General features: G+C 71.1%; 108 protein-coding genes (2 of these 108 running past the window's edge). 60 read left to right on the forward strand and 48 right to left on the reverse strand.

Going from position 1 to position 112,071, the window contains the following annotated elements; translation table 11 throughout:
* From AB0G10_RS16705 to AB0G10_RS16715, 3 genes are all read right to left on the reverse strand, one after another.
* Window positions 1-226, reverse strand: the 5' end (the start) of a protein-coding gene (locus AB0G10_RS16705; protein ID WP_360921581.1) for a hypothetical protein. It extends 1,673 nt beyond the left edge of the window; only the first 226 of its 1,899 coding nucleotides appear in the window; it begins with the start codon at window positions 224-226; its stop codon lies off the left edge, out of view.
* Window positions 227-359: 133 nt separating this feature from the next.
* On the reverse strand, window positions 360-788 hold the full coding sequence (locus AB0G10_RS16710; RefSeq protein ID WP_360921584.1) for a DUF998 domain-containing protein: 429 nt from the start codon (window positions 786-788) through the stop codon (window positions 360-362).
* Window positions 785-1,306 carry a VOC family protein gene (locus AB0G10_RS16715; RefSeq protein ID WP_360921587.1) on the reverse strand — a complete coding sequence of 174 codons (522 nt, stop codon included), beginning with the start codon at window positions 1,304-1,306 and terminating at the stop codon, window positions 785-787. The genes AB0G10_RS16710 and AB0G10_RS16715 overlap by 4 nt, the downstream gene beginning before the upstream one ends.
* 51 nt (window positions 1,307-1,357) lie before the next feature.
* Between AB0G10_RS16715 and AB0G10_RS16720 the strand changes: the two genes are divergently transcribed.
* Window positions 1,358-2,266: a LysR substrate-binding domain-containing protein gene (locus AB0G10_RS16720; protein WP_360921589.1), complete on the forward strand. Its 909-nt coding sequence runs from the start codon at window positions 1,358-1,360 to the stop codon at window positions 2,264-2,266.
* A gap of 49 nt (window positions 2,267-2,315) precedes the next feature.
* On the opposite strand, the gene AB0G10_RS16725 is transcribed toward AB0G10_RS16720, so the two are convergent.
* Window positions 2,316-3,812 carry an aromatic acid exporter family protein gene (locus AB0G10_RS16725; RefSeq protein ID WP_360921592.1) on the reverse strand — a complete coding sequence of 499 codons (1,497 nt, stop codon included), beginning with the start codon at window positions 3,810-3,812 and terminating at the stop codon, window positions 2,316-2,318.
* A gap of 185 nt (window positions 3,813-3,997) precedes the next feature.
* Between AB0G10_RS16725 and AB0G10_RS16730 the strand changes: the two genes are divergently transcribed.
* Window positions 3,998-5,158, forward strand: a complete 1,161-nt coding sequence (locus tag AB0G10_RS16730; RefSeq protein WP_360921595.1) for a glutathione-independent formaldehyde dehydrogenase — start codon at window positions 3,998-4,000, stop codon at window positions 5,156-5,158.
* A gap of 29 nt (window positions 5,159-5,187) precedes the next feature.
* Here AB0G10_RS16730 and AB0G10_RS16735 read toward each other — a convergent pair whose 3' ends face one another.
* A complete protein-coding gene (locus AB0G10_RS16735; protein ID WP_360921598.1) occupies window positions 5,188-6,270 on the reverse strand; it encodes a hypothetical protein in 1,083 nt (360 codons plus the stop codon).
* A 215-nt stretch (window positions 6,271-6,485) separates the two neighbouring features.
* Here AB0G10_RS16735 and AB0G10_RS16740 point away from each other — a divergent pair, with 215 nt between their 5' ends.
* Window positions 6,486-7,463, forward strand: coding sequence for an SRPBCC family protein (locus AB0G10_RS16740; protein ID WP_360921601.1), 978 nt, complete (start codon window positions 6,486-6,488; stop codon window positions 7,461-7,463).
* The gene (locus AB0G10_RS16745) at window positions 7,460-8,635 is read left to right on the forward strand and encodes a zinc-dependent alcohol dehydrogenase (protein WP_360921604.1); all 1,176 of its coding nucleotides are present in this window, start codon (window positions 7,460-7,462) and stop codon (window positions 8,633-8,635) included. The genes AB0G10_RS16740 and AB0G10_RS16745 overlap by 4 nt, the downstream gene beginning before the upstream one ends.
* Window positions 8,636-8,693: 58 nt before the next feature.
* Here AB0G10_RS16745 and AB0G10_RS16750 read toward each other — a convergent pair whose 3' ends face one another.
* Window positions 8,694-9,164 (reverse strand): hypothetical protein, encoded by a 471-nt coding sequence (locus AB0G10_RS16750; RefSeq protein WP_360921607.1) that lies wholly within the window; start codon window positions 9,162-9,164, stop codon window positions 8,694-8,696.
* Between AB0G10_RS16750 and AB0G10_RS16755 the strand changes: the two genes are divergently transcribed.
* A complete protein-coding gene (locus AB0G10_RS16755; RefSeq protein WP_360921610.1) occupies window positions 9,153-9,356 on the forward strand; it encodes a hypothetical protein in 204 nt (67 codons plus the stop codon). The genes AB0G10_RS16750 and AB0G10_RS16755 overlap by 12 nt on opposite strands.
* Here the strand turns inward: AB0G10_RS16755 and AB0G10_RS16760 are convergent.
* Window positions 9,353-11,545 (reverse strand): glycoside hydrolase family 3 C-terminal domain-containing protein, encoded by a 2,193-nt coding sequence (locus AB0G10_RS16760; RefSeq protein WP_360921613.1) that lies wholly within the window; start codon window positions 11,543-11,545, stop codon window positions 9,353-9,355. The genes AB0G10_RS16755 and AB0G10_RS16760 overlap by 4 nt on opposite strands.
* A gap of 143 nt (window positions 11,546-11,688) precedes the next feature.
* Window positions 11,689-12,678, reverse strand: a complete 990-nt coding sequence (locus AB0G10_RS16765) for a LacI family DNA-binding transcriptional regulator (RefSeq protein WP_360921616.1) — start codon at window positions 12,676-12,678, stop codon at window positions 11,689-11,691.
* A 264-nt stretch (window positions 12,679-12,942) separates the two neighbouring features.
* Here AB0G10_RS16765 and AB0G10_RS16770 point away from each other — a divergent pair, with 264 nt between their 5' ends.
* The 5 genes from AB0G10_RS16770 (at window position 12,943) to AB0G10_RS16790 (ending at window position 19,667) form a co-directional block, all read left to right on the forward strand.
* Window positions 12,943-14,238, forward strand: a complete 1,296-nt coding sequence (locus tag AB0G10_RS16770) for an extracellular solute-binding protein (RefSeq protein WP_360921619.1) — start codon at window positions 12,943-12,945, stop codon at window positions 14,236-14,238.
* A gap of 76 nt (window positions 14,239-14,314) precedes the next feature.
* The gene (locus tag AB0G10_RS16775) at window positions 14,315-15,202 is read left to right on the forward strand and encodes a sugar ABC transporter permease (RefSeq protein WP_360921622.1); all 888 of its coding nucleotides are present in this window, start codon (window positions 14,315-14,317) and stop codon (window positions 15,200-15,202) included.
* Entirely contained in the window at window positions 15,202-16,026 is an 825-nt protein-coding gene (locus AB0G10_RS16780; protein ID WP_360921625.1) for a carbohydrate ABC transporter permease, read from the forward strand. The genes AB0G10_RS16775 and AB0G10_RS16780 overlap by 1 nt, the downstream gene beginning before the upstream one ends.
* 4 nt (window positions 16,027-16,030) lie before the next feature.
* On the forward strand, window positions 16,031-18,622 hold the full coding sequence (locus AB0G10_RS16785) for a glycoside hydrolase family 78 protein (RefSeq protein ID WP_360921628.1): 2,592 nt from the start codon (window positions 16,031-16,033) through the stop codon (window positions 18,620-18,622).
* Window positions 18,623-18,686: 64 nt separating this feature from the next.
* On the forward strand, window positions 18,687-19,667 hold the full coding sequence (locus AB0G10_RS16790; protein ID WP_360921631.1) for a LacI family DNA-binding transcriptional regulator: 981 nt from the start codon (window positions 18,687-18,689) through the stop codon (window positions 19,665-19,667).
* A gap of 24 nt (window positions 19,668-19,691) precedes the next feature.
* On the opposite strand, the gene AB0G10_RS16795 is transcribed toward AB0G10_RS16790, so the two are convergent.
* Entirely contained in the window at window positions 19,692-20,258 is a 567-nt protein-coding gene (locus tag AB0G10_RS16795) for a hypothetical protein (protein ID WP_360921634.1), read from the reverse strand.
* Window positions 20,259-20,415: 157 nt separating this feature from the next.
* On the opposite strand from AB0G10_RS16795, the gene AB0G10_RS16800 reads away from it, so the two are divergent.
* Window positions 20,416-20,703, forward strand: a complete 288-nt coding sequence (locus tag AB0G10_RS16800) for a DUF4287 domain-containing protein (RefSeq protein ID WP_360921637.1) — start codon at window positions 20,416-20,418, stop codon at window positions 20,701-20,703.
* 79 nt (window positions 20,704-20,782) lie between these two features.
* Here the strand turns inward: AB0G10_RS16800 and AB0G10_RS16805 are convergent, their stop codons facing one another.
* Window positions 20,783-21,115 carry a hypothetical protein gene (locus AB0G10_RS16805; RefSeq protein WP_360923040.1) on the reverse strand — a complete coding sequence of 111 codons (333 nt, stop codon included), beginning with the start codon at window positions 21,113-21,115 and terminating at the stop codon, window positions 20,783-20,785.
* 164 nt (window positions 21,116-21,279) lie between these two features.
* Between AB0G10_RS16805 and AB0G10_RS16810 the strand changes: the two genes are divergently transcribed.
* Entirely contained in the window at window positions 21,280-21,678 is a 399-nt protein-coding gene (locus AB0G10_RS16810; protein ID WP_360921640.1) for a hypothetical protein, read from the forward strand.
* Here AB0G10_RS16810 and AB0G10_RS16815 read toward each other — a convergent pair.
* Complete coding sequence (locus tag AB0G10_RS16815) at window positions 21,660-21,899, reverse strand: hypothetical protein (RefSeq protein ID WP_360921642.1); 240 nt, start codon at window positions 21,897-21,899, stop codon at window positions 21,660-21,662. The two genes, AB0G10_RS16810 and AB0G10_RS16815, sit on opposite strands and share 19 nt — an antisense overlap.
* 233 nt (window positions 21,900-22,132) lie before the next feature.
* Here AB0G10_RS16815 and AB0G10_RS16820 point away from each other — a divergent pair, with 233 nt between their 5' ends.
* Window positions 22,133-22,285: a helix-turn-helix domain-containing protein gene (locus AB0G10_RS16820; protein WP_360921645.1), complete on the forward strand. Its 153-nt coding sequence runs from the start codon at window positions 22,133-22,135 to the stop codon at window positions 22,283-22,285.
* A 31-nt stretch (window positions 22,286-22,316) separates the two neighbouring features.
* Here AB0G10_RS16820 and AB0G10_RS16825 read toward each other — a convergent pair whose 3' ends face one another.
* From AB0G10_RS16825 to AB0G10_RS16840, 4 genes are all read right to left on the reverse strand, one after another.
* Window positions 22,317-22,958, reverse strand: a complete 642-nt coding sequence (locus AB0G10_RS16825; RefSeq protein ID WP_360921648.1) for a tachylectin-related carbohydrate-binding protein — start codon at window positions 22,956-22,958, stop codon at window positions 22,317-22,319.
* Window positions 22,959-23,103: 145 nt separating this feature from the next.
* Complete coding sequence (locus AB0G10_RS16830; protein WP_360921651.1) at window positions 23,104-24,033, reverse strand: lipoprotein; 930 nt, start codon at window positions 24,031-24,033, stop codon at window positions 23,104-23,106.
* Window positions 24,034-24,134: 101 nt separating this feature from the next.
* A complete protein-coding gene (locus tag AB0G10_RS16835; protein ID WP_360921653.1) occupies window positions 24,135-25,283 on the reverse strand; it encodes an endo-1,4-beta-xylanase in 1,149 nt (382 codons plus the stop codon).
* A 62-nt stretch (window positions 25,284-25,345) separates the two neighbouring features.
* Window positions 25,346-25,717, reverse strand: coding sequence for a DUF6223 family protein (locus AB0G10_RS16840; RefSeq protein ID WP_360921655.1), 372 nt, complete (start codon window positions 25,715-25,717; stop codon window positions 25,346-25,348).
* Window positions 25,718-25,905: 188 nt separating this feature from the next.
* Here AB0G10_RS16840 and AB0G10_RS16845 point away from each other — a divergent pair, with 188 nt between their 5' ends.
* From AB0G10_RS16845 to AB0G10_RS16855, 3 genes are read left to right on the forward strand one after another with little or no spacing between them, the layout of a single operon-like run.
* Entirely contained in the window at window positions 25,906-27,018 is a 1,113-nt protein-coding gene (locus AB0G10_RS16845; protein WP_360921658.1) for a sensor histidine kinase, read from the forward strand.
* Window positions 27,015-27,683, forward strand: coding sequence for a response regulator transcription factor (locus AB0G10_RS16850; protein ID WP_360921661.1), 669 nt, complete (start codon window positions 27,015-27,017; stop codon window positions 27,681-27,683). The genes AB0G10_RS16845 and AB0G10_RS16850 overlap by 4 nt, the downstream gene beginning before the upstream one ends.
* Window positions 27,684-27,725: 42 nt before the next feature.
* Complete coding sequence (locus tag AB0G10_RS16855) at window positions 27,726-28,832, forward strand: DICT sensory domain-containing protein (protein ID WP_360921664.1); 1,107 nt, start codon at window positions 27,726-27,728, stop codon at window positions 28,830-28,832.
* Between the two features lie 22 nt (window positions 28,833-28,854).
* Here AB0G10_RS16855 and AB0G10_RS16860 read toward each other — a convergent pair whose 3' ends face one another.
* A complete protein-coding gene (locus tag AB0G10_RS16860) occupies window positions 28,855-31,737 on the reverse strand; it encodes a PAS domain S-box protein (protein WP_360921667.1) in 2,883 nt (960 codons plus the stop codon).
* Window positions 31,734-31,913: a hypothetical protein gene (locus tag AB0G10_RS16865; protein ID WP_360921670.1), complete on the reverse strand. Its 180-nt coding sequence runs from the start codon at window positions 31,911-31,913 to the stop codon at window positions 31,734-31,736. Before AB0G10_RS16865 ends, AB0G10_RS16860 begins: the two co-directional genes overlap by 4 nt.
* Window positions 31,914-32,061: 148 nt before the next feature.
* Here AB0G10_RS16865 and AB0G10_RS16870 point away from each other — a divergent pair, with 148 nt between their 5' ends.
* The gene (locus tag AB0G10_RS16870) at window positions 32,062-33,096 is read left to right on the forward strand and encodes an ATP-binding protein (protein WP_360921673.1); all 1,035 of its coding nucleotides are present in this window, start codon (window positions 32,062-32,064) and stop codon (window positions 33,094-33,096) included.
* Between the two features lie 59 nt (window positions 33,097-33,155).
* On the opposite strand, the gene AB0G10_RS16875 is transcribed toward AB0G10_RS16870, so the two are convergent.
* Window positions 33,156-34,112 (reverse strand): sensor histidine kinase, encoded by a 957-nt coding sequence (locus tag AB0G10_RS16875; protein ID WP_360921676.1) that lies wholly within the window; start codon window positions 34,110-34,112, stop codon window positions 33,156-33,158.
* Window positions 34,109-34,918, reverse strand: coding sequence for an MEDS domain-containing protein (locus AB0G10_RS16880; RefSeq protein WP_360921679.1), 810 nt, complete (start codon window positions 34,916-34,918; stop codon window positions 34,109-34,111). Before AB0G10_RS16880 ends, AB0G10_RS16875 begins: the two co-directional genes overlap by 4 nt.
* Window positions 34,919-35,054: 136 nt before the next feature.
* Between AB0G10_RS16880 and AB0G10_RS16885 the strand changes: the two genes are divergently transcribed.
* A complete protein-coding gene (locus tag AB0G10_RS16885) occupies window positions 35,055-35,315 on the forward strand; it encodes a peptidoglycan-binding domain-containing protein (RefSeq protein ID WP_360921682.1) in 261 nt (86 codons plus the stop codon).
* A 12-nt stretch (window positions 35,316-35,327) separates the two neighbouring features.
* Here AB0G10_RS16885 and AB0G10_RS16890 read toward each other — a convergent pair whose 3' ends face one another.
* Both AB0G10_RS16890 and AB0G10_RS16895 read right to left on the reverse strand, forming a co-directional pair.
* Window positions 35,328-35,480, reverse strand: a complete 153-nt coding sequence (locus tag AB0G10_RS16890) for a glycosyl hydrolase family 65 protein (protein ID WP_360921685.1) — start codon at window positions 35,478-35,480, stop codon at window positions 35,328-35,330.
* Window positions 35,456-38,479, reverse strand: coding sequence for a beta-phosphoglucomutase family hydrolase (locus tag AB0G10_RS16895; RefSeq protein ID WP_360921688.1), 3,024 nt, complete (start codon window positions 38,477-38,479; stop codon window positions 35,456-35,458). The genes AB0G10_RS16890 and AB0G10_RS16895 overlap by 25 nt, the downstream gene beginning before the upstream one ends.
* A gap of 201 nt (window positions 38,480-38,680) precedes the next feature.
* Between AB0G10_RS16895 and ugpC the strand changes: the two genes are divergently transcribed.
* The gene (gene ugpC / locus AB0G10_RS16900; RefSeq protein ID WP_360921693.1) at window positions 38,681-39,793 is read left to right on the forward strand and encodes a sn-glycerol-3-phosphate ABC transporter ATP-binding protein UgpC; all 1,113 of its coding nucleotides are present in this window, start codon (window positions 38,681-38,683) and stop codon (window positions 39,791-39,793) included.
* Window positions 39,794-39,817: 24 nt separating this feature from the next.
* On the forward strand, window positions 39,818-40,930 hold the full coding sequence (locus AB0G10_RS16905) for a zinc-binding dehydrogenase (RefSeq protein ID WP_360921696.1): 1,113 nt from the start codon (window positions 39,818-39,820) through the stop codon (window positions 40,928-40,930).
* 5 nt (window positions 40,931-40,935) lie between these two features.
* Here AB0G10_RS16905 and AB0G10_RS16910 read toward each other — a convergent pair whose 3' ends face one another.
* The 5 genes from AB0G10_RS16910 to AB0G10_RS16930 form a co-directional block, all read right to left on the reverse strand.
* Entirely contained in the window at window positions 40,936-41,871 is a 936-nt protein-coding gene (locus AB0G10_RS16910) for a glycoside hydrolase family 43 protein (RefSeq protein WP_360921699.1), read from the reverse strand.
* The gene (locus AB0G10_RS16915) at window positions 41,868-42,752 is read right to left on the reverse strand and encodes a carbohydrate ABC transporter permease (RefSeq protein WP_360921702.1); all 885 of its coding nucleotides are present in this window, start codon (window positions 42,750-42,752) and stop codon (window positions 41,868-41,870) included. Before AB0G10_RS16915 ends, AB0G10_RS16910 begins: the two co-directional genes overlap by 4 nt.
* The gene (locus AB0G10_RS16920; protein ID WP_360921705.1) at window positions 42,749-43,738 is read right to left on the reverse strand and encodes a sugar ABC transporter permease; all 990 of its coding nucleotides are present in this window, start codon (window positions 43,736-43,738) and stop codon (window positions 42,749-42,751) included. Before AB0G10_RS16920 ends, AB0G10_RS16915 begins: the two co-directional genes overlap by 4 nt.
* A 5-nt stretch (window positions 43,739-43,743) precedes the next feature.
* Complete coding sequence (locus tag AB0G10_RS16925) at window positions 43,744-45,075, reverse strand: ABC transporter substrate-binding protein (protein ID WP_360921708.1); 1,332 nt, start codon at window positions 45,073-45,075, stop codon at window positions 43,744-43,746.
* Between the two features lie 236 nt (window positions 45,076-45,311).
* Window positions 45,312-46,955, reverse strand: a complete 1,644-nt coding sequence (locus tag AB0G10_RS16930) for a lysyl oxidase family protein (RefSeq protein ID WP_360921711.1) — start codon at window positions 46,953-46,955, stop codon at window positions 45,312-45,314.
* Between the two features lie 368 nt (window positions 46,956-47,323).
* Between AB0G10_RS16930 and AB0G10_RS16935 the strand changes: the two genes are divergently transcribed.
* From AB0G10_RS16935 to AB0G10_RS16945, 3 genes are all read left to right on the forward strand, one after another.
* Entirely contained in the window at window positions 47,324-49,615 is a 2,292-nt protein-coding gene (locus tag AB0G10_RS16935) for a family 43 glycosylhydrolase (protein WP_360921714.1), read from the forward strand.
* Window positions 49,616-49,729: 114 nt separating this feature from the next.
* Window positions 49,730-50,419: a type 1 glutamine amidotransferase domain-containing protein gene (locus tag AB0G10_RS16940; RefSeq protein ID WP_360921717.1), complete on the forward strand. Its 690-nt coding sequence runs from the start codon at window positions 49,730-49,732 to the stop codon at window positions 50,417-50,419.
* Window positions 50,416-51,006, forward strand: a complete 591-nt coding sequence (locus AB0G10_RS16945; protein ID WP_360921720.1) for a TetR/AcrR family transcriptional regulator — start codon at window positions 50,416-50,418, stop codon at window positions 51,004-51,006. The genes AB0G10_RS16940 and AB0G10_RS16945 overlap by 4 nt, the downstream gene beginning before the upstream one ends.
* A gap of 34 nt (window positions 51,007-51,040) precedes the next feature.
* On the opposite strand, the gene AB0G10_RS16950 is transcribed toward AB0G10_RS16945, so the two are convergent.
* Window positions 51,041-51,880: a DUF4253 domain-containing protein gene (locus tag AB0G10_RS16950; RefSeq protein WP_360921723.1), complete on the reverse strand. Its 840-nt coding sequence runs from the start codon at window positions 51,878-51,880 to the stop codon at window positions 51,041-51,043.
* A 55-nt stretch (window positions 51,881-51,935) separates the two neighbouring features.
* On the opposite strand from AB0G10_RS16950, the gene AB0G10_RS16955 reads away from it, so the two are divergent.
* Entirely contained in the window at window positions 51,936-54,959 is a 3,024-nt protein-coding gene (locus AB0G10_RS16955; RefSeq protein WP_360921726.1) for an HYR domain-containing protein, read from the forward strand.
* Between the two features lie 65 nt (window positions 54,960-55,024).
* On the opposite strand, the gene AB0G10_RS16960 is transcribed toward AB0G10_RS16955, so the two are convergent.
* Window positions 55,025-56,674: a hypothetical protein gene (locus tag AB0G10_RS16960; RefSeq protein WP_360921729.1), complete on the reverse strand. Its 1,650-nt coding sequence runs from the start codon at window positions 56,672-56,674 to the stop codon at window positions 55,025-55,027.
* 187 nt (window positions 56,675-56,861) lie between these two features.
* On the opposite strand from AB0G10_RS16960, the gene AB0G10_RS16965 reads away from it, so the two are divergent.
* The 7 genes from AB0G10_RS16965 (at window position 56,862) to AB0G10_RS16995 (ending at window position 63,334) form a co-directional block, all read left to right on the forward strand.
* Window positions 56,862-58,784: a hypothetical protein gene (locus AB0G10_RS16965; protein ID WP_360921732.1), complete on the forward strand. Its 1,923-nt coding sequence runs from the start codon at window positions 56,862-56,864 to the stop codon at window positions 58,782-58,784.
* A gap of 70 nt (window positions 58,785-58,854) precedes the next feature.
* A complete protein-coding gene (locus AB0G10_RS16970) occupies window positions 58,855-59,124 on the forward strand; it encodes a hypothetical protein (RefSeq protein ID WP_360921735.1) in 270 nt (89 codons plus the stop codon).
* A gap of 2 nt (window positions 59,125-59,126) precedes the next feature.
* Window positions 59,127-59,891, forward strand: a complete 765-nt coding sequence (locus AB0G10_RS16975) for a hypothetical protein (RefSeq protein ID WP_360921738.1) — start codon at window positions 59,127-59,129, stop codon at window positions 59,889-59,891.
* Window positions 59,892-59,973: 82 nt separating this feature from the next.
* Window positions 59,974-60,447, forward strand: coding sequence for a DUF2267 domain-containing protein (locus AB0G10_RS16980; RefSeq protein ID WP_360921741.1), 474 nt, complete (start codon window positions 59,974-59,976; stop codon window positions 60,445-60,447).
* A 72-nt stretch (window positions 60,448-60,519) separates the two neighbouring features.
* Complete coding sequence (locus tag AB0G10_RS16985; protein ID WP_360921744.1) at window positions 60,520-61,500, forward strand: WYL domain-containing protein; 981 nt, start codon at window positions 60,520-60,522, stop codon at window positions 61,498-61,500.
* Between the two features lie 94 nt (window positions 61,501-61,594).
* Window positions 61,595-62,848 carry a serine hydrolase domain-containing protein gene (locus tag AB0G10_RS16990; protein WP_360921747.1) on the forward strand — a complete coding sequence of 418 codons (1,254 nt, stop codon included), beginning with the start codon at window positions 61,595-61,597 and terminating at the stop codon, window positions 62,846-62,848.
* Window positions 62,849-62,938: 90 nt separating this feature from the next.
* Complete coding sequence (locus tag AB0G10_RS16995; protein WP_360921750.1) at window positions 62,939-63,334, forward strand: VOC family protein; 396 nt, start codon at window positions 62,939-62,941, stop codon at window positions 63,332-63,334.
* On the opposite strand, the gene AB0G10_RS17000 is transcribed toward AB0G10_RS16995, so the two are convergent.
* From AB0G10_RS17000 to AB0G10_RS17020, 5 genes are all read right to left on the reverse strand, one after another.
* Window positions 63,323-63,988: an AraC family transcriptional regulator gene (locus AB0G10_RS17000; RefSeq protein ID WP_360921752.1), complete on the reverse strand. Its 666-nt coding sequence runs from the start codon at window positions 63,986-63,988 to the stop codon at window positions 63,323-63,325. The two genes, AB0G10_RS16995 and AB0G10_RS17000, sit on opposite strands and share 12 nt — an antisense overlap.
* 24 nt (window positions 63,989-64,012) lie before the next feature.
* Window positions 64,013-64,381 (reverse strand): hypothetical protein, encoded by a 369-nt coding sequence (locus AB0G10_RS17005; RefSeq protein ID WP_360921755.1) that lies wholly within the window; start codon window positions 64,379-64,381, stop codon window positions 64,013-64,015.
* A 135-nt stretch (window positions 64,382-64,516) separates the two neighbouring features.
* Complete coding sequence (locus AB0G10_RS17010) at window positions 64,517-67,300, reverse strand: TIM-barrel domain-containing protein (protein WP_360921758.1); 2,784 nt, start codon at window positions 67,298-67,300, stop codon at window positions 64,517-64,519.
* A 75-nt stretch (window positions 67,301-67,375) separates the two neighbouring features.
* The gene (locus tag AB0G10_RS17015; RefSeq protein ID WP_360921761.1) at window positions 67,376-67,819 is read right to left on the reverse strand and encodes a hypothetical protein; all 444 of its coding nucleotides are present in this window, start codon (window positions 67,817-67,819) and stop codon (window positions 67,376-67,378) included.
* A gap of 79 nt (window positions 67,820-67,898) precedes the next feature.
* Window positions 67,899-68,534, reverse strand: coding sequence for a TetR/AcrR family transcriptional regulator (locus AB0G10_RS17020; RefSeq protein WP_360921764.1), 636 nt, complete (start codon window positions 68,532-68,534; stop codon window positions 67,899-67,901).
* A 95-nt stretch (window positions 68,535-68,629) separates the two neighbouring features.
* On the opposite strand from AB0G10_RS17020, the gene AB0G10_RS17025 reads away from it, so the two are divergent.
* Together AB0G10_RS17025 and AB0G10_RS17030 are read left to right on the forward strand one after the other, a co-directional pair.
* Complete coding sequence (locus AB0G10_RS17025) at window positions 68,630-69,667, forward strand: ABC transporter permease (RefSeq protein WP_360921766.1); 1,038 nt, start codon at window positions 68,630-68,632, stop codon at window positions 69,665-69,667.
* 852 nt (window positions 69,668-70,519) lie between these two features.
* Entirely contained in the window at window positions 70,520-70,783 is a 264-nt protein-coding gene (locus tag AB0G10_RS17030; protein WP_360921769.1) for a hypothetical protein, read from the forward strand.
* Between the two features lie 575 nt (window positions 70,784-71,358).
* Here AB0G10_RS17030 and AB0G10_RS17035 read toward each other — a convergent pair.
* A complete protein-coding gene (locus AB0G10_RS17035) occupies window positions 71,359-72,042 on the reverse strand; it encodes a hypothetical protein (protein ID WP_360921772.1) in 684 nt (227 codons plus the stop codon).
* A gap of 107 nt (window positions 72,043-72,149) precedes the next feature.
* On the reverse strand, window positions 72,150-73,169 hold the full coding sequence (locus AB0G10_RS17040; RefSeq protein ID WP_360921775.1) for a DUF4917 family protein: 1,020 nt from the start codon (window positions 73,167-73,169) through the stop codon (window positions 72,150-72,152).
* A 357-nt stretch (window positions 73,170-73,526) separates the two neighbouring features.
* Here AB0G10_RS17040 and AB0G10_RS17045 point away from each other — a divergent pair, with 357 nt between their 5' ends.
* Complete coding sequence (locus AB0G10_RS17045) at window positions 73,527-73,658, forward strand: hypothetical protein (protein WP_360921778.1); 132 nt, start codon at window positions 73,527-73,529, stop codon at window positions 73,656-73,658.
* A gap of 137 nt (window positions 73,659-73,795) precedes the next feature.
* Window positions 73,796-74,290 carry a nuclear transport factor 2 family protein gene (locus AB0G10_RS17050; RefSeq protein ID WP_360921781.1) on the forward strand — a complete coding sequence of 165 codons (495 nt, stop codon included), beginning with the start codon at window positions 73,796-73,798 and terminating at the stop codon, window positions 74,288-74,290.
* A 3-nt stretch (window positions 74,291-74,293) separates the two neighbouring features.
* Here the strand turns inward: AB0G10_RS17050 and AB0G10_RS17055 are convergent, their stop codons facing one another.
* Window positions 74,294-75,613: a ricin-type beta-trefoil lectin domain protein gene (locus AB0G10_RS17055; protein ID WP_360921784.1), complete on the reverse strand. Its 1,320-nt coding sequence runs from the start codon at window positions 75,611-75,613 to the stop codon at window positions 74,294-74,296.
* 214 nt (window positions 75,614-75,827) lie between these two features.
* Here AB0G10_RS17055 and AB0G10_RS17060 point away from each other — a divergent pair, with 214 nt between their 5' ends.
* The 3 genes from AB0G10_RS17060 to AB0G10_RS17070 are packed head-to-tail and all read left to right on the forward strand — an operon-like array spanning window position 75,828 to window position 78,456.
* Window positions 75,828-76,661 carry a CPBP family intramembrane glutamic endopeptidase gene (locus tag AB0G10_RS17060; protein ID WP_360921787.1) on the forward strand — a complete coding sequence of 278 codons (834 nt, stop codon included), beginning with the start codon at window positions 75,828-75,830 and terminating at the stop codon, window positions 76,659-76,661.
* Window positions 76,658-77,800, forward strand: coding sequence for a histidine kinase (locus tag AB0G10_RS17065; protein WP_360921789.1), 1,143 nt, complete (start codon window positions 76,658-76,660; stop codon window positions 77,798-77,800). The genes AB0G10_RS17060 and AB0G10_RS17065 overlap by 4 nt, the downstream gene beginning before the upstream one ends.
* Window positions 77,797-78,456, forward strand: a complete 660-nt coding sequence (locus tag AB0G10_RS17070; RefSeq protein ID WP_360921792.1) for a response regulator transcription factor — start codon at window positions 77,797-77,799, stop codon at window positions 78,454-78,456. The genes AB0G10_RS17065 and AB0G10_RS17070 overlap by 4 nt, the downstream gene beginning before the upstream one ends.
* 15 nt (window positions 78,457-78,471) lie before the next feature.
* On the opposite strand, the gene AB0G10_RS17075 is transcribed toward AB0G10_RS17070, so the two are convergent.
* Complete coding sequence (locus tag AB0G10_RS17075) at window positions 78,472-81,093, reverse strand: LuxR C-terminal-related transcriptional regulator (protein ID WP_360921795.1); 2,622 nt, start codon at window positions 81,091-81,093, stop codon at window positions 78,472-78,474.
* Between the two features lie 205 nt (window positions 81,094-81,298).
* Between AB0G10_RS17075 and AB0G10_RS17080 the strand changes: the two genes are divergently transcribed.
* Window positions 81,299-82,498: an MFS transporter gene (locus AB0G10_RS17080; protein WP_360921798.1), complete on the forward strand. Its 1,200-nt coding sequence runs from the start codon at window positions 81,299-81,301 to the stop codon at window positions 82,496-82,498.
* A gap of 76 nt (window positions 82,499-82,574) precedes the next feature.
* Complete coding sequence (locus AB0G10_RS17085; RefSeq protein WP_360921800.1) at window positions 82,575-83,501, forward strand: NADP-dependent oxidoreductase; 927 nt, start codon at window positions 82,575-82,577, stop codon at window positions 83,499-83,501.
* A 7-nt stretch (window positions 83,502-83,508) separates the two neighbouring features.
* Here AB0G10_RS17085 and AB0G10_RS17090 read toward each other — a convergent pair whose 3' ends face one another.
* The gene (locus AB0G10_RS17090) at window positions 83,509-84,441 is read right to left on the reverse strand and encodes a GGDEF domain-containing protein (protein WP_360921803.1); all 933 of its coding nucleotides are present in this window, start codon (window positions 84,439-84,441) and stop codon (window positions 83,509-83,511) included.
* Between the two features lie 272 nt (window positions 84,442-84,713).
* On the opposite strand from AB0G10_RS17090, the gene AB0G10_RS17095 reads away from it, so the two are divergent.
* The gene (locus AB0G10_RS17095; RefSeq protein ID WP_360921806.1) at window positions 84,714-84,920 is read left to right on the forward strand and encodes a DUF397 domain-containing protein; all 207 of its coding nucleotides are present in this window, start codon (window positions 84,714-84,716) and stop codon (window positions 84,918-84,920) included.
* Here AB0G10_RS17095 and AB0G10_RS17100 read toward each other — a convergent pair whose 3' ends face one another.
* Both AB0G10_RS17100 and AB0G10_RS17105 read right to left on the reverse strand, forming a co-directional pair.
* Window positions 84,921-85,763, reverse strand: coding sequence for a helix-turn-helix transcriptional regulator (locus AB0G10_RS17100; protein WP_360921809.1), 843 nt, complete (start codon window positions 85,761-85,763; stop codon window positions 84,921-84,923).
* A 103-nt stretch (window positions 85,764-85,866) separates the two neighbouring features.
* Complete coding sequence (locus AB0G10_RS17105; RefSeq protein ID WP_360921812.1) at window positions 85,867-86,262, reverse strand: MerR family transcriptional regulator; 396 nt, start codon at window positions 86,260-86,262, stop codon at window positions 85,867-85,869.
* Between the two features lie 120 nt (window positions 86,263-86,382).
* Here AB0G10_RS17105 and AB0G10_RS17110 point away from each other — a divergent pair, with 120 nt between their 5' ends.
* Complete coding sequence (locus AB0G10_RS17110) at window positions 86,383-87,318, forward strand: chlorophyllase (protein ID WP_360923043.1); 936 nt, start codon at window positions 86,383-86,385, stop codon at window positions 87,316-87,318.
* A gap of 7 nt (window positions 87,319-87,325) precedes the next feature.
* Here AB0G10_RS17110 and AB0G10_RS17115 read toward each other — a convergent pair whose 3' ends face one another.
* A complete protein-coding gene (locus tag AB0G10_RS17115; protein WP_360921816.1) occupies window positions 87,326-88,573 on the reverse strand; it encodes a cellulose binding domain-containing protein in 1,248 nt (415 codons plus the stop codon).
* A 268-nt stretch (window positions 88,574-88,841) separates the two neighbouring features.
* Here AB0G10_RS17115 and AB0G10_RS17120 point away from each other — a divergent pair, with 268 nt between their 5' ends.
* A complete protein-coding gene (locus AB0G10_RS17120; RefSeq protein ID WP_360921819.1) occupies window positions 88,842-90,230 on the forward strand; it encodes a non-reducing end alpha-L-arabinofuranosidase family hydrolase in 1,389 nt (462 codons plus the stop codon).
* An 87-nt stretch (window positions 90,231-90,317) separates the two neighbouring features.
* On the opposite strand, the gene AB0G10_RS17125 is transcribed toward AB0G10_RS17120, so the two are convergent.
* Window positions 90,318-91,313: a DUF389 domain-containing protein gene (locus tag AB0G10_RS17125; RefSeq protein ID WP_360921822.1), complete on the reverse strand. Its 996-nt coding sequence runs from the start codon at window positions 91,311-91,313 to the stop codon at window positions 90,318-90,320.
* Window positions 91,314-91,530: 217 nt separating this feature from the next.
* Between AB0G10_RS17125 and AB0G10_RS17130 the strand changes: the two genes are divergently transcribed.
* Window positions 91,531-92,790: a cation:proton antiporter gene (locus tag AB0G10_RS17130; RefSeq protein ID WP_360923046.1), complete on the forward strand. Its 1,260-nt coding sequence runs from the start codon at window positions 91,531-91,533 to the stop codon at window positions 92,788-92,790.
* 199 nt (window positions 92,791-92,989) lie between these two features.
* Window positions 92,990-93,169, forward strand: coding sequence for a Flp family type IVb pilin (locus AB0G10_RS17135; protein WP_360921825.1), 180 nt, complete (start codon window positions 92,990-92,992; stop codon window positions 93,167-93,169).
* Window positions 93,170-93,201: 32 nt separating this feature from the next.
* Here AB0G10_RS17135 and AB0G10_RS17140 read toward each other — a convergent pair whose 3' ends face one another.
* Window positions 93,202-94,386: a benzoate/H(+) symporter BenE family transporter gene (locus AB0G10_RS17140; protein ID WP_360921827.1), complete on the reverse strand. Its 1,185-nt coding sequence runs from the start codon at window positions 94,384-94,386 to the stop codon at window positions 93,202-93,204.
* A gap of 52 nt (window positions 94,387-94,438) precedes the next feature.
* On the opposite strand from AB0G10_RS17140, the gene AB0G10_RS17145 reads away from it, so the two are divergent.
* From AB0G10_RS17145 to AB0G10_RS17170, 6 genes are all read left to right on the forward strand, one after another.
* The gene (locus AB0G10_RS17145; protein WP_360921830.1) at window positions 94,439-94,990 is read left to right on the forward strand and encodes an XRE family transcriptional regulator; all 552 of its coding nucleotides are present in this window, start codon (window positions 94,439-94,441) and stop codon (window positions 94,988-94,990) included.
* Window positions 94,991-95,129: 139 nt separating this feature from the next.
* Window positions 95,130-96,371 (forward strand): guanitoxin biosynthesis pre-guanitoxin forming N-methyltransferase GntF, encoded by a 1,242-nt coding sequence (gene gntF, locus AB0G10_RS17150; protein ID WP_360921833.1) that lies wholly within the window; start codon window positions 95,130-95,132, stop codon window positions 96,369-96,371.
* 235 nt (window positions 96,372-96,606) lie between these two features.
* Complete coding sequence (locus AB0G10_RS17155) at window positions 96,607-97,824, forward strand: multidrug effflux MFS transporter (protein WP_360921836.1); 1,218 nt, start codon at window positions 96,607-96,609, stop codon at window positions 97,822-97,824.
* 15 nt (window positions 97,825-97,839) lie between these two features.
* Window positions 97,840-97,983, forward strand: coding sequence for a hypothetical protein (locus AB0G10_RS17160; RefSeq protein ID WP_360921839.1), 144 nt, complete (start codon window positions 97,840-97,842; stop codon window positions 97,981-97,983).
* 51 nt (window positions 97,984-98,034) lie between these two features.
* Window positions 98,035-98,652, forward strand: coding sequence for a hypothetical protein (locus tag AB0G10_RS17165; RefSeq protein WP_360921842.1), 618 nt, complete (start codon window positions 98,035-98,037; stop codon window positions 98,650-98,652).
* A 23-nt stretch (window positions 98,653-98,675) separates the two neighbouring features.
* Complete coding sequence (locus tag AB0G10_RS17170) at window positions 98,676-99,557, forward strand: DUF5996 family protein (protein WP_360921844.1); 882 nt, start codon at window positions 98,676-98,678, stop codon at window positions 99,555-99,557.
* Here AB0G10_RS17170 and AB0G10_RS17175 read toward each other — a convergent pair.
* Window positions 99,515-100,264 carry a MerR family transcriptional regulator gene (locus AB0G10_RS17175; protein WP_360921847.1) on the reverse strand — a complete coding sequence of 250 codons (750 nt, stop codon included), beginning with the start codon at window positions 100,262-100,264 and terminating at the stop codon, window positions 99,515-99,517. The two genes, AB0G10_RS17170 and AB0G10_RS17175, sit on opposite strands and share 43 nt — an antisense overlap.
* Before the next feature lie 54 nt (window positions 100,265-100,318).
* On the opposite strand from AB0G10_RS17175, the gene AB0G10_RS17180 reads away from it, so the two are divergent.
* Entirely contained in the window at window positions 100,319-101,353 is a 1,035-nt protein-coding gene (locus AB0G10_RS17180; RefSeq protein WP_360921849.1) for an aminoglycoside phosphotransferase family protein, read from the forward strand.
* On the opposite strand, the gene AB0G10_RS17185 is transcribed toward AB0G10_RS17180, so the two are convergent.
* Together AB0G10_RS17185 and AB0G10_RS17190 are read right to left on the reverse strand one after the other, a co-directional pair.
* A complete protein-coding gene (locus tag AB0G10_RS17185; protein WP_360921851.1) occupies window positions 101,256-101,972 on the reverse strand; it encodes an ABC transporter permease in 717 nt (238 codons plus the stop codon). The two genes, AB0G10_RS17180 and AB0G10_RS17185, sit on opposite strands and share 98 nt — an antisense overlap.
* A gap of 10 nt (window positions 101,973-101,982) precedes the next feature.
* Window positions 101,983-102,873: an ABC transporter ATP-binding protein gene (locus AB0G10_RS17190; RefSeq protein WP_360921854.1), complete on the reverse strand. Its 891-nt coding sequence runs from the start codon at window positions 102,871-102,873 to the stop codon at window positions 101,983-101,985.
* Window positions 102,874-103,162: 289 nt separating this feature from the next.
* Here AB0G10_RS17190 and AB0G10_RS17195 point away from each other — a divergent pair, with 289 nt between their 5' ends.
* Entirely contained in the window at window positions 103,163-105,517 is a 2,355-nt protein-coding gene (locus tag AB0G10_RS17195) for an acylase (RefSeq protein ID WP_360921857.1), read from the forward strand.
* Between the two features lie 283 nt (window positions 105,518-105,800).
* On the opposite strand, the gene AB0G10_RS17200 is transcribed toward AB0G10_RS17195, so the two are convergent.
* Window positions 105,801-106,994, reverse strand: coding sequence for a hypothetical protein (locus AB0G10_RS17200; protein WP_360921859.1), 1,194 nt, complete (start codon window positions 106,992-106,994; stop codon window positions 105,801-105,803).
* Between the two features lie 36 nt (window positions 106,995-107,030).
* Window positions 107,031-107,534, reverse strand: a complete 504-nt coding sequence (locus AB0G10_RS17205) for a DUF6328 family protein (RefSeq protein ID WP_360921862.1) — start codon at window positions 107,532-107,534, stop codon at window positions 107,031-107,033.
* A gap of 282 nt (window positions 107,535-107,816) precedes the next feature.
* Here AB0G10_RS17205 and AB0G10_RS17210 point away from each other — a divergent pair, with 282 nt between their 5' ends.
* The 7 genes from AB0G10_RS17210 to AB0G10_RS17240 form a co-directional block, all read left to right on the forward strand.
* Window positions 107,817-108,269, forward strand: a complete 453-nt coding sequence (locus AB0G10_RS17210; RefSeq protein WP_360921865.1) for a response regulator — start codon at window positions 107,817-107,819, stop codon at window positions 108,267-108,269.
* Window positions 108,270-108,296: 27 nt separating this feature from the next.
* Entirely contained in the window at window positions 108,297-108,587 is a 291-nt protein-coding gene (locus tag AB0G10_RS17215; RefSeq protein ID WP_360921868.1) for a BON domain-containing protein, read from the forward strand.
* Between the two features lie 47 nt (window positions 108,588-108,634).
* Window positions 108,635-109,150, forward strand: coding sequence for a MarR family transcriptional regulator (locus AB0G10_RS17220; protein WP_360921872.1), 516 nt, complete (start codon window positions 108,635-108,637; stop codon window positions 109,148-109,150).
* A 93-nt stretch (window positions 109,151-109,243) separates the two neighbouring features.
* Window positions 109,244-110,449: a GAF domain-containing SpoIIE family protein phosphatase gene (locus AB0G10_RS17225; protein WP_360921875.1), complete on the forward strand. Its 1,206-nt coding sequence runs from the start codon at window positions 109,244-109,246 to the stop codon at window positions 110,447-110,449.
* 41 nt (window positions 110,450-110,490) lie between these two features.
* Window positions 110,491-111,417: a YwqG family protein gene (locus tag AB0G10_RS17230; RefSeq protein WP_360921877.1), complete on the forward strand. Its 927-nt coding sequence runs from the start codon at window positions 110,491-110,493 to the stop codon at window positions 111,415-111,417.
* A gap of 48 nt (window positions 111,418-111,465) precedes the next feature.
* Window positions 111,466-111,993: a DUF488 domain-containing protein gene (locus tag AB0G10_RS17235; RefSeq protein ID WP_360921880.1), complete on the forward strand. Its 528-nt coding sequence runs from the start codon at window positions 111,466-111,468 to the stop codon at window positions 111,991-111,993.
* A gap of 72 nt (window positions 111,994-112,065) precedes the next feature.
* Window positions 112,066-112,071: the 5' portion of an IclR family transcriptional regulator gene (locus tag AB0G10_RS17240; protein WP_360921882.1), read on the forward strand. 759 nt of this gene lie beyond the right edge of the window; 6 of the gene's 765 nt are visible here — the first part of the coding sequence; the start codon lies at window positions 112,066-112,068; its stop codon lies beyond the right edge, outside the window.

The following is a 112,071-nucleotide window of genomic DNA, read 5'->3' on the forward strand; positions in this document are numbered from 1 at the left end:
GGTTCCACTCCGCCGGGTCGATGTGCTCACCGGCCACGTTCGCCGGCAGCGCGCCGGCCGGGAAGTGCACCCGGCGCCCGGTGGCGCTGGCCGGGTCCGCGACCGTGTACCGGTCGCTGGGGAACGGCAGCAGGCCGGACGCGGGCCGCGCCTCGGCGGCGCGGGCGGTGCCGATCGGACTCGCGGCGACCAGCACCGCGACGGCCAGGGCCAGAAGTCGGCGCATCACGGCACTCCCTCACAGGGCAGAGGCGGCCATCTATGTGTACGCCGGTGCGCCCGCCGCGGGCATCCACCACTCGGCCCACGTCCTGGACGAGAGGGTTGCCGCCCGCTTCAACAGTCGTGGTTCTGGCCGGTCACCGTTCAGTCCGCGGTGTCATGGCGAGACGGGCGCTCGTCGCAGCGAGCCATACCAGGCCCAGGGCCGCTCCCGCGAAGGCGGGGGTGCCGACGGGAAAGCCGGCGCCGGGATCGGCGTCGAACACCGCGCTGACCAGGAACGAGGCTCCGAATACTGCGACCATTCGGGGCGCCCAGGTGGCGCCCGGCCCGTCGCGCAGCGCTTGCCGCAGACCGGTGGCGCCAGCGATGAGCAGCGCTCCTGTGAGGATGAAGTTGATTACCTGGATCCAGCCGAGGTCTCCCAGGCTGAGCTGACTGATGGCATTGCGGGTGAGGTCGAAGCCCTCGCGAGTCAGACCCTGGATCACGCCCGCTGCCAGGAATAGCGGGCCCGCAACGATGCCGCAGCCCAGAAGGTGTGAGGGTTGCGCCGGGCTCTTCATGCGGGTCGATCCTGCGGATACCAGCGCAGTTCCACGATGTTGGCGTCCGGGTCCCGCACATAGATCGACGTCGCGCTGCCGCGAGCTCCGAAGCGGCCGACGGGTCCCTCAACCAGGGTGAAGATTCCGGAGGCGATGACCTGCTGCCAGTCGAGGGGCCGTACGACCAGGCAGATGTGGTCGACGTTCGACCCGCCGCCGGACCGGCTGAAGAGATCGATGATCGTGCTGGCGTCGACGCGCACCGAGGGGAATTTGATCTTTCCGGCGCGCCATTCGTCGACCCGGACCGGTTGCAGCCCCAGCACCCCACAGTAGAAGGCGAGAGATCGCTCCACGTCGTTGACGTTGAGCACCAGGTGGTCGAAGGCGATCACCTGCAAGGCGTCTCCCGGTGCTTCAGCGCGAACGTCCAGTGCGGCCGGGCCGACGGTGTTTTCGATGTCCACAAAGGCTCCATCAGTACGGGCGGAAGTGGTGATGACCTCCAGTTTTGGGCAGCCGGCGATGTCGACCAAGCCATGATCGGTCTAGGATCGTTGACCTGTATTCAACGATCGGACCGGTACATGCTCGAGCGTCACGAGATCGAGACCTTTCTGACCCTGGCCGTCGAGCTGCACTTCGGCCGTACCGCCGACAGGCTCGGCGTCACCACCGGCCGGATCAGCCACGTCGTCAAGAAGCTGGAACGTCGCGTCGGGGCGCCGCTGTTCGAGCGGACCAGCCGGGTCGTGCGGCTCACTGCGATCGGTCAGCAGCTCGCCGACGACCTCACCCCGCTGGTGACCGGGATGGAGCAGGCCTTCAGCCGGGCCGTCGAGGCCGGCCGAGGCGTCACCGGCCACCTCCATGTCGCGTTCCTCGGCGAGTGGACCGCGCCGACGCTGCTCAGAGCGGTCCGCCTGTTCACCGAACGTCACCCCGGCTGCGAGGTCACCGTGCACGAGGCTCAACTGGCCAACTCCCGCGCCCACCTCGTCGACGGGTCCATCGACCTTCTGCTCGCGTCGTTCCCGTTCGACGACATGTCCACCGGTCCGGCCCTGCTGCGCGAAGGCCGGCTCCTGGCCGTCCCGAGCGGGCATGTGCTGGCCGGTGCGCGGGCGGTGTCGCTGGAAGACCTCGCCGAGCACCCGGTCGTGCAGTACCCGGCGGTGACCTCGGCCGCATTCAAATCCGACCGCACCCCCGAGCACACCCCGTCCGGCCGGCCGATCCCGAAAGGCCCGATCGGCAACACCTTCTCCGAGATGCTCACCCTCGTCGCGATGGGTCGCGGCGTGCTCCCGGTCGGCGCGAACACCCCTCGCTATTCTCCGCGGCCGGACATCAGCTACGTGCCGATCCACGACGCGCCTCCGATCGAGCGCGGCCTCGTCTGGATGAAGACCAACACCACCGCACGGGTACGGGACTTCGTGCGCGCCGCTACCGACGCCAACCCGCTGCCTCGGCCGGGGAGACCGCCCGGCTGAGGGTGTGGACCCCCCGTCACCGGAGCGGCGGGGCGGCTGCCGCCCGGGGTCAGTCCCGGCCGGCGTCCGGCTCGGCGGCACCGGGTCGCGGCGGAGGCTCCCTTTCCGGCTCCTTCCGCTCCGGCTCGGCGACCGACTCGGCGGCGGCCCGGACGGCGGCCGCCGCGGCGTCGGCGGCCGCCTGCTCATCCGGCCGGCCCGTGCCGGCATCCGGCGCGTGGCCGCGTGCCGCGTACGGATCGGGGCCGGCCAGGTTCGCCGCCGCCTCCGTGGCGGCCTCCGCAGCGACGTCCATCACCCGCCGCATCGCCCGCCGGGACCGGTCCGTGACCACCGGCAAGGCCTCGTCGGCAGCGTCCGCCATGCGTCGCGCCGCCCGCCGCGGGCCGTCGGCGAGTGACGGCGGGCGCCACGGCTCGGCGGCGGGACGTACCGCCGCCTCGATCTCGACCCGCAGCCGGTCCACCGCGGTGAGCAGCGCACCGTGCTGCTGCCAGGCCGCGGCGTCGGCGTGCGGGTCGACCAGCAGCAGCCGGCCCAGCATGTCGCGCCGGCGCTGCAGCTCGTCCAGCTGCTCCGCCACGCGGGCCCGGGCCGCCTCGATCGGCTCAGTGCCCGCCGCGACCGCGGCGACCTCGTCCATGGCCGCGGCGGCGGCATCGAGCACGTCGGCGAGGGCCGGGCGGGCGTCCGGCGAGTAGACCTCACCCTCCATCTCCGGCGGCAGGTAGAACGTCCGGTCGAAGATCTCCCGGCACAGCGTACGAACCACGATGGTGCAGTACTCGATGGCGGTGAGGGCCGTGCGCAGCCGCGGCTGCGCCACCCGCACCTCACCGCCGCGCGGGTTGAGCACGGCGCTCTGCTCGGCGCGGACCATCGAACGGTCGGCCGCCAGCACCGCGGCGCTCAGGTCCCGCGCCGCCGTGAGCCGGTTCTGCGCGACGTGACGCGACCAGCCGGTGCGCAGTTCCGCTGCCAGCGCGCGCAGGAATCCGGCCAGCCGGGTGGCCAGACCGGCGACGGCCACACCGGCCGGCACCACGTGGACCGGCGGCGCGATCGTGAAGTTCACCGCGATGCCGACCGCCGCACCGATGAGGGTCTCGTACACCCGGCCCTCCGCCGCCTGCGACGCCGCGGCGGCGCCGACCGCGAGGACGAGCATCGCGCTGATCGGCACCTCCAGGGTATGCGGCCCCAGGCGGAGGAACTGCCCGAGTACGAGGCTCACCGCCACCACGGCGCCCAGGCTCCACCAGCTCAACCCCACGATGGCGGCGAACGCGACCGCGACCAGGACACCGGCCAGCACACTGAGGACGCGCTGCAGGCTCTCGGTGATCGTCTGATAGACGGTGACCTGAACCACCAGGATCGCGGTCAGCGGCGCGAGGATCGGCGCCTCCGTGGTGTTCAGCAGGTCCGCGGCGACGTAGGCCAGCACGGCGGCGAGGGTGACCTTGGCGGTGCGAAGGCCGGGGATCCGGCCCCACCGCGCCAGCATCGCCGTCCAGGGATGACGCAGGAAGGTGATGAGCCGCATCGTTCCTCCTGACGGAGCCTCGGGGCGTTGCCTGCGCGGCCGTCAGAGCCCGTGGCGGATCCGGCACGCGGGGCCGGATCGGTTCGAAACCGCGTACCGGCTCGGGGTGCTCCGTCGAGTGTATGGAGTGGAGACCCCGGCCCGATTCCCGGACCGGGGGCGGTGTCCACGACGAGGAGGTAGTGGTGAGGGCAGTGGTGTACGAGGGGCCGCGGCAGGTCAGCGTCAAGGACGTGCCTGATGCGCGGATCGAGCGGCCGACCGATGTGCTGGTGCGGGTCACGTCGGCGAACATCTGCGGCTCGGACCCGCACATGTACGAGGGCCGGACCGATTTCGAGCCCGGCCGCTGGTTCGGGCACGAGAATCTGGGTCAGGTGGTCGAGGTCGGCGCCGGGGTCGACAAGGTGCGGGTGGGCGACTGGGTGGTGCTGCCGTTCAACATCGCGTGCGGGCATTGCAAGAACTGCGAGCGCCAGCTGACGAACTACTGTCTGACCGCCCAGCCCGAGCCGAAGATGGCGGGCGCCGCGTACGGTTTCGCCGACATGGGCCCGTACGGCGGCGGACAGGCGGAGCTGTTGCGGGTGCCCTGGGGTGACTTCAACTGCCTGCGGCTGGGCGAGGACGCCGAACAGCGCCAGACCGACTACGTGATGCTCGCCGACATCTTCCCGACCGGCTACCACGCCACCGAGATGGCGGGTGTACAACCCGGCGACCAGACGGTCATCTACGGCGCGGGCCCGGTCGGTCTGATGGCGGCCCTCTCCGCGACCATCCGGGGCGCGAGCAAGGTGATGGTCGTCGACCGGCACCCGGACCGGCTGCGGCTGGCCGAGTCGATCGGCGCGATCGTCATCGACGACTCGAAGGTCGACCCGGTGCAGGCCGTTCTCGAGCAGACGATGGGACTGGGCGCGGACAACGGCTGTGAGTGTGTCGGCTACCAGGCGCACGAGCCCGACGGGCAGGAGCAGGCCAACCTGACGATGAACCGGCTGGTCGCCTCGGTGCGCTTCACCGGCCGGATCGGCAATGTCGGCGTCTTCGTGCCCGAGGATCCCGGCGCCGCCGACGAGCTGGCCAAGCAGGGCCGGCTCGCCTTCGACTACGGCATGTTCTGGTTCAAGGGCCAGCATCTCGGCACCGGCCAGGCTCCGGTCAAGAAGTACAACCGCCGGCTGCGCGACCTGATCGCCGGCGGCAAGGCCGAGCCGTCCTTCATCGTCAGCCACGAGCTGCCCCTCGACCGCGCGCCGGAGGCCTACGAGCGTTTCGACAAGCGCGACGACGGCTGGACCAAGGTCGTCCTACACCCGGCGATGGCGGGGGCGGGTGCCTGACATGGCCGGAGAGCTGAACGGACGCCGGGTCACCGGCCTTCGCTGGCCCGGTCCGAGGGGTCCGGATGGTGTCCGTAGGCGGCGGTCCGGACCGTCTCCTCGTCCTCCAGCCCGGAGCCGATCGCTCCGCCGACGGTGGCCAGGGAACTGATGATCCAGGCGAGGGTCAGATAGTCGGTGGCGTGGGCTTGCCGTTGCAGAGTCTGCGCCAGCACGGAGGTGTCGATCAACAGGGCCGCGGCGAGCAGGGTGCCGAGGAACAGCACGACATAGGACACCGTGGTGGCCAGGGCGAGGGTGAGGATCGTGCCGGCGTTGAACATCCGGGCCAGCTCGGCCGGGGTGTCACGGCCGGGTCTCTCCCACAGGTCGTGGGCGACGATCAGCCAGGCCACCAGCCCGGTCAGCGCCAGCATCATGACGACGGTGAGGCGGATGCCGCCGAGTGCGTCTCCCATCTGCCAGATCGTGCTGGTGGTGAGCGCGATCGCGGCCGTGCCGAACGCGCCGACCAGGAGTTTGGACAGGCCCAGCAACGCGCGTCCCGGTCGGTTCGCCCTGACCATTCCGGTCAGCAACCGCGCCCGCCCGGTCCACCGGGAGGCGACGTACCGCACGTCGCCGGCCTCGTCCGCGCCGATCGACCGCTTGATGACGGTCACCCGGCTCGCCAGGTCCGCCGGTGTGCCGGGAGCGTCGGCGAGCAGCGCGCCCACGAGATCCGGGACGACCGCGCGGACGATCTGCAGCTGGCTCAGGCCCAGTGCGGGCAGGGAGACGATCGCGGCTCGGCGCCGGGTGGAGGACTGAGCGATCAGTGGCGTCCGGTCGGCGTGCAACGGCAGATCGGTCAGGCAGATCGCGACGTCCCACCGGTCGCCGGTGCGCCGCCGGGCCAGGTCGTCGAGCAGCGCCTCCGCGCCGCCGTCACGGCGCGGCGCCACCTCGCCCCAGCCTTCCCGGACCGTCCATCGCACGCCGGCGTCCACTCGCTCGGCGAGCAGGCGGGCGAGCTCGGCGGCCAGCCGCGCCGTCACCCGTGCCGGGTAGTCCGGTGGGGTGGCCACCAGCCCGACCACGATCTCCGTACGGTTCTGATCGTTATGCGTCATCGCAGCTCCTCGCCGGCATCGGGACGCGTTGCGGTGCCGGCGCTTTCCCCATCGGTACGCATACATGCCTCCCCTCGCCGGCAATGCCGCGAGGCACGTCGGGGCCACGGATGACCGAGACGGTTTAGGCGATTTCGTCGCGGGAAGCCCGGAATCCGAGACAGCGCGCTCCCGGTCACGGTGCACGGGGGCGCGGTCGACCACGGAGGTCACCCGTGACGCAACTGGCAGACCGAGAAACCACGGACGACAGGCAGCAGGCGGTGCAGCGGCGGGGCCGAGGGCTCGGCTGGATGAGCCTCGGATTGGGGGTGGCGCAACTGGCGGCGCCGGACCGCGTGCGGCGGATGAGCGGGGTGGACGACTCCGCGATGTCGCGGGCGGTGGTGCCGCTGGTCGGGGCGCGGGAGCTGATCCACGCGGCCGGGCTGCTGACGAGCCGGCGCAAGGGCGCCTGGGCGTGGACCCGGGTGCTGGGCGACGCGATGGACCTGACCGCGCTCGGCATGGCCCTCGCCCACCGCGGCGGAGACCGCCGGCGGCGGCTGCTCGCCGTGACCGGTGCGGTCGCCGGGATCACCGTGCTGGACCTGATGACCGCCGTCCAGGCCACCCGAGCGAAGGAAATCGGTGCACGCAAAGGAGGATCCATGGAGTTGACGGCCACGACGACCATCCGTAAACCCGCGACCGAGGTGTACGCCTTCTGGCGCGCCCTGGAGAACCTGCCGGCGTTCATGGCGCATCTCGAACAGGTCCGCACCACCGGCGCCCGGACCAGCCACTGGACCGCCACCGCCCCGTTCGGCAAGAACGTCGAGTGGGACGCGGAGATCGTCGACGAGGACCCCGGCGAGAAGATCGCGTGGCGCTCGACCGGTGACGCCGACGTGCCCAACGCCGGTACGGTCCGGTTCGTCCCCGCCCCGGACGGCGTCAGCACCGAGGTCCACGTCGTGCTGGTCTACGAGATTCCCGGTGGCGCCATCGGCAAGGCCGTCGCCAAGTACTTCGGCGAGGAACCGCACCAGCAGCTCGACGACGACCTGCGCCGGCTCAAGCAGGTGCTGGAGACCGGCGAGGTGGTCCGCTCCGACGGCGCCCCGTGGGGCAAACGGGCCCGCAAGGAGTTCCCGCAGCGCCCGGCACAACCGCTGTCGGACGCCGAGCTCGCGAAGGGAGCGGACGCATGAGGGCGAACACCTGGGCGGGCCGCAACAAGGTCCAGGTCCGCGACGTGCCGGACCCGAAGATCCTCAACAAGCGCGACGCCATCGTACGCATCACCTCCACCGCGATCTGCGGCTCGGACCTGCACCTGGTCGACGGTTACGTGCCGACGATGCAGGACGGCGACGTGATGGGCCATGAGTTCATGGGCGAGGTCGTCGAGGTCGGCTCCGGAGTGGCCGCGGACCGGCTGCGGGTCGGTGACCGGGTGGTCGTGCCGTTCCCGATCGCGTGCGGCGCGTGCGCCGCCTGCGCCGCCGAGCTGTACTCCTGCTGCGAGAACTCCAACCCCAACGCCGGCATCGCGGAGAAGATGTTCGGTCACCCGGTCGCCGGGATCTTCGGCTATTCGCATCTGACCGGCGGCTTCGCCGGCGGTCAGGCCCAGTACGCGCGGGTGCCGTTCGCGGACGTCGGCCCGCTGAAGATCGAGTCCGATCTGACCGACGAGCAGGTGCTGTTCCTGTCCGACATCCTGCCCACCGGCTACATGGGCGCCGAGATGTGCGACATCCAGCCCAGCGACGTGGTGGCGGTGTGGGGCGCCGGCCCGGTCGGCCAGTTCGCCATGGACAGCGCCCGGGTGCTCGGCGCCGCGAAGGTCATCGCCATCGACAAGGAGCCGTACCGGCTGCGGATGGCGGAGCAAGCCGGCCACATCCCGGTCAACTTCGACGAGGTGGACGTGCGCTCGCGGCTGCTCGAGCTCACCGGTGGACGCGGCCCGGACAAGTGCATCGACGCGGTCGGCATGGAGGCGACCCACGGCAGCGCGCACATCGCCGCGTACGACCGGGTCAAGCAGGCCGTCCGCTCGGAGACCGAACGCCCGCACGCGCTGCGCCAGGCGATCCTGTCCTGCCGCAGCGGCGGCGTGGTCTCGGTCATCGGCGTCTACGGCGGGTTCCTCGACAAGTTCCCGGCCGGCGCCTGGATGAACCGGTCGCTGACCCTGCGCACCGGCCAATGCCACGTCCAGCGCTACATGAAGCCGCTGCTGCAGCGCATCGAACGCGGCGAGCTCGACCCGACGCGGATCATCACCCACACCATGCCGCTCGACGAGGCGGAACGCGGCTTCGAGATGTTCAAGAACAAGCAGGACGACTGCGAGAAGATCGTCCTCAAACCCTGACGGCCGTCCGTATCCGGCCACCGCCGCCGCGGAGGCCGGATACGGATGCACCCGGCGCTCAGAAGCACTGGTGGTACGTGACGGTGTAGCGGGCGCTGCTGCCGATCCTGACCCACAGCGGACCGAGGCCTCGGCGGTCCCAGCGCGTGGTGCCGAAGCCGGTGTTCATGTCCAGGATGCACCCCGGGCGGACGCGGAAGGCGTCGACGTCGTAGAAGTAGTAGTAGTTGGCGGACGTCTCGCCGCGGTTCAGCCACCACGCGGCGTTCTTGTTGCCCGTGGTCCAGCCGTTCTCCATGCAGGGCTTGGGGAGGTTGTAGTCCGCGTACGACCACGAGAGGTCGTTGAACCAGCAGTTGGCGATGTCGACAGGGGCGTTGCCGTTGGCGTTGTAGACGACGCCGCCGCAATACGGCTGGTAGCACTCGCCGGCCGACGCCGGTGCCGCCGGCACGGTGAGGAGGGCGAGCACCGTGGCGAATGCGGCGGCGAGGCCGAGCACCCTCCTGCGCAGGGCATGTCTGATCATCGGGACGGATCCTTCCTGTCGTGGGCCACCGATCTGGCGCTCAGCCTCACGACGGTCCGCGCGGCGCCGCAACGCCGGTGGAAGGATCTGGGACGATGGGACGTCGTACCGGCCTTGACCTGCGGTTCCTCGCTGCGCTGGGACGGGGGAGCGGCCCGCCTCCGAGGAAGCGGGCCGCGGCCCGGCGTCTAGTTCAGGCGGATCGTGTCGGACTGGGGCAGGGATCGCGACGACGATCCGACCGACACCGTGTACGTGCCGGCGGCGGTCCGCCACCGATCCTTGCGGACGTCCCAGTACGACAGCGGGTGGTCCGCCGACTTCTCGCGGATCTTCAGGGTGATCGTCTGCGAGGCGCCGGGCTTCAGGGCCGCCTGGCGGAAACCGACCAGCCGCTTGCCGGGCTCACCGGTCGACGACGGCAGGGTGAGGTAGACCTGGCTGGTCTCGGTGCCGGCCCGGTCGCCGACGTTGCGGACCCGGAAGCTGACGGCGAGGTCGCGTCCCTGCTTCGACACGGTGAGCCGGTCGTACCGGTAGTCGGTGTAGGACAGTCCGTACCCGAACGGGAAGAGCGGGTCGATGCCCTGCTGGTCGTACCATTTGTAGCCGACCGCGAGTCCTTCGCTGTAGTCCACCTGCCGGATCGTCTGGCCCTCCGCCTTTACGCCCGGGTACTGCGCCGGCGTGTTCGTCGGGGTGTCGGCGATCGACTTCGGGAAGCTCATGGGCAGCTTGCCGGTGAAGTTGGTGTCGCCCCAGAGCAGCCGGGCGAGCGCCGGGCCCTGTTGCTCGCCCGGGTACCACGCCTCGATGACGCCGCGGACCTCGTCGATCCACGGCATGGTGACGGCGCTGCCGGTCTCGAGCACCACCACGGTGTTCCTGTTGGCCTTGGCGACCGCGCTGATCAGCGCGTCGCCGCCGTCGGCGAGGGACAGGCTCGCCGGGTCGGCGAACTCGCCCATGCCGTACCAGCCGAAGACCACCGCGACGTCCGCCTCGGCCGCTGTCGCTGCCGCGGCGGCGACGTCGTCGCCGTTGTCGAAGACCACCGAGCTTTGGGTACGGGCGGCGCGTGCGGTGATCGATTCGAGGGGCGCGACCGGGGTGCACGTCATCGCGGGGGTGTCACGGAACCGCATGCTGCAGGCGTCGGCCGCGCTGATCCCGGAGGAGTCCGGGGTGTTCGACGCGGTGGCGCCGATGACCGCGATCGTCGTCTTCCGGCCGGTCTTCAGCGGCAGGATGTCCCGGTCGTTCTTGAGCAGCACCGACCCCTGCTCGGCTATCGCCCGGGCGGTCGCCCGGTGGGCGGCCGTGGAGACGTCGGCCGCCGCGGTCGCCGGCAGCGCGTGGTCGAAGAGGCCGGCGGCGAGGTAGGCGCGGACCACCCGGTACGCGGCCTCGTCGATCTGCCTGGTCGTGATCGTGCCGGCGGAGAGCGCCTGGTGGATCTTCTCGGGCGTGTAGTGGATCGGCCGGTTCAGCTCCTGGTCCAGGCCGGCCGCGAGCGAGGGTGCGGTGGAGTGCACCGCGTAGAAGTCGGACACGACGTAGCCGTCGTAGCCGAGGTCGTCCTTGAGCACGTCGTCGAGGATCGGGTTCTCGCAGGCGTACACGCTGTTGATCTGGTTGTAGGAGCACATCACGCCGGCCGGGTCGCTTCGGTCCAGTGCGATCTCGAACGGCAGGTTGTAGACCTGGCGCAGCGTGCGCTCGTCGATGTTGGACGAGCTGGTCGAGCGGTCGGTCTCCTGCTCGTTGGCGACGTAGTGCTTGAGGACCGCGCCGCTGCGGCCGTCGGCCTGGATGCCGCGGATGCCGGCGGCCGCGAGCTCGCCGCTGAGCAGCGAGTCCTCGCCGAGGTATTCGGGGGTGCGGCCGGAGAGGGGGGTCCGGCCGCTGGCGATGCCGGGGCCGAGGACGACGTTCTTCTGCTTGCCGAAGGCCTCGTCGGCGAGCGCCCGTCCCTTCTGCTCGGACAGGCGCACGCTCCAGGTCGCGGCCTGGCTGATCGGTGCGGGGAAGGCCGTCACGCCGCCGGTGCCGCGTACCCCGTCGGGGCCGTCGGTGTACGTGACCGTCGGGGTGCAGGGCACCTGCGCGGGGTAGGTGACGCCGCTGAACACGGTCTGGGCCGGGTTGTTGGCGGCGTGTTCGACGAGCCAGCGCAGTTTCTGGTCGAGGGTGCTGGCCTTGAGCAGGAGAGTGGCCCGCTGGTCGGCGGACTTGCGGGTGTCCATCCACGGGCAGGCGGAGGGATGAGAGGCCGTGGCCGGGTGTGCGGTGGCCGGGGCGGCGACGGCGAGAGGCAGGGTGGTCAGCAGGGCGGCGGCAATCGATACGGAGTGGCGTCGCCTACGGGCTGATTTACTCATTTTTGCCCTTCGGAAGCATGGATTAAACGTTTCAATTGAAGCGTCGAAATCTCCGTGCGCACATTTCCGGGGTGTGAACGCGGTACCGGTGGCGCCATGCTTGCACGCCGACCCGCGTCGCGGGAAGAGGGGAGTCGCGCGGATCAGGACCGGCGGACGACCAACTCGGGCTGGAAGGCGACCTGCCGGTGGCCGTGCCGGCCGGCGTCGTTGATCTCCTCGAACAGCAGCTCAGCGGCCACCCGGCCGAGCTGCTCGCGCGGCTGCCGGACCGAGGTGAGCGGCACGGCGGCCGCCGCCGCGAACTCGATGTCGTCGTAGCCGACGATCGCCAGGTCCTCGGGAACCCGCAGCCCGTCGCGCGTCACGGTCTGCAGGACGCCGAGCGCGAGCAGGTCGTTCGCGCAGAACACGGCGCTCGGCCGGTCCCCGGCGCCGCGCGCGACCAGGGCGCCGGCCGCCTGCCGGCCGGCGGCGACGGTCAGCGCCGGGGTCTCGACCGCCTCGACGGTGGCGCCCGCGGCGGCCGCGGCCCGCCGCGCGCCGTCGAGGCGGTCGGCGACCTGCGGCGCGGAGAGCGGGCCGCCCACGAAGGCGATCCGGCGGTGACCGAGTTCGGCCAGGTGGGCGCCGGCCAGCCGGCCGCCGGCCAGGTGGTCCACCGACACCGAGCAGACGCTGCGGGACGGCCGGCCGCGGTCGAGCAGGACCACCGGCGTGCCGCGGCTGATCAGCTCCTCGACGGCTCGCCCGCCCCGGTCCACCGGGGTGACCAGGATTCCCTGAACCCGCTGGGTCTCGAGCCGGCCCAGGTAGCGCAGCTCGCGTTCGAGGGAGTCCGCACTGTTGTAGAGCTCCACGACGACGTCGTGCTTGTCGGCGACCTCCTCGGCGCCGCGGGCCAGGTCGGCGAAGAACGGGTTGGTCACGTCCGGGACGACCAGGCCCACCGTGCGGCTGCGGCCGGAGACCAGGGCGCGCGCCGACTCGTTGGGCAGGTAGCCGAGCTCGGCGATGGCGGCCTCGACCCGGGCGCGGGTCTTCGGCGCGACGGCCTGCGGGCGGTTGAGCACGTTGCTCACGGTGCCGACCGACACCCCCGCGCGCGCCGCGACATCCTCGATCCTGGCCATGCCGGTGAGGGTACGCGAGACGCTTCAAACCGAGCCGGCCAGTGGTGTCGTGAGCCGGGTGTCCGCCGCCGGGGACCGACGGCCTCCCGGGGTGCCGGTTCCGGGTTATTGAATCGTTACATCGAACGTTGCCGCAGGTAAAGTGCTTGTTTCGAGGAGGTCACCGAGAAATGTTCGTGTGACCTTCTTGATGTTCGGCACCCGGGCCTTGACGCTTTAGACGCTTCAAAACGAGACCTCACCGCGGTCGTTCTAGGAGGACCTGTGGCACCCCACTTCAAGGCCAAGAACCTGATGGCGGCGGCCGGCGCCGTCGCCCTCGTCCTGTCGGCCGCGGCCTGCGGCGGCAGCGACGACAGCAGCAGCGGTGGCAGCGCGAAGAACTTCTCGTTCCTCGCGATCAACGAGAACACCACCATCGCCAAGACCCTCACCACGCTGAGCCAGAAGGAGTGCGCCACCCAGAACACGGCGCAGCCCCTGGAGATCAAGAACCAGGCGCAGGCCAGCCTCGACCAGCAGCTCCAGCTGCTCGCCGGCCAGGGCGCCCTGCCGCAGCTGTTCACCGCCGCCAACGCGCCGTCGCTGACCAGCCAGCTCGCCGACAACGGCTCGGTCCTGGACGCCGCGAGCGTCTCGGACGGCGTCCTGCCGGCCGCGTCGTCCACCATCAAGAGCCTGTACGACGGCGACCAACTGGTGCTGCCGACCGAGCTGAACATCGAGGGCATCTGGTACAACAAGAAGCTGCTCGCCGACAACGGCATCACCACCCCGCCCGCCACCTGGGACGACCTGGTCGCCGCGTTCGCGAAGCTGCAGGCCGCCGGCGTCCAGCCGATCTCCAACGCCGGCAAGGGCGGCGACGGCTGGGGCGTGACCCGCTGGGTCGGCAACTACATCCTGCGCCAGCAGGGCCCCGACGCGCTCAAGAAGGTCGCCGACGGATCGGCCAAGCTCACCGACCCGCAGTACGTCGCCGCCGCCGACGCGATCGCCGCGCTGGGCAAGGCAGGCTACTTCGGCAAGTCGCCCACCTCGATCGACTACGCGACCGCGCTCAACACCTTCCTGACCGGCAAGGCCGCCTTCATCTACATGGGCTCCTGGGCGCTGTCGGACTTCAACGACGAGAGCAAGAACAAGATCGGCGTCGACAACGTCGGCTTCCTGAAGTTCCCGACCGTCACCGGCGGCACGGGCACCGCCGACCAGATGCCGGCCAACGTCGGCACCGCGGTCGCCATCTCGAAGAAGGGCTACGAGGGCGACGCCAACACCCAGGCGTGGGTGAAGTGCATCGTCGACAACTACGGCACGGTGGCGCTGCGCGACTCCAGCCAGATCACCGGCTTCGCCACCGACGCCGGCGTCGAGGTGCCGGCGCTGACCAAGGAGATCCAGACCGAGATCGGCAACGTGCAGACCAGCGTCCTGTGGTTCGAGGCGTACTTCTCGGCGAAGGCCACCACGGTGAGCCAGGGCAACGGCGGCCTGCTCGGCAGCGGCCAGCTGACCGGCGAGAAGTTCATGCAGACGGTCACCGCCAACCTGGGCTGACCCTTCAGGAGAGAGCGCCGGCGGTCTGGCGGGGGCGTCTCGCCGCCGGCGCTCACCAAGAGAGGCAACGAAAGACATGCACAGCGTGCTCGGCGACCGTAAGTCGGTCGCCCTCCTCCTGGGACCGGCCCTGCTGGTCTACTCGCTGATCATGCTGGTGCCGATGCTGTGGTCTCTCGGCTACACGTTCTTCACCGGCAGCGTCATCTCCGGCTTCACCTGGGCCGGGACGGCCAACTTCAGCAAGCTGTTCGACGACCCGGCGCTGCCCGCGGCGCTGTGGTTCACCGTGAAGTACGCCGTGGTGATCACCGTCGGTCAGGTGCTCGTCGGCTACGGGCTGGCCCTGCTCTACGTGTACTTCCTGCGCCGGGCCGGTTCGATCGTGCGCACCCTGGTGTTCTTCCCGGTCGTGCTGCCCACCGTCGCCGTCGCGCTGCTGTTCCAGAAGTTCTTCGAGTTCGCGCCGCAGACCGGCCCGGTCAACGCGGCGATCGAGGCGCTCGGCGGCACCGGCGTCGACTGGTTCTCCACGCCCGGCAACGCGTTCCTCGTCGTCGCGCTCATGGACATCTGGCGCTCGATGGGCTTCTACGCGGTGCTGCTCTACGCCGGCCTGCTCGACATCCCGGACGAGATGATGGAGGCCGCGTCGATGGACGGCGCCGGCACCTGGCGCCAGATCCGCAGCATCGTGCTGCCGCTGTCGCTGCCGGTCCTGGTCGGCTCGCTGGTGTTCAGCATCAACGGCACGCTCAAGGCATTCGACTCGATCTACGCCCTGACCGGCGGCGGGCCCGGCAGCGCCACCACGCCGCTGACGTTGTACATGTACCAGACCTCGTTCGCCTACGGCGACTACGGGTACGGCTCGACCATCGCCCTCACCCTGACCGTGCTGTGCCTGATGGTCACCATCTTCATCTTCCGCGGCACCCGTCGCGACCTGGCAGGTGTGGAGTAATGAAGACGCTCAAGAAGATCCCCGGCTACCTCTGCGTCGCCCTGCTCCTCATCGTCGTGACGTACCCTCTGATCTGGCTCTTTCTCGGGTCCTTCAAGACGCAGGACGAGTTCCTGAACAACCCGACCACCTCCCTGCCGGAGAGCTTCACCAACTTCGGCAACTACACGCAGGCCTGGTCGTCGGTGGCGACCTACCTGCAGAACTCGCTGCTCACCGTGCTGCCGAGCCTCGCGCTGATCATCGTGCTCGGCACCGCGGCCGGGTTCGCGCTCGAGGTGCTGGTCTGGAAGGGCCGCCAGACCACGCTCATGCTCTTCCTGGCCGGCATCATGATCCCCGGCCAGATGATCCTGCTGCCGCTGTTCACCATCTATTTCAACCTGCACCTGACCGGCACGCTCTGGCCGCTGATCATCACCTACACGGCGACCGGCCTGCCGCTCACCGTCTTCATGATGGCCACCTACTTCCGGGCCATCCCCAAGACCGTCTTCGAGGCGGCGGCCATGGACGGCGCCAGCGTCATCCGGTCGTTCTGGTCGATCGGTTTCCCGATGATGCGCAACTCGGTGCTGACGATCGCCCTCGTACAGTTCTTCTTCCTCTGGAACGACCTGCTCATCGCGCTGACCTTCACGACCGACGACGCGCAGCGCACCGTGCAGGTCGGCCTGCTCAACTTCACCGGCCAGTTCGGCGTGGTCGAGTACGGCCCCACCTTCGCCGCGATCTGCATCAACGTGCTGCTGATCCTGGCCATCTACGTCTTCCTCAACCAGCGAGTCATGCGCGGCCTGGCGGCCGGCGCGGTGAAGGGCTAGAGCTTTGTCCGCTCCACATTCCGCAGCCACGACGGTCCACGCCCCCCGCGTCGAGCATCACCAACGCCCCCTGGGCATCGGCGAGCGCACTCCGCGCCTGTCCTGGCGGATCGAGACGCCCGTTCCCGGCTGGCGGCAGCGGGCGTACCAGATCGAGGCGGTCGGCCGCTGGACCAGCGAGATCATCGAATCCGGCGAGAGCGTGCTGGTCGCCTGGCCCGGACCGGCGCTGACCTCCCGGGAACGGGTCGCCGTCCGGGTCCGCGTCTGGCCCTCCGGCGACGAGCAGCCGACCGCCTGGAGCGAGACGACCGATGTCGAAGCCGGTCTGCTGACGCCGGGCGATTGGGATGCCGTCTTCGTCGGCTCCGCCGACATCAGCGAGGGGGACCGGCGGCCGGTCCTGCTGCGCCGCGATTTTTCGGTACGGGGACAAGTGCGCGCGGCGCGGGTGTACGCGACGGCGTGCGGCGTCTACGAGCTGGAGCTCAACGGCGCCCGCGCCGGTGACGACGTCCTGGCGCCCGGCTGGACCAGCTACCACCACCGGCTGCACTACCAGACGTACGACGTCACCGACCTGCTCCGGGCCGGGGAGAACACCATCACCGGCTGGCTGGCCGACGGCTGGTGGCGTGGTGAGTACGGCTGGACCCGGGCCGGCGAGCGCTACGGCCGGGACACCGCCCTGCTCGCCCAGCTCGAGATCGAGTACGCGGACGGCACAGCCGAGCGGATCGTCACCGACGAGAGCTGGACCTGGACCCACGGGCCGATCCTGAGCTCGTCCATCTACGACGGGGAACACCACGACGCCCGCATCCTGCCGGGCGCGGGCTCACCCGTACGCAAGAAGGAAGGTCCTCGGGGTGAGCTGATCGCCCCGGCGGGACCACCGGTGCGCCGCGTCGAAGAGCTGCCGCCGGTCTCCGCCGAGCGCGTCGACGCCGGCACCCACCTGATCGACTTCGGACAGAACGTCGCCGGGCGGCTGCGGGTCACCGTCACCGGCCCGGCCGGCACCCGGATCGGCATCCGGCACGCCGAGGTCCTCGAGAACGGCCGGCTCTGCCTGCGCCCGATCCGCACGGCGCAGGCCCACGACGTCTATGTGCTGGCCGGAAACGGCGAACCGGAGACCTGGGAGCCGCGGTTCACCTACCACGGGTTCCGGTACGCCGAGATCACCGGCTGGCCGGGCGAACTCGACCCGGGCGCCGTGGTCGCCGTCGTCACCCACGACGACATGGTCGAGACCGGGCAGTTCGCGTGCTCGGACCCGCTGCTGCAGCGACTGCACGACAACGTGCGGTGGAGCATGCGCGACAACTTCGTCTCGGTGCCGACCGACTGCCCCCAGCGCGACGAGCGGCTCGGCTGGACCGGCGACCTGCAGGTCTTCGCGCCGACCGCTGCGTTCCTCTACGACGTCACCGGCACCATCGGCGACTGGCTCGCCGACGTCGCCGCCGAGACCCCCGACGACGGGCTCGTCCCGCTCTACGTGCCGCACATCCCGACGTCGTTCCCGCAGTTCCACTGCGCCGTGTGGGGCGACGTCACCACGATCGTGCCGCTGGTGCTGCTGGAACGCTCCGGCGACAGCGGACCGGTCGGCGCCGGGTACGAGACCGCCCGGCGCTGGGTCGAAGGCTGCCGCCGGCTGCTCAACGACCACGACGTGATCGACCGGGGCCTGCAACTCGGCGACTGGCTGGACCCGGCCGCGCCGTCCGACGCCCCGGCGCAGGCCCGCACCGACCCCTACCTGGTCGCGACGGCGTACCTGGCCTACTCGGCGCGCCTGCTGTCCCGGCAGGCGGCGCTCGTGGGCAAGGACGACGACGCGGTGCTCTACGCCGATCTGTCGGACCGGGTGACGGCGGGCTTCCGGCGCGAGTTCGTCACCGCGTCGGGCCGGTGCGTCTCGGACACCCAGACCGCCTATGCGCTGGCGATCCGATTCGGTCTTCTGCCCTCGTCTTTGAACGCTCACGCCGGTGACCGGCTCGCCCAGCTGGTGCGGGAGGCGGACTTCCGGATCGGCACCGGATTCGCCGGCACGCCCCTGGTCCTCGACGCGCTGACCGACACCGGTCACCTCGAGGAGGCCTACCGGTTGCTGCTCTCGCGCGAGTGCCCGTCCTGGCTCTACCCGGTCACCATGGGCGCCACCACGATCTGGGAGCGCTGGGACAGCATGCTGCCGGACGGCACGATCAACCCCGGCAACATGACGTCGTTCAACCACTACGCCCTCGGCGCGGTCGCGGACTGGATGCACCGGGTCGTCGCCGGTCTCGCCCCGGCCGCCCCCGGGTACCGGTCGCTGCTGGTCCGGCCCCGCCCCGGCGGCGGCCTGTCCTCGGCGTCGGCGTCGCACCTGACACCGTACGGCCGGGCCGCGGTCGCCTGGCGGCGCGACGGCGGCGCGCTCGTCGTCGACGTGACGGTGCCACCCGGCTGCGACGCCACGGTCGACCTTCCCGGCTCGGCGCCGGTGACCGTCGGCTCCGGGCAGCACCGGTTCGCGGTGCCGCACCCGGCGCCCGAGGAGGATCCGCTGCAGCCGTTGCCACCGCGGGAACGGTTCTGAGTACGCTTCGTGCATTTCGCTCGTGGAAAGAGGACGATAAGTGGCCCGCGCGACAATCCGGGACGTGGCACGTGTGGCCGGGGTCTCCGACGGGACGGTCAGCAACACGCTGAACCGCCCCCACCTGGTCAATGCGGAGACCCGCGAGCGCGTGCAGCGGGCCATGGAGGCTGTCGGCTACGTGCCCAACGGGGCGGCCCGGGCGCTGCGTGTCGGCCGCAGCCGCACCATCGGGCTGGTCGTCCTCGACTTCGGCAACCCGTTCTTCGCCGAGGTGGCGGCCGGCGCCGAGCAGACCGCCACCGAAGCGGGCGCCGACGTGGCGCTGTTCAACACGGGCATCGGCATGCAGGAACGGGAGAGCCGGCTGCTGCACCGGCTCGCCGAACGCCGGCTCGACGGTCTGATCATCACGCCGAACGACGTCGACGACCCGCTGCTCGCCGTCATCGAGGAGCGCGGCACCCCGGTCGTGGTCCTCGCCCGCGAGGTGCCGACGCGCCGCCGGAGCGCGGTGCGCAGCGACGACGTCCTCGGTGGCGAACTCGCCGCCCGGCACCTGCTCGACAACGGCCACCGGCATCTCGCGTACGCCGGCTGGCGGCACGACGAGCGGTACATCGGCGCCGTGCACGCCGCCGGCGCGGCCGGCGCCCGGCTCACCTGGATCGGCACGGCGAGCGACGGCTTCGCCGACGGTCTCGCCGCGGGGGAGCGGCTCACCGCGCTGGCGCCCGGCGACCGGCCCAGCGCCGTCTTCTGCGCGAACGACCTGATCGCCACCGGCCTCGTGCAGACCGTCACCCACCGGGGGATGCGCATCCCCGAGGACCTCGCGGTGGTCGGCTTCGACGACACCGACCTGGCCAGCGCGGCCTGCGCCGTCGAGCTGACCAGCGTGCACCAGCCCGCCGCCGAGATCGGCAGAGCCGCCGTCCGCCTCGTCCTCGACGAGATGAACAATCCCGGCTCACAGGCACAGGACATCGTGTTCGCGCCGGAACTGGTGGTGCGCGAGTCCACCACCGTCACGGCTGCTCGCTGACCGTCGTGAAGCCGCCTGCACCACTTACGCACGCTCGCACGCGCTCTGTCTCTCGCCGTTCCAGGGTCGGCTGTCCCACGCGACCGGCGATGTTCGTACCCTTGCATCTGTCGTCTGCACGGTCAGCGAGAGCTTCGCGTCGCGGGGGGTGATGACCTGGCACTGCACGTCCGCCGCCACCTCGACGGCGGACGCTTCGAGCGGCTCTATCCAGCGCTCGATGTCGCTGCTGTACAGCGTCGTTCCCGGCTGCTCGAGGACCAGTTGACGAAGCCGGACGCGTTGCGGGCCGGCGTTGACGATGCTGAGCCGGCCGGTCATGTGCAGCACGGTTCGCGGCTCGCCCTCCGGCGTGTAGGAGGTGGTGGACTGGCCTGTCCAGCCGAACCGTCCGGGCACGGCCACGACGGCGACGGCCGATCGGGCGTCGCGCTCGGTGCGGTGGGATTGCCACTGCAGCGCGCCTCCTGCGCCGGCGGCGCCTCCCACCGCGAGCAGGGCCGTCGCGGCGATCAGCCGTCGCCGGCGGCGCCACCGCGCGTGCTCGGCTGCGGGCCGATCCTCGGCCGGCTGGTCCAGGTCGATCACCATTCGTCGGTCCTCCGCGTGCGCCTCGCCCCCTCATCAGGATGGCCCGGCTCACCCGGCTTTCACCCCGTGATTTCTTTCCGGGCCGCCGATGACTTTCGTGCTCCGGCTCGGTCTGATGATCTGTCAGCGAACAGACCCGCAGCGGAAGGCAGGAGCCATGAGCTTCCAGGCGTACCTCGACAACATCGAGGCCAAGACCGGACTGACCCCTCGCCAGTTCATGGCGCTGGCGCGCGAGCGCGGCCTCGATGAGCCGTCGACCAAGGCGGGGCAGATCGTCGAGTGGCTGAAGGAGGACTACGGTCTCGGCCGGGGGCACGCCATGGCCCTGGTCCACGTGATCAAGAACGGCGACAGGATCAGCGACAAGCACGTCGGCACGTCGGGTTCGCACCGTGACGAGTCGGACCGGCTGTGGCTCGACGGCGTCGCGAGTCGCCCCTGACGTCACACGTCCGGGTCACCGACGCCGTCGATGAAGCGTGGCGGTGGACCACCCGTAGTCGCCGGCCGTCCCCACATGGTCACTTCTCCGGCGGGCTGATCACCGATAACTCCAGGACCGCCGGGATCGGCGTCACCCCGGGGCCGCCGGCGCGCACCCAGGTGACCAGGTCACCGAGCACCTGATCGTCGAGCACCAGGCCGAACCACACCGGCCGGGCGCCGTCGCGCCGCGCGAGCGGATCGGGCTGCACCACGATCACATTGGACTGCGTGCATGCGTCCAGGCAGAGGCTCGTGCGTACCCGATGCTCCGGTTCCAGCGCGTCACGCAGCGCCCGAAGCTGGCCGTCGTGGTCCACCGACGGGTGCTTGCGCAGGCTGCCGCAGCAGCAGTCCCGGCACACCGTCACCATGCTCGCCAACCACGTTCCCCTCTCGCTCTCCGGACACCACCCTATGCTCGGCGGTAGCGCCGGTTCGCCGCACCTCACGACGCTGTGGCGACCACTGAGCCCCCCGTTTCGACCTCTCGGATGTGCTTCGTTCCCCGCATGCCGCCGGGATTCGTACGGTCGTGCCCACGACGACGAAAGGCGTGGGCATGCGCAAAGGCACTCGGATAGCACTCGGGATCGTCGGCGGCGTGGTCGCGGTGATCGTAGCCGCGGCAGGGACGCTTGCCATCCTCAACCGGCCGCTGACGCGGGCCGAGGTCGATGAGGCGATCCGGCAGCGCCTTCAGGCCGCCGTGACGGCAGTGCTCGTCGCGTCGGCCTCCGCGGACGTGCTCGACCGCAGCGGGGTGGCATCGCTCGTGGTCCTGGTCGTCGCGATCGTGTGCGTAGCGAATCTGGGCGACTTCCTGCTGTACCGTCGCGCCCAGCGTCGCCTGTACCGTCTGCAGGCGACGCTGGGCGCGACGCAGGACGGCCGGGGCGATAGTCGGCCGGCGCCTCAGAAGCACTGGTGGTAGGTGACGGTGTAGCGGGCGCTGTCGCCGATCCTGACCCACAGCGGACCGAGGCCGCGGCGATCCCAGCGCGTGGTGCCGAAGCCGGTGTTCATGTCCAGGACGCAGCCCGGTCGGACGCGGAAGGCGTCGACGTCGTAGAAGTAGTAGTAGCTGGCGGACGTCTCGCCGCGGTTCAGCCACCACGCGGCCTTCGTGTTGCCCGTGGTACAGCCGTTGTCCATGCAGGGCGAGGGGATTTTGTAGTCCGCGTACGACCACGAGGTGAGGCTGTACCAGCAGTTGGCGATGTCGACAGGGGCATTGCCGTTGGCGTTGTAGACGACGCCGCCGGTGCCGTCGGCACGGCCGTGACCTGGGGTTTCCCGGGGCGCTGGGACGGAGCGGCTCAGGCCCCGCTCGGCTGGCGCACGACCGCGGCGCGGTACGCCATCTGTCCCTCCCGCAGGAACCGCTGGTGCGGGTCCACCAGGAGTTGCTGGCCGCCGACCGGGCCGGCCGGACGGTGGCGGACATCGCGAAGCGCTGGGGATTCGGCCACGCCGGACGGTTCGCCGAGACCTACCGCAACCGGTACGGCCACTGGCCGTCGGAAACCCTCCGTCAGTGATCCGCAGCGACCCGGCACGACGGTCCCGGCGTCACATCCAGCCGGAGCCGATGATGACGCCGCCGCCGGAGTCGTCGTCCCAGCTGATCGTGCCGTTGCCGTAGCCGTAGTGCCGGTTCCAGCGCAGGGCGCCGTTGCGGTCCACCGCGTAGAGGATGCCCAGGCCACCGCTCAGGACGGTCTGGAAGCCGAGCGTCCCCCCACGCCATCCGGAGCCGATGATCGCTCCCGAGTTCGAGTCCCAGTCGACCGAGGATCCGTTGACCGGGGTGTCGTAGCGGTACCACCGCAGGGTGCCGTCCTGTTCCACGGCCCAGAAGATGCCCTCGAAGGCGGTGACGTACGCGAAGTTCTGCCAGCCCTGGCCGATGCGCAGCCCGCTGTTCGGATGCCAGTAGCCGCCCGACCCCGGGATGCCGACGTAGCCGTGCCAGCGCAGCCCGCCGTCCGTGTCGATGCTGTAGAACACGCTGGCGCCGTTGGAGTTGAAACCGCCGTGATTGCCGGCGCCGATGACCGTCTTGGTCAGGCGCCATCCGCCGGTACGACCGGAGAGCAGCACCCGCGCGCCGCTGTTGCGCCAGGCGCCCTCGCCGTTGCTCCAGTAGTAGCCCCAGACCCCGGACCCGTCGACCGCGACGTACAGGTTGTCGTATTCCAGGCCGGCGGTCACCAGGTTCTTCGTGCGGGCCCCCCGTTTTCCGGCAAACCTTGACAACAGTGCGTGTCAATACGCTAGGCCGGGCGGTGTGGGGGACGATCGGCGTGTCGTCAACGGGACATGCCATCCGGAGGCTGCCCCGCCTCCGGTGTGCGGCCTACTTGACGGCCAGTGTCCGCATGGCGAGCTCGTACGCGGGAAGCATCGCCTCGTGCTCCGAGGCGTCGATGCCGCCCAGGTCCAGCGCGACCACCGACTCGCCGTCGAGGACCGCGAACGCCCGGTGGGGGAGCCACTCCTCGGTCAGTTTCTGGTACTGCTCGAAGCTGACGTCGAGGCCGTCGACGCCTTTGGCCGGCGTGTAGGTGACCTTGCGGGTCTTCGCCTCGGTGAGGAACGGCTTGAGCGCCGCGCGCAGGTCGCCGCCCTTGGCCGGCCCGGTCCACACCCGCAGGAAGCCCAGGTGCCCGGCCGGTTTCGCGTCGATCTCGCAGATCAGCCGCAGCGTGCCCTTGGAGGCCAGCTCGGCGAGCGGGTCGTCCTCGGCGATCTCGACCGCCTTCGGCTTCCACTTCTCGGCGACCTCGAACGTGACCGGGAGCTCGCAGCCGCTGCCGGCGGCGCCGACCACCCCGTCGACGGTGGGCTCCGTGGCCGCTCCGGAGGACTGGCCCGGCTGCGGGCAGTACTGGTCCAGCTTGCCCAGGGCGGTCTCGAACCCGGTCGTGTCCGCGTCCTCCGGGTTGGCCGCGACCTTGTCGGCCTCGTCGGCGATGCCGGTCAGCACGGTCGCGAACGCCGGGTCGGTGGCCCGGCCGGCCTCCGTGCGCATCTGGTCGCCGAGCCCGCCGAACGTCTCCTTGTAGATCTTGGTGAGCGCCGCCTCCGGGTCCGGTTCCTCGGTCACCTTCGCCAGCTCGCCGAACAGGTTGACGACGACGTCCCGGGCGGCCTTGCCGCCGGAGGCGCAGATCTCGGCGGTGTTGCCGGCGGCCGCGGCCGAGGCGCTGGTCGCGGCGGGTGCCGCGGCTTCCTGCCCGGTCGAGGCACAACCAGCCATGAGTACGGCCAGACCGAGGCCTGCCATTGACGAGGTGATGTTTCGGCTCACGAGACGGAGACAGTAGACGACCACCGCCGTCCGGCGCAGCCCCTACCACCGGCGTGGTGGAGGGGCTGCGCGGGTGCTCAGCGACGCGGGGCGCCGGCGGCCAGTGCGAGATCCTGCTGCAGCACCTCGTACTGGCCCTTCGGGTTGAGCTGCTCGTCGTAGATCAGGGCGGCGCCCTCCTGCGGGTCGTCGAACCAGCCCGGCACCCACGAGTAGGCGTCGCCGAAGCCCCACGGCGTGAAGGAGATGCAGGCCGGTACGGCGAGGCAGGCCTTCAGCGTCCGCGACCAGTAGCTCTCCTGGGCGTACGGGGCCAGCGGGTTGACCGGCTCGTTGACCGCCTCGGGCTTGGTGAAGGTGCGCACGTCGACCTCGGTGAGCGCGACCTTCTGGCCGAGCGCCGCGAACCGCTCCAGGTTGTTCGGCAGGTCCGGGTAGCCGTACTGGGTGGACAGATGCCCCTGGAAGCCGACGCCGTGGATCGGCACCCGCTGCGCCTTGAGCGTCTTGACCATCTCGTACACGGCATTGCTCTTCGGCCCGGTGAACTCGAGGTTGTAGTCGTTGTAGAACAGCAGCGCCTTCGGATCGGCCTGGTGCGCCCAGCGGAACGCGTCGGCGATGTAGCCGGTGCCGCCCCACGCCTTGTACCAGATCGTCTGGCGCGGCTCGCCGTTGTCGTCGAACGCCTCGTTCACCACGTCCCACTGCCAGATGTCGCCCTTGAAGTGGCGCATCTGCGCGAAGATGTGCTTCTTCAGGGCCGCCTTCACCTCGGCGTCGGACAACGTGGTGGTGTAGCCGTCGCTGGACAGCCAGGCGGGCAGCTGGTTGTGCCACAGCAGCGTGTGGCCGCGGACCAGCTGCCGGTTCTTCTTGGCGAACGCGACGAGCTGGTCGGCCTTCTGCCAGGTGTAGGTGCCGCGGACGGCCTCCACCTCGGCCCACTTCATCACGTTCTCCGCGGTGACGCTGGAGAACTGCTCGGCGGCGATCTGCGTGTACTTCGCGTTGACGCCGAGCTCGTCGGCGTTGATGGCGGTGCCGATGCGCAGCCCGGTGCGCGCGGCGAGCGCCCGCAGCGAGTCGGCGGGGTAGGCGTGGCCGGCTGCCCGGTGTCCGGTGCCCGGGCCGGGGACGGCGGTGGCGGAACCGGCGAACGCGAGCTGTCCGGCCAGCAGCGCCAGGACGCCGGCCACGGAGGCGAGAAGTCGGGGACGACTCATGGGAGCTCCTTGCGGGTATCGTCCGGAAGTTTCGGTGGGTTTCCGGAAGCAACGACCGCAATCTATGCGTGACCAGGGGACTGGTCAAGAAGGACGCCTCCACGAGTACGGGCAAGTTTCCGGAAGTTACGAAGAGCCAGCGATCCCAGGACCACTGCGGCAAGGCCGAGGGGAACGGCCGCGAACCCGCCGACGATGCCGTTGCCGGTGCCCGGGCCACCGTCCGCGGTGACGATCACGAACAGGCCTGCGATCAGGCCGAGGGATCCGGCCACCAGGGCGACGACCGCCGGCCGGCGGCGGGTACGCACCAGCGCGACGACACCGCAGACCACGCTCGCCAGCGCCACGACGGCCGCGGTGGTCGCCACGACCCGGTCGCCGGTCAGGGTGTACGCGTCGACGGTGGGCCCGGCGAGGAACAGATCGAACATGGGTCCTCCTTGCTCGGATGGGATGCGCCTGATCGTCGCGCCGGCGACCCGGTCCTGACATCGTGCCGACGCGGTCGTTCCCGCTGCCGCGAACGCGGGCGGCGAACCCGTCCTGCCGCGTACGCGGTAGCCGCGTCTGCTGCGCCGGCAGGAGTCGCCGGCACCCCCGGCCGGGCTAGGGTGCCCCCATGACACGCGTGCGGGTCGAGGTGCGGGACGCCCTGATCGCCGTCGCCGTCGCCGCCATCCTGGTGATCACCGGGCTGACCGGAGACCGGGCCCCCGCCGCGCCGGCGCCGCTCGGGCTCGTGCTGCTGGCCGCCGGCGGGCTGGTCCTGGCCGTCGCGCGGCGGGCGCCGGCCACGGTCCTGGTCGTGACCGGCGGGTGTGCCGTCGGCTACCAGGCGGCCGGCTACGACGTGTTCGCTCTGGCGTACCTGATCGCGGTGTACGGCGCCGTCCGGGCCGGGCATCGACGCTTCACCGTGGTGACGAGCGTGGTCATGCTCGTGCTGTTGCCGCTGGCCGCGATGGGGACGGGTATGCCGGCCGGGGAGGCGTTCACCCGGTCCAGGAATGTTCTCGAGCTGGCCTGGCTGATCGCGGCCGGGGCCGCGGGCGAGGCTCTGCGCCAGGCCGAACGCCGCGCCACGCAGGCCGAGCAGACCCGCGAGCAGAGCGCGTTGCGCCGCGCCGGCGAGGAGCGGCTGCACATCGCCCGCGAGTTGCACGACACGCTCACCCACCAGATCTCCGTGATCAAGGTGCAGGCCGAGGCCGCGGTGCACCTGGCACACAAGCGGGGCGAGCCGGTGCCCGAGGCGCTGCTGGTCATCCGCGACGCGGGCCGGGAAGCGGCTCGTGAGCTCCGGGAGACCCTCGGGACCCTCCGTGGCGCGGACGACACCCGGGCACACGGGCTCGGACAGTTACCCGGCCTGGTCCGGCGCGCGCAGTCCACCGGCCTCAGCGCCACGCTCACCGTCGACGGGCCCAGCACCGACGTGCCCGAAGCCGTGGACCGCACCGCCTACCGGATCGTCCAGGAGTCGTTGACGAACATCGCCCGGCATGCGGCCGCGGACAGCGCCTCGATCCGGGTCGAATACCGCCCCGGCGCGCTGGTGGTCCAGATCGACGACGACGGCCGGGCGACCCCGGGGATCACGATCGAGCCCGGCACCGGCCTGCTCGGCATGCGCGAGCGCGTCACCGCCCTCGGCGGCCGGCTGGACGCCCGGCCCCGCGACGACGGCGGCTTCCGGGTCCGTGCCGAGCTTCCCATGAAGGCCCGGTCGTGATCCGGGTACTGCTCGCCGACGACCAGCCGCTGATCCGTAGCGGCTTCCGGGCGCTGCTCGACGCCGAGGACGACATCGCGGTGGTGGCCGAGGCCGGCGACGGCGCGCAAGCCGTGACCCTGGCCCGGCAACACCTGCCCGACATCGCGCTCGTCGACATCCAGATGCCCTTCGTCGACGGCATCGAGGCGACCCGGCGCATCGCGGCCGATCCGCAACTGTCCGCCGTGCACGTGGTCATCCTGACCAACTACGGACTCGACACCTACGTCTTCGAGGCGTTGCGGTCCGGCGCCGCGGGCTTCCTCGTCAAGGACATCCTGCCGGAGGACTTCCTGCACGCCGTCCGGGTGGCCGCCCGCGGCGACGCGCTGCTGGCGCCGAGCATCACCCGCATGCTGATCGACCGGTACGTCAGCCGCACACCCCCGTCCCCGGCCGCCACCCGCTCCCTCGACGTCCTGACACCCCGCGAACGCGAATCCGTCGTCCTCGTCGCTCAGGGCCTCTCGAACCACGAGATCGCCACCCACCTGAGGATCAGCCCCGTGACGGCCAAGACCCACATCAACCGGGCCATGACCAAGCTGCACGCCCGCGATCGGGCCCACCTCGTCGTCATCGCCTACGAATCGGGCCTGCGTCCGATGATCGAACGAGGGTGATCAGCGGATGCGATTCCCCGCGGAGATCCCTAGGCTTCCGTCGTGCCCGATCCCACGGCCGTGCAGCGGCTGACCAAGAGAACACTCGTGACCGTCTCGCACGCGCTGGAGCAGGCGGCGCTCGCGGCGGCCGACGACGGGCCCATGGTGGTCTTCGCGCTGTTCCAGCGGCTGCCGTACTTCGAGCGGGAGCGCCGGGTCTACGAGCGCATCGCGGGCCGGGCGGCGGCGACCGTGGTCGGGATGGTCGCCGAGCATGCCCCGGACCTGCCGGTCGGCGTACATCCGGTGCTGCTCGACGAGAAGGAGGACCTGGCCCGGGAGTGGTCCGTCGTGGTGCTGACGCCCCGGTTCGGGGCCGTCCTGGTGGCCCGTGACCTGGAGGAGTTCCAGGCCGGCGCGACGACGCTGGAGAGCGGCCGCGTCTTCGAGGGCCGCTACCTGCTGCGCCGCGACGAGGCGCTGCACGAGGTGCTCCGGCTGCGAACTCAACTGTTGGACCGCCTGACCCCGGCCGCGCTCTCCGCCGTGAACGTCGTCGTCGACCGGGTGCGCGATCTCCCGGCCACTCCGGGTGAGAGCCGCGCCGACGCCATGATGCGCCTTTTCACCGTACGGGCGGAGCACGACCACACCCGGCTGCGGGACGGCGGGCAGCGCCCCGGGGCGGCTACGCGACCGGCCGTGGCCGGTGACACCGACCTGACCGGCCGGCCGGGAGTGCGACGGTGGGCGGGGGCGGACGGCGTCACCGCGTCCGGCGTGCTGCCGGTGGCGGTCCTCGCGGTCCGGATCACCTTCGGCTCGGGCGCCTCCGAGGGCCCGCTCGGGCGGACCGCCGTCCGGCAGCAGCAGGCCGCCGTCGAGATGCTCGTGGCCCGGCTGCGCCCGGCCGACCGCGCGACCAAGGTGGGTGAGAACGACTTCCTGCTCCTGCTGCCGGCGCTGGCCCACGAGGACGCGGTGAGCTTCGCCTATCGGCTGGTCGCCGACTTCACCGCGGCCGAGGACCGCGGCTCCTTCATGGCCGCGACGGTGACCGTGGCGCTGACCGTCACCCGCCGCCGGCCGCTGCCCGAGGCCGGCCTGTGGAAGGCCCTGCAGTGGGCGATCGCCGAGAACACCCCGGTCGTGACCGTCGACGGCTGACGCTCACGGAACCGGCGCGCCGTCAGTGTGGGGGGTGCTGCCTCGGTGGTGAGACAGCGGGTGCGCCGAGGGAGGGGTGAAGGAAGCTACGGATGCGGCCGAGTAGTTCCTGGCTGGTGAAGGGCTTCTCGACGATGGTGACGCCGTCGGGCAGGGTGCCGTTCTCGGTCAGGACGGGTTCGGCGTATCCGGACATGTAGAGCACGGGGATGTCGGGTCGGATGGCGCGGACCCGGGCGGCGACCTCGTTCCCGGTCATCTTGGGCATGATGACATCGGTGAGGAGCAGGTCGATCGGCGCGGGATGGGTCTGGGCGAGGTGGAGGGCCTGGTCGCCCCCGCTGGCGGCCAGGACCCGGTAGCCGGCGCGGGTCAGGATGCGGCTGGTGATGACTCGCAGGTCGTCCTCGTCCTCGACCATCAGGATGGTTTCGTGCCCCGGTTCGTCGATGGTGGCGGTCGTGGCCGGGCCGGTGTGGGTGCTCGTCTGCGGGGACGGCGCGTCAACGGCGGGCAGGATGACGGTGACGGTGGTGCCGATGCCGTCTTCGGAGTAGAGGCGTACATCGCCGCCGGCGGCGGTGGCGATGCCGTAGACGGTGGCCAGCCCCAGGCCCGTCCCGGCGCCCTTGGGTTTGGTGGTGTAGAACGGCTCGAAGGCGCGCTCGATGACCTCGGGTGGCATGCCGCTGCCGGTGTCGCTGACCCGGACCCGCACATAGCGGCCCGCCCCGAGGGCCGAGCCGGCGAGGTCGTCGTCGCCGATCTCGGCATTGGTGGTGTCGATGGACAGCGTGCCGCCGCCGGGCATCGCGTCGCGGGCGTTGACGGCGAGATTGACGAGTATCTGCTCGACCTGGCCGGCGTCGGCGTAGACCGGCCACAGGTCCTGTTGCGGTGTGGTGATCAGGTGGATGTGCTCACCGAGGGTGCTCCGCAGCATCTGTTCGACGTCGCCGATGACGTGGTTGAGGTTGAGGATCTCGGCTTGGGTGATGTCGCGGCGGCCGAAGGCGAGCAGCTGTTTGGTCAGGCGGGCGGCGCGCTCCGCGGCCCGGCTGATCTGGCCGATGTCGTTGCGGGCATCGGCGAGGTCGCGGGGGTCGGGAGCCGGGGTGTCAAGGGTTTCGGCGATCATCTCGGCGTAGTTGCTGATGACGGCGAGGATGTTGTTGAAGTCGTGGGCGACGCCGCCGGCCAGTTGGCCGAGACTCTCCAACCGGCGGGTGTGTTGCAGGCGGCGTTCGCCGGCGTCGCGTTCGGCCTGGCCGATCAGGCGCTCGCGTTCGGCCTGGGCGATGAGGCGGTCGGTGACGTCGCGGATGGCGGTGGTCACGATCATGCCTCGGTCGGTGTTGACGAACGAGAGGCTGATCTCGGCGGGGAACTCGGTGCCGTCCTTGCGGACGGCGGCCAGCGCGGCGCCGGCGCCCATCGGCCGGTTGCGGGGGTGGGCGAAGTAGCCGTCGCGCTGCTGGGGATGCCTGGCGCGCATCCGTTCGGGAACGAGCAGGTCGACGGGCTGTCCGAGCAATTCCTCGCGCTGGTAGCCGAACAGTCGTTCGGTCTGCGCGTTGATCAGCACGATGCTGCCGGCCTCGTTCACTCCGATGATCGCGTCGGGTGCGGCTTCCAGCAGGCCCTCGAACATGGCGTCGGCGCGTTGGCGTTCGCTGATGTCGCGGGTGACCGACGCGACGCCGGCGATCCGGCCGTCGGCATCGGTGATCGGCGACAGGGTCAGCGATACGGCGATCACCGTGCCGTCCCTGCGCAGGCGGGTCACTCGCTGCTGGTCGATGCGCTCGCCGGCGGCGATCCGGGCCATGAACTGTGCTTCGGTCTTCTCCTGTCCGGGCGGGAACAGCAGGGAGGCGGGCCTGCCGAGGACTTCCTCGGACGGGTGGCCGTAGAGTTCGACGGCCCCGAGGTTCCAGCTGGTGATCGTGCCGTCGAGCGTCGTGCTGACGATCGCGTCGTGGGAGGAGTCCACGATCAGAGCGAGGCTCTCGCGTTCGGCGAGGGTGCGGGCTCGGCCGGCCAGGGCCGCGGCGTGACTGGCCAGCTCGGTGAAGGCGGCGACGTCGTCCTCGGTGAACAGGCTGCGGTAGTGGTTGAGTAGCACCAGCGCGCCCGGGCTGTCCGAGGTCGGCACCGGCGCCACGGTCACGTACCGGGTGCCGGTGGCTTGCGCGAGGGTCACCGCGGCCGCGGGTGGATGGGTCCATCCTGCCAGCGCGTCGATCATGGGCGCGGCGTCCAGCAGTTCGGTGAGCTCCGCCGCCGTGCACTCCAGCCGCTCGAGCTGCAGGCCGCCGCAGCTGATCACCTGAACGTGCGGGCCGGTCGCGGGTATCAGGAGCACGACGGCGTCGGCGCCGAGCACTGCCGTGGCGTCCTGGCAGTAGCTCTGCCAGGTCCGGGTGGACGCGTTCGGGGGCACGGCCAGCAAGCGGCGGATCACCGCGTGGGTGGCGCCCCGGGCCCACATCCGGCGCAGCGAGCGGGGTGGGACGAATGCCATCAGGTACAGCAGGCCGGACGCCACGGCGAGTACCCGCGCCTCGACCGCGCGGCCGGTGACCGAGATCAGCAACGCGGTGCCGAACACTCCGGTGCCGGCGGCGGCGCACCACAGCCGCGCCCTGGCCGCGCCACCACGGCGCCGCGCCTGGGCAGCCAGCAGCCAGGCCGCGAGCGCTTCGACGACGAAGAAGAGCACCACCGCCGGCCACACCACCGGTCGTGGCACCGGGCGGCTGGCCGTGATCAGCACCGGCACCGCGGTCAGCGCCCACGCGACCATCGCCACCGGCCACCACCAGGAGCGCAACGGACGCAGCCGGCTCACCAGCCTCAGCGTGAACAACGGCTTGGCCAGCAGCAACCCGATCGCGAAGATCATGACTGAGGGCGGGGGCGTGCCGGCCAGCAACGGATCAGCCCGATGACGAACAGCATCGCGACGCACGAGAACATCCACATCACGTCGCGCAGCAGTGGATCACGGCGTCGTAGATACCGCCACGACACCCACAGGAAGATCAGCGTGAACAGCGACGTGACCAGGATCAGCGTCATGGGAGCCTCGGTCCGGCCGGGCGGCGGCACAGGCCCGGCAAAGGGAGCAACGCTGATCAGCCTAGGCCAAACCAGCGGGAGTTTCTCCTGTTCGTGCCACCCCGCGGTTGGTGCTCGGGGCGGCCGTCGTGGCGCGATGGTGTAGGTGATGGGCGCCAGGGGTACGAAGCTCTGGGTGCTGAGCGTGGAGGAGACGGCCGGTCCCGGCGCGGCGCCGTTCGCGCACACGGCGCTGGTCGTCGGCGCCGACCGCGACCTGCGCACGCTGGGGCCGGAACTGCGCCGCTCGGCGGCGATCTACGACGAGGTCCTGGTGGTCGTCGGGGACCGGACGCGGCACGTGCTGGCCGATGCGGCCGGCGATCTTCCTCCGCGGGTGCGCTGGGGTGAGCCGGGTGCGTTCTACCAGCGCCTCGGGTTCGCCTACGAGGGTTTCCGGCGCTACCTGGCCGATGAGCAGCGGGCGGGGCGGCGGGTGCACGTGATCGCCGAACCGGATCTGAGCAGCGGCATGGACGCCGGTCTGTGCGCTGATCGGGCCGCCGCCTACCTGGCCTACGAGGCGATCTGCAACGACACGTATGCGCTCGGCGGGTCGGCGGTCACCTGCGTCTGGGACAGCCGACACCACCCGCGAACGGTGATCGACGGGGTTCGCGCCACCCACCCGTACGAGCTCACCGCTGCCGGCCGCAGCCCCTCGCCGTCCTATCTGCCGCCGCGGCGGTACCTGGCCGGCCATCAGGACAGGCCGATGCGGCCGGCGCCGGAACAGGTCGATCACGACGGCACCGTCGGCGAGGTCGCCGCGCTCAGCGGCCTGCGGTCGACCCTGAGCGGGTGGGCGGCCGGGCATCGATTCACCGGCGACGCGCGGGAGGATCTCGTGCTGGCGGTCGTCGAGGTGGCGACCAACGGGCTGCGTCACGGTGGCACGCCGGTCCGGGTCCGGGCCTGGCATCACCACGGCACGCTGATCGTGCAGTGCGACGACAGCGGCACGCAACCCATTCCCGCGGCTGCCGGCTATCTCCGGCCGGAACCGTCGGCGGCTCTCGCGGGTGGGCGGGGGCTGTGGCTGGCCCGGCAGCTGGCCGACGTGGTCACCGTCTCCTCCGTGCCGGGCCGGACCTCCGTCCGGCTGTACTTCCCGCTGCGGATCATGCTGGCCCCGCCGTCGTGATCTGATCACCGCGGCGGGCCGCCCGCCGGCTCCCGCCCGGTCCGCCGGGACCGCGGCGGTCAGTGGCGGGGGTTGCCCGCGATGAGCCGGATCGTGAAACCGTCGGCGTGACGGTGCAGGGCGACGTGGTTGCAGGACTGGTGGGCGATCCACAGGCCGAGGCCGCCGTTCGCGCCGTCACCGGCGGGCAGCAGCCCGGCGAACGGGTCCTTGGGCCCTTCGCCGGCATCGGTGATCGTCGCGATGAGGCGGTCGGCGCCGCTCCACAGCCGCAGCCGGACCGGGCCCGACCCGTGCCGGTGGGCGTTGGCCACCGCCTCGCTGACCGCCACGACCAGGTCGTCCAACTCCGTGCGCCCGATGTGGCCCCGGTCGGCTGCGCGGACCGCCTGGCGGGCCTCCGACGGGGCCGGGCCGACCAGGTCGGCGATCGGCCGGCCGCTCTGCAGGGGGTCCGGGATGGGCGGGCGTTGTTCGCTCAGGTAGAGGTGCGGGTCGGTGAAGCCGGCGTTGGCGACGTGCCGCCCGTCCGGCAGGGCCGTGCGCGGGTGGGTGCGCATGACGTCGGCCAGCGCGGCGGGCGGGGTGGTGCGGGTGTCGTAGGCGCAGATGCTCCACAGCGGGAAATCGTCGTAGGCGTGGTTGATGGCGGACTCGTAGCGGGCCCACCAGTCCCAGGTCACGTCTCGGGCGACCGAGCTCAGCTCACCGAAGACGCGGATCTGCGACGCGCCGCCGGCCAGGTGGCCGGCAAGCAGTTTCCGGTACGACCGGATGGCCGTCGCGGGTCGTTCGTACACCGCCCCGCCGGGCAGGAACGTGACCTCGGCGTCCTTCGGCAGCGCGGCGCGCACCAGCCGGGCGTTGCGCTCGTCGAGGACCACCACGCTCGGTTCGCCGTTCGCGGCGCCGTCGGCCAGGAACGGCACCGCCAGCGCGAGCAACTCCTCATCCGACCCGAAGCACCCGGCCGTGTGGTAGTAGCCGGTGTGCCCGCTCGCGGCACCCGTCCTCATCCGACCATCTCCACGCGCACGTCCGGCAGCTCGAGCAGGTCGGCGAGATGACCCGCGGAGCTCAGGCCGGTGCGGACCACGGCGGTCATCCGCCGTGCCCGCGCGTAACGCTGCAGGGTGAGCAGGGCGCGGTGGTCGATGAACCGCAGGCCGCGGGCGTCCACCGTCACCTCGCCACCGGCCGGTGCCAGGTCGGTGCGCGCCAGGGCATCGGCGAAAAGGTCGTCGCCGGTCAGGTCCAGTTCGCCGTCCAGGACCGTCTCGCCGGTGGTCGGCCCCGCGTGCAGCTGGAACGTCACACCGCTCTCGTGGCTGGTCTCGTGCAGGCACGCCAGCTCGTCGACCGCCCGGTCACCGAGGATCCGCCGGTCATAGGTGCACAGCGCACGCATCGGAGCGTGGCGCATGTACCTGCCGATGGCGTACTCGTACCGGGCGAACGCGTCGCGCTGCTCCGGGGTACGCACCAGGGCCGTGACATCGGCGACCACCCGGAACCCGGTGAAACCGTCGGCGAGAGCGGCCTCCGTCACGGCCGTGTACGCGGCGATCTGCTCGGCGGGATCGATCACCTGCCCGGCCGTGTACGCGTCCTGCCGGGCGATGATCCGCACCGGATCGGGCAGCGAGGATCTCGGGCCGGCGGTATCCAGCCAACCGGCGATCGTCCGGGACCGGGGACCCGGCACGTACCAGATCCGTTCACCGGCGGCGAGACCGGCACGCAGGAATTCCTTGGCGTACTCGTCCAGGGCGTCGTGATCGTCATATGACCAGCACGCATGGGTGGGTGTCGCGGTGGTCATGCCGCCACAGTAGCCGCCACCGGCCGGCCCCGGGGATCCAGCCCGCCCCGAGCGGGTTCGGTGGTCAGGGGGCGTCCGCGCCGAGCGCCGCCGTGATCTGCTCGATGGCGACCGGGCGCTTCCGGACGGCAACGCGATGCCGACGCTGCGGCAAGGCTCGCAGGGTGACGTCGTCCGCAACCTGCAGCAGGCCCTGACCTTGGGCGCTTCCGGCCTGTGGGAGACGACGCCACAGGCGGTCGACGGGCGTTTCGGGCCGAACACCGACGCCTCGGTACGCGCCTTTCAGGGCTGGGCGAACCTTCCGGTGGACGGCGTGGTCGGCCAGCGGACCTGGACCGCGTTGCCGCTGGCGCTCGAGTTCGTGGTCGGCCTGCAGCACACGGTGAGCGAGTAGGTCCGCCGAGCCTCACGCCGGCGGCGCGGCGTCGTGGGTGCGGTAGTCGCCCGGGAAGGTCGCCGGGGCTCCGGGCCGGACGGTGAACTCACGGCCGTGGTGCTCGGCGGTCAGCGCGTCGCCGTCCAGCACCGCGTACGTCACGCGGTGCTCGGTGATGTCCACCTCCAGGACGGTGCCGCGGATGCGCAGCGGGAAGCGCAGGCGCCGGGCGGCAGCATGGGCGCGAAGCGGGGTACGCGTCCGCGCCAGCGGTAGCCGGCGAACCCGTACACCAGGGCCATCCAGGTGCCGCCCGCCGAGGCCACGTGGATGCCGTCGCGCAGGTTGCCGGCCGTGTCGGCCATGTCGACCGCCGCGGCGTCCACAAGGTATTCCTCCGCGGTGCGGTACTTGCCGACGTCGGCCGCGGCGATGGCCTGGACGCACTCGGACAGTGAGGAGTCGCCGGTGGTGAGGGGGTCGTAGAGCGCGAAGATCCGGCGACGCTCGTCGGCGCTGAACCGGTCGGGCAGCAGCACCGTGGCGAAGACGACGTCCGCCTGCTTGATGACGCGATGCCGGTAGATGACCAGGGGGTGATAGTGCAGCAGGAGCGGGTAGCGGTCCGCCGGGGTGCCGGCGAAGTCCCAGCCGGCCTGATCCATGAAGCTGTCGTCCTGCAGGTGCACGCCCGCCTGCTCGTCGTACGGGATGAACATCAGCTCGGCGGCCCGGCGCCACGCGGCCGGTTCCTCGTCGCGCAGGCCGGTGCGCTCGGCCATCCGCCGATGATCCGCCGGCGACTCCGCCCGCACGCGGTCCACGGCGTCCGCGGCGAGCCGCAGGTTCTCGGCGGCCATCAGGTTGGTGAACAGGTTGTTGTCGACGACCGTGCTGTACTCGTCCGGGCCGGTCACCTTGTGGATGACGAACCGGCCGTCCCGCCGCTCGGAGTAGAAGCCCAGGTGCGCCCACATCCGGGCGGTCTCGACCAGCAGTTCCACGCCGTGCCGGAAGAGCAGGTCGGTGTCGCCGGTGACGGTGACGTACTGGTCGAGGGCGTACGCGATGTCGGCGTTGATGTGGTACTGCGCGGTGCCCGCCGCGTAGTAGGCGGAAGCCTCCTCGCCGCTGATCGTGCGCCACGGGAACAGGGCGCCGGCGCAGCCCACCTCGGCGGCCCGGCGACGGGCGTCCGGCAGCATCCGGACCCCGTGCATGAGCAGGCTACGCGCCACCTCCGGGGCGGTGTGGATCAGGAACGGCAGGACGTACGCCTCGGTGTCCCAGAAGTAGTGGCCCTCGTACCCGGTGCCGGTGACCCCCTTCGCGGGCATCCCGTGCCCGGCGCTGCGCAGCGTGGCCTGCAGGATGCTGAACAGGTTGAAGCGCACCGCCTGCTGGGCCGCCTGGCCGCCCTCCCACACCACCTCGCTGCGCTGCCAGAACCGGGTGATGTGGTCTTCGTGCTCGGCGAGCACGCCGGCATGACCGGTCGTGGTGGCCCGGGACAGCGTCATCGACGCCCGGCTGATGAGCTCGGTGGCGTCCTCGCCGCCGTAGTGATAGGCCAGCCATTTGGTCAGGGTGACCGTCCGCCCCGCCGGGGCGTGCACATCGAAGAGCACCCGGGCCCGGTCGGCGTCGACGCGGGTGCGCACGGAGGTCAGGTCCGCGGGATCGAACTCGTGGTCCATCCCGGCGGCCACCGCCAGCCCGCTGTTCGCCGTGCGGTACGTGCGGATGACCCGGGCGCCCTCGGTCAGCTCTCCGTCGGGGCGCAGGGCCTGGCCGGCCAGGTCCCGGGTCTGCCGCGGGTCGAGGACGGCGGTCGCGGTCGTGCCGGACCGGGTGACCAGTTCCGAGGAGAGCACCAGGCGTCCGGGGGCGTCGAGCGCGGTCAGCTCGTAGCGGACGCAGGCCAGGTGCCGTTCGGCCAGGGACACGAACCGGCTGGTCCGCACCCGGAACCGCCGGCCGTCGCCGAGCTGGTAGACCACCGTGCGGTCCAGCACGCCGCGCCGCATGTCCAGGGCCCGCTCGAACTCCCGGACCTCGGTCCGCGCGCAGGTCAGCGGCTCCTCGTCCACGAAGAGCCGGATCGCGGTGCCGTCCGGCACCGGCAGGATGGTCTGGCCGGTGGTGGCGAACCCGTGCGCGGCTTCCGGATAGACGATCGGCCACGTCTCGTGGAAGCCGTTGAGCAGCGTGGCCGGCCGGTACGACGGTTCACCCTCCTCGAACGAGCCGCGTATCCCGAGGAAGCCGTTGCCCACGGCGAACAACGTCTCGGTCTGCTCGACGCCCTCGGGGTTGTACGAGCGTTCCAGCATCCGCCACGGGTCGGCCGGGTAGTCGTCGGTCGCCGCGACGATCCGCCGCGCCGCCGCGAGCAGCCGGTGGTCGCGAGGCCCGGTCCGGTGCACCTGTTCGCTCGAGGCGGCGAGCAGCTCGCCCAGGTCGCGGACCACCAGGTCGGCGCCGTGGCCGGCGAGCGCCGCCGCATGTTCGTCCCGGTCCACCCCGATGACCAGGCCGAACCCGCCGGCCCGGCCGGCCTGCACGCCGGCCAGCGCGTCCTCGACCACCACGGCCCGCGCGGGCGTGACATCCAACCGGCGGGCCGCCTCCAGGAACATGTCGGGCGCCGGCTTGCCGGGGATCTTCGACTCCTGCGCCGATGTGCCGTCCACCCGGGTGTCGAAGAGGTTGGCGATCCCGGCGGACGCCAGCACCGCCGCGCAGTTGCGGCTGCTCGACACCACCGCGGTCCGCAGCCCGGCCTCGCGCAGCTCGCGGACCCAGGCGACCGAGCCGGGGAACGCCTCCACCCCGGACCGTTTCAGCTCGTCGTCGACCAGCGCCTGTTTGCGGTTGCTGAGGCCCCACACCGACTCCTCGCCGGGGCCGGAGTCGGGGGCGCCTTCGGGAAGGACGATGCCGCGTGCGGCGAGGAAGTCCCGTACGCCGTCCCGGCGGGGTTTGCCGTCCACGTACGCGGCGTAGTCCGCCTTCTCGTCGAACACCGCGGTGCTGGTGCCGTGCCGGGTGTCCCAGGTGTGCAGGAAGGCGTCGAAGGCGCGTTTCCAGGCCGTCGCGTGCAGGGTGCGGGTACTCGTCAGCACGCCGTCGAGGTCGAACAGCACCGCGTCGAAGGCCTGGGGGGTGACAGCGGAAACCATGACGTCCTCCTCGCGGGTCCTACCGGCCACCAAGGACGTAGCACCACGACGGTGTCCGGCGCCTCATCCATTGCGGATGGTTGTGCGTCTCACCTTCAGAAGCCGCGAAGTCGCCGTCGCCGGGCCGGCCGGAACCGGTTGCCACGCGCCACGACAGCGCCGGACACTGTCCTCGAACCTTCGGTCGAGGGGTGATGCCTGATGGCGACGATCACGTTCGACAAGGTGACCCGGCGATACCCGGGCGCCGACAAGCTGGCGGTCGACTCGCTCGACCTCGAGGTCGGTGATGGCGAGTTCCTCGTTCTCGTCGGGCCGTCGGGATGCGGGAAGTCCACCGCCCTGCGCATGCTGGCGGGCCTGGAGCACGTCAGCGCCGGATCCATCCACATCGGCGACCGGGACGTCACCCACGTGCCGCCGAAGGACCGCGACATCGCGATGGTCTTCCAGAACTACGCGCTCTACCCGCACCTGAGCGTCGCCGACAACATGGGCTTCGCGCTGCACATCGCGAAGGTCCCCAAGGACGAGATCACCCGCCGGGTCGGTGAGGTCGCCAAGATCCTCGACCTGGAGCCGTTCCTGGAACGCAAACCGAAGGCGCTGTCCGGCGGCCAGCGCCAGCGGGTGGCGATGGGCCGCGCCATCGTCCGGCAGCCGCAGGTGTTCCTCATGGACGAGCCGCTCTCCAACCTCGACGCGAAACTGCGCGTGTCGACCCGTACGCAGATCGCCTCGCTGCAGGCCCGTCTGGGCATCACGACGCTGTACGTCACCCACGACCAGACCGAGGCCATGACGATGGGCGACCGGGTGGCCGTGATGAAGGACGGCGTGCTGCAGCAGGTCGATACCCCGATGAACCTGTACCAGAGGCCGGTGAACTCGTTCGTCGCCGGCTTCATCGGCTCGCCGGCGATGAACATGGGCACCTTCCCGATCGTCGACGGCGGAGCCAGGGTCGGCGACACCGTCGTGCCGCTAAGCCCCGAGGCGCTCAAGGAGCTGCCGTCGGATGGCAAGGTCATCCTCGGGTTCCGGCCGGAGAGTCTGCAGGTCGCCACCGAGAACGCGCCGGGGGCGTTCCCGATGCGCGTGCGCCTGGTCGAGGAGCTCGGCTCCGATGCCTTCGTGTACGGGGAACTGGCCCACGACGGGGATCAGGCCCAGGCCGGCCTCACCTCCGAGCAGGTGATCGCCCGCGTCGACCCGGAGCAGACCCCGAAGAAGGGCCAGACCCTCTGGCTCAGGATCCGGTCCGGCTCGGAGCACGTCTTCTCGGCCGAGACCGAGCAGCGGCTCTCCGCCTGACCGGGCGCCGAGGGGAGGTCCGTCATGACCGAGGCGCGGTTCCCCGGCACGATGACCGGGGCGTGGCTGCCCGGCGACCGGACGGTCGACCTGCGTGAGGTCCCGGTTCCCCGGCCGCAGCGGGGTCAGGTGCTGCTGCGGATGCGTGCCTCGACCATCTGCGGCAGCGACCTGCGGGCCATCTACCGGGGGCACGTCGGGCCGGAGCCCTACGACGACGTGATCGCCGGGCACGAGCCGTGCGGTGAGGTCGTGGAGACGGGGCCCGGCAGCCGGTTCCGGGTCGGTGACCGCGTCGTGGTCTACCACATCGTGGGGTGCGGGCACTGCCGCGAATGCCGGGCCGGCTCCTACATCACCTGCTCGGCCGGCTTCCCGGACAAGCTGGCCTACGGCTACCAGCGCGACGGCGGCCACGCCGACTTCCTGCTCGCCGAGGAGCAGTCCTGCCTGCCGCTGCCCGACGGGCTGTCCTACCTCGACGGGGCCTGCGTGGCGTGCGGCTTCGGCACGGCGTACGAGGCGATCCTGCGCGCCGGGGTGTCCGGGTGGGACAGCGTGCTGATCACCGGTCTCGGCCCGGTCGGGCTGGCCGCGGGACTGCTCGCCAAGGCGATGGGCGCCCACCAGGTGATCGGCATGGACATCGGCGCCGCGCGGGTCGACCTCGCTCGGTCCCTCGATGCCGTCGACGACGCGATCCTGGCCGCCGGCGGCGAGCAGGCCGTCGACGACGCGATCCTGTGCGACGCGGGCGGGCAGGCCGTCGCCGACCGGGTCCGCGAGGTCACCGGCGGCCGGGGATGCGAGGTGGCAGTGGACTGCTCCGGTTCGGCGGCGGCCCGCGCGATCGCTCTGCGCGCGAGCCGGGAGAACGGCCGGGTCGTCCTGGTGGGTGAGGGCGGCCGGCTCGACCTGGACGTCAGCGCCGACCTCATCCACCCGCAGCGGCGGCTGATCGGCTCGTGGGTCACGTCCGTGCCGCACATGGCGGACCTGCTCGAGCATCTGGTCCGGTGGGACCTGCACCCGGAGCGGATCGTGACGGCCCGGTTCCCGTTGGCCGAAGCCGGCAAGGCGTACGCCACGGCGGATGCGGGAGCGGACGGCAAGGTCGCCATCGTGATGGACGACTGACGGGCCTATCGCCCGGCGGGCGCCTGCTGTTCGGCCACGATCGGGCCGCGGCAGACGGGTGCGCCGCCGGACCAGTCGAGGCGGTCCAGGCACATCCGGCGGGCGGTCATCGCCTCGTCCCAGGCGTGGTAGACCAGCCAGTCGTCGCCGGCGAGGTCGGTGATGACGCTGGCGTGGCCGGGACCGCGGGCACCGCCGGCCGCGCGGATGACGGTGGGCCCGTCGGGCGAGACCTCGTGCCACGGGCCCAGCGGATCGTCGGCCCAGGCGGCCCCCATCCCGTACGCCTCGGTCTGCCAGGACCCGCCGGAGTACAGGCACCAGTAACGCGACCCGCGGGACACCACGAACGGGCCCTCGCAGGTGTGCCAGTCGTGCACGGCGCCGTACATCGCCCGCCCGCGCTGGTAGATCTGCCAGTCGGCGCCGGGCAGCACGACCGGCCGGCTCGGCCCGCCCACCCGGTCCGGCGCCACCAGCTCCTGCACCACGATCGCGGTGCCCACGCGGGGACCGTCGAGGCGGTCCACGGCGTAGTAGAGATAGTGGTTCCCCTCCGCCGACAGGACGTGCGCGTCGATCGCGAACGGCTCCTCGATGCCCGCGACCGGCCGGACGCCGGCGTACGGGCCGTCCGGCGCGCCGGCGTCGGCCACGAAGATCTGATGGTGGCGGTCCTCGACACCGGCGGAGAAGTACAGGTGGAAGCGGTCCCCGCGGCGGGTCACCTCGGGCGCCCACGCCTGGGTGCGCCCGTCCAGGTGCGGCTCGTCGCCGGTGAGCGTCAGCTTCCACGGCTGCCAGCTCACCAGGTCGTCGGAGACCAGCCCGGCCAGCGCATGGCCGCCGCTCGTGCCGAACGCCCACCAGCGGCCGCCGGCGCGGATGATGTACGGGTCCGCGAAGTAGCCAGGATGGACCGGGTTGCGGAACGTGCTCAATCCTTCATCCCCGCCGACGCGATGCCCTCGACGATGAACCGCTGGGTGAACGCGTAGAGCAGCAGCACCGGGACCGCCGAGATCATCGCGCCCGCCATGAGCAGGTCGTAGCGCACGCTGTTCGCGCTCTGCAGGGTGGACAGGCCGGCCGGCAGGGTCTGCTTGTCCGGGCTGAACAGGGTGTAGATCGGCCACAGGAAGTCGTTCCAGTTGGTCAGGAACGTCAGCAGGATCAGGGTGGCGATCGCCGGGCGGGCCAGCGGCAGCAGGACCGTCAGGAACGTTTTCCACCGCGTCGCCCCGTCCAGCGACGCCGACTCCTCCAGTTCCTTGGGCAGGCCGATGAAGAACTGCCGCATGAAGAACACGCCGAACGCGCCGGCCGCACCGGGGATGATCACGACGAGCAGGGTGTCGAGCCAGCCCAGGAAGTTCAGCGTCAGGTAGTTGGGCACCAGCAGGACGACCGGCGGCAGGAACAGGGTCGCGACGATCAGCACGAACAGCGGCTGCCGGCCCTTGAAGGGGATCCGGGCGAGCGCGTATCCGGCCAGGGTGGCGGTGGAGACCGCGAGCAGGGAGTTGGCGGTCGCCGCGATCATGCTGTTCAGGAACCAGCGCCCGACGGGTGTGGCGGGGTCGTTGAGCACCCGGTCGTAGGCCTGGGTGGTCGGGTTCGCGGGCCACCACTGCGGCGTCGTCGAGATGGCGTCCTCCGGCGTCTTGAACGACGTGACCGCCATATAGATCAAGGGCGCGATGAAAACCAAGGTCAACAGCCCGAGTACGGTGTAGAACAGCCACGGCCGGCTCCGGCGTTCGCCCGGCCCGCCGTCCTCGGCCGGGATGGCGAGGATCTGTTCCCTGGTCAGCGTGGTCATGCCTGCGCCCTCGCTTCCGCCTTCGCCTTCCTCACCTTGGCCTGGGCGTCACTGTCGCGGTTGGTCAGCCAGAAGACCGATCCGCTGATGACGACCAGGAAGAACATGAAGATCATCGACATGGCCGAGCCCATGCCGGAGTCGAACTGGCGCAGGCCGGTGTCCGAGATCTGCATGATCGCGGTACGGGTCTCGTTGCCCGGGCCGCCCTGCGTCATCAGGAACGACTGCCCGAACATGTTCATCGAGGCGATGATCGTCGTGCTGACGATGAACACCAGCACCGAGCGGATGCCCGGCAGCGTCACGGTCCGGAACTTCTGCCACCAGCTCGCACCGTCCATCGCGGCGGCCTCGTAGAGGCTGCGCGGCACGTCCTGCAGCGCGGCCAGGTAGATGGCGCAGTTGAACCCCAGGGTCCACCACACCGTCACCCCGACCAGCGACACCCACGCCTGCGGGACGTCGGTGAGCCACGGGATCGCCCGGCCCAGGTAGTAGTTGATGAGCCCGACGTTGGCGTCCAGCAGGTAGCGCCACAGCACGGCGATGACCGCCACGCCCAGCACGTACGGTGCGAAGTAGATCGCCCGGAAGAGGTTGCGCCCGGCGAACTTCTGGTTCAGCACCATGGCGATCGCCAGCGGCACCACCAGCAGCAGCGGCACCGAGAGGACCGTGAACAGCAGGGTGTTGCGGATGGACTCCCAGAAGACGGCCGACCACGGCGAGCTGCCGTCGATCAGGCCGGTGTAGTTGTCGAGCCCGATGAACGGCTTGTCGGGCAGGGTGAAGTCGTAGCGGTGCAGGCTGATCCACAGGCCCCACACGGCCGGGAAGATCACGAAGACCGCGAAGAGCACCAGGTACGGCGCGCAGAACAGCCACCCCTCCCGGGTGTCCTTGCGGGCGGCCCGTTTCTCGTCCCACACCTCCTTCTCGACGGAGGGCGGTGTGGCCGGCGTCTGGACGTCGGTGGCGACCATGTGGCTCACCCCTGATTCGTCGCGCCGAATTTCTCGGCGTTGCTGGCGAGGATGTCGTCGGCCCGCGCCGCCTGCTGGTCGAGCGCCTGCTGCGGCGTCTGGCGTCCCAGCACGGCCTCGCTGACAGCGAGCTCGAGGGTCTGTACGTTCACGTCGCCGACACCGGGGATCGACGGCATGTAGTGGAAGTTCTCGATCTGGCCGGACAGCGCCGACTGCGGCATGTTCGTGAACTCGGGGCTGCTGCGCGCCGGCTCGTACGCCGGGATCATCCCGGCGGCCGCCCACTCGCTGGAGTGCTCGACCATCCACTTGATGAAGGTCTTGCCGGCCTGCTGCTTGTCGGCGTCCGGCTCGCGCTGCGACAACATCACGAACTGGTGGGAGTTGGCCCAGGAGGCGGGGGAGGCGAACACCTTCGGGATCGGGGCGAGCGACCACTTCAGGTCCGGGGCCGTGGTCCGGAGATCGTTGATCTGCCAGATGCCGTCCCAGGTCACCGTGGTCTCGGCGTTCTTGAAAGCCAGGTACTGCGAGTCGATCGCCACGTTGGTCGGGCTGACCCCGCGCTTGACCTGGTCGACCATCCAGGAGAGCGCCTCCACGCCGGCCGGGCTGTTGTAGGTCGCCGTCAGCCCGTCCGCGGAGTAGGGCTCGCCGCCTCCCTGCCACAGCAGGCTGAGGAACATCAGGTGCGCCGGCCACTTGTTCGGCATCCAGAACGGCTCGGCGACGCCGCTCTGCTGCACGGCGGCGAGCTCGGACTCGAAGGCCGCCCCGGTGCCCGCCTGCGCCGCGACCCCGGCGGCGTTCAGCTGATCGGTGTTGGCGTACGAGGCGATCGTGTGCGAGTCCAGCGGGACCCCCCACGCGTGCCCGTTGAACGTGGTCGCCTCGACCAGCGTCTGCGGGAAGTCCGAGGGACTGAAGCCCATCTGCTCGATCGCGTCCTCCACCGGCACGATCACGCTGCGGGCTGCCTGGGTCGCCAGGTTGTCCAGCTGCATGACCGCGACGTCGGGGCCCTGCCCGGCGTGCACGGCCGCGACGATCCGCTGGTAGAAGTCGGTCCACCCGAGAGTGTTCGACTCCACCTGAATGTTGTCGTGCGCGGCGTTGAACTCGTCGACCATCGCGCGCATGTACGGGCCGTCGCCACCGGTGAAACCGTTCCAGTACTGGAGCGTGACCGGTGGGCCGGTGTATCCGTCCGACCCCAGTGGGGGACCGGTGTCCTCCGAGAGGGCCGTCGAGGCGCATCCGGCCGGCCCGAGCAGCAGCGCACATGCGGCGGCAGCCGTGGCGATCCGCGGGTGCCGATGAGTTCGAGTGGACATTGAGCCCTCCCGCCCCAGAGCGGACGTCAACCGGGAATTCCCGGGACAGCTCCACTTTCTCCGGCCCTGGCGGACCGTCGCGTGGAATCACACCGAATTTACCAGGCAGTGTTGTCGGACGATGATATTGTTCGACAATTGATAAAGGGCGCAATCAATGCGCAATTGTCATTTATCTGCGGCGCCCCGGGACGGATGGTGCCGTCACGGCACCACCCGTTCCGGGGGGAGTCCGGTCAGCCGGTCGGGCCGTCCAGGCCGTGGACCGCCGGGACCAGCAGCTTGCGGTCGTCGCCGGAGCCGCTCAGGATCACCTCGCGCAGGGAGGTGTTGTTGGTCGTGCTGAGCTCGGCCAGCCGATCCGACGGGTTGGCCTTGACCTCGATGTAGTAGGTGCCGTTCGGCAGGTCGGTGACGTCGAACGACTGGCCGGGCAGGAACTGGGTGTAGGTGTCGCCGTTGCCGATGTCGAGCACCTCACGGACGGCGACGGCGGTGTTGGCGCCGCAGGAGCTCGAGAGATCCGTGTTGCTCGGCCGCACCTTCGCGTTCGGAATCGTGTAGTCGACCGCGTCGGTGTTGACCAGGCAGAACGCCTCCTTGCCGCTGCGCACGGCCTCCTTCTTGTCCGCCGTGAGCAGGCTGTACTGGGCGAAGTCGGTGAAGTGCCAGTGCAGGTGGCCCTCCCGCTTGTCCCACTCCATGGTGCCCGCGTTGGTCGACCCGACCTGCTTGCCCTTGGCGTCGTAGAAGTACTGGTAGGCGTCCATCAGGTCGGTGCCGGTGCGGCGGAAGCCGTCGACCACCAGCGGCGAGGTGCCGGCGTTCCAGACGGTGGCGCCGAACACGATGTACTTGCGGCCCGGGACGTCGCCCAGGTCCGCGCCGTCGACCAGGCCGATGCCCCAGGCCGGCAGTGACCGCAGGTCGGGGCGGGGCCCCTTGGGCAGGGCCGCGCTGCTGCGCGCCGTCTCCGGGCGGCGGGCCGCCGGCCGCAGGTCGGGCGAGTAGGCCGAGGCCTGCTGAGTGGCGTCGCCCTCGGTGAGGTGGGCGTGGTCGTGGCCGGCGCCGGCAGCTGCGCCCGCCGCGGCGGGCTGGGCGTCCTGAGCGGCCTTGGCGGCCTGGGCGGCCTTGACCTTCGCCTCGCCGCGGGCGCGTTCCGCCGTCGAGAGCGCACCCTCGTAGATGCTCTCGATCGTGATCGTGAGGTTCGTCCCGGCGCCCGTGATCTTGAAGTGGTCGCGGTACTTCTGGGCGATGTCGATGCTGGCCTGATAGGTGCCGTCGGGCAGATCCTCCAGCTCGCGCGGCGCGATGGCGGCGGTCCATCCGCTCTGGATGCCCCAGACGTTGCCGAGCTGGAAGGGATTGCCGTTGAAGCAGTCCGCCGGGTACGGCGTGGTGTCCGGCGCGTCCGGCCGGGCCCGGGCGGTCTCGTAGGTGTTAGGGCAGAAGTCCTGGCTGCCGGAGACCACGTCGGTGCCGTTCGCGTCCGTCATGGTGAGCGTGGTGAAGTCCTTGAGACCGCCGAAATCGGTCACCATCCCCGCGGGCAGGGGGACCTTGGTCTTCCTGCCGTTCCTGGTCGTCACCTGCTGGGCGACGATCGGGTCGGCGTACGACTTGCGCTTCACCTCGATCTCGAACGGGTCCTTGCCGGCGATGAGGTACACACCGGTGTTCGGGTCCAGGAAGAAGGAGCCGAACTCGTACACGTACCTGGTGAGGGTGACCTCGGTCGCCGTCGTGACCAGGCTCAGTGGTGGTGGCGGCGTGGTGTCGGCGTTGGCCACCGCGGTGCCGGTGGCGACGACGCCGACACCGAGGGCGAGCGCGACGAAGGGGCGCCAGCGGCGCCGGGAACGGGCAGTGCCTGTCATGCGAATCCTCCCCGATCGGTGGAACCGGGTCGCCGGGCCGACAGCGGTGTCGGCGGCCGCGACCGGCCGGGGCGCAACGAGTCGTCGGATCTGCCGGGTCAAAACCACGATCAGATCCCCGGGCCACCGGTGAGGTCATGCGGTTGCGGCATCACGATTCCCCCGTGGTCCTCGTCGCGCCACCGACATTGCATCCTGTCGATGTTCATCGTGTCCACCCCGTCGCCGTGGGAGACCTGCCGGAGCGGGGGACGCCGCCGTAAATCATGTGAACGACGGTGAAATTGCCGGAGCGTTGCCGGAAGAATCCGGCCGACTCTACGGTCTTGGCGGCATATCGACCGTCGCCGTCAGGAGCCATACCCGCCATGAGACTTCGCGCCCCGCTGGTGCTGGCGATGCTCGCCGGCATCGCCCTCGCGCCCCCGGCAACGCCCGCCACCGCTCAGGCGGCCGGCCCGACCTACACCAACCCCGTCAGTGCCGGCACCGTCGACACCTTTCCCGACCCCGCGGTGATCCGGGGCAAGGACGGGATCTGGTACGCCTACGGCACCACCAACCCGATCTTCAACAGCAGGGGCGAGACCGGTGAGCACATCCTGCCCGTGCTGTCCTCCGCCGACCTGGTGCACTGGACCTACCGCGGTGACGTCATCGCCCTGGACGCCAAGCCCTCCTACTGGGCCTCCGGCACCCGGGCCTGGGCGCCCGACATCCGCTACATCGACGGCGAGTACCGGCTGACCTATTCGCTGTCCAACGGTGGGATCGCGCTGCTGACCAGCACCTCGCCGGTCGGGCCGTGGACCGATCGGGGCCTGCTGGTCCCGGCCGCCGGCAACGGCTGCCCCAGCGGCACCATCGACCAGGCGCTGTTCACCGACACCGACGGGACGCACTACCTCTACTGGGGCAGCTACGACATCCTCTGCGCCCAGAAGCTGAACGCGGACGCGACCGCCCGGGTCGGTGAGGTCACCCAGGTGGCACGCGGGCGACGGGCCGAAGGCTCGTTCGTGGTGCATCGCGACGGGTTCTACTACCTGTTCTACTCCGACGCCGGGTGCTGCGACGGCGCCTACAGCGGCTACACCGTCAAGGTGGGGCGCTCGACCAGCCCGCTCGGGCCGTTCACCACGGCCGGCGGCACCGGACTCATGGATCTGACCAGCAAGGACGGCATCGTCCTCACGTCGAACGGGGACCGCTGGATCGGGCCCGGGCACAACGCGATCACCACCGATCTGGCCGGGCAGGACTGGCTGGTCTATCACGCGATCCCGTCGGATGACCCGGACTTCCCGCCGGTCACCGGCGCCAACGGCGCGACGCTGAAGCTCACCAAACGACCGCTCATGATCGACCGGCTGGACTGGATCGGCGGCTGGCCGGTGGTCCGCGCCGGCGCCGGGGCGTCGAACTCGCCGCAGGCCGCGCCCGTCACCACGTTCACCGTGGACCTCGCCGCCGGCTGGTCGGGAGCCGCCGGCTCGCCCGGGGACTGGCGCAAGGCGGACGGACACCTCGTGGCCGCGACGAGCGGGTTCGCCCTGAGCCGGCAGAAGGCCGGCGGGGACGTCCGGGTCGAGGGCGACCTGCGCAACGGCGCCGGACTCGTGATCGGCTACGCGGACAGCGCCAACCACGTGATCGCCTGGCTCGACCCGGCGAGCAACCGGCTGCGCGTGGCCACGACCGCGCACGGACGACGTACCCTCAAGGAAGTTGATCTTCCGGCGGGCTTCTCCCATGACAGCTGGCAGAACGTCGCCGCCGAACGACGAGGCCGGAATCTGACCGTCGAGGTCTCCGCCGACCGTCTGCGCGACCCCGTCGGCACCGTCTCGCTCACCCTGCCCGGCACCGCGCCGCTGTCCGGACGGATCGGCGTCGCCGCGACCGCGGCCGGTGCCGAAGCCGGCATCGTCGGTGCCGCACCGCTCCACAAGCCGGTCACCGTGAAACAGCCCGACCCGGCGCTCGGAACACAGCTGTCGCAATACTCGGACGAGTTCACCGGCGCGGGCCGGCCCGAGACGAACGACCCCGCCTGGAGCTGGGTCCGTGGCAGCGCCGCCACGGCGAACGAGACCGGCGGCAGCCTGATTTGGCCGACGCAGAATGCCGAGCTCCACACCGGCACGAACACGGCTTCGGTGCTGACCCGTGCGGCGCCGCCCGGCGACTTCACCGTGGAGACGAAGCTGACCTTCGACGGTACGCGGGGCAACCAGCAGGCCGGGCTGCTGCTCTACCAGAACGACGACCGCTACTTCAAGCTCGCGCATTCGGTGCTGCCGCTGGCCGGCACGAGTGAGGTGCTGCATCAGACCGAGTTCGGCAAGGAGGGGGAGCGGCCGACCTATGCGCCGCCGATCGCCGTGGCGAACGCGCCGATGTTCGGCGGCCCGGCGAAGCAGGTCACCTGGCTGCGGCTGCGGTACACCTTCGACGCCGCGAACAACGAGGACGAGGTACGCGCGGCGTCGAGCGTCGACGGCGTCACCTGGACCTGGTCGGGCGTCTGGACGCTGCCGCGGACCGGCACGTACAGAATCGGTCTGGTCTCGATGAACGCCGCCGGCGCCACCGCGACGTTCGACTACGTCCGCACCTACCTCAACCCGCCGTCCGCGGCCTCCTGCGCGGCCGCCTGACCCGACGGAAAGCCCTCATGTGCTGGCGGCAACCGATCCCGGTTGCCGCTAGTAGACCAGTCGTCTAGCTTGGGATCGTGGCCGACACGGGCCACGGGAACGAGAGGCGCCGACATGAACGTTCTGGTTGTTCTGACCTCGCACGACGAACTGGGCAGCACGGGCCGCAAGACCGGTTTCTGGCTCGAGGAGCTCGCGGCGCCGTACTACCGGCTGAAGCAGGCCGGCGCCACCATCACGCTCGCGTCGCCGAAGGGTGGGCGCCCGCCGCTGGACCCGAAGAGCAACGAGCCCGGCGCGCAGACCGACGACACCCGCCGGTTCGAGGCGGACCCGGAGGCGTCGGCCGCGCTGGACTCGACCGTCGTGCTGAGCACCGTCGACCCGGCCGGCTACGACGCGGTGTTCTACCCGGGCGGGCACGGGCCGCTGTGGGACCTCGCCGAGGACGGCGACTCGCGCCGGATCATCGAGACCACCTTGCGTACGGGCAAGCCGGTCGCGCTGGTCTGCCACGCCCCGGGTGTGCTGCGGCACGTCATCGGTGAGGACGGCGCGCCGCTGGTACGGGGACGCCGGGTCACCGGGTTCACCAACAGCGAGGAGGACGGTGTCGGCCTGACCGAGGTCGTGCCGTTCCTCGTCGAGGACGAGCTCAAGGCCAACGGCGGCGACTACTCCAAGGGCGCCGACTGGTCCTCGTACGTGGTCCGCGACGGTCTCCTGATCACGGGCCAGAACCCCGCCTCCTCGGCCGAGGCCGCCGACGTGCTGCTGGCCGTGCTCGGCGAGAAAGCGGCATGACCCGGAAGGCCACCCGCGACACCCGTACGGAACTGCTGCTCGCCGCCGAGCGATCCTTCGCGCACAAGGGGTACGCCGCCGTCGGGATCAACGAGGTGCTGTCCGGTATCGGCGTACCCAAAGGGTCCTTCTACCACTACTTCAGCTCGAAGGACGCCTTCGGCGAGGCGGTGATCGCGCGGTACTTCGAGCAGTACCTCGCCGAGATGGACGAGATCCTCGACGCGACCGGCACGGACGGCGCGTCGAAGATCATGGCCTACTTCGCGTCCTGGCGGGAATCGCAGGGCTTCGGCGACGGCGAGGGCAGGTGCCTGGCGGTCAAGCTCAGCGCCGAGGTCGCGGACCTGTCCGAGCCGATGCGCCTGGCCCTGAAAGCCGGCACCACGCAGATCGTCGACCGCCTCGAACGCGCGATCATCGGCGCCGCCGCCGACGGATCCGCGCCGTTCACCGGCGACGCCCGGGCGACGGCCGAGGCCCTGTACCAGCTCTGGCTGGGTGCCAGCGTCATGGCCAAGGTGCACCGGAGCCTCGCCTCGATCGACACGGCGGCCGCGGTGACCCGCCGGCTGCTCGGCATCTGACGGCCTCTCACTTCAGGGGCGCTTCAAGGGCGCTTCAGGGACGGTCGTGCAGGAACCAGGCGTCCGATCGGGTCAGGGCCAGGGCCAGTTCCCAGGGCGGCGACTCCAGGCTGCCGCCGACCGCCAGGTGCTGCAACGCCAGCTGCCAGGCCGGTTCGCCCAGCGCCGGCCGGCGGCTGGTGACGAACTGCAGCATGGTGCCCCAGGAGGCCACCAGCTCGGCGCCCCACGCGCGTTCCCACTCGCGGATCGCCGCCGCCAGGGCCCGCCGGCCCGGGTCGTCGCCCGGGCCGGCGCCGGCCGCCTTCTCCGTCGCGCCGTGGTAGTCGAGCCAGGCCGGCGCCAGCCACGGGACCGGAGTTGGCAGCAGCACCAGCTGGGCGCCGCCGGGCGGGGTGAACCATCGGCCGGTCCCGACGAGGTGGTCCGCCCGGCGCTGCGCCCGATCGAGGGCGGCCGGGTCGGCCAGCAGCCGCTCCCACGTCGCGCGCTCCAGGGCGGCCAGCGACGTCTCCGCAGGCGGGTCGGGAAAGTCGAGAAAGTCGGGCAGCCACAGATGCGCCTCTTCGGGCGGGATTCGCGAATTGAACCCCGTCCAGCGGTAGACCGTCCAGGGATCGACGGCGTCCAGATCGGACGCCGCCTGTTCCGCGTCGGTGTCCTGCCACCGCTCGTCGATCCGGGTGAGGACGGGCCACCGGCCGGTGCGGCCCAGCGCGGCCCGGGCGGCCTGCCAGGCGGGAAGCAGCCGGCCCGGGTCGAGACCCGTGATCACCAGCGTGTCGCCGAGGCCCTCCTCGACGGCAAGGCCGTCCAGCTCGGTCCCGTGTAGCACATCGGCGACATCCTCGGGGTCCTCCAGCGGCTCGGTCATGGACGAAACCGTAGCGGACAGACACCGAAGAATGTCGATGCCTAAGCTCCGCCGCATGAAGATAGGCCATTATCTATCCGCCCTCGTCCTGGCGGCGACCGCACTCGCGACCGCCGGCTCTCCGGCGGCCGCCGCCCCGTCCGACGCCGACTACCTCACCCAGGGCTTCTCGTTCAGCACCCGCGAGGAAGCGCGCAAGAACCTGCCCGAGCTCCGGCGCCGGGTGGCCGAGAACGCCGGCAAGCCCCAGCAGCAGTCCAAGCAGCAGATCGACACCCCGGACGACGCGATCCAGCGCGCGAAGAAGGCGACCGAGGACTACAGCGTCGAGGGGGCGTCACTCACGGCGGCCGCGCCGCCGCTCGGCGACGAGGACTGGGCCACGCTGGACGAGTGCCGGATCGCGCACGACCTCGACTACGACGACAAGTACTACCACAAGAACAAGTTCTCCTCGTGCTACTCCGACTACTGGACGTTCCCGATCATCGAACGGGGCACCAGCGCACCCATCGCCGACGTGGAGTTCCTGCTCACGTACGTCATCCGCGGGTACAACGGCCAGCGGTACGCCGACATCGAGGTGCAGCTGACGGACTGGGACGTCGACGTCCACAACGCCGCCCGCTACGCCACGATCGGGCCCGGGCTGGCGTACCGGCTGTCGCCGAACTGCGTGTCACTGGACTCCGGCTCCTCCTGCGGTGAGCCGAGCGTGCCGTACATCCAGGTCCCGTACGGGCTGACCGACGTGGAGACGCTGTTCTACATCCCGACGACCACCACCCCGTGGGCCGACGACACGAACCCGCAGGACAACAAGGGCTACTACGCCTTCGCCCCGGACCTGCTCGGCACGCACCTGAGCGGGATGGTCTCGGATTCGCACAACCCGCTGCCCAAGGACGACATGCGGTGTGACAACGCGTCCTACGGCAACAGCCTCGGCTCGGGCGGCTGCCTGTTCACCCAGACCCGCTCGCACATCACCCTGAGCTGCAACCCGTCGCAGGGCATGACGGAGTCGACCTGTTTCATCAAGGACGCCTTCGAGGACATCACCAGGACCTACCCCGGAGCCATCGGTACGTACGTGCCCGGCGACGAGTTCGGCTCCAACGGCCCGCTGCACCGCAACTACCACCAGCGCGACTACTGGGGCCAGGGCACCGTGAACAACACCTCGCGCGACCGGGTCCGGACGCTGTGCCGGCAGGGGTACGGCGCGAACTACACCTCGCTGCGCACCGACGGCCTGACCAACGACTGCGACGAGTTCCCGTTCCTCAAGACGTACGAGAACTACGCGTCGCTCTACCCCGGCCCGGCCCGGGCCGCCGCCGTACGACCGGTGCTCAGCGGCCACAACCAGGAGGCCGGCAACCGGCTGAACCTCTACTACGCCTGGGACCGGATCCTCGACGGCGACGCGTTCTACGTCGCGATCGTCGACCGCGGCTACTGCGACGGCCTGCAGATCCCGCTGCCGGGCGGCGGGTACGGCACCGGCACCGGCGGGCAGGGCGGTGGCGAGACCGGCGGGGGCGACACCATCCCGACGATCAGCGCGGCGCCGGTGACCCTGGAGGCCAACACCACCGGCGGGTACTCCGGCCCGATCCCCGGCGTGACCGCGACCGACGCCGACGGCGACACGGTCACCCTGACCAACAACGCTCCGGCGCTGCTGCCGCTCGGCGTGACGACGGTGTCGTGGGTCGCCCGCGACCCGGCCGGCAACCGCACCACGGCCACGCAGCGGGTGACCGTCGCGGACAGCACGCCGCCGACGATCACCTGCCCGGACGACGCCACCTACCGCGTCCTGAACCCGTCGATCGGCACGGCGGGCGCGCGCGACGTGGCCGACCCGAACCCGAGCGTGACCAGCAACAAGCCCACCCTGTTCCGCCTCGGCGAGACCACGGTGAAGTGGACGGCGACCGACGACTCCGGCAACGCGGCCTCCTGCGACCAGAAGGTGCGCATCATCTACGCGCCGCCGGTCGCCGCCGGCAAGGGACACAGCCTGGCGGTCGACGACGGCGACACCGTGTCGGCGTGGGGCGACAACCTGGCCGGCCAGCTCGGCACCGGCAGCATCTTCAGCGAGACCACCGCCGTACCCGTCTCCGGTCTTTCCGGGATTCTGGCGGTCTCCTCCGGTGACACGTCCTCCTTCGCGCTGGCCAGGTCCGGGGTCGTGCACTCCTGGGGTGAGAACCTGCTCGGCCAGCTGGGCGACGGCAGCCGGCTCCCGCGGCTGCGGCCGGTCCAGGTCGACGGCCTGACCGGGGCGAAGCAGATCGCGGCCGGCAACGACCACGTGCTCGCCCTCAAGTCGGACGGCACCGTGGCCGCGTGGGGCTCGAACCTCGCCGGGCAGCTCGGCCGCACCGGCGTCCTCTCCGCGACCAGGCCGGCGGCCGTACCGGGTCTGACCGGCGTGGTGCAGGTCGCCGCGGGCGGCACTCCGGGGCTGGCCGGTCACTCGGTCGCGCTCAAGGCCGACGGCACGGTGTGGACCTGGGGCCACGGCCTGGACGGGCAGCTCGGCCTCGGCAACCAGCGCTCCACGGCGACCCCCACACGGGTGCCGGGCCTGAGCGACGTCGTGCTGATCGCCGCGGACGGCGACAACACGTACGCCTTGAAGTCCGACGGCACGGTCTGGGCCTGGGGCGACGGCGACCACGGGCAGATCGGCAACCCGGACGCCGCGCACAGTCAGACGACCCCGCTCAAGGTGACCATCAGCGGTGTCGTCTCGATCGACGCGGGCAGCACCACGGCGATGGCCGTCAAGGGCGACGGCACGGTGTGGGGCTGGGGCAGCAACGTCTCCGGCCAGCTCGGTGACGACCGCGACTGCGGCCTGCTCTGCTCCACGCCGGTGCGGGCGAGCGGTCTGACCGGCGCCGGCTGGATCGCCGGCGGCCTGCTGCACAGTCTCGCGGTCACCACCGAAGGGCACGTGCACGGGTACGGCGGCAACCTGCTCGGCCAGCTCGGCAACGGCACCCGGAAGGGGGCGCCCACGCCGACCGCGGTCACCGGCGTGACGGCCGTCCACCGCTGACCGTCGCACCGCGCCCGGGTCCGGCACCGCGCCGGACCCGGGCATCTCGCCGCTGGATCACCGGCTCAGCAACCGGTGACGACGTCCGCTTCATCCACCGTGCACGTGTCGTCGCCGCCACCGCCGTTGATGACGTCGACGCCCGGCCCGCCGTCGATGACGTCGTCGCCGTCACCGCCGTTGATCACGTCGACGCCCGGTCCGCCGCGGAGATCGTCGTCGCCGGTGGCGCCGTTGATGATGTCGTTGCCGGGGCCGCCGACGACCGTGTCGGCGCCGCCGCGAGCGTTGATCAGGTCGTTGCCGCCGAGGCCGCAGATGACGTCGCCGGCGCCGGTGCCGGTGAGGACGTCGGCGCCGTTCGTCCCGGTGATGGTGCAGGCGCCGGCGTCCACGTCGGCGTCACGCACGAACACATCGCGCAGGCCGTTGGTGTCCGCGGCCACCAGATTGGACGCCCAGGAACTGAACGCCACGACGCGGCCGCCGCCGCTGAGGAACGCCGGATCGGAGCCGGCGTCGGCCTGGCCGCCACCGTCGGTGACGCTCACCCGTTCGGTCGTCGCCGCCTGACGATCCCGCACGAAGACGTCGACGGCGTCGTTGGTGTCCCCGGCGACCAGGTTCGTGGCGGGCGACACGAAGGCGACGTGCCGGCCGTCGTCGCTGATCGACGCCGCGCCCGAGTCGAGGTCGGCCTGCGTGCCGCCGGTCGCGACGCTGACGCGCTCGGTCGTCATGGTCTGCCGGTCGTGGACGAAGACGTCGGCGGCGCCGTTGGTGTCCCCGGCGACGAGATCGGGGGACTGCGAGTCGAAGCCGACGTAGCGGCCGTCGTCGCTCATCGTGGTGAGGCTCGAGGACGAGCCGGATCCCTGGGCGCCGCCGGTGGCGACGCTGACCCGTACGGTTGTGGCGCTCTGCAGGGTGTGCACGAACACGTCGGCGGCGTCGTTCGTGTCGCCCGGGACGAGATCGCCCGCCGCGGAATGGAACGAGACGTGGCCGCCGTCGCCGCTGATCTGCGGAAGGTCGGAGTAATCGCTCGCCTGCGCCCCCTCGGAGGAGACGCTGACCCGCGTCGTGGTGCCGGCCTGCCGGTCCCGGACGAACACGTCCCGCGCCGTGTTGGTGTCGGCGTCCACCAGATCCGTGGCCTCGGAGAGGAACACCACCCGGTTGCCGTCGTCGGACACCGACGGATGCGTGGAGTCGGCGCCGGCCTGCTCCCCGCCGCTGCTCAGGCTGATCCGCTCGGTGGTGCCGGCCTGCCGGTCGCGCAGGAACACGTCGGTGACGCCGTTGGTGTCGCCGGGCACCAGGTTGGCGGCCGCTGAGGAGAACGCCACGAACCGGCCGTCGCCGCTGATCGCCGACATGTGCGCCATGCCGTCGCCCTGCCCGCCACCGGTCGCGACGCTGACCCGCTCGGTCGTGCCGGCCTGCCGGTCACGCACGAACACGTCCATCTCGCCGTTGGTGTCCCCGGGGACCAGGTTCGTCGCGAACGATTCGAACAGGATGAAACGGCCGTCGTCGCTGGCGCCGCCGTTGGGCAGGTCGAGGCCGCTGTCGGCGTCACCGGGCGCGCCGCCGCTGCCGACGCTGACCAGTTCGGTCCCCGCGGCGGCGGCCGCCGGAGAGGCGTCCAGGGCGACCGTCGCCGGCAGGACGAGCGTGATGGCCGCGAAGGCCGTGCCGAGCCTCGTACGCATGGGCTTCTCCCTTGTTCGCCCGTCTCACCGTAGGTGCGATCGCGACCGCACCGGCCACGTTCGACCGAACCCGATTCGTCCGCCTTTTCCACGCCGGCGAGCGCAATGCCGAATGACCGGCGGTCGCCTCGCCGGGACGCTAGCGTTGGTCCGCGTCAGCCGCCCGGCCGGGAAGGACGTGGTCGTCATGCGCAGGTGGAGACTCGCCGCGGGTTCCGCCGTCACCCTCGTGGCGACGCTCGGCGCCGTGGTCCCGGGCGCCTCACCGGCGGCAGCGGCCGGGGAGCTCGAACGGGTCAGCGTCCGCTACGACGGGACACAGGGCGACGACGACAGCGGGCTCAACCTGGCGGACCAGAGCACGAGCGACAACGGACGCGACATCGTGTTCGACTCCTTCGCGACGAACCTGGTCAGCCCGGCCACCAGCGGCCTGCTGCAGGTGTTCGTGCGCAACCGCGTGGAGCCCTTCACCGAGCTGATCAGCGTCTCGGACGACGGCGTCCCGGCGAACAACATCTCGGGCATGGCGTCGATCAGCGGCAACGGGCGATTCGTGGCCTTCCTGTCGATCGCCGACAACCTGGTGCCCGGCGACACCAACGGCGCCGCCGACGTGTTCGTGCGGGACCGCGACAACGGCACCACCGAACGGGTCAGCCTCACCTCCGGCGGGGCTGAGGCCGACGAATCGTCGTACATGCCCAGCGTCTCCGACGACGGACGCCGCGTGGCGTTCGTATCCCTCGCCTCCAACCTGGTGGCCGGGGACACCAACGACAACGCCGACATCTTCGTCCGCGACCGCCAGGCCGGCACCACCACGCGGGTCAGCGTCTCCTCCACCGGAACGCAGGCGAACCAGGGCTCCAACGCGCCGGCCATCAGCGGCGGCGGCGAGCACGTGTCCTTCACCTCCGACGCCGACAACCTCGTGCCGGGCGACACCAACGCCGGCCACGACGTGTTCGTCCGGGCCCTGACGAGCGGAACGACCGAACGGGTCAGCGTCGCCACCGGCGGCGCCCAGTCGAACAGCCTCACCAGCAGCCGGTCCTCGATGAGCGACGACGGCCGCTACGTCGGCTTCGCGTCGACGGCGACGAACCTCGTGCCGTCGGACACCAACGGCGCCGCCGACGTCTTCGTGCGTGACCGCCAGGCCGGCACGACCGAGCGCGTCAGCCTCTCCACCGGCGGCGCGCAGGGCGACGCCGACTCGAGCGGCCCGTCGCTGAGCGACGACGGCCGCTACGTCGCCTTCCCGTCGTCGGCGGCCAACCTGGTCGCCTCCGACACCAACGCCTTCACCGACGTTTTCGTGCGTGACCGCCAGGCGGGCACCACCGTACGCGTCAGCCTCGCGGCGAGCGGCGCCGAGAGCAACGGCGACTCCGGCCCCGCCTTCATCAGCGGCAACGGGCAGATCGCCGGCTTCGGCTCGGACGCGAGCAACCTGGTGCCGGCGGACACCAACGACGCTCGCGACGTGTTCGTCCGCGACCTCACCGGCGACGCCTGCACCATCACCGGCACGAGCGGCAACGACACCCTGACCGGCACCGGATCCGCCGACGTCATCTGCGGCCTCGGCGGCAACGACACGATCAACGGCGGCGGCGGGGATGACATCATCACCGCCGGCAGCGGCAACGACACCGTCGACGGTGGCAGCGGAGCCGACACGATCGACGGCGGCGACGGCGCGGACACCATCAACGGCGGGGGCGGCAACGACGCCCTCACCGGCGGCGACGGCGCGGACGGCATCGACGGCGGCGGCGGGGCGGACGACATCACCGCCGGCAGCGGCAACGACACCGTCGACGGCGGCAGCGGAACCGACACGATCGACGGCGGCGACGGCGCGGACACCATCAACGGCGGCGGCGGCAACGACACCATCGGCGGCGGGCCGGGCAACGACGACCTGGAAGGCCAGGGCGGGCACGACACCCTGACCGACCACGCCGGCACCGACACCGCGTACGGCGACGCCGGCAACGATCAGATCGACGTGCAGGACGGCGCCGGCGGCGACACGGCGAACGGCGGCATCGGCACGGACACCTGCGCCACGGACAGCGGCGACACCGCGGCCAGCTGCTGACTTCCCCTCCCCGTGCGTCCCACTGTTAGCGTGCCTGTCGACGGCACGATCGACATGGGGGCGGCAACCGATGGAGTTCCAGTACTGGCATCTCGCGGTGGTCGCCGTGCTCGTGGCCCTCATCGTCGCCGGGATCCGGCTGGCCCGGCAGAAGACCCTGATCGGTCTCGCCGCCGCGCTGCTCGCCGTCAGCGGCTTCCTGCTCTGGACGCTGGTGCTCGAGGAGGACTACACCAACCAGGACCTCGACGGCCGGCTCGACGACGTGGCGCTGATCGGCGGTCCCGCACTGCTCGCCGCCGGTCTGATCCTTCTCGCGGTCCGGCGCCGGCGGGCCTGACGGTGTTCTCCCGCCGAGGGAAGAACTGGGGGAAGAACGACCCGCCGGCTCCCGCCGCGAAGTGGCGGTGGCTCGACGACGCGTGGCGGTCGTGGTTGCGGCGCTCGCCGGACGGGGTGGATCTGTTCACCCGCTGGAAGGAGGCCGGCGCCCTCGTCGACCTGCTCGGTGAGGACGTCTATCGCGACCAGCTGGTGCGGCTGCTGTCCCGGGTGGATCCGCGCGACTGCGCCGCCGCCGGGTTTGGGTGCACCCGGCGGCTGGACCGATCCTGTCAGGGGCCGCAGATCTGCTCACGGGATCCGTCGGCGGAGGCGGCCGGCGCCGCCGGCCGGGAAGGGCCGGTTCCCGGCGGATGCGACACCTTCTACGGCTGGTGGGACGGCTCCTACCCGGTGCGGGTCGCGTTCAGCCCGGGCGACCGGCACCGGGCGGTGCACTGGGACCGCGATCTGTGGATCGACGGCGCCGCCGTGGCCGGGGATCAGACCCTGGACGACTACGGGTCGTGGCTCGACGAGCGATTCTTCGTGATCGCCGCGGAGGGGCCGGACGACCATCCGGCCCAGTCCTACGTCTGGGACTCGCTGTACTCCACGATCCGATCCCTGGTCGTCCACGACGCCGACCGGGGAACGACGCTGATCCTGGTGCCCACACCGGAGGAGCGGTGGACGCAGCCGGAGGCGGTCCGCGACGGCGACCGGCTGCTGATCCACCCGGACGGGCCCGGCGGCGAACCGGACCGCGTCCTGCCGATCCACTGATCGTGACGTCCGCCTCATCAGGGTTTCGGCCATCGCCGCGGGGGCACCTCAGAGCTCCCCGGCAGGTTGGAAGGACCCCGCAATGGATATCGATGCTCTTCTGGCCGGTGTAGAGCGCGGGGCACGGCTCCACGGCCGCCGCGAAAGCCTGCGGGCGGTCAACGGAGTGCTCGGCGCGCTCGCCGACGTCCTGCCACCCCGGGCGATGGAGCTGCTCGGCCCGCACCTGCCCGCCGAGATCGGGGCCGGGTTGGCCGCGCGCGCACGCACCGAGACCCCGGCCTCCTGCCGCGCCTTCCTCGACCGGATCACCGCGATTCTGTACGTGGACCAGCCGGACAACGCATTCCTGGCGCGGGTGGTCCTCGAACACCTCAACACCTCCCTGCGCGTGATCAGCCCGGCCGCGTTCGCTCACCTGGTCGCCGCCGACCTGCGCCCCCTGCTGCAGGCCGGACGTCCCGCCGTCGCCCGCAACCAGCCGGTCCCCGCCCCTCTCGCCGGCCGTATCCGCGTACCCGCAGCAGTGCCGACCCCGCGCAAGCAGCTCGCCTGAGGTTCACGCCGTACGCCGGCCGGCGACCATGGCGGTCACCGGCTGACCGCCATCTCTGCCATCGTGAATTCCGTGGCCGACACCTCCGCGCGGATCCTGCGCCTGCTGTCCCTGCTCGAGGCGCGCGTCGAGTGGCGCGGAGCCGAGCTCGCCGCCCGCCTCGACGTGTCCGCCCGGACCCTGCGGCGTGACGTCGACACCCTCCGCGAGCTGGGCTATCCGGTCAACGCCGTGATGGGCGCCGGCGGTGGCTACCGGCTCGGCGCCGGGGGCCGGCTGCCGGCTCTCGTCCTCGACGACGACCAGGCGATCGCGATCGCGCTGGCCCTGCAGACCGCCCCGGCGACGGTGTCCGGGATCGACGACGCGGTCGCCCGGGCGCTCACCACCCTGCGCCAGGTCATGCCGGCCCGGCTGCGCGCGGCGAGCGAGGCGTTCGAGGTGACCTCGCTGCGCAACTACTGGGAGTTCTCGGCCGCGCCGGTCGACGTGGGCACGCTGCGGGCGGTGGGCGCCGCCATCCGTACGACGCGGGTGCTGCGCTTCGACTATCTCGACAGCGACGGCGCCGTGCCCGACGCCGGACCGCCCCGGGACGTCGAGCCGCACCACCTGGTCGTCTGGGCCGGGCGCTGGTACCTGATCGCGCGTGACCTCCGCGAGCGGGGCTGGCACACGTACCGGGTCGACCGGATCCGTCCGCACACGCCCGGCGGCGGCGCGGTCTTCACCCCGCAGCCCCTCACCCGCGACGACCTGACCCGCCTGGTCGTGCAGAATCCGGACCGCGGCGACACCCCCGGACGGTGGCAGTGCGTCGGGTCGGCCGTCCTCGACCTGCCCGCCCCGGTCGTCGCCCGCTGGGCGCCGGGCGGCTCGGTCGTCGAGCCCGCCGGCGAGGATCGCAGCAGGCTCACCGTCGGCGGCTGGTCCTGGGCCGGCATCGCCGGGCTGCTCATCACCTTCGACAGCGACCTGAGCGACGTCGAGCCGGCGGAGCTCCGCGACGCGATGGTCGTGATCAGCGGACGCCTGCAAGCCGCGCGAGGGTAGGGCTGGCACCACCACCGATGGTCGGGTGCACCGAACGGCCGATCGGCCCGGTGGCCGGAGTGATCCGGGCGGCGTTCCTCGCCAGGATCGAATCATGACCAACAAGGCAGAAGACCGCACTTTCGTACGAGGGACAGCGCTCGTTCTCGCGACGGCTGTCGCGCTGACCGGCACCGGGGCGACAGCGGCCGTCGCCGCCGGCCGGGATCCGCAGGACGGTCTGCAGCGTGAGGTCGCCCGGCACGTCCTCGCCGTGGGTCCGCCCGGATATCTCGCCCGCATCGACGACGGGCGCCGCGTCCAGACCCTGGCCGCGGGGGTCGCCGATCGGAACACCGGCCGGCCCCTGACCGCCCGCGATCAGTTCGAGGCCGGCAGCAACACCAAGACCTTCACCGCCGTACTCATCCTGCAGCAGGTCGACCGGGGCAGGCTCACGCTGGACGCGCCGGTCGAAAAGTATCTGCCGGGCGTCGTCCCCAACGGCGAGAAGATCAGCGTACGGATGCTGCTCAACCACTCGAGCGGGCTGTTCAGCTACACCGGTGACCCGGACTTCTTCGCCGACATGGAGAAGGACCCGCAGCACGTGCACACCGAGGCGGAGCTGCTCGCCATCGCGTTCGCGCACGAGCCGTACTTCCCGCCGGGCCAGGGCTGGCAGTACTCGAACACCAACTACACGCTGCTCGGGATGATCCTGCGCAAGCAGACCGGCAAGGACATGCCCGCCCTGGTCGAGGAGCGCATCACGCGGCCGCTCGGCCTGAAGCACACCTACTTCGCCGACCCGCGGGCGACGAACACCGGTCCCGGCTACGCCCGCGGCTACGCCATCACGTACGCGAACGGCACCCCGCAGTACACCGACACCTCGAACTGGCCGATCGGCGGCTGGGGCGGCGCCGCCGGCGCGGTGATCACCACTGCGGGCGACCTGTCCCGGTTCTTCTCCGCGGTGCTGCAGGGCAGGCTGTTCTCCCAGGCGCAGCTGAAGCAGATGAAGACCACGGTTCCGCTCCCGGCGGACTTCCCGATCCGGGGCGGCTACGGCCTCGGCATGTTCCGGATCGATTCGCCCTGCGGCACGGTGTGGGGCCACGGCGGCGACACGATGGGCCACCACAGCACCGCCGTGGCGACCGGGGACGGCAGGCGTACGGCGGTCACCGACGTCACCGGCGAACCCGCCGACCTGACCGAGAACCCCGGTGTGCAGAGGTACTACCAGGCCATCGTCTTCGGCGCCGACACCGTGACCACCTGCCAGATGCTCGGCAAGCCGGTTCCCGCCGACGTGCTCGGCGATCTGCGCGGTGACACCCCCGCCGCCGGCGTCACGAAGTAGCAGGCCGCTGTCCGCCCGCGCCGGCACCGACCGGCGCGGGCGTCCGATTCGTTCAAGACGGCGCCGCGGGAAGTTCGTACCGTCGGATCCGTGGCACCTACCTTCAACGCGATCGGCCTCGCCGTGGCCGACATGACAGCGTCCCTTTCCTTCTACCGCCGGCTCGGCCTGGAGTTCCCGGCCGGCGCCGAGAACGAGCCGCACGCCGAGGCGACAGCCGCCGGCGGCATCCGGCTCATGTTCGACACGCACGACGCGTTGCGGTCCTTCGACCCCGGCTACCGGCCGGGACCGCCCTCCGGCGGCTGGGCGTTCCTCTGCTCCGACCCCGGCGAGGTCGACCGCACCCACGCCGAGCTGTGCGCCGCCGGGTACCCGTCGGTGAAGGCGCCCTGGGATGCGCCGTGGGGTCAGCGCTACGCCCAGGTGGCCGATCCGGACGGCAACGTCGTGGACCTCTTCGCGTGGACCGCCTCAACGCAGTAGGGCGGTGGGCGGCACGCCGGCCAGCGCCCGCATCTCGCGGGTGAGATGGGCCTGGTCGGCGTAGCCGGCCTCGGCCGACACCGCCGCGAACGGGCGGCCGGCCCGGCTCAGCATGACGGCCCGCTGCAGCCGCATGATCCGGTGCAGGGTCTTGGGCCCGTACCCGAAGGCGTTGTTGCTGCGCCGCTGCAACTGCCGGGCACTGAGGCCGCACCGCTCGGCGACCACGCCGACCGGCACCCCTCGCCGTGCGGCACCGGCCAGGGCGACCATCGCCGGGTCGGCGTCCCGCCAGCGCCGGCGCGCGGCGGCGGTCAGCGCGGCGAGGGGGTCGTCCGCCTCGGCGACGGCCCGCACCTCGGCGGCCGGCCACAGCGCGTCCAGCGGCACCCTCCGGTCGACCACCTCGCAGGCCGGCACGCCCAGCACGCCGGGCCCGGTTCCGGCGCCGAACCGCAGCGCGGCATGCCGGGTGCCGGGTGCGGTGAGCCCGACCTGGGCGGTCGTGTCCGGCCCGGCGACGAAGACCGTGCCGTCCTGCCAGATCAGGTCCAGGCAGCCGTCCGGCAGGATGCGTTTCGGGCCGGCGCCGGGTGGTGTGACGCTGCGCCACGCCACGACGTGGGGCAGCGGGGACGCCCACTCCTCGTACACGCTCTCACCCCTCGCGCACGGCGCTCACCTCGGGCGCCGGCCGCGCCGCCGGTCGGCAGGGGGCCGCCCGGACCGGCGCGGCTGGCTGGGCCGGCCCGGCTGGTCGCCGGACGCGTCGACCGCCCCGGGACTGGAGAACACCACCGGGGCCACGGCGGGGCGCGCCGCCTCCGTCTGCGGCGGCGGCCAGACCGGCCCGACGATCGCCGCCGCGGTGACGGCCACCGGCGGTGACAGCAGGTCCAGCAGCCGCTGGGCCTGGCCGGCGTCGAGCCCACGGCCCGGATCGATGCGCACCCCCGCCTCGTCGGCCAGATCCTCGATGTCGTGGCTGCTCACCGCCACGGGCCCGAGGTCACTGAGTCGTCGGGCGAAGTCCTGCACACTGATCATGCGTTGCATTCCTTTAGAGCGGGATTCCCGGACCGGCCGGCGACACCACCGGTCCGGCTCAGGTTCACTGCCTCCAGGGTAGGCGAAGCCGGTCACCCCCGCGCGCGGCGAGGGTGACCGCATGATCACCGGCGATCAGCCCGGCCGCTTGGCGCCCGAGCGGACGAACACCGGCATGGTGTCCAGCGTCGTCGTGATGGTGGCTGTGGTGCCGCCCCGGTACTTCCGGCCGGTGAAGTAGTCGGTCCAGGTGCTGCCCGGCGGGAACCACACCGTGGTCGAGGCGGTGCTGCCCGGCGTGGTCACCGGCGCCACCAGCAGATCCGGGCCGTACAGGTACTGGCTGCCGGCCGTGGCGTACGCCTCCTGCTCCTGCGGGTAGGCGAGGTACATGGCCCGGGTGATCGGGGTGCCGGTGCGGGTGGCCTCGGCCGCCGCCGCGTACGTGTAGGGCTGGAGTTTCCTGCGCAGGTTCAGGAACTTCTTCGCCGACGCCTCGGCGGCCTCGCCGTACTGCCAGGGCAGCCGGTCGCTGTGGTTGGAGTGCAGCCGGTCGATCGGCTGGAAGGTGCCGGCCTGCACCCACCGGGCGTACAGGTCGTCGGGCAGTTTCGTGCTGCCCGGCTCGCTGCCCGGCTCCTGGAGACCGCCGGTGTGCCCGCCGATGTCGTGGCTGACCGCGGCCAGGCCGGTGGCCGCCGACTCCGCCGGGGTGTAGCCGACGGTGAACCGCAGCGTCTCCCAGTTCGAGATGGTGTCGCCGGTGAAGTGCAGCGTCGTGCGCTTGTCGGCCCACGGCCCGGTCGGCACCGGACCCGGGTTGCCGTAGCCGCCGGCCTGCAGCGACCCGTACGCCCGGGAGAACGCGAAACCGGTGCGCCTCGCGTACTCCTGGTTGATCAGCGTGTCGGCGGTGATGTCGGTCCGCGACGAGCGGGACGCGTCGCAGCACCAGTCCAGCCACCAGAAGTCGACGTCGGCGTCCATCTGCTCGTGCAGCCAGAAGTACGCCTTCAGGTGGTCGGCGTCACCGAAGTCGAACACGTAGCAGTCGGGTCCGCCGTTGCAGCCGGTGCGCTGCAGCTTGCCCTTGGCGATCTCCTGCGCCCGCGGGAACAGCGGGTCGGAGCCGAGGATGCTCGGGTGGATGTTGAGGCCGGTGCGGACGCCCTGCTTGCGCAACCGCGCGGCGAACGCGTTCCAGTCCGGGAACCGGGTCTCGTCGATCGACCAGCCGTTCCACTTGTCCGGCGCCTTGAAGTCGGTGTCGACCACGAGCACGTCCAGTGGCACGCCCTCGCTGCGGAACCGGTTCACGATGTCCTGGAACTCGGCGGCGGTCCGGTCGTAGTACTCGGAGTACCAGACGCCGTACGCCCACTTCGGCAGCAGCTTGGTGGGACCGGTCAGCGTGGACAGCTCCCGCAGCGCGCGGCGGTAGTCCTGGCCGTACGCGAAGACGTAGCCGTCCTGGTGACCGGCCGCGGTGTGCGCCGCCGAGTCGTCGAGCAGCGACCAGCCGTCGGAGAAGAGCAGGCCGGCGTAGGTGCGGGCGCCACCGTCGACGCCGTCCAGGCCGCGCCGGTATCCGCCGAGCGGCGCGTGCGGCGCCAGCAGCGGGGCGGTGCGGGCGGTGACCGCGATGGTGTCCACGTTGACGTGGCAGCCGGTGTCGTCCGGGCAGCCGAGCGCCACCGTGTTCGTTCCGGCCCGCAAAGAGACAGGGACTTCTTGGGTACGCCAGAAGTCCCAGCCACTCGTCGGCGCCAGGGTCGCCGTGACCGGGGGGCCGCCGTTCGCCGTCACCGACACGGTGCGGCTCTGCACCGGCCGGCTGCCGGCCTGCCCGTTGGCGTAGCGCAGCTGAACCCGGTAGTCGCCGTCGGCCGGCACCCCGGTGACGGTCAGCGCCACCCCGGCGCCGGTGCGCTCGAGGCCGGCCAGGAAGCCGTCACCGGAATAGCCGTTGTGGTCGTCGGCGGTCTTCGCCCCGCCGCTGAGCGCGCCGGTATCGGCCTCGCAGAGCGTGCCGAACGCGCACGGCTGCGGGCTCGCCGGCACCGGCGCCGGATACGCCGCGCCCGGCGCGAGCAGCGCGAGGCTGTCGACGTTCACGTTGCCGGAGTCGGCCGCGGTGCGGACCAGCGCGATCTCGTGGCGGCCGGCCGCGAGCTGCAGCGGCACCGAGGCGAGCTGCCAGGTGTCCCAGTTCGCGGTCGGCGGCAGGGTGAGCGTGCCGGCCGCGGCGCCGTCGACCGTGACGGTCAGCGTGCGGGCGACGTTCTGGCCGTCCCCGCCGGTGCTGTTGGCGTAGCGGACGGTCAGCTGCCCGGTGCCCGCGGCGGCCGGGGCGGCGGCGAGGGTGAGGGCGGAGCCGGTGCCCTCGAAGCCCGCGACGAAGCCCTGCCCGGTGAAGCCGCCGTGGTTCGTGGCGACGCTCAGCCCGGCGAGATGCAGGTCCTCGGCCTCGCACAGCGCGCCGGCCGGGCACTCGGGCGTGCCCTGACCGGCCCACGGTGAGGCTGTCACCGACTGTCGGCCCGTCGTCAGACGTACGCTCAGATTGTCCTTGCCGAACGGCCCGGAACCGACCCGGTAGCGCACGGTGGCAGCGCCCGTGTCGATGGTCAGCCAGCCCTTGGAGATCCGCTTCGTGAAGCGGGTGGGCCGGAAGTCGTCGCGGCCGATCACGTTGTGCGTGTCCCGGTCGGCGAAGCGGCCGCCGGGGGAGTACTCGGTCCTGATCAGCGTGGGCGAGAGGATCTGGAATCGGGCGTCACCGGAGATGACCGTCTGTGATTGCCGGACCTTGCCGGCGGCATGGGCTTGTGCCGGTGAGGCCGGAGTCAGCGCGAGGCTGCCGGTCACCAGGGCGAGGGAGGCCGCGGCGGCGACCCTCCGTCGAACATGATCGCGCACTGTCGCTCCCCGTCGGTCGCGAACGAAACCTATCGATCACCAACCTGACATCGATGCGAAACGATTGTCAATGGATCAAACAAACCCCCGGTTCCGGAACCGAGTCGACGGGGGCACCTCATCCACCCTCCCGGTGATGGGTCGCCCGTGCTGTTCGATTTCGGTCGCCCACTGCCGGGCCAGTTCGTCGGCGGCCGACCGCCCCCGCACCCATCGGCTCTCGAGCTCCCGGCCACCGGTGTCGGTCACGTAGGCGACCACCTGCCAGCGCCCGGTGATCGCCCGCCACGGCCACACCACGGCGGTCGCCAGGAGCACGAGGAGCCAGTTCATCACCCACCACAGCAGCAGGAGTCCCATGATCGCCAGCGCGATGACCCCGCCGATCTCGCCCTGGAGCCCGCTGAGATCGAGGCCGCCGCCGCCCCGGTCGCCATATTGCGGTTGCCAGGCCAGCCGGCGGCGGCCGACCCGCCACGCCACCCATTCGCCATTGCCCGCCCGCGTGATCACTCGCACACCCGCAGTGTGATCCACCGGCGCCAATGGCCGCCGGCGGCGGCTTGGCGATCAGCCCAGGATCCCCTGCGGCCGGCTCCTACGCCGGCGCCTGGCGCCGGCCGGCCGGCTCGGCCGGCAGCAGGGCGGTGAGCCCGGCGAGGTAGCCGTCGGTGTCGGTGCCGCTGACCAGCAGGCGCTGCAGCACGTATCCCTGCACGAGGCTGAGCATGGTGGCGCCGACCTGCTCGGGGTGCGCGCCGGCGGGGAGGTTGCCGGCCTGCTGCCCGCGGCGGGCGATCTCGGCGAAGTAGTCGCGCAGGCGCTGGTAGACCTCGTCGACCCGAGCCGCGAGCCGGTCGCTGCGCAGCGCCTCGGCCCACACCTGGACCATGATGCGGCTGACGTCGACGCCCATCTCCGGGTTGTCGAGGACCCGGTCGGCGATGGCGGTCACCACGGTCGTCAGCGCCTGCTGCGGCGATGGCGTCGCGCCGTCGGCGAGCAGGTCGCCGAACACTTCGTCGGCGGCGCCCAGCGCGGTCTCCGCGACCGCGACGATCAGGTCCTCCTTGCTGGCGAAGTACCGGTACACCGCGCCGGCGGACAGGCCCGACTCGCCGATGATGTCGGCCATCGACGTGGCGTGGAAGCCGTTGCTCGCGAAGAGCCGTGCCGACGCGGCGACGATCTCGGCGCGGCGGTGGGCGCGGTACTGCTCAGAAACCCGCGGCATGTGACGAACCTTAAAGACGAACGCTCGTTCTTGTTAGCGCCTACGGTACCTGCCAACATGAAAAGCGAACAGTCGTTCTCTTCCGGAGTCTCGTCATGGCCGAAACCGCCACCACCGCTGCGTCCACCCCGTCCCCGTGGCCGGTGGTGGCGCGCGCGGTCGCCCTGCTCACCGTGATCATCGGGGTGCTGCTGACCGCCTTCGCCTGGCCGGCCGTCCGGTCGTCGGTTCACGACGTACCCATCGCCGTGGCCGGCCCGGCCGCCGCGACCGGCCAGGTCGTCGCCGCCCTCGACCAGCGCATGCCGGACGCCTTCGACGTCACCCTGGTCGCCACCACCGCCGAGGCCGAGAAGCTGATCCGCGACCGCGAGGTCGACGGCGCGATCGACCTCAGCGCCGGCACGCCGCAGGTCCTCACCGCAAGCGCCGCCAGCGCCTCGATCGCTCAGACCCTGCAGGGTGTCGGCACCGCGCTCAGCCAGGCGCAGGCCACCGGTACCGCGCCGGCGGTCGCCGTCCGCGACGTCGTCGCCCTGCCCGCCGACGACCCGCGCGGCACCGGCCTGGCCGCCGCCGCGCTGCCGCTGGTCATGGGCGGCATGATCGCCGCCATTCTGCTCACCAACCTGGTGAAGGGCCGGGTACGCCGCATCACTGGTGCGTTCGCCTTCTCGGTCACCGGCGGCCTCGTGATGACCCTGATCCTGCAGCCGTGGCTCGGCTCGCTCGAGGGCAATTTCTTCGCCAACGCCGGCGCCATCGCCCTGACCGTGGCCGCCACCTCGCTGACCATCCTCGGCCTGGAGTCGCTGCTCGGCGTCGCCGGCTTCGGCATCGGCGCGGCCACCATGATGCTGATCGGCAACCCGCTGTCGGGCAACACCAGCTCACCGGAGATGCTGCCCGGCTGGACCGGCACGCTCGGCCAGCTCATGCCGCCGGGCGCCGGTGGTCAGCTGCTGCGCTCGACCGCCTTCTTCGACGGCCACGGCATCGCCCACTCCGTCATCGTCCTGCTGGCGTGGCTGGTCCTCGGCGCCGTGCTGAGCCTGCTCGGCCACCACCGCTCCCGCCGGGCCGTGACGCCCGCACCGGGCGCCGCCGAGCCGGCTCCGCTCGCGACCGCCTGATCAGAAGAACAGCGATGATGGCCGTCCCCCGGTGGGCCGGCCATGTCGGCTGCATAGGCGAAGTGATGACCGGCCGGCATTCTTCCTGGTTCGCTCACCGATTACCGAGTGTCACTGCGGCATGGGTAGACAGCACGCGGATAACGGCCAGATGAGGATGCAGCGCCCGGTGCATAAGGGCGCCCCTGCGATCTTGGACGTTCCATCACCGTTTTCGGTGGCGAAACGTCCAAGACCACCAAGCAGGCACGGACAGCGGCATGTGAGGACGTTCCAAAGGCGAATCAGGTTGTCTCATTACGCCGAAGAATCCGGCATGCTCGACGGTATGTGCGTTGCCTGCATGCGTTTGAGCAGAAGGCGCGATCACTGCGAGCATTCGGACTGACTGGATAGCCGCAGCCAAATCGGGCGCACAACTTAGGTAGCCACTCTACTCGAAATGGCTGCCGAAACTCCCGCCTTATTTCAAGCGCCAGATGTGCTGGCAGGATCGGCTCCTCTAGTCGCTGAGCCATCATATGAGTCAGCGTGTACAACTGGCGTATACCGACGTAGAAATCCAGCCCACGCCCGGCGACCTTTCGCCTTCTGTAATACATACGTTGGCGGCAATTTCGGGAGCAATATTGTCTATCCTTCCGACCCTGGTCTAGGAGCTGGGCTCGGCAAGCCTTGCATCGACGCTCGGCGAGGGGCACTGCCACAGGGTACGCGTTACATCTAAATCTGACAGTTCAGAGCACTCGATGCGGTCCTGACCAGGCAGAACACGCGCTGCTCAAGTCGTGATAAGTGGTCAGGCAGTGCTGCGCCGGCATCCAACCTTCTTCGGAGAGCTACGACGGAAGGATGGAAATGAACTGGCGCGCATTACTGATCTTGGCTGCGAGTGCCGCAACCGGAGCTGCTCTGGGGATCTTTACATCGGCGCAAGATGGCTTTTTCGGGGCTCTCGGCGTTGGCACTCTTCTTCACGCGCTGCTGGAGCCTAAAGCTGACTATGCTTCGAAAACTGGCACTGAACTGAATCCTGCCACGGGCTCGGGGGAGGCGTTGCTGACACGCGCGCCGGAAATGGGTCCCGAAAGTTCTGGCCCGAACAGCATTTCGTGAGATTTGCATTAGGATAGTCGGGCCTTTCGGAAACCATATTGCCATCGGCGGAGCACGTCTGCGATATACGCGGATTAACCCACTGCGTACTACGGCAGCGAAAGAATCACGTAAGTGCATCGGACCGTGCTGGCGGTTTCCCGCTGGTGATGTGAGGATGGCCGAGCGCTTGACGATGTTCGGGGGGTGTACTGTATGCAACGGCGATTCGCCGAGCACCGCCCGTTGTCGCGCTGGCGAGTGGGTCGTGGTGATGCCCGGTTGTTTCGAAGCGTATAGCTCGATCATGTGGGCTGGGCAGTGGTCGTGGCGTTGTGCCTGGTGGGCGTGATGCTCGGTTACGGATGCAGCCGACTCTTGCAGTTGCCCTTCGTGACGCTTTGTCTTGGTGGCGCCTTCATGGTCTTGAGCTGTTTGGTCGTACTCGACCGATGGCGGCACACTTAACCCCGATAGGGCGGCCAAATTCGGGAAGATCCACTCCCATGATGCGGCAGTTGAGTATGCATAGCAGGCGCGACGGTAGAAAGTTGGATGCCGACCACCCGGTGCCTTTCGCATTGGCAACCGACCGCTCACACCGTCGCGCCGACAATTTCGGCAAGGGCTTCTCGCGTGGCGCTGGAGGGAGCGGCTATCGCGCTCCACAGCGCTACTCCTTCGGCGACAGCCACGGACACCTTTGCGCCTCCGTCGAAGCGGTACACCCTCTCGCAACCCTGGTTCATCGCCCACCCGTATGTAGGCGGAAGTGCCGTTAAGCGGATCCCGAGGGTGGACAGCGGGTCGGGCGGCAGCGGGTGGTCGAACTCGGTGAACAGTTCGCCGCTCCACAGCACTGCGTCCCAGGCTGCGGTGAAGGCGTAGTCAGAGAAAGTGTCGGCGTAGCGACTTCGCGAGGAGCAGGCGTCGTCCTCCGGATCGATGAGATAGACGGGCGGGTCAGCTTCCTCGCTGCAAGCCGCGACGACCCATCGGCAGCACTCCTGGCTATCGGTCTCCAGCAATAGGTAGCCGGACGCAAGGAAGCGGCCAACGGTCTGATCTGTAAGGTTCTGAGTCTGCGTGATGCGGTTGCAGCTCACCGCAGCGAGCCGCTGGTCGCTATCGAGCCGGTACCACTCCTCGACCGCCGCCGGCAGAGATCTACCTACCCGATCTTGCAGTGCAAGCACCTCGGTCGGGACCTCTGCCGCTCCCGCCACACGCCCGATGACTCCATAAGCTGCCGCATTCCACGCTGTCACGTCGGCGATCACACCACACCCAGCAACCTGATGTTAACTTCGCATCGGGAGACCCGCCGCGACTGTAGTGCAGCCTCTGTCCAGTGCGCTGTCGGCGGCATGACAGTATGTCTTTCACCTCAACCCTTGTTGAGGGCACTGGAACCGAGAGGGTGGCTGCTTGAGTCAAAAAAGTAGGCGCTGTGCGGGGCAAGTCTTTCACGGAGTCGCGCTTGCTCCGCCTCGGTTGCATCGTCCCGCCTCATACTTATTGCAACATGACGACGAGGACCGAGTTTGATCGCCTTTATAATATGGTCATCGACTTCTGACAGGCTGGAGCCGAAAACCACCAGGTTATTGTGGTCGTTCATTAGTCGCTCGAAGCTAAACCGAAGGTAGTCGGATTCCCCGATAGCGGACGCCTTCTGCTTGGAGTCGGCCTCCGAGATCAACAGTGGAACGCGGTCTGGGTGTGCTTTGAAATGACCTTCTTCCAGAAGGGATCCTTCATCCAGTACCCACTTGCCGCACTGGCCAGCGGTCGGGTTAATCCATAAGTGAATGCCGCCATGCAGGTAGTGGACAATGGTAGCGCTTCCGTACACCCCAGAATCGGACCTGTCGAAGACGTAACTCGGCTTCGACCAAAACATGTCCTTTATCCGATATTTAGTCTCCTCTGTTGCCATGGTGGCCCAGTAGGGAATCAGGTCATAGTTGGTGGTGTAGACGTACTGGTGCCTGCCGAGTATCAGTGCGACCTTCGCAAGTAGATCCTCCCCTAGGTCCGCATGGGGTATGTGTAGCGCCCGAACGGCATCGAAGAGCGCTAGACGTATTTCTTCATGCAACTTCCTCGACTCGGATATGTCACGCGTGAGCGCTTCGTCGACCAGTGTCGCGTGATGAGTTACTTTAAGAGCAAGTTCGAAGTTGGTAGTATTCAGGCGGTCGAATATGATTTTTGCGGCAGAACTCAAACTCGGCTCTGCCTTTTTGAAGAGTGACTTATACCCAAACTTCGACCATATATTGATGCTTGCCCCATTGCCCATAAGGAGCGATCCCCAGATGGCTGCCCCTTTGAGATCGTTCCAGTCCTGCAGTATTGCACCAGCCACTGTCTTGCCTCCGATTTTGCGCCGATACTCGGTCAATCATCGCTGTTGCTGACGTTCGGCAAGGAGTATCTGCGGAGGTTCTCCAGTCACTTTGCGCGCTCGGGTCACTGCCATAGCACCATGCACCCAACTCGCAAATCGGACGCGCTCACTTCGGCAGAAGCGCGCACGTACCCCGGTGGCACGCGGCGTCCACCGACTACCCGAGGTGATGTCGCGCTTGAGCTTCTGACCATGGGGTGGGGAAAGTCAGCCCGTCCCCCTCTGCCGCCGCCTCAGTCCTGGTGAAGCTAGAGGAGGCCGTCATGGTGGGGCCACCTATGGCCGTCAGAACCGGACGGCCCGCACACCCTGAGTGCCCTCCTCCGCGGCAGGATTGACGAGTGTTCTGTCGTGGGAACGGTCGCAGCGGCCGGCTTGCAGAGGGAGTACGCCGAACCGTTCTGGCGGATGGGTGGAGTGTCCGCGGCGGCCTGGGAAGGCCGCCTGCCGAACTCCTTCGCCCTGCTCGCCCGCCGCGCATGAGACGCACCAGCTGAGCGGTGCCAGCGGCATATGTGATGACAACGCCACCGGCGCGAGGCGCCGGTGGCCGTACGCGTTTGTAGTCTTTGTCTCGAAGTGCCTGGCGATCGTCGTGACAACGAGCAACGGAGTCCTTCATGGAGCAGCCGAACGACGCGGTGACCGCATGGCGGACCGCGGGGGAGGCCGGTGACGCCGCCGCCGCGGTCGCGGCCCTCAGCCCCGATGTCACGCTCATCTCGCCGATCACCGAACGGTTCACGTTCCGCGGGCACCGGCAGGTTCGCGACCTGCTCGAGGTGGCCCTGACCCTGATCGATGACATCACCTACACCGACGAGGTCGCCGCGGGCCGTACCGTGGCGCTGTTCTACGAGGCCAGGATCGGTACGACCCGCCTCTACGAAGCCCAGCGGCTGCGGCTCGACGACACCGGGCTGATCAGCGAGATCACCCTCTACCTCCGCCCCCTGCCGGCGATCACCCTGCTGATGAGGCGGCTCGGCCCGGAGCTGGCCCGACGCAACGGGCAACCGGGCCTGGCCCGGCTCCTCCCGCTCGCCGGCGGCGCGATGCATTCGATGGCCGCGACCGGCGAGACGCGGATCATGCCGAGGGTGGCGCCCCGGTAACCCTCAGATGCGGCGCCACTTCTGGTTGGCGCCGCCCACGCAGGTCCACAGGTGCAGGGGCGCGCCGTTGGCCGGGTTCCAGGCCGCGATGTCCACGCACTTGTCCGACATCGGGTTGACCAGGTCGCCGGCCGCGGTCAGGACGAACTGCTGCGCCGCGTGGCCGTTGCAGGTGGCCAGCTGGATGGGTGTGCCGTCGGCGGTGCCGGCCCCGGCGACGTCCACGCAGGTGTCGTTCTGCGCGCGCAGCGTGCCGCCGGTGAACGCGAACCGCTGGTTGACCGTGTCGGCGCAGTCCCAGACCTGCAGCCGCTGTCCCGGGTTGAAGTTGCCGTTGGACACGTCGATGCACTTGTCGTTCCAGTTGCTGGCGATCCGGTCGCCGGTGGGCGGGGAGCCGCCCGGCGTGCAGGTGTTGTCGCCGGTCACGGTGTCGGTGTGGGTGATGCCGCTCGCCCGGTAGGCGTTCGCCTGCGCGGTGGCCTGCGCCGGCGTGAGCACCTGCTTCTTGGCGTGGAACACGTAGTCGATGTGCTGCTGCCAGACGCTGGTGCCGCCGGAGTGGCCGGTCAGGTCGATGAACCACTGGTTGAAGTCGATCGACATGTTCTGCCGGGGATAGAACTTGCCGCCGTGGGTGCCGACGAGCCGGCCGTCGACGTAGTACCTGATCTCGCCGTTCGCCACCGTGGCCATGACGTCGCGCCACCCGGCGATGCTGGCGTTCTGCTTGCTGTACTGGCGGTCCTGCACCCACGGGTCGGCCTGGTAGGTGTACCAGCTGGTCTGGAAGTTCGTCGGGCCGCTCTCACCCCACCCGCCGTTCGGCAGGTACTCGGAGAAGTCGAGCTCGCTGTAGATCGGGTCGAACGCGTACCGCAGCGGGCTGATCGTGTAGAAGGTCTGGTTCACGATGTCGCCGTCGGGGCCGGCGGCGGGGGTGTCGGAGAACTTGATCCGGGCCAGGTAGGTGCCCTCGAAGAACCGCCGGTCGGACAGCGAGAACTCGGCGTGGCTGGTGCCGGCCGGGGTGCCGTCGGTGGAGGACTGCAGGCGGGCCACCTTCTGGCCGTCCACGGTGGGGAACGAGACGTTGCCGGCGGACCAGTTCGCTCCCGGGACACCGGGACCGCCCTGATTCGTACGCACGTGCCAGCCGTGCCGGCCGAGCGCCGGGTCGGCGCTCGAGCCGTAGGCGAAGTCGTCGAAGGCGACGCCGCAGGCCACCGCGGCGCTCGCCGAGGGGGCGGTGAGGATTCCGACGGCCGTCAGTGCCGCGGTCACGGTGGTCATGAGGATGCGGGGGAGGGGGGATCCGGTCACGAGTGGGCTCCTTGACGTCGACCTCCGTCAATGAGAAGGCAAAAACTATTACGACGCAACGAATTCAAGCCGAGAAGAATTTTCATCCGATGGCGGGGATCCCCCGAGCGAGCTACCCGTGAATGTCCACCGCACGGTGACGACCGGGGCCGCGGAAATCCATAGGTTTCTCCTTGTCCGCGGCGCTCCGGTCGCGGCCTGCGAAGGAGTCCTCATGCGATTCGTCAAACAGCTGCTCGCCGTCGCCGCCGTCGCCCTGATCGGCGGGCAGGGCGTCGCCGCGGCCGACGGCAATGCCCTGCTCACCCTGGTGATCGGCGCGGTGACGGCGGTGCTGGGCGTGGTCGTCTACCGGTGGGTCGTGCGGCGTACCGAGCACCGCGAGCCGGCCGAGCTCGGCCGGGACGGCTGGGCCGGAAAGCTGGGCCGCGGCATGCTCATCGGCTTCGCCATGTTCGCGGCCGTCATCGCCAACATCGCGTTCCTCGGTGGCTACCACGTCGAGGGCTGGGGCTCGCCGGCCGGAGCGCTCGGGCTGCTCGGGTTCATGGCGGCCGCCGCCGTCAGCGAGGAACTGCTGTTCCGGGGCGTGCTGTTCCGGATCATCGAGGAGCGCACCGGGACCTGGATCGCCCTCGCCCTGACCGGCGTGGTGTTCGGCGCGATGCACCTGGTGAACCCGGACGCCACCCTGTGGGGCGCGACCGCCATCGCGATCGAGGCCGGGTTCATGCTGGCCGCCTGCTACGCCGCCACCCGCAACCTGTGGGTCCCGATCGGCCTGCACTTCGCCTGGAACTTCGCGGCGGGCGGCGTCTTCAGCGTCGCGGTCTCGGGCAACGGCGAGTCGACAGGCCTGCTCGAGGCCTCGACGTCGGGGCCGGTCGCGCTCAGCGGCGGCGCCTTCGGGCCGGAGGGCAGCCTGTACGCGGTACTGGCCGGCGCGGTGCTGACCGTGGTGTTCCTGTGGCTGGCCAAGCGCCGGGGGCACCTCGTCCCGCGCCGCCGCCCGGCGCAGGCCCCGGCGACCGCTACAGTCGCCCGGTGAAAGAGATCCGGTGGCGGCAGTTGCCGACCGTGGTCCGGGATCTCCCGCTCGCCCTCGGCTTCGCCGTCGCGGCGGCGATCCCGGCGCTGGAGCGGCACGGTACGCAGGTCGGCGACCTCCCGACCCGCCCGCACGACGCGCTGACCGCCGGGGTGATCGCCCTGGAGTGCCTGCCGCTGGCGGTCCGCCGCCGCCGGCCGGCGCTCTGCCTCGCGCTGGTGTCGCTCGGCTTCGCGGCCGATCAGCTCCGCGGCTACCACACCGTCGCGGGCACGGCGCTGGCCATCGCGCTCGTCAGCGCCGGCGCCCACCTGGAACGGCGCCGCTGGGTCGTCGCGGGTGCCGCGTCGGTGGCGTACGTGTCCCTGGCGGTCGCCCTCGACCGGCTCGGCTCGGCGGAGGGCGTCGTCGGGTTCGTCACCTTCTATCTGCTGCTGGCGTCCGCGTGGGGCATCGGGGCGTGGCTGCGCCAGAGCCGGGCCGCCGAGGCGGCACGCCGCCGGCAGGTCGAGGAGGCCACGCGTACGGCGGAACGCGCGCGCATCGCCCGGGAGCTGCACGACGTCGTCACCCACCACGTGACGGCGATGGTCGTGCAGGCCGAGGCGGCGCGTTATCTGACCGGCGCCCCGGAGAAGCTGGAGCAGGCCCTGACCGCGATCACCGGCACCGGCCGCCGGGCCGTCGGCGATCTGCGGCAGCTGCTCGACCTGCTCAACCCCGATCACGGCGCCGGCGACCCGCGGACGCCCCCGGCCGGTGACCTGGACGCGCTCGTCGACCAGACCCGGCAGGCCGGGCAGCCGGTCGAGTTCGTCCGCCGGGGCACCCCGGTGGCGGCGACCGGCAGCGCCGAGGTGGCGGCGTACCGGGTGGTGCAGGAGGCGCTGACGAACGCGCTGAAGTACGCGCACGGCAGCGCGACCACGGTTCACGTGCACCACGGGGAAGGGGAGACGATCGTGGAGGTCAGCACCGACGGCTCCGGTTCAGGCAGCTTCTCCCCGGGTGGCGGCGGGCGCGGCCTCGCCGGGCTCCGCGAGCGGGTCACGGTCCTGGGCGGCGACTTCAGCGCGGGCGCGCGGGACGGCGGCGGCTTCCTCGTCCGCGCCCGGATCCCCGCCGGGAACCCGTCGTGACCGCGCCGATCCGGGTGCTGGTCTGCGACGACCAGGAGCTGATCCGCGCCGGCTTCGCGACGATCATCGACGCCCAGCCGGACATGGAGATCGTCGGTGAGTGCGGCGACGGGCGCGCGGCGGTCGGTCTGGCCGCCCGCCTCAAGCCGGACGTGGTGGTGATGGACGTGCGGATGCCGGTGCTCGACGGCATCGAGGCGACCCGCCTGCTGGCCGGGGCCGGGGTTCCCGAGCCGGTGAAGGTCCTCGTGGTGACGACGTTCAACCTCGATGAGTACGTCTATGAGGCGCTGCGCGCCGGCGCCAGCGGTTTCCTGCTCAAGGACGCCCCGCCGGCGCAGCTGCTCCACGGCATCCGCACCGTCGCGGCCGGCGCCGCGCTGCTGGCCCCGGAGGTGACCCGGCAGCTGGTGGGCAGGTACGCGGCCCGCATCCGCCCGGCCGAGGGCGACCCGGACGGCGGCGCGCTGACCCCGCGCGAGCGGGAGGTGCTGCGGCTCATGGCGGAGGGCCTGTCCAACAGCGAGATCGCCGCGGCCCTGGTGATCAGCCAGGAGACGGTCAAGACGTACGTGTCCCGGATCCTCACCAAACTGAACCTGCGCGACCGGGTGCAGGCCGTGGTGTACGCCTACCGCCGCGGCCTGGTGACCTGAGCGGTCCGCCGGCGCTCAGAGCAGGCCCGTCTCGCGGGCGCGTGCCACGGCTTCGCTGCGTCTGTCGGCGCGCAGCTTGCGGTAGATCGAGCGCATGTGCGCCCGGACCGTGTTGACCGACACGCCGAGATCCATCGCGATCTCACCCGCGGTCAGCATGGTCGGCAGGTAGCGCAGCACCTCGGCCTCGCGTCCGCTGAGGTTCTCACCCGGCGTCATGGCCCCGTCGGCCCGGCCGGCCGGGTGAAGGCCGTCGATGATGCCGGCGGCGGTCGCGGTGGCGGCGAGTTGCGGGTCGAGCAGCCGCAGCCGGTCGAACAGGGCGGCGAGCCGCGTGCCGGACATGGTGACGAAGGGCGCGCGGATCCCTTCCCGGACCGCTGCCGGTATCGCCTCCGCGAGCAGGTCCACTGCTCGGGTCGCCTGGCCGTGGCCGTCGGCGACCAGGGCGCCGGCGATGGCCGCCGTCACGGTGGCGACAGTTCCCGCCGGGTCGGCCGGGTCGGCGGCGAGCAGGCGCTCGGCGCGGCGCACATCGCCTCGGGCCAGCGCGGCGCGGGCCAGCAGGACCTGGTGCGCGAGGCCGGGGATCCGGCCGGCCCGCGGCTGGAGGTAACGCTGCTCGACGCGTTCGGGCTGCCCGACGGCGAGGTCGGCCTCACCTTCGAGGAGCATCAGCCAGTCGTCGAGGGCGGGGACGTACATCCGCAGGCTCCGGTCGACGTGGGCCTGAGCCAGCAGCGATCGCGTCTGGCGCGGCCGGCCACGGGCGAGCGCCAGCCGCGCCTGCACGCCGAGCATGACGAGCCGCTGGGCGGCTTCCGGATCGCTCTCGTGGGCGCGGCGCCCCTGCTGGAACGCCTCCTCGGCGGCGGGCAGCTCGTTGCGCTCCAGGTGGACGAGCGCCTGCGCGAAGTGTGCGGCCACGGCCTGCAGGGTGTAGCGCCAGGCCCGGCGTTCGGCCAGTTCGCGGGTGCCGGCGGCGAGGCGGGCGGCTTCCGCTGCCGACCCGTACAGAATCTCCAGGAGCGCGAGATGGCCGGCGGCGTTGATGTGGGCCAGTTCGACGCCCGCGGCCTCGGCCGCGGCGGACGCGGCCCGCAGATCACGGGCGGCGCGATCCACCTGGCCGGTCCACAGGAGTCCCAGACCTCGGCTGTTCAGGGCGATGGCACGGTACGCGGCGGCGGCCGCACCGTCGTGGAACGGCGACCGGGCGAGCAGGGCGAGCAGCTCGGTCTCCAGATCGACGACGGCGGGCATGTCCCCGATCGCCCGGTGCGCGGCCACCTGCAGGGCCATGAGCAGGACTTCGGCCGGGTCGCGGGTGTCGGCCGGGCGGGTGCGCAACATGTCACGGATCCGGGCGATGCGGACCGGGATGGCGTCGTAGTCGCCGCTGTGGAACAGCAGCAGAGCGTCGCCGACCATCAGCTCCGGCGTCGAGGTGAGCCGCTCCCGCGGCACCTGGCGCAGGATGTTGACGAGCGCCGCCCGCTGGGTGGTGAGGATCAGCGGGCCGGCCTGTCCGGTGATCAGGCGGCCGACGTAGTCCCAGTCCTCGCCGCGGACGGCGTGGCTCAGGGCCTCGATCACCGAGTTGCGGTTGGCGTACCAGCGGGCCGCACGGCGGTGCAGTTTCGGCACCGTCGCCGGCCGCTCCAGGTTCAGCCGGTGCCGCAGCACGTCACGCAGCAGGTGGTGGTAGCGGAACCAGAGGGGTTGGGGTCCCAGCCGTGTGACGAAGTCGTTGTCGAGCTCCAGCTTCTCGAGCATCCGCTGCCCGTCGGTGTTCCTGGTGATCGCGTTGACCAGGTCGGCGGACATCTGCTCACAGATGCTGGTCTCGAGCAGGAACCGGCGTTGCCGCGGCGGGCGCCCGGACAGGACCTCGTCGGTCAGATATTCGTCGACGCCACGGATGTCGCCGGCGAAGTCGGCGACGGAACGGGCACCGCCGGCGAGGAACATCGCACCCAGGCGCAGGCCCATGATCCAGCCGTCGGTCCGGTTGAGCATCGTGGTCACGTCGTCCGGGCTGAGAGCCAGTCCGTAGCCGCTGACCAGGGTTGCCGCCTCGTCCGTGGTGAAGGCCAGGTCGTCGGCGCGGATCTCGCTGACGCGGTCGGCCGCGTGCAGCCGATGCAGCGTCAGCGCGGGCACCGTGCGGCTGACCAGGACCAGCCGGACGGACAGCGCCGGGTGCCGCAGCAGGGCGCCCACCTCGTCGAGGACCTGCCGATCCTCGATGAGATGGAAATCGTCGATCACCAGCACGGTCTCGTCCGGAAGCCGGCTGAGCCCGGCCACCATCCGGAGGCCGCGTTCCCGCTCGTCGTGTGGCACCGAGGTCAGCTCGGAGAGAGGATTGTCCGCGCTCAGGGCGCCGGCGGCTCGCAACGCTGCGATCACGTACGCCCAGAAGAGCTGCGGATCGTTGTCGCCGGAGTCCAGAGTGAGCCAGGCCACCGGAGCCGCCCTGGTGTGCGCCCACGCCGAGACCAGGATGGTCTTCCCCCAGCCGGCTCCGGCGCGGACGACCGTCAACGGCTTGTGGGTGGCCTGGTCGAGCAGCTGGAACAGACGCGGCCGGTCGACGCCGCTGCGAGCCATCCGTGGCCGTGCCGTCTTGGCCACGACAAGGGGGAGCGATAGACCGGTATCCACGGACGGCCTGTCGACGGTGTCCACCCTCTGTCCCCTCGGGTCCGTGCCTTCGCCGGCACGGTGCGCCTCGCGTCACTGAAGCATGAAACCCGCACACCGACAACCTCTCGGCGTGTGTGGACCGACACCGGGAGCCGGCCGATGTGCGGGCTCCGGCCACGGCATGATGTCGCTGATGGACGGAACGCTGGAGGCGCCGAGAACGTGGCACGCCCGCCGCATGCTGGGCGTCGCCACGCTCGGGTACCTGCTGAGCGCGTGGGCCTGGGCGTTGCTGGCACCACTGGCGCCCCTGCTGCGCGACACGCTCGGCCTGACGCCGATCCAGCAGGCGCTGGTCGTGTCGCTGCCGGTGGTCGTCGGATCCCTGGCCCGGTTCCCGGTCGGTGCGCTGAGCGACCGGCTCGGCTCCCGGACGACGTTCTTGCTGGTCGTCGTTGCCACGCTCGTGGTGCTGCTGGTGCTGGCGACGGTCGTGGACCGCTCCGCCGCGAGTCTGCTGACCGGTGCGGCCCTGCTCGGCGTCGCGGGCACGATGTTCGCCGTCGCGGTGCCGTTCGTCAGTGCCGAGTTCGCCGGGCCCCGCCGCGGACTGGCCCTCGGGCTGCTGGGAACCGGCCTGTGCGGAGGGGCGCTCGGCGGGCTGACCACGGTCCGGCTGGTCGATGCGTACGGCCTCGCCGCCCCGTTCCTCGCGGCGGCGACCGCCGTCACCCTGTTCGGCCTGATCGTCGCCCTGACGGTCCGCGACGACGCCGGCCGGGCGCCGGCCCGGGCGAAGCGCACCGGAACACCGGCGGCCGCGCTGCGATTGCCGATCACGTGGCGGGGCAGCCTGTGGAACGCGGTCACCTCAGCGCTGTTCGTGACGTTCTCGTCGTACCTGCCCGTCTACCTGACCACCGCCTACGGTCTGGGGCTCGAGCGAACGGGTCACGCCATGGCCGGCATCATCGCCGTGGCCGTCCTCATGCGGCCGGTCGGCGGATGGCTGGCGGACCGGCTCGCACCGCGGCGACCTCTGGCCGTCTCGCTGACCGTGCTGACCGGTGCGGTCGCCGTCCAGGCGTGCACGCCACCGCTGCCGGTCGTGGCCGTCGTGGTGCCGGTGCTCGGCGTGGCGCTCGGCATCGCGAGCGGCGCCATCCTCGCCCACGTCGCCCGGGAGGCGCCGCCCGAGATCATCGGCGGTGTCAGCGGCGTGGTCACCGGCATCGCCGGCCTGGCCGGATTCGCGAGCCCGCTCCTGATGGCCGCTTCGCTCAGCCGGTTCGGCGGCTACGGCCCGGCGCTGGCGATCCTGGCGGCGGCCCCCGCCGTCGCCGCGGTCGGCGTTCTCCGCGAGGCGTCGAGGGCGGGCGCCGGTCGCACGTGAACCGAGCCGTCGCGAGATTCGCGGCGCCTCATCGACGGGGGTCATGTTCCGGGGCACGACGGTCTAGAGTGGACGCGTGCTGGGAGTCGTGGCGGCCGCGCTCGGCGGTCCTGAGGTGTTGCAGGTGACCGAACTGCCCGAACCGGAGGCGAAGCCCGGTCAGGTGGTGGTCCGGATCCGCGCGGTCGGGGTGAATCCGGCCGATGTCGCCGCCACCACCGGCCAGATTCCTCTCGGGCCCGACACGCCGCCGTTCTCGCCCGGGTGGGACATCGCCGGCGAGGTGGTCTCGGCCGGCCCCGGCACGACGGAGTTCGGGGTGGGTGACCGTGTCGCCGGGATGATCCCGTGGTACACGACCCGGGGTGTCCCCGGTGGCTACGCCGAGTTCGTGGCCGCCGACACCGACTGGCTCGTGCGGCTGCCGGACGAGCTCGACTTCGTGTCCGCGGCCACGGTGCCGCTCAACGCCCAGACCGCACACCAGGGGCTGGCCCTGGTGTCGCTGGCCATGCTGCCGGCCGGCAGCAGCATCCTGGTCACCGGCGCCAGCGGTGGGGTCGGCGGCTTCGCCGCCCAGCTCGCGCTGCGGGCCGGCTACCGTGTCCTGGCCCAGGCGAGCCACGGCGACGAGCAGTGGGTGCGGGATCTCGGCGCCCACGAGGTGGTTCCCCGGTCCGCCGATCTGGCCACGGTGGGTCCGGTGGGCGCGGTGTTCGACGCGATCCCGCTCGGCGAGGAGGCGGCCGCCGCCGTCGAGGACAGGGGAGTCGTGGTGGTGACCCGGCCCACGCCGCCCATCGTCCCGTCCCGTGGGGTGCGCCAGGAGCTGCAACTCATCCGGCTCGACCGCGAGCTGCTGGCCGACCTGGTCGGACAGGTGGCGGCCGGGCGGCTGCGCACGCGGGTGGCGGACACGATGCCGTTGACCGAGGCGGCCGACGCCCACCGCCGGGTGCTCGCGGGCGGCCTGCGGGGAAAGCTCGTGCTGACGGCCGGCTGACCGGCGGTCACCCGGAGGCGGAGGACATCCGGTCCAGGTACGGGTCGGCTTCGGCCCGGACCGTGAGGCTGCTGATGGGGATCGTGTCGACCATCGTGCCGGCGCCGTTGACGCTGCGGTAACGGACCAGGGCCGCCCATTCGCAGGCGTTCTCGACCACTCCCGCACGACGGGCGCCACCGCGGTGCACCCACACCCGATCGCCCGGCCGGCACACCACCGCGGGTCCCGGGCCGGCCGGCGCCGGCTCGTACGTCTCGATGTGGTCGCCCTTCTCGGTCGTCACGACCCAGGTGATGCCGGCCCGGTCGGCGGTGCTCGCGTGCCGCTTGGCGCTGAACATCGCCTGATCCGCGCGGCGCAGCAGGTCCGGAAGGTCGGCGGAACGCCCGGCCGGCACCACGCCGATCGAGGCGGTGACGGCGAGGGTGTGGCCCTGCACGTCCATCGGCGGCGCGATCGCGGCGCTGAGCGAACCGGCCACCTCGTGCCACCACGCCGCCGGGACGCCGGGACGCGGGGCGCGGGGCAGCGCGGCGAACTCGTCACCGCCGAACCGGGCCACCAGATGATCGCCGAGGCAGGTGGTCATGCGCTGGGCCACCACGCGGAGGACCTCGTCGCCGGCGTCGTGCCCGTAGGTGTCGTTGATCGGCTTGAAGCCGTTGAGGTCGAGGATCAGGACGGCCGACGACCCGTCGCCGCCGCGCAGCAGCTCCGGGGCGAGCGCGTGGAAGAGGCGGCGGTTGGCGAGTCCGGTGAGCTCGTCGTGGCCGGCCATCCAGCGCAGTGAGGCTCGTTCCTGTTCCAGCTGCTGGACCTGCGCCGCGAGTTGATCGATGCGGGCCTGGAGGCGGGCGGTGTCGGGCTCGGTCCGCGTCGGGGCGTCGTCGTGCGGCGAACCACCCGTGTCGGCGGCGGCAGGATCGAGGATCCGCATCGGCCGTCCTCTCAAAACTGCGGCGGACCAAATGCCACAGTGGAATCATGTCAGCCCGCCCAGGCACGTGCAAGATTTCACGACGACAGCTGTCGTGATGACATGATGCGTCCACAGTGGGTTTCGGCTACTCTAGGTGCGTTCGCTTTCGTGGTGAAAGAGTCGCTCGTGGATGGAAGATCCCGATCCTGCACGTCAGATCGCTAGTGAGGGTCGCGCCATCGGTGTCGGTTCGATTACCCAAAGTGATCACCGCGGAATGAGAGGCACTGATGAGTAGCGAAGCTGGCTGGATCATCTCCAGCAGGTCGACGGGCAACGGGGGCAGTTGCGTGGAGGCCCGCCGCCAGGACGGCGTCATCGAGGTCCGCAACAGCAAGGCGCGTGAGGCCGGCACCGTGGTCTTCACGGTCGAGGAGTGGGACTCGTTCCTGTTCGGCGCCAAGCGCGGCGAGTTCGACCGGCTCCTGACCGACTGATCAGGCCGGCCCCGTCCAGGATTCCCCGAACTCGGCGACCGGCACGGAATCCCTGGCGATGAGATCGAAGATCCGCCGGTATTCGTCGACCTCGGCCTGCTCCTCCAGGTAGAGCGCGCCGACGTGGGACTCGAGGTAGACCACGTCGGGATCGTCCGGGTCGTCGAACTCCAGGATCCGGAAGGCGCCTGCCATCGCCGCGTGCGCCCCGACCGAGAACGGCAGCACCCGGATGTCGACCGTCTCCTGCCGGGACAGCCGCCGCAGATGCTCGATCTGCCCCTTCATCACCTGCTCGCCGCCGACCGGCCGGATCAGCGCCCCCTCGCCGAGCACCGTCACGAGCCGGATCGGCGGGGTACGGGCGAAGAGCGTCCGCTGCCGCTGCATGCGCAGGTTGATGTGGCGCTCGGCGACCTCGACGTCGGCCGGCTGCTCGGCGCCGAAGACGGCCCGCGCGTACTCCGGGGTCTGCAGCTCGCCCGGAACGACCTCGCCGTCGTACCCGAACATCCGGGACGCCGACGCCTCCAGCCCGACGTACAGCTTGAACCACTCGGGGATCACCGGGCTGGCGTCCCACCACTCCTGCTGTGACGTGCCCAGCGCGAGGTCGGCGAGCGCGTCGGTGATGCCCTGGTCGGCGCCGTAGAGCCAGCAGAGCGCGCGCACGTTGGCCCCGGTGACCGGCACCTTGCCCGTCTCGATGCGGTGCAGAGTCGGCTCCGAGATGCCCAGCCGCGCTTCCACCACATCGCGCCGGCTCATCCCGGACGCGGTGCGCAGCCGCGTCAACCGCCGGCCCAGCGCCCGCCGCACGACGCGTTGGCCTGTGACCGGCACGCCTTACCTCCGCCTTGCCAACCCATCTGGACGGTGACGTGGACCACCGTACCCGCAACGGCGCGTTGTCAACAGGCAACCCGTCGTCGATCATCGATCATGTTCACGACCCGGCCGGGCCGGGCGCGCCGGCGTCGCGGCAGGCGGCTCCGGTCAGCATGTTCCTGGTCGCGTTGGCGATCACCGTGTCGAGCCGGTCGCGGGTCCGGGTGAGGTCGGCGATGTGCCGGCCGATCCGGTCGCGTTCGGCCGTGAGCTGGTCGAGCAGCGCCGGGGTGGCGCGATCGTCGACGACGCAGGGCAGCAGGTCGACGATGGTCCTGCTGGTCAGACCGGCCTGGTACAGCTGCTGGATCAGCTGGACGCGGTCGACCGCGCTCGGCGGGTACCGGCGGTGGCTGCTCGAACCCCGTTCGGCGGTGAGCAGATTCTGCTGCTCGTAGTAGCGCAGTGCCCGGACGCTCACACCGGTGCGGGCGGCCAGCTCACCGATACGCATCTCGACTTCCCCCTGCGACGTGGCTCACGTGACTTGAATCTGACGTCTACGTCAGGTTCTAGCGTAGCTGCGGGCCGGTGAGCCGGCCTCACCTACGTCGGGAAGAAGCAAAACATGATCATGTACGAGGCGACCGGTCTCACCGGTCCCGCACCCACCGCGTCGGTATCGGTCAAACCGGTCGTGCTGCCCGCACCGGAGCGCGGCGAGGATCTGCACGTACGCGTCAGCGCACCGGTCACCGGGACCGGCCTGCCGGTGGTGGTGTTCGCCCACGGATACGGCTCGAACCTCGACGGCTACGCGCCGCTGGTCGATCACTGGGCGGCCCGCGGCTTCGTGGTGGTGCAGGCCACCCACCTGGACTCGCGACGCCTCGGTGCCGCCGCCGACCCGGCCCGCAAGCCGCACCTCTGGCACTACCGGGTGCAGGACGTCAAGCGGATCCTCGACGACCTCGCCGTCCTCGAGGCGGCGGTGCCCGGGCTGGCCGGCCGCGTCGACCATGGCCGGATCGTCGCGGCCGGGCACTCCTTCGGCGGCCAGACCGCCGGCATCCTCGTGGGCCTCCGGGTCGCCGATCCGGTGACCGGCGTCGCGCGGGACCTGTCCGATCCCCGGATCATGGCGACCGTGCAGCTTGCCACCGCCGGCCGGGGCGGCGACGAGCTGACCCCGTTCGCCCTCGAGGCCGCTCCCTGGCTGCGCGACCAGGACTTCTCGCACATCACCGCGCCCGGACTGGTCGTCGCCGGCGACAAGGACGAGCTTCCCCTGTCGACGCGGGGAGCGTCCTGGACGACCGACCCGTACACCCTGGCCCGCGGCGGCAAGAGCCTGCTGACCGTGTACGGCGGGCAGCACTCGCTCGGCGGCATCCCCGGTTACGACGCGGCGGAGACCACCGACGAGCACCCGGGCCGGGTCGCGCTCATCCAGCAGGTCACCCTCGCCTACCTGCGCCACGTCACCGGCGTCGACCACACCGACTGGCGGACCGCCCAGGCCGTGCTGGCCGGTGACGCCCACGAGCTCGGCCGCCTCGAATCCAAATAGGCTCTCGTCACCCGGTGGTGCAGGCGGAACCGTTGAGGGTGTATCCCGTCGGGACCCCGGCATCGCCGGTGTGGGTGGCCTGGAACCCGAAGCTCACCGACGCTCCGGGCGCCAGCACCCCGTTGTAGCCGGCGTTGCTCGCGGTCACCCGCCCGGACGCGGGCGCGTAGGTGGCGTTCCAGCCGCCGGTGATGGTCTGCCCCGCCGGGAGGCTGAAGGCCACCGACCAGCCGTTGACGCCGGCGTTGCCGGTGTTGGTGATCGTGATGTCGGCGGTCAGCCCGTTGTTCCAGGCGTTGACGGCGGCGGTGGCCCGGCACGCCGCCGTGCCGCCCGATGCCGAGGCCGAGGGTGAGGGGGAGCTGGGCGCCGGGCTCGACGGCGTGGTGGTGCCGCCGAACTGGCTGAAGAACTGCCACACCTCGCCGGAGACCCAGGACGACCCGGCGTTGCGGTCCACCGGGAGGGGTACGTGGTCGCCGTCGAACGCGGCCCATTGGACCGGGTAGCCGGACCGGCATCCCGCGTACGCGGTGGTGATGTGGGTTCCGCTGCCCTGCGCGGGCTCCGGCGGGTTCTGCGCGGTGCAGCCGTTGGCCCGGACGAAGGTGTCCCGGATGCCGCGTCCCATCGAGATGTTCAGGACGCTGTCCCGGATGCCGTGGATGCCGAAGTAGGCGACCGGCTGGGAGGCCGACGAGCATCCGCTCAGGTTGGCGCCGGCGATCGGCGCGACCGCCCGGAACACCGTGGGCCGGGCGCAGGCGAGGGCGTAGCTCATCGCGCCGCCGTAGCTGAATCCCAGCGCGAACCGCTGGGACGTGTCGACGCACAGATCGTTCTCGACGACGCGCAGGATGTCGTCGACCAGGGTCACGTCGCGGCCGCCGGTGTTGGCCCAGCCCGCGTCCAGGCCCTGCGGCGCCACGAAGATCGCGCTGTTGCCGGAGCGCTGCTGAAGACCGTAGAACCCGTTGCCGACCACGTCGTTCGCGCTGCCGTTGAGCCAGTGCAGCCCGACGACCAGCCGGTACGCCTGGCTGCTGGTGTAGCCGGCGGGCAGCCGCAGGATGTACGTCCGGGCCCGGCCGCCGCTCTGGATCGTGTAGGTGCCGTCCCGCAGCGTCGGGGCCTTCCCGCAGCCGGCGGTGGCCGCCAGGGCGCTCTGCTCACCGGCCGAGGCGGTGCCGCCGGTGAGGACCGCGGTCACCGCGGCGATCAGCAGCGCCGCGGCGGCGACGGCCGTGCCGAGCACTCTGCGGTCTCTTGCTTGTCGCTCTGCCATGGAAGCCTCCGGAAGCGGCACGGGTATCCAGCGCGGTCAATGCGCCGGCGTTCCGGATGTTACGGAAGGATTTCGTAAATTTCTACGACTCGGCGACCGACTGAATGCGTCGTCCCGGCATAACGGAATCTCCCGATGAATGCCGCCATCTGAGTTACTGCGCCTCGATCCGGTCGGAGACGAAACATCCTGGCAATCTCCACACACCGAATGTGAGCGCTCCCAAGGAGACTCGATCATGAACGGATCGCGATGGATTCGCGCCGGGACGGTTCCCGCCGGCGTCGTTCTGCTGGCGTCGGCGGCGGCCGCCGTGGCACTGCCCGCCGGCGCCGCGGCCGCCGGTTGCTCGGTCAGCTATGCCGTCTCTTCGCAGTGGCAGGGCGGCTTCGGCGCCAACGTGTCGATCACCAACCTGGGTGATCCGCTGACCGGTTGGAACCTGAGCTGGACCTACGCCGCGGGGCAGACGGTGACGCAGGCGTGGAACGCGACGGTGACCCAGAGCGGATCGGCGGTGACCGCCGTGAACGTGGGCTACAACGGCTCGGTCGCCACCGGCGGCACGGTGTCGTTCGGATTCAACGGGTCCTGGACGGGCAGCAACCCGGCCCCGGCGAGCTTCGCCCTCAACGGGGTGGCGTGCACCGGAAGTTCCGGTCCCTCGTCGCCCTCACCCTCGTCCCCGTCCTCGCCCTCGCCGTCGACGCCGGGTGGCTCGTGCACCCTCCCGTCGAGCTATCGCTGGACGTCGACGGGAGTGCTGGCCGAGCCCCGGTCGGGCTGGGTGTCGCTGAAGGACTTCACGAGCGTCGTGCACAACGGCAAGCACCTGGTCTACGCGTCGAACGTCTCCGGGGCCTCGTACGGATCGATGAACTTCACCCCGTTCACCGACTGGTCCGGGATGGCCTCGACCGGCCAGAACGCGATGAACCAGGCGGCGGTGGCACCCACGCTGTTCTACTTCGCCCCGAAGAACATCTGGGTCCTGGCGTACCAGTGGGGGGCGTGGCCCTTCATCTACCGGACGTCGAGCGACCCGACCAACCCGAACGGCTGGTCCGCGCCGCAGCCGCTGTTCACCGGCAGCATCTCCGGGTCGGGCACCGGGCCGATCGACCAGACGCTGATCGCCGACGGCAGCACCATGTACCTCTTCTTCGCCGGCGACAACGGCAAGATCTACCGGGCGTCGATGCCGATCGGGAACTTCCCCGGCAACTTCGGCTCGTCCTACACCACGATCATGAGCGACTCGACGAACAACCTGTTCGAAGCAGTTCAGGTCTACCGGGTGCAGGGCCAGAACCAGTACCTCATGATCGTCGAGGCGATCGGCAGCCAGGGGCAGCGCTACTTCCGCTCGTTCACGGCCACCAGCCTGGGCGGCTCGTGGACGCCGCAGGCCGCCACCGAGAGCAACCCGTTCGCGGGTAGGGCCAACAGCGGCGCCACCTGGACCAACGACATCAGCCACGGCGACCTGGTGCGCACCAACCCGGACCAGACCATGACCGTCGACCCCTGCAACCTGCAACTGCTCTACCAGGGCAAGAACCCCGGCGCCGGCGGCGCCTACGACCAGCTGCCGTGGCGGCCGGGCCTGCTCACCCTGCGGCGCTAGGCAAACAAAGTCCCAGACCAACATCGGTGGGGAGCGGCCCGGTGCGCTCGAGGGATCCGGGCGCACCGGGCCGCACCGGGCCAGGACCTAGCCGGGCGGCAGGGTCCTCGAACCACCGATCACGAGGGTCACGACGGCCTCGACGTCGCGCAGCCCGGCCTCGTCCAGGTCCGCGCGCAGGGCGTTCTGGTCGGCCTCGGGCGGCCGGCCGATCGCCACCACGTGCAGGGCGCCGCGCCGTACCTGGAGATCGGTGAGCTGCCAGCCCTCCTCGGTGGCCCACCGCTGCGCCACCGGCTGAGCCTTGCCGAGGATGGTCTGTTCCTGCAGGACCTGCCAGCTGCCGTAGCCGAGCGGCACCGCGACCAGCAGCAGGGCCAGCCCGACGGTGGCCACCGTCCTGCGGCCGAGGGCGCCGACCGCGAGACCCGCCGCCCGGGCCGCGTCCTGCAGCCGGGCGGCGACCATGATCGCCGTGCCGGTGGCGATGATCGCGGCGACGTTGGTGCCGAACAGCAGCAGGGCGCCCACCGATTCGCTGTAGGCGCCGGACTCGGCGGTGAGGCCGACGACCGCCAGCGGCGGGACAAGGGAGATGGCGATCGCCACGCCGGGCAGGGTGTCCGAGACGTCCGAGCGGATCAGCGCGAAGCCACCGACCAGGCCGGTCGCCAGCGCCGCGAGCAGGTCGATGAGCCGAGGACTGACCCGGGACGCGACCTGCGAGTTCGTCGCGGCGGTCACGTCCATGTGGACGATGGTGCCGAGCAGGTAGCCGACGGCCACGACGGCGACCGCGCCGGCGAGCGTCAGGCCGAGGTGGAAGACGAGCTGCCGCCGGTCGGCCAGGACGATCGCCAGGGCGGTGCCCAGGATCGGGGTCATCAGCGGCGCGACGATCATCGCGCCGATCACGGTGGCCGTGGAGTCGGCGACCACGCCGGCCGAGGCGATCACCGCGGCGAGCGTGAGCAGGACCCAGAAGTTCGTCAGGTTGCGCCGCCGGTCGCCGTGGGTGAGGAACAGCCGGGTGACGATCCGGTCCACGTCGCCGGCGGGAACCCGCAGACCGGACGAGAGCACGGCACTCCTCCTGGGCGATCGGGTACGTCGTGTGGACGATCCTGCGGGCCCGGACCCGGACCCGCCTCATCCGGGAGGGGTGACGCGGGCGGCGCACCCGGACCCGTAGCGTCGAAGACGCGGGGGCCGGCGTCGTGACATCGACCGGTACGGTGGCGTGCGGTGTGCCGGGAAGTCTGGTCGGCGGTGGATCCGCTGTTCCCGACGACCGGAGTTTCTGGTGCTGCTGCTCGCCTTCGCGTGTGTCCTGTTGCTGGCGGTCCTGGTGTCCGCGCTGGCCGGCCGCACCATCCTGTCCACCGCGGTGCTGTTCCTGGCGGCCGGGTTCGTGCTGGGCCCGGGTGTCACCGGTGTGCTCGACGTCGGCGCGGGCTCGGCGATCGTCGGGACCCTGGCCGAGCTGGCGTTGTTCGCGGTGTTGTTCACCGATGGGATGCGGGTCGGCTGGGCCGATCTGCGTTCGGCGTGGCGGCTGCCGGGCCGGGCTCTGGGGTGGGGACTGCCGCTGACGCTGCTGGTGACCGCGGTCGCCGCCCACTACGTCGTCGGTCTCGGCTGGGTGGAGTCGCTGCTGATCGGGGCGATCCTGGCGCCGACCGACCCGGTGTTCGCGTCCGCGCTGGTCGGCAACGACAGGGTGCCGGCGCGGCTGCGGCATCTGCTGAACGTCGAGTCCGGGGTCAACGACGGCCTGGCGCTGCCGTTCGTGATCGTCTTCCTCGCGGTGGCGGCCGGATCCGAGGACCTGCACCTGGGGGAGCTGGCTCTGGAGGTGACGCTGGGGCTGGTGATCGGCGTCGTCATCCCGGTCGCGGCGATCCTGCTGGAGCGCAGCCGGTTCTTCGCCGCCTCACCGGCGTACGAGCCGCTGAACGGGTTCGCGATCGGCCTGCTGGTGCTGGCGGTCGGCCAGGTCACGCACGCCAACCTGTTCCTCGCGGCGTTCGCGGCCGGCATCACGGTGGCCACCTTCGGCCCCCGCCAGCGCGCCGCGTTCGAGCACTTCGGGGAGAACATCGCCGAGCTGCTCAAATTGGCGGCGCTGCTGGTGTTCGGCGCGCTGATCTCACCGGCCTTCCTCGGCGAGATCTCGTGGACCGGCTGGGTGTTCGCCGTCCTGGCGATCTTCGTGGCCCGCCCGGTCGCGCTGTGGCTGTCGTTCCTGCGCTCCGGTCTCGGGCTGCGCGAACAGGCGGCGGCCATGTGGTTCGGCCCCAAGGGGTTCGCGTCGGTGGTCTACGGCCTGCTGGTGCTCGAGTCCGGCATCACCGCGGCCGACGAGATCTTCCACCTGGTCGCCGTCACCATCGTGCTGTCGATCCTGCTGCACTCCTCGACCGACGTGGTGGTCGCGCGCGCCTTCGACGAGCAGGCGGAGATCCCCGGCTGGTACGGCGTGGTCCGCCGCAGGGTGCGCGCCGCGCGAGCCGGCGGCGGCCGGCCGAACGCGATGCCCACCGGCCAGGACGACGCGTGACCGGCCGGCTACCTCCTCTTGGCCGGGGAGGGACCCTTTGCCATAGCCGAGGGTCGATACGTCGGCGGGTCGGTCGCTCCGCGGGCGGGCCGGGGCCGTCCTGACACCGATCCGCAACGCCGGGCAACCGGTCGGCTATCAAGCGGACGGCTTCGGGGCCCGATAGGTCTGACGCAACGCCGAACCTGGGGGGAAAACCATGGAGTTCATCAACGTCCTCGTCTCGTACTTCCGCGCCGTCCGTCAGTCCGACGAGGGTGCGACCGCGGTCGAGTACTCGCTGCTCGCGGCGCTGATCGCCGGCGGCCTCATCCTGGCGGTGACCAACCTCCGCAAGGACATCGAGGCGATGCTCACGACGCTGATGGCCGCGATCTGACGAGCCGCGACCGCGAACAACGGGGTTCGCGATCAGTGCGGCCGGCTGGGCACCGTGGACGGCTCGCGCCGGTGCAGCACCAGCGCGGTCACCGCGCCGGCCACCAGGCCCCAGAACGCCGGCCCGACGCCGAGGATCGTCGTGCCGGAGGCGGTCACCACGAAGGTGACCACGGCCGCCATCCGGTCCTGCGGCGGGCCCTGCGGCTCGCCGGCCGCGCCGGCCAGCGACGAGGCGAGGGCCGGGAGCAGTGCCAGCCCGGCGACCGCGATGATCAGTACGGGTGGGGAGAGCAGCACCAGCGCGGTGGCGATCCCGGCGCCGAGGCCGAGCGCGAGCTGGCCGAGTCCGAGCGCGACCGTGGCCGTCCAGCGCCGGGCCGGGTCGGGGTGGGCGTCCGGGCCGGCGGTCAGGGCCGCGGTGATCGCCGCGAGGTTCAGCGCGTGGCCGCCGAACGGTGCGGCCACCGCGGTCGCCACCCCACTGGCCAGCAGGGTGGGGCGCAGCGGGACGGCGTACCCATAGGTTTTCATCACCGCGATCCCGGGGACGTTCTGCGCCGCCATGGTCACGAGGAACAGTGGCAGGGCGAGGCTGACCAGGGCGGTCGCGTCGAACGCGGGCACTGTCAGAACGAGTTCGGGGCGCAGCGACGCCGCGCTGAGGTCGCCGTCGACGCCGTTCACGGCGATCGCCACGATCGCGGCGACCAGCGCGCCGGGCACCGCCCACGCCCGCGCGAAGCGCATCAGCACGAGCCAGGTCAGCACGACCGGGATGGCGAGCGCGGGCACGTCGACGACCGCGCGCACCGGGGCCGTGCACAGGCTGAGGATGACGCCGGCGAGCATGGCCGAGGCGATCGGGCGGGGGATCGCGTCGATGGCGCGGGCCAGCCAGGGCAGCAGCCCGGCCAGCGCGATGAGCACGCCGCAGACCAGGAACGCGCCGACCGCGGCCGGGAATCCGCCGGGGACCGTGCCGGTGGCGGCGAGCAGCGCCGCGCCCGGCGTGGACCAGGCCATGCTGATCGGCATCCGGTGCCGCAGGCTCAGGCCGATCGCGAGCACGGCGATGCCGGTGCAGAGCGCGAGCAGTCCGGAGGCGGCCTGGCCGGGGCTCGCGCCGGCGGCCCGCAGGCCGGCCAGGACCACGGCGAACGAGCTCGCGTAGCCGACGATCGCGCTGACCAGCCCGGCCAGAATCGGTTGGATCATGACAGCTCCCGTTCCGTATACGGAACACTCTAATGGATGCCACACTGATCACGTGAACGCGGATCAAGCCGGCGACGCCGGACGGGCGGTCGGCGAGCGGGTACGCCGGCTGCGCCTCGCCCAGGGCACCTCGCTGTCCGCGCTGGCCCGGGCCGCCGGCATCGGCAAGGCCACCCTGTCCGGCCTGGAACACGGCACCCGCAACGCCACCCTGGAGACCCTGCACGCGGTGGCCGGTGTCCTCGGCGTCCCGGTCACCACGCTGCTGCTGGAACCGGGCGCGCCGCCCGCGCAGATGGCCGGCGTACACGGCTCGGCCGTCACGCCGCGCCTGCTGGAGGTGTTCCACGAGCCGGGCGTGACGTTCGAACTGCTGACCCTGCACGTGCGGCCGGGCGTCCTGCAGCGCTCACCCCCTCACGCGCCGGGCGTGACCGAGCACCTCACCACCACCCGCGGCGTGCTGCGGGTCGGCCCCGCGGAGGCGCCGGTGATCGTGCCCACCGGCGAGCACCACTCCTGGCGGGCCGACACCCCTCATGTGTACGAGGCGATCGGCGCAGGCGAGGCCACCGCGGTCCTGCTGATCCGCTCCCCGTCCTGAGATCGGCCGGGTCGACCGGGTGCCGCCGCGGCCGGGCCGGGAACACGACTGACCACGATCTGACCACGCTCTGACCTGGCGAGTGAGCACCCCCACCACCGACCCTGGGCACTTCGGCACCACGGCCCGGAGGCGTCCCATGAGCTCACCGATGTCACCGCTGGCCGCCTGGACCACGAGCCTGGCGGCCACCGCGGCATCCACGTACGCATTGGACGCCTGCGCCGCGGCCGCCGGAGCCGCCCTCGTCGCTTCCGGGTTGCTGGCCGACCTCGGCCGTCAACTGTCACTGGCGATCCTGCTGGTCAGCTACACGGTCTGGGCGTTCGGGCTGCGCGCCAACCTGATGGCGAACGCCTCGCTGCTGACGGCGACCGGCACGAGCACCAACGTGCTGTCCAAACTGGCCCACGACCTCACCGGGAGCCGGCTGGCCGCGGCCGTCGCCTACACCGGCACCGAGATCGCCAAGGAGGTGCCGTACTACACGGCCGCGTTCGGCGCGGCCGCCGCGACCGACGCGATCACCACCGACGAGGCGCTCGTCTTCCTGGCCGGCGCGAACCTGGGCGCCGCGTTCTACGAGGTGGCGCTCGCCCGCCTCACCCGGGCCCTGCTGCGGCGACGGCACGCGTCGTTCGACACCGACTGGGTGCCGGCCGAGTACCTCACCGACTACTACCGCACCGTCGAGCCGGACGAGATCGCCACGATCGCCTTCCTCGTCGACGCGATGCGCCACGCCGAGCCCGGCCGGCCGATCCTGTACTTCGGCACCGGCCCCACCCTGCACCACGTGTTCGCCTGCGCCGAGACGGCGTCCGAGATCCACATGGGCGATTACCTGCCGGCGAACCTGGCCGAGATCCAGCGGTGGATCGACCGGGCGCCGGGCGCCCACGACTGGCGGCCGTTCGTCCGCTACACGCTGCAGTGCGAGGGCAATCCCCGCCCGACCGACGACGAGGTCACCGCACGTGAAGATCTCACCAGGGCGAAGATCACTTCAATGGTACGGGTGGACGCCCGCCACCCGCGTCCGGTGAATCGGAGCTACCCGACGGTCGTGAGCGCCTACTGCGCGGACTCGGCGACCGGCGACCGCGCCACCTGGGAACTGTTCATGCGGCACATCACCGGCCTGGTCGAGCCCGGCGGCCTCTTCCTCACCGCGGCGCTGCGCCGGTGCCGCGGCTACACGGTCGGCGGCAAGACCTTCCCCGGCGCCGACATCGACGAGCACCACCTCCGAGCGGCCCTGCGACCCGACTTCGAACCGCGCCACGAGCGGATCGACGTCATTCCGACGGCCCAGCACGGCTCCCACGGCTACGGCGCCATCCTGCTCTGCCGCGCCCGCCGCGAGCCGATATCCCATTGAAGATCGCCCGAGCCGCCGGCCGCCCGGCTCACCGACGCCTTCCTGAACCTCTTCTTCGGCCGCTCCCGGCACAGCCACCCCGCCGGCGCCGGCGTCGACGTCGAACAACTGGTGGATCTGTTCCTGTACGGCGCCCTCGGCAACCCGGGAGGCCCGCACTGATCGGGGATGTACTGCCGGTACACCCATCAGCGATGACTTCCTCGCACCGCGCATGTCCGTGTGTGCTGAAGGCATGACCACCTTGGATCAGACGCGGCGTCAGGCCCGGCTCGGCACCGCCCTGGTCGCTACGGTGATCTTCCTGACCGGGATCGCGCCGCTGGCCACCGACATGTATGTGCCGGCGTTCCCGAGCGTCGCCGCCGACCTGTCGGCGACGGCGACGCAGGTGCAGCTGACGCTGACCACGTTCTTCGTCGGGATGGCGCTCGGGCAGCTGATCGGCGGGCCGGTCTCCGACCAGCACGGCCGGCGCCGGCTGCTGCTGGCCGCGGTGATCGTGATGACGGTCGCGTCCGTGGTGTGCGCCCTGACACCGTCGATCGGGGTGATGACGGCGGCCCGGTTCGTGCAGGGCTTCGCCGGCGGCTGGGCCATGGTGATCGGCCGGGCCGTGATCGTCGACCTGGCGCGCGGCGCCCGGCTGGTCCGGGTGCTCAACGTGATCGCCGGGGTCGGCGGCATCGCGCCGATCGCCGGGCCGTTGCTCGGCGCGGTCATCCTGCAGCTGTCCGGCTGGCGGATGTCGTTCTGGGCGGTCGCGGCCCTGGGCGGGGCGATGGTGGTGGCGGTGCTGGTCGCCGTACCCGAGTCACTGCCGCCGCACCGGCGGCACGGCGGCGGCCTGCGCGCGTTCGCGGTCGCCGGGCGCCAGGCCCTCGCCCGGCGCCGCTACGTCGGGTACGTGCTGGTCAGCGGCTCGGGAATGGGGGCGATCTTCGCGTACGTGGCGACGTCGGCGTTCGTGCTCCAGTCGATGAACGGCCTGTCGCCGGTCGCGTACTCGGTCGACTTCGCCGCCAACGCGGCCGGCATGACCATCGCCGCCCTGGTCGCCGCCCGCCTCGCCGGGCGGGTCGCCACCCGCACGGTCATCCTGGTGGGGCAGGTCGCCGCGCTCGGCGCCGGGGTGGCGATGCTGATCGGCGCGCTCCGGTTCGGCACACCGCTGCCGCTGGTGATCGTCTGCTTCTTCGTGCTGATGACCGCGCAGGGGCTGATCGGCCCCAACGGCGGCGCGCTGGCGTCGGCGGAGGTGCCCGAGCACCCGGGCACCGGGTCGGCGGTGCTCGGGTTCGTCACCTGGGTGGCCGCGGGCGTCATCGCACCGATCGCGGGCCTCGGCGGGCAGGGCACCGCCGTACCCATGGCGCACTTGACGATCGTCTGCACGGTGCTGTCGATGGCCGGTCTGGCGCTGGCCCGCCCGGCCGGGACCGCGTCGAACTGACGGCTCATCGTCTTCTTGCCGACTGCCGGGACCGCTGCTGTCGACCGGCAGCCCGGACACCGGCACCGGACGGCTGTTCCACAGCTCCAGGCCGGCCTCGCCGTGCAGCCGAGCCGGGGGGAGGAGTTCGGCGCGTTCATCGCGATCGCCGCCGCGTAGCACCGGCCGGGGCTTGACCGTGTGGCGGGCACACGGTTTCTGATGGCGTCCATGGCTGCGAAACGGGTGCGGGCCGGCGACGGCCGCCCGCTCGAGAGATTCCGCTGGTGGCAGCTGCTCACCGGGCGCAAGCTCTTCTGGCTGCAGGTGAACGGGACGGTCTACGCCGTGGACGTGCGCGTCAACGGCGGGCAGGCGGGCGACGACGGGATGGTGCATCTGTACGTCGACGGCCGGCACGAGGCCCGGTCCCGGATGCCCGCCGCCATTCCCGTCGACGGCGGCGTCGTCGAGGTCGCGATGTCCTCGGTCGGCCTCAAACGCGCCCGTTACGTGACTGCCGGGGGCGATGTGTACGGGTTGATGCCCGATCCCGGGTCGGCGATCGGCCGGCGGCTGCGCTTCGACCGCGACCATCGGACGCTGAGCCGGTGGATCGCGGCCTTCTCGGTGGTGGCGCTCGTGGCCGGCGCCGGGCTCAACCTGGTGCAGCTGCTCGAGCCGATCCTGGGCGTCCCGCCGATCGTCGAGCGGTTCGGGCGCTTCGAGTCGCCGATCGACCTGCCCGTGTGGGTGAACGTGGCGCTCGGCGCCGCCGCCGCGGCCGGTGCCGTCGAACGTAGTCTGCGATTGCGCTACCACTGGCTGCTGGACGGCCTGGGCACCTGACCCGTCTTCGAGAGGATTTCGATGTGGAACCCGTGAACGAGCCGTGGCCGCGCCTGCGCGTCGCCGACTGGGCGGACACCCGCGACACGCTGCACATGTGGACGCAGATCGCCGGGAAGATCCGGATGGCCTACGCGCCGCCGGTCAACCATTGGTGGCACGTCACGCTCCACCTCACCGCCCGTGGCCTCGGCACGCCGGCGGTGCCGTACGCCGCTGGGGTCTTCGATCTTGAATTTGACTTCCTCGACCAGAGTCTGCGGGTGCGGACCAGCGGCGGCGGCCTCCGGGAGGTGGCCCTCGAACCGAAGCCGGTGGCCACCTTCTACGGCGAGACCCTGGAGGCGCTGGCGTCGCTCGGCATCGAGCCGCGAATCCACGCGGTGCCCAACGAGGTCGAGGTCGCGATCCCCTTCGCCGAGGATCAAGAGCATCATGTGTACGACGGGAAGTCCGCCCGGCTGTTCTGGCAGCAGCTGCTGCGGGCCGAGCGGGCCCTGGGGCGCTTCCGTTCCGAGTTCGTGGGGAAGGCCAGCCCCGTCCACTTCTTCTGGGGCGCCATGGACCTGGCCTACACCCGGTTCTCCGGCCGCGTCGCCCCGCCGCATCCGGGCGGCGCGCCGAACTGCCCGCCGGAGGTCATGCGCGAGGGCTATTCGCACGAGCTGGCGAGCTTCGGCTTCTGGCCCGGCGGCGGCGAGGAGGGCGCCTTCTATGCGTACGCCTATCCGGAGCCGCCGGGCTACGCCGAGCGCACGGCCGCCTGGTACGACACGACGCTGCGCGAATGCGTGCTGCCGTACGAGACGGTCGCCGGCGCGGCCGACCCGGACGCGGTGCTCACCGCGTTCCTGCGGTCGGCCTACGAGGCCGCCGCCGGGTCCTGGCCGGAATCCAGTCGCTGAAGGGCGAGAACGCTCGCCCGGGTGAGCACGTCGACCTGGGCCGGGTTGTAGACCGAGACGACGGCGTCGATGAACGTCTGCATGCCGGCGTGCTCGCTCGTCGACAGGCGCGCCCCCGGTTCCCGCAGCCACGGGTAGTCGGTCAGGTTCTGCGCGATGGCCGGGGCGAGCCGGTCGGCGAGGTCCTGCCGGGTGGCCTCGTCCGCGTCCGGCGGCAGCGCGTCCAGCTCCGCGTTGACCGGGTCGGTGTCGGCCTCCACCATGCGCCGCAGGTCCTTCATGGCGTCGTCGTCGTACAGCCGGCCGTAGATGTGCAGCAGCGAGGAGTCGGCCTCGGACAGGCGCGGCCCGACCGACTCGAAGCCCTCCGGGGTGTCGGCCGGCGCGCCGTCGCGCAGGATCGCGGCGATGTCGGCGCGGGCCTTGGTCAGCCGCTCGATCTCGGCCGCGAGCTCGGCGTCGACCTCGCGCAGCACCTCCGCGGGCACCTGCCCGTCCGCCATGGCCGCGCCGATGCGGGACAGCGGGACGCCGAGCGCCACGAGCCGCCGGATCCGCAGCAGGCAGACGAGATGCGCGACGCTGTACTGCTTGTACCCGTTGTACCGCCGGTCCGGCTCGGCGAGCAGCCCGAGCCGGTGGTAGTGCCGGACGGTGTTGACAGTGGTGCCGGCCAGTTCGGCGAGTTCCCGGGTGCTCCACGCCACGCCGGAAAATTAGCACGGTGACCAGCCTGGTCGCGGATCGGTCATGCTGACCGGATGTCGTTGACGTGGCTGGACGAGCCGACCGTGGAGGCGGTGCGCGCGGCGCTGCGCGTGGTGGCGCCGCATCTGGCCGGCGGCACGATCGTGCCGCGGGGGCTGGAGCCGAGCGACGATCCGCGGTGGTGCGCGGCCAGCGCCGTGGTCGACGGCCGGTTCGTCGCGAAGTTCGCCTGGGCCGAGCCGCCCGCGCGGCGGATCCGCCACCAGATACGGATGCTGGAGGTGCTGCGGACGGCGGCGCCGCGACTGCCGCTGCCGGTCGTCGTGGCAGCGTCCGGGAGTCCGGCGATGCTGGTCACGCAGCGGGCCGCGGCGACGCCGTTCTTCGACGTACGGCACGCGATCACGCCGGCGGCACGCCCGGCGGCCGCGGACGATCTCGCCGCGGTCCTGGCGGAGCTGCACGATCCCCGGGTGCTGGCGGCGGTGTCCGAGGCCGCGGGCCCGCTGCCCGGGCCGATGGAGCACGCCTCGACGGACACCCTCCGGGCCCGATTCGGGGCACTGATCCGTCCCGATCAGCGGGTCCTGGTGTCGTTCTGGTGCGACCGGGCCGACCGCGTCCTCGCGGCGCCCGGCCGGACCGTCCTGGTGCACGGCGACTTCCACGGCGACAACCACCTCTGGGATCGCGCGTCGTTGCGGCTGCGCCTGGTCGTCGACTGGGAGACCGCGGGCCCCGGCGAACCGGAGTTCGACCTGCGCTGCCTGCCCGGCGACTGCGGCATGGACCTGTTCACCGCGACGGTGGCCGCGTACGAGCGGATGTCCGGCACGACGCTGGACATGAACCGGATCATGGCGTGGCACCTGCGCACCGTCCTCGGCGACGCGCTGTGGCGGGCCGAGGCCGGGGTCGCGCTGCCGGACCACCGCACGCCGGCCCAGTGGGTCGACGATCTGGAAGCTCGATTCGCCGCCCTCGGTCTCGTCAGCGGCGCGGCTCCCAGCGGAACAGGCGCAGCGCGAGCACGACCGCCACGACGACCCAGCCGAGAGCCGCCGCCAGAAGGGGGAGCGCCTGCGTGATCGGCACGTCGCCGTTCCAGGAGCCGACGACCAGCTCGGCGGCCGAACCGCCGGGCAGCAGCCGCTTCAGCAGGGTCAGGTCCTCGGTGCCGGTGATCCCGACCCAGGTGGCGACGCCGATGGTGCCGAGGCTGACCGGCAGCGTGGTGACCTGCGCCTGCTCGGGGGAGCCGGTCAGGCCGGCGGTGGCCATCGCCAGGGCCAGCATCATCAGGAAGGCGGCCAGGATCGCCGCGATCAGCAGCACCACGTCCGCGGGGCCGCTGGTCACGGTCGCGAACACGCCGAGCACGACCACGACCTGGACCAGGGCCACCGCGCTGACCGGCAGCGTGAGCCCGGCCAGGATCGACGCGTCGCCGGCCGTGGTGGAGCGCAGCCGTTTGAGGAACAGGTCCTGGCGGCGGGCGGCCAGGGTGGACACCGCCGTCGTGTAGAGGCTGAACGCGCCGATGGTGAAGACGAGGGCGGCGGCGACGTACCCGGTGCTGCCGATTCCGGTGAACGTGTCGCGGCGGACGATGAAGAAGGCGCTGACCGCCAGTGGCATGAGGGTGGAGGTCAGCACGGCCCGGTTGCGGGAGATCTGAGCGAATTCGCTGGATGCGATGGTGAGCATGACGTCGCCTTTACCGTGTCGGATCGGTCTCGATGGCCCGGAACACGTCGTCGAGCCGGGTCGGTGCGGCGGAGAGATCCCGCAGCTCCACCTCGTGTGCGTCGGCCCAGTCGAGCAGCAGCTTGAGGTCGTTCTGCAGTTGAAAGGTCTTTATCGCGTACGAGGGACCGCCCGCCGCCGGGGCGCCGATCGGCGGGGCCGGAGCACCGGGGGAGAGCGCGAAGCTGATCGACGCGGGCAGCGTCCGGGTCAGCTCGGCCACGGTGCCCTGGTGGCGGAACGTCCCGCGGTGCATGAGCCCGACGCGGTCGGCGTACTGTTGCGCCTCCTCCAGATAGTGCGTGGTGAGCACCACCGTGGAACCGTCGGCGCGCAGGTCCTGCACGGCCTTCCACAGCGCGTCCCGGGACTGGATGTCCAGCCCCGTGGTCGGCTCGTCGAGGAAGATGAGCTCCGGCCGGCCGTAGACGGCGGTGGCGAAGTCGAGCCGCCGCTTCTCGCCACCGGACAGCTGCCCCACCCGGACGCCGGCCTTGCGGCGCAGGTCGACGACGTCGAGGACACGGTCGACGGAGTCCTCACGGCCGGACAGCCGGCCGATCAGCCGCACCGACTCGGCGACGGTGAGGTCGGCGGAGAACCCGCTCTCCTGCAGCATGATCCCCATCCGGGGCCGGACCGCCCGCCGGTCCGCCGGCTTCGCGCCGAAGACCCGGACGGTGCCGGACGACACCGGCCGGTGCCCCTCGACGGCCTCCAGGGTCGAGGTCTTGCCGGCGCCGTTGGTGCCGAGCAGGGCGTACAGCTCACCCTGCTCGACCCGGAAGCTCAGGTCGTCGACGGCCTGGAAATCCCCGTACGAGATGTTCAGACGGTCTACTTCGATGACGGTTGTCCCCATGCGCACCAGTGCAGACCGTGTTCAGGGAACAGAGTCAAGGGTCTATGGTGACGGCCGTGCCGTCATCCGGTGGCGCCACACCCAGATCGGAGGTGGGCCGGCCCATGTGGAGACGAATGTGGCGAGCGGCCGGCGCATGGCCCGGCTTCACCCCGCTGGCGCGCCGGGTGCGGGACGCCGGCTGAGCGGCCCCGGCGACGAGGTTCCGGAACGCGGGCTGCACGCATCGACCGTACGAAATATGGTGTTGAGGAATCGCCGGGTAACGCATCGAGGGGGAGATGCCGCCGTGCCAGCCTTTTCCGTACGCCTGAAAGCAGCGGCCATCGCCGCCGGGGTGGTCGTGGCGGGCGCCGTCGTGCCGTCACCCGCCTCCGGCACCGAGCGTGATCGCGGCTATGCGGCTCTGATCCGGCGGGCGTCCTACGGCGTTCCGCACATCACCGCGAGCAACTTCGCCGGCCTCGGGTTCGGGGTCGGATACGTGCAGGCCGAGGACAACATCTGCGTCATCGCCGAGCAGGTGGTGACCGTCAACGGGGAGCGGTCCCGATGGTTCGGGGCGGGCGACGCCGACGTACGCAGCGACCTTTTCTATCGGAAAGCGATCGACGACCGGGTCGCCGAGCGGCTCCTCGACGGCCGCCGCGACGGGGTGCGGTCGCCGTCCGACGACGTGCGCGACCAGATGCGCGGGTTCGTCGCCGGCTACAACCATTTCCTGCGGCGCACCGGCGTGCAGCGACTGACCGACCCGGCGTGCCGCGGCAAGGCGTGGGTGCGGCCGCTGACCGAGATGGACCTGTGGCGTACGTCGTGGGCCAGCATGGTCCGGGCCGGCTCGCTGGCGCTGCTCGACGGCATCGTGGCGGCGGCGCCACCGGGAGCGGCGGCGGAATCAGCGGTCGCCGGGCAGGTGGGAGACGGGCAGGTGGGAGACGGGCAGGCGGGAGGAAACGAAGCCGGGACGGGCGGCATCGGCAGCAACGCCTACGGCCTCGGCCGCAAGGCCACCACCAGCGGCGGCGGGATGGTGCTGGCCAACCCGCACTTCCCGTGGCAGGGCCCCGACCGCTTCTACCGGATGCACCTCAAGGTGCCGGGCCGCTACGACGTCGAGGGCGCCGCTCTGATCGGCGACCCGATCATCGAGATCGGGCACAACGGTACGGTCGCCTGGAGCCACACCGTCTCCACGGCGCGCCGGTTCGTCTGGAACCGGCTGGCCCTCGTGCCGGGCGACCCCACCTCGTACTACGTCGACGGCCGGGCCGAGAGGATGCGCGCCCGCACGGTCACGGTGCAGACCGGTGGCGGGCCGGTCAGCCGGACGTTCTACGACACCCGGTACGGCCCGGTGGTCGTGGTGCCGGGCAGCTTCGACTGGACGGCGGAGACCGCGTACGCCGTCACCGACGTCAACGCGAGCAACAACCGCTCGTTCGACGGATGGCTGCGGATGGGGCAGGCCGGGAACGTCCGCGAGCTCAAGGCGGTCCTCGACCGGTACCAGTTCCTGCCGTGGGTCAACGTGATCGCAGCGGACGCGCGCGGCGAGGCCCTCTACGGTGACCACTCGGTCGTGCCCCGGGTCACCGACGCCGTGGCGGCGGCCTGCATCCCGGCCGCGTTCCAGCCGCTCTACGCCTCCAGCGGCCAGGCGGTCCTGGACGGCTCCCGGTCGGCGTGCGCCCTCGGCAAGGACCCCGACGCCGCGGTGCCGGGCATCCTCGGCCCGGCGAACCTGCCGGTGCGGTTCCGCGACGACTACGTCACCAACTCCAACGACAGCCACTGGCTGGCCAGCCCGGCCGCGCCGCTGGAGGGCTTCGCGCGGATCCTCGGCACCGAGCGCACCCAGCGCAGCCTGCGTACCCGGCTCGGCCTCGACCAGATCGAGCAGCGCCTGGCCGGCACCGACGGCCTGCCCGGCAGGGGCTTCACGACCGCGCGGCTGTGGGACGTCACGTTCGGCAACCGGGTGCACGGCGCCGAGCTGGTCCGCGACGATCTGGTGGCGCTCTGCCGCCGGGAGCCGTCCGCGACCGCCTCGGACGGTGCGGCCGTCGACCTGACCGCGGCCTGCGCGGCGCTGTCCCGCTTCGACCTGCGCGTCGACCTGGACAGCCGCGGGGCGCACGTGTTCTCCGAGTTCGCCCTGGCCGGCGGCATCCGCTTCGCCGACGCGTTCGACGCCGACGACCCGGTGCACACCCCGCGCCGTCTCAACACCGAGGATCCTCGGGTACGGACCGCGCTCGCCGACGCCGTGCAGCGGCTCGACGGCATCCCCCTCGACGCCGAGCTGGGGGACATCCAGCAGGAGAAGGGCATTCCCATCCACGGCGGACGCGGCGAGGCGGGCGTCTTCAACGTGATCACCGCCCCGCTCGTGGCCGGCGTGGGCTACCCGCAGGTCGTACACGGCTCCTCGTTCGTCATGGCCGTGGAACTCGGCCGTCGTGGTCCGTCGGGAAGGCAGATCCTCACCTACTCGCAGTCGACGAACCCGAACTCGCCCTGGTACGCCGACCAGACGAAGCTCTACTCGCGGAAGGGCTGGGACACGATCAAGTACACCGAGGCACAGATCGCGGCCGACCCGAATCTGCGTACCTACCGGGTGGTGCAACGGGGTCGCTGACGGCGTCAGTGCGGGGGCCGTGTCGAGGCCCTCGCCGAGCCCGCCTTCACCACCCTGCTCGAGCAGGCCCGCCGCGCGAGCCGGCACGAGGACGCCTGGACCGGGGTCGAGGTCCTGCTGCGCGCCCTGCTGCTCGGCCGGCTGACCGACCCCGCGTTCGCCGAGGTGATCGCGACCGGCGCCGACCAGGACGCCGACGCCGGCCCCACCGACCGCCTCGAGCGATACCTCCAGGTCCTCCTCGACGGCATCCAGGCCGGCCGGGAGTAGCGCGGCAGACGTCTCAGCGCAGCTCGATGATGGCGTTGTCGCTGATGTAGTCGACGTCGGGGTCGGCGCGGAGTGCTTCCCGCTGCTCGTCGGTCAGGGTGCAGGCGAACCATCCGTCCAGCAGCGTGACGTCGGTCGCGCCGGCCCGCTCGGCCACCTGCCGGGGGTTCGCCCGATTGAGCACTCTCACGATGTATTCGCCCTCGACGTGTGGGTGGGCGCGGTGGTACGGCGCGAGCTCGGCGCGGGGGCCGGGTTCGCGCGCGGCCCTGGCCAGCTCCTCGAGCCGGGCGTACTTGGCCGCCACGTGCTCGGGTGGCCGGCCCAGCTCCGCGATCCGCGGGTTGCCGGTGAGGCCGTGCTCGTCGCGGCCCGCACTCAGGACCAGCAGCGCGTCCCGCGCCGACCAGGGCAGGTACGCGGCCGGATAGGTGGCGCGCAGCTGTTCCTGGTCGGCCGGGACGGGCCGGATCTCGACCCAGCCCCCGGCGGTGAGGTCGGTGAGCCGTGGCCGGAGGTGGCGGCCGTCCCGGACACGGTGATACCAGGTGGCGCCGGTGCGCAGCTGTACCTCGTACACGGGCTCGGTGGTCTCGGTCTTGTCGCGGTCGTCCCGGAGATGCAGGACGAACCGGAGATGGGCGGTCGGATCGGTCTCCGGGTCCTCGTCGAACCACGGGCGCGGCGGTCGATCGGGCTGCTCGGCGTCCGCGTCCGACGGCTCGGTGAGCGGGAGGGTGGCGTGGTAGGGCGTGGACTCGATCCGGGGTGGGGCCGAGCCGGTGGCGTCGACAACGGCCTGCACCCGGGCCAGCTTGGTGGTGATGTGCCCGGGCGGCCGGGCCAGATGATCGGCGATGTCCTCGGCGGACATGCCGTCCCGCGCCCACTGGTACGCCTCGCGGGCCTCGTGTGCGCCCCACTGCTCGTAGGCCCGCGGATGGGCGGCGCGCAGCCGGTGCCAGTCGGCGGGGAGCGGCCGGATGTCGATGCGACCCGCGACGACGCCGGCCAGCGGGAAGTCCCCGCCCGGCTGGATGAACACGGTGCGGCCGCAGATCGCCCACATGGCCGGCTGGTGGATCGGGCCGTCCGGCGTCTCGAGGTGCGCCAGGTAGGGGACGAACACCGTCGGGTCCGGCTCCGGGTCGTTGTCGACGAACCGCCACGGGTCCCGGGCGTCCAGCCACGGTCGTGATACCGGCATCGCTGTCCCTCCCGCCAAGAGGATTCCACGCCGGTGTCAGGTGCGGCCACCCAGATTCGCGACCTCGTCGGCGGACGGCTCCCGATCCGGTGCGGCGTCGCGGCCGCTGAGCGGCAGCAGTCCCCACATCACCAGGAAGAAACCGCCCGTCGTGCCGGTCAGGACGATCGCCGCGGTTCGCGGGAGCAGGAAATCGGTGACCAGCAGGACGGCCGCCACCATGGACAGCAGCAGGCAGGCCAGCCCGACGCCGGACGCGCGATGGGCGAACCGCACCATCTCCGGTTTCCGGCCGCGCCGGAACAGCATCCGATGGAACGCGACCGGCGCGATGAACGCGGCGGCAGCGCAGGCCGCGGTCAGCAACGCCGTCAGGTGCATGGTGCGCTGCACGGCGGTGAGCTCGTCGAATCGACTGGTGAAAGGCAACACCAGAAGAAAAGCGAACAGGATCTGTACGCCGTTCTGCGCGACCCTCATCTCCTGCAGCAGGTCGCCGAAGTTGCGTTCCCAGCGATGCTTCTCGGTCTCGTGCGGCATGCGTGGTCACCCTCCACCGCGATGGCCGGGCGGGCATGCCCCTTTCCCCGGGGCCGAAACACCCGGAGCCGAGAACATGCTCTCCTGCATCTTTCGAGCCGGCGGATGTGACAGTCGCGTGACAGCCGTAAAAAGAAAGGGGTGGCTGCGAACCACATTTCTGCTGGTGGATTCGGTGAAACAGCCCCGCTCGTCACCCTCGGGGAGTCCGCTGCGTGCCGTCCTGCCGGACTATCCTCTCGTAACTGTGTATCAGTGCACCCTTCTCCCCGGTGGCGTGTGATGGCCGGCGGCATCGAGCTCCTGCTGATCCAGGATGATCCCGCCGACGTGCTGCTGATGAGCGACGACTTCCTGACGAACAAGCTCACCAACCGTGTCCAGATCGCCTCCAACGCGGCGATCGCCCTGGCGTACCTGGCCGGGACCACGCCGTTCACCCGTCCCGGCCGCCCCGATCTGGTCCTTCTGGATCTGAATCTGCCCGGGCGTGACGGCCGTGTCGTGCTGCGGCGGATCCGTGCGGATCCCGCCACCGCGTCGGTCCCGGTGGTCCTGCTGGTCGACTCGCCGGCGGCGGAGGAGATTCTGCGCGCCGAGTTGCTGCCGGTCCAGGGGTACGTGGTCAAACCGGTCGACTTCGATCGGCTCGTGGCGGTCGTCCGGTCGCTGAACGACCTCGGCTTCCAGATCCTGCGGCATGATGGCGCGTCCCCGATCGGAGACGTGCGGTGATCGTCACCGGGTACGAGGAGCTCTGCCATGCACCCCTTCTCTGCTGACGACGACGGGTACGAGGAGGACCACCTCGGCGATGAGCTGCTCGCCGACCGGGTGGCCGCGACGTTGCGGAGCGATCCACGCATCCGCGGTCGCCGGATCGAGCTGGTCGTGCAGAACCGGGTGGTCATTCTGCTCGGCGACGTGGACACCGCGGAGGCCGGCGCGGCCGCCGGACGGGCGGCCTGGGGCGTTCCCGGGGTCTTCGACGTCTGCAACCGGCTCGGCGTCGCCGGCGGGAGCGGCCCGGCCTGGTGGGACGGAAGTCGCTAGCCGGTCGTCACGGCGGACGGCGGCCGGCGCTGTGCCAGAGTGTGCGCATGCGCGATGGCGAGCCGGACGATCAGCACTACGGCGAGGCGGAGGTCACCGATGCTCTGCTGGCGCTGAGCCGGGTGATGGTCGGCCTGTCCGCCCGTACGGTCGGCGCGCTCGGCGCCGACGTCACGTTGCCGCAGTTCCGGACGCTGATCCTGCTGGTCGGCCGGGGGCCGCTGCGCGCGGTGGACCTGGCCGAGGAACTCGACGTCACCCCCTCGACGGCGACGCGGATGTGCGACCGTCTCGTGCGCAAGGGCCTTGTCGCGCGGCACGAACGCCCGGCCGATCGGCGCTCCACCTGGGTGGCGCTGACCGCATCGGGTCGTGACCTCGTGGGCGAGGCGATGCGCCGGCGCCGGTCGATGATCGCCGACCTCGTCGCCGACCTCTCACTGACCCGGCCGGTGGCGTTCGCCGCCGTGGTCAACGCCCTGGTCGAGGCGGCCGGTGATGTTCCGGACGCGCAGTGGTGGCGTCGATGGGAACGCGCCGTCCCGGAGGCCGGTGACGTCTGACCGGCCGGCACCGTCGCCGGCGGCTTCGTGCTCCGGCGCGCAGCGGCGCGGCCGGGAAGCGCGGTTCCGCCGGCCCGGGACTAGGCTGCCGTCATGAGCAGCCGGGGTGCGATCCACGACGCGCAGCGATGGCGCCGCCTGGAGACGATCACGGACCCCGCACTCTCCCGGCTGGACGCCGCCGATCTCCTCGATGAGCTGCTGGAACGGGTCCGGACCGCGCTCGCCGCGGACACCGCCGTGGTGCTGCTGCTCGACCCTGATGCGGGTCAGCTGGTCGCCACCGCGTCCCGGGGCCTGGAGGAGGAGGTCCGGCAGGCTTTCCGGCTGGAGGTCGGTCGCGGCTTCGCCGGCCGGATCGCCCGCACCGGCGAGCCGGTGATCATCGCCGATGTGACGCACGCCGACGTCGTCAACCCGTTGCTGCTCAGCAAGGGGATCCGCTCGCTGCTCGGTGTGCCGATCCTCGCTGCCGGTGAGGTCGTCGGGGTGCTGCACGTCGGTACGCTGCGCCCGCGCTCGTTCACCGGAGAGGACACCGATCTTCTGCGGCGCGCCGCCGACCGCGCCGCTGCCGCGTGCCGGATCCGTGTCCGCGAACCGGATCAGACCGCGGCCCTGGCTCTGCAGCACAGTCTGTTGCCGCCGCAGCTCGCGGAGATCAACGGCCTGCAACTGGCGGCACGTTACGTACCGGGACACACGCTCGGCGTCGGCGGCGACTGGTACGACGTCTTTCCGCTGCCCTCCGGCGGGACCGGGGTGGTCATCGGCGACGTGTCCGGTCACGGTCTGGCGTCCGCGGTCGTGATGGGCCGCATCCGCAGCGCCCTACGCGCCTATGCCCTCACCACCGACGATCCGGCACAGGTGCTGGCGTCGCTGGACCGTAAGATCCAGCACTTCGAGGCGGGCGTCCTCACCACCGCCCTGTACGCGATGATCCCTGCCGAGGGGCAGTCGATCCGGATCTCCTCGGCCGGGCACCTGCCACCGGTGATCGCCCTGCCGGGCCGGCCCACGGCGTTGCTGGACCTGCCGGTCGACGCTCCGCTCGGTGTCGGCCGTCATCCCGGCCGGCGGCGCACGAGCACCGTCGAACTACCGGCCGGCGCGCTCCTGCTCTGCTACACCGATGGCCTCGTCGAGCGACGCCACCGGATCATCGACGTCGGTATCAAGGCGCTGGTCGACGTGGTCACCCCCGACCATCCCGAGGCCGTCTGCGCCACGGTGATGTCTCATGCGGGACTGGACCGGCCATCGGACGACATCGCGGTGCTCGCCCTGCGCCGGTAGCCGATCAGCCCGGCATCGCCGGCACTCCTTCGTCTGCCACCATGTCGACTGTGGATCACTACGGAAGTCTCCATCGCGCGGCAACCGGCGAGGGCATTCCCGCGGACGAGGTGGCGAGGTTCGCCGAGCTGCTCCGCTTCGCCGTCTGGGCGAACGAGAAGTACGAGGGCGAGATCGTGGCGCATCCCCGGGGCCTGCCGCCCGGGCAGTCCGACGATCTGCTCGTCGGCCGGGCCGGCGGATTGCCCGATCTGCCGGTCGGCATGCCGTGGCCCGCCGACGAGGAGGGCGTGCCGCTGCCGTTCGTCGCGTCCTTCGACTGTGCCGCCCTGCCCCGGGTCGAGGGTCTTCCGCTGCCGCCGGACGGCTCGCTGTTGATCTTCCTGCATCACGAGGAGGCCTACGACGCCGACGACCGCGACGAGGAGCAGCAGTTCGCGCGCGTCATCCACGTCCCGGCCGGCACCGGCACGGTGGCCGCGCCGCCGGAGGACTACCCCTCGCGGCCGTTCTGCACCGATCTCGGATTCATCGGCCCGGAGCGGGACCTCTTCGCCGTCGTGCACGCCGAACTCCCGGAGTGGGTGGGCAGGGACGAGGCGAAGCTGTCCCCGTTCCAGCAGCGGCTGGCGCGCGACCTGCCCCACCGCCGGGAGCTCTGCGCCGTGGTCGACCGGCTGTGGCCGGCGGGGAATTCCGCGACCTTCCAATTCGGTGGATACTCGTGGCACACGGGGGGTGTTTCCCGAGGCCATCTGTACGACGAACCGGAGCTCGCGATCGCCGAGAAGAACGTCCGGGGCGGCGACGTGGAGGAGGAGTTGCAGAGGGTGCGGCGCGAGTGGATCCCGCTCGTGCAGTTCGAGCCCAACGACGACGTGTATTACGGCCGCTTCCTGATCCGCGTCGAGGACCTCGCCGCCGGACGATTCGACCGAGCCGTCTCCTGGACCGAATTCACCGAGTGACGCCGTCACCGGGGGATACGGTACGCCGAACTGTGGTATCCCCCGACCATGGCGCGTGCTCTGATCACTGTCGGACACGGCGCGGCGGACCAGGCCAAATTGACGGCCCTGCTCCGCGGCGCCGGTGTCGCTCGCCTCGTGGACGTCCGGCGCTATCCCGGCAGCCGGGCACACCCGCACGTCAAGCGGGAGGCGATGAGCGAGTGGCTGCCGGCGGCCGGCATCTCCTACCGCTGGGACGAACGTCTGGGCGGCCGCCGGCGCCTGCCCGAGGAGGCCCCGGACCGGTGGTGGCAGGTCGCGTCGTTCCGTGCCTACGCGAGCCACATGCGCAGCCCGGAGTTCGCCGCGGCCGTCACCGACCTGATCGGCGACCTCGATGCGGGCACCACGGCGATCATGTGCAGCGAGAGCCTGTGGTGGCGTTGCCATCGCCGGTTGATCGCCGACTTCGTGACCGCTGTGCGCGGGCGTGCCGTCGTCCACCTGCTGCACGACGGCAGGCAGACCGCACACGCGCTCGCCGAGGGGGCCCGGCTCGCGGCCGGCGGCCTGCTCTACTACGACCGCGCCTGAGCCGGTGGGTCCGGGCGGGCCGCCGCCGTCCTGGCACACTGGCGGGCGTCACCCGGCGAAAGGACTATCGACGTGGCC

Origin of the sequence: Actinoplanes sp. NPDC023714 (genome assembly GCF_040639855.1) — a bacterium.
Taxonomy (GTDB): domain Bacteria; phylum Actinomycetota; class Actinomycetes; order Mycobacteriales; family Micromonosporaceae; genus Actinoplanes.

Bases quoted from the DNA above. Each gene is read 5' to 3' on its own strand.
- AB0G10_RS16710 (WP_360921584.1), bottom strand. From the start codon at position 788: ATGAAGAGCCCGGCGCAACCCTCACACCTTCTGGGCTGCGGCATCGTT.
- AB0G10_RS16720 (WP_360921589.1), top strand. From the start codon at position 1,358: ATGCTCGAGCGTCACGAGATCGAGACCTTTCTGACCCTGGCCGTCGAG.
- AB0G10_RS16725 (WP_360921592.1), bottom strand. From the start codon at position 3,812: ATGCGGCTCATCACCTTCCTGCGTCATCCCTGGACGGCGATGCTGGCG.
- AB0G10_RS16735 (WP_360921598.1), bottom strand. From the start codon at position 6,270: ATGACGCATAACGATCAGAACCGTACGGAGATCGTGGTCGGGCTGGTG.
- AB0G10_RS16745 (WP_360921604.1), top strand. From the start codon at position 7,460: ATGAGGGCGAACACCTGGGCGGGCCGCAACAAGGTCCAGGTCCGCGAC.
- AB0G10_RS16755 (WP_360921610.1), top strand. From the start codon at position 9,153: ATGTCTGATCATCGGGACGGATCCTTCCTGTCGTGGGCCACCGATCTG.
- AB0G10_RS16750 (WP_360921607.1), bottom strand. From the start codon at position 9,164: ATGATCAGACATGCCCTGCGCAGGAGGGTGCTCGGCCTCGCCGCCGCA.
- AB0G10_RS16760 (WP_360921613.1), bottom strand. From the start codon at position 11,545: ATGAGTAAATCAGCCCGTAGGCGACGCCACTCCGTATCGATTGCCGCC.
- AB0G10_RS16765 (WP_360921616.1), bottom strand. From the start codon at position 12,678: ATGGCCAGGATCGAGGATGTCGCGGCGCGCGCGGGGGTGTCGGTCGGC.
- AB0G10_RS16775 (WP_360921622.1), top strand. From the start codon at position 14,315: ATGCACAGCGTGCTCGGCGACCGTAAGTCGGTCGCCCTCCTCCTGGGA.
- AB0G10_RS16780 (WP_360921625.1), top strand. From the start codon at position 15,202: ATGAAGACGCTCAAGAAGATCCCCGGCTACCTCTGCGTCGCCCTGCTC.
- AB0G10_RS16795 (WP_360921634.1), bottom strand. From the start codon at position 20,258: ATGGTGATCGACCTGGACCAGCCGGCCGAGGATCGGCCCGCAGCCGAG.
- AB0G10_RS16800 (WP_360921637.1), top strand. From the start codon at position 20,416: ATGAGCTTCCAGGCGTACCTCGACAACATCGAGGCCAAGACCGGACTG.
- AB0G10_RS16815 (WP_360921642.1), bottom strand. From the start codon at position 21,899: ATGGACAACGGCTGTACCACGGGCAACACGAAGGCCGCGTGGTGGCTG.
- AB0G10_RS16830 (WP_360921651.1), bottom strand. From the start codon at position 24,033: ATGGCAGGCCTCGGTCTGGCCGTACTCATGGCTGGTTGTGCCTCGACC.
- AB0G10_RS16835 (WP_360921653.1), bottom strand. From the start codon at position 25,283: ATGAGTCGTCCCCGACTTCTCGCCTCCGTGGCCGGCGTCCTGGCGCTG.
- AB0G10_RS16840 (WP_360921655.1), bottom strand. From the start codon at position 25,717: ATGTTCGATCTGTTCCTCGCCGGGCCCACCGTCGACGCGTACACCCTG.
- AB0G10_RS16845 (WP_360921658.1), top strand. From the start codon at position 25,906: ATGACACGCGTGCGGGTCGAGGTGCGGGACGCCCTGATCGCCGTCGCC.
- AB0G10_RS16860 (WP_360921667.1), bottom strand. From the start codon at position 31,737: ATGATCTTCGCGATCGGGTTGCTGCTGGCCAAGCCGTTGTTCACGCTG.
- AB0G10_RS16865 (WP_360921670.1), bottom strand. From the start codon at position 31,913: ATGACGCTGATCCTGGTCACGTCGCTGTTCACGCTGATCTTCCTGTGG.
- AB0G10_RS16870 (WP_360921673.1), top strand. From the start codon at position 32,062: ATGGGCGCCAGGGGTACGAAGCTCTGGGTGCTGAGCGTGGAGGAGACG.
- AB0G10_RS16875 (WP_360921676.1), bottom strand. From the start codon at position 34,112: ATGAGGACGGGTGCCGCGAGCGGGCACACCGGCTACTACCACACGGCC.
- AB0G10_RS16880 (WP_360921679.1), bottom strand. From the start codon at position 34,918: ATGACCACCGCGACACCCACCCATGCGTGCTGGTCATATGACGATCAC.
- AB0G10_RS16885 (WP_360921682.1), top strand. From the start codon at position 35,055: ATGCCGACGCTGCGGCAAGGCTCGCAGGGTGACGTCGTCCGCAACCTG.
- AB0G10_RS16895 (WP_360921688.1), bottom strand. From the start codon at position 38,479: ATGGTTTCCGCTGTCACCCCCCAGGCCTTCGACGCGGTGCTGTTCGAC.
- ugpC (WP_360921693.1), top strand. From the start codon at position 38,681: ATGGCGACGATCACGTTCGACAAGGTGACCCGGCGATACCCGGGCGCC.
- AB0G10_RS16905 (WP_360921696.1), top strand. From the start codon at position 39,818: ATGACCGAGGCGCGGTTCCCCGGCACGATGACCGGGGCGTGGCTGCCC.
- AB0G10_RS16915 (WP_360921702.1), bottom strand. From the start codon at position 42,752: ATGACCACGCTGACCAGGGAACAGATCCTCGCCATCCCGGCCGAGGAC.
- AB0G10_RS16920 (WP_360921705.1), bottom strand. From the start codon at position 43,738: ATGGTCGCCACCGACGTCCAGACGCCGGCCACACCGCCCTCCGTCGAG.
- AB0G10_RS16925 (WP_360921708.1), bottom strand. From the start codon at position 45,075: ATGTCCACTCGAACTCATCGGCACCCGCGGATCGCCACGGCTGCCGCC.
- AB0G10_RS16930 (WP_360921711.1), bottom strand. From the start codon at position 46,955: ATGACAGGCACTGCCCGTTCCCGGCGCCGCTGGCGCCCCTTCGTCGCG.
- AB0G10_RS16935 (WP_360921714.1), top strand. From the start codon at position 47,324: ATGAGACTTCGCGCCCCGCTGGTGCTGGCGATGCTCGCCGGCATCGCC.
- AB0G10_RS16940 (WP_360921717.1), top strand. From the start codon at position 49,730: ATGAACGTTCTGGTTGTTCTGACCTCGCACGACGAACTGGGCAGCACG.
- AB0G10_RS16945 (WP_360921720.1), top strand. From the start codon at position 50,416: ATGACCCGGAAGGCCACCCGCGACACCCGTACGGAACTGCTGCTCGCC.
- AB0G10_RS16950 (WP_360921723.1), bottom strand. From the start codon at position 51,880: ATGACCGAGCCGCTGGAGGACCCCGAGGATGTCGCCGATGTGCTACAC.
- AB0G10_RS16955 (WP_360921726.1), top strand. From the start codon at position 51,936: ATGAAGATAGGCCATTATCTATCCGCCCTCGTCCTGGCGGCGACCGCA.
- AB0G10_RS16960 (WP_360921729.1), bottom strand. From the start codon at position 56,674: ATGCGTACGAGGCTCGGCACGGCCTTCGCGGCCATCACGCTCGTCCTG.
- AB0G10_RS16965 (WP_360921732.1), top strand. From the start codon at position 56,862: ATGCGCAGGTGGAGACTCGCCGCGGGTTCCGCCGTCACCCTCGTGGCG.
- AB0G10_RS16970 (WP_360921735.1), top strand. From the start codon at position 58,855: ATGGAGTTCCAGTACTGGCATCTCGCGGTGGTCGCCGTGCTCGTGGCC.
- AB0G10_RS16980 (WP_360921741.1), top strand. From the start codon at position 59,974: ATGGATATCGATGCTCTTCTGGCCGGTGTAGAGCGCGGGGCACGGCTC.
- AB0G10_RS16990 (WP_360921747.1), top strand. From the start codon at position 61,595: ATGACCAACAAGGCAGAAGACCGCACTTTCGTACGAGGGACAGCGCTC.
- AB0G10_RS17005 (WP_360921755.1), bottom strand. From the start codon at position 64,381: ATGATCAGTGTGCAGGACTTCGCCCGACGACTCAGTGACCTCGGGCCC.
- AB0G10_RS17020 (WP_360921764.1), bottom strand. From the start codon at position 68,534: ATGCCGCGGGTTTCTGAGCAGTACCGCGCCCACCGCCGCGCCGAGATC.
- AB0G10_RS17025 (WP_360921766.1), top strand. From the start codon at position 68,630: ATGGCCGAAACCGCCACCACCGCTGCGTCCACCCCGTCCCCGTGGCCG.
- AB0G10_RS17030 (WP_360921769.1), top strand. From the start codon at position 70,520: ATGGAAATGAACTGGCGCGCATTACTGATCTTGGCTGCGAGTGCCGCA.
- AB0G10_RS17050 (WP_360921781.1), top strand. From the start codon at position 73,796: ATGGAGCAGCCGAACGACGCGGTGACCGCATGGCGGACCGCGGGGGAG.
- AB0G10_RS17060 (WP_360921787.1), top strand. From the start codon at position 75,828: ATGCGATTCGTCAAACAGCTGCTCGCCGTCGCCGCCGTCGCCCTGATC.
- AB0G10_RS17080 (WP_360921798.1), top strand. From the start codon at position 81,299: ATGGACGGAACGCTGGAGGCGCCGAGAACGTGGCACGCCCGCCGCATG.
- AB0G10_RS17090 (WP_360921803.1), bottom strand. From the start codon at position 84,441: ATGCGGATCCTCGATCCTGCCGCCGCCGACACGGGTGGTTCGCCGCAC.
- AB0G10_RS17095 (WP_360921806.1), top strand. From the start codon at position 84,714: ATGAGTAGCGAAGCTGGCTGGATCATCTCCAGCAGGTCGACGGGCAAC.
- AB0G10_RS17105 (WP_360921812.1), bottom strand. From the start codon at position 86,262: ATGCGTATCGGTGAGCTGGCCGCCCGCACCGGTGTGAGCGTCCGGGCA.
- AB0G10_RS17110 (WP_360923043.1), top strand. From the start codon at position 86,383: ATGTACGAGGCGACCGGTCTCACCGGTCCCGCACCCACCGCGTCGGTA.
- AB0G10_RS17120 (WP_360921819.1), top strand. From the start codon at position 88,842: ATGAACGGATCGCGATGGATTCGCGCCGGGACGGTTCCCGCCGGCGTC.
- AB0G10_RS17135 (WP_360921825.1), top strand. From the start codon at position 92,990: ATGGAGTTCATCAACGTCCTCGTCTCGTACTTCCGCGCCGTCCGTCAG.
- AB0G10_RS17140 (WP_360921827.1), bottom strand. From the start codon at position 94,386: ATGATCCAACCGATTCTGGCCGGGCTGGTCAGCGCGATCGTCGGCTAC.
- gntF (WP_360921833.1), top strand. From the start codon at position 95,130: ATGAGCTCACCGATGTCACCGCTGGCCGCCTGGACCACGAGCCTGGCG.
- AB0G10_RS17155 (WP_360921836.1), top strand. From the start codon at position 96,607: ATGACCACCTTGGATCAGACGCGGCGTCAGGCCCGGCTCGGCACCGCC.
- AB0G10_RS17165 (WP_360921842.1), top strand. From the start codon at position 98,035: ATGGCTGCGAAACGGGTGCGGGCCGGCGACGGCCGCCCGCTCGAGAGA.
- AB0G10_RS17180 (WP_360921849.1), top strand. From the start codon at position 100,319: ATGTCGTTGACGTGGCTGGACGAGCCGACCGTGGAGGCGGTGCGCGCG.
- AB0G10_RS17185 (WP_360921851.1), bottom strand. From the start codon at position 101,972: ATGCTCACCATCGCATCCAGCGAATTCGCTCAGATCTCCCGCAACCGG.
- AB0G10_RS17190 (WP_360921854.1), bottom strand. From the start codon at position 102,873: ATGGGGACAACCGTCATCGAAGTAGACCGTCTGAACATCTCGTACGGG.
- AB0G10_RS17200 (WP_360921859.1), bottom strand. From the start codon at position 106,994: ATGCCGGTATCACGACCGTGGCTGGACGCCCGGGACCCGTGGCGGTTC.
- AB0G10_RS17205 (WP_360921862.1), bottom strand. From the start codon at position 107,534: ATGCCGCACGAGACCGAGAAGCATCGCTGGGAACGCAACTTCGGCGAC.
- AB0G10_RS17210 (WP_360921865.1), top strand. From the start codon at position 107,817: ATGGCCGGCGGCATCGAGCTCCTGCTGATCCAGGATGATCCCGCCGAC.
- AB0G10_RS17215 (WP_360921868.1), top strand. From the start codon at position 108,297: ATGCACCCCTTCTCTGCTGACGACGACGGGTACGAGGAGGACCACCTC.
- AB0G10_RS17220 (WP_360921872.1), top strand. From the start codon at position 108,635: ATGCGCGATGGCGAGCCGGACGATCAGCACTACGGCGAGGCGGAGGTC.
- AB0G10_RS17225 (WP_360921875.1), top strand. From the start codon at position 109,244: ATGAGCAGCCGGGGTGCGATCCACGACGCGCAGCGATGGCGCCGCCTG.
- AB0G10_RS17230 (WP_360921877.1), top strand. From the start codon at position 110,491: ATGTCGACTGTGGATCACTACGGAAGTCTCCATCGCGCGGCAACCGGC.
- AB0G10_RS17235 (WP_360921880.1), top strand. From the start codon at position 111,466: ATGGCGCGTGCTCTGATCACTGTCGGACACGGCGCGGCGGACCAGGCC.